At 69.7% G+C, this 115,343-nt stretch carries 95 protein-coding genes, 1 pseudogene and 1 riboswitch (2 of these 97 running past the window's edge); of the genes and pseudogenes, 54 read left to right on the forward strand and 42 right to left on the reverse strand.

Annotated features, from left to right (window positions below; genetic code table 11):
- From AB0O65_RS02350 to AB0O65_RS02360, 3 genes are all read right to left on the reverse strand, one after another.
- On the reverse strand, positions 1–1,026 hold the 5' portion of the coding sequence (locus AB0O65_RS02350; protein WP_363382721.1) for a sugar transferase. 495 nt of this gene lie to the left of the window's left edge; 1,026 of the gene's 1,521 nt are visible here — the first part of the coding sequence; it begins with the start codon at positions 1,024–1,026; its stop codon lies off the left edge, out of view.
- A gap of 75 nt (positions 1,027–1,101) precedes the next feature.
- Positions 1,102–2,013, reverse strand: a complete 912-nt coding sequence (locus AB0O65_RS02355) for a hypothetical protein (protein ID WP_363382723.1) — start codon at positions 2,011–2,013, stop codon at positions 1,102–1,104.
- 21 nt (positions 2,014–2,034) lie between these two features.
- On the reverse strand, positions 2,035–3,510 hold the full coding sequence (locus tag AB0O65_RS02360; protein ID WP_363382726.1) for a polysaccharide biosynthesis tyrosine autokinase: 1,476 nt from the start codon (positions 3,508–3,510) through the stop codon (positions 2,035–2,037).
- Positions 3,511–3,606: 96 nt separating this feature from the next.
- On the opposite strand from AB0O65_RS02360, the gene AB0O65_RS02365 reads away from it, so the two are divergent.
- Positions 3,607–4,353, forward strand: coding sequence for a CPBP family intramembrane glutamic endopeptidase (locus tag AB0O65_RS02365; protein ID WP_363382729.1), 747 nt, complete (start codon positions 3,607–3,609; stop codon positions 4,351–4,353).
- 28 nt (positions 4,354–4,381) lie between these two features.
- Here the strand turns inward: AB0O65_RS02365 and AB0O65_RS02370 are convergent, their stop codons facing one another.
- Both AB0O65_RS02370 and AB0O65_RS02375 read right to left on the reverse strand, forming a co-directional pair.
- The gene (locus AB0O65_RS02370; RefSeq protein WP_363382732.1) at positions 4,382–4,870 is read right to left on the reverse strand and encodes a VanZ family protein; all 489 of its coding nucleotides are present in this window, start codon (positions 4,868–4,870) and stop codon (positions 4,382–4,384) included.
- A gap of 36 nt (positions 4,871–4,906) precedes the next feature.
- Positions 4,907–5,593 carry a low molecular weight phosphatase family protein gene (locus tag AB0O65_RS02375; protein WP_363382735.1) on the reverse strand — a complete coding sequence of 229 codons (687 nt, stop codon included), beginning with the start codon at positions 5,591–5,593 and terminating at the stop codon, positions 4,907–4,909.
- A gap of 62 nt (positions 5,594–5,655) precedes the next feature.
- Here AB0O65_RS02375 and coaA point away from each other — a divergent pair, with 62 nt between their 5' ends.
- Positions 5,656–6,609: a type I pantothenate kinase gene (gene coaA, locus AB0O65_RS02380; protein WP_363383514.1), complete on the forward strand. Its 954-nt coding sequence runs from the start codon at positions 5,656–5,658 to the stop codon at positions 6,607–6,609.
- A 477-nt stretch (positions 6,610–7,086) separates the two neighbouring features.
- Here the strand turns inward: coaA and AB0O65_RS02385 are convergent, their stop codons facing one another.
- Positions 7,087–8,253: a nucleotide sugar dehydrogenase gene (locus AB0O65_RS02385; protein WP_363382737.1), complete on the reverse strand. Its 1,167-nt coding sequence runs from the start codon at positions 8,251–8,253 to the stop codon at positions 7,087–7,089.
- A gap of 344 nt (positions 8,254–8,597) precedes the next feature.
- Between AB0O65_RS02385 and AB0O65_RS02390 the strand changes: the two genes are divergently transcribed.
- Positions 8,598–13,697, forward strand: a complete 5,100-nt coding sequence (locus AB0O65_RS02390) for an isopeptide-forming domain-containing fimbrial protein (protein WP_363382740.1) — start codon at positions 8,598–8,600, stop codon at positions 13,695–13,697.
- A gap of 103 nt (positions 13,698–13,800) precedes the next feature.
- On the opposite strand, the gene AB0O65_RS02395 is transcribed toward AB0O65_RS02390, so the two are convergent.
- Positions 13,801–15,390 carry a response regulator transcription factor gene (locus AB0O65_RS02395; RefSeq protein ID WP_363382742.1) on the reverse strand — a complete coding sequence of 530 codons (1,590 nt, stop codon included), beginning with the start codon at positions 15,388–15,390 and terminating at the stop codon, positions 13,801–13,803.
- A 168-nt stretch (positions 15,391–15,558) separates the two neighbouring features.
- Here AB0O65_RS02395 and AB0O65_RS02400 point away from each other — a divergent pair, with 168 nt between their 5' ends.
- From AB0O65_RS02400 to AB0O65_RS02410, 3 genes are all read left to right on the forward strand, one after another.
- Positions 15,559–16,152, forward strand: coding sequence for a hypothetical protein (locus AB0O65_RS02400; RefSeq protein ID WP_363382745.1), 594 nt, complete (start codon positions 15,559–15,561; stop codon positions 16,150–16,152).
- Between the two features lie 125 nt (positions 16,153–16,277).
- Complete coding sequence (locus AB0O65_RS02405) at positions 16,278–16,991, forward strand: fructose 1,6-bisphosphatase (protein ID WP_363382748.1); 714 nt, start codon at positions 16,278–16,280, stop codon at positions 16,989–16,991.
- 132 nt (positions 16,992–17,123) lie between these two features.
- The gene (locus AB0O65_RS02410) at positions 17,124–18,602 is read left to right on the forward strand and encodes a glycosyltransferase family 2 protein (protein WP_256221154.1); all 1,479 of its coding nucleotides are present in this window, start codon (positions 17,124–17,126) and stop codon (positions 18,600–18,602) included.
- A 70-nt stretch (positions 18,603–18,672) separates the two neighbouring features.
- Here AB0O65_RS02410 and AB0O65_RS02415 read toward each other — a convergent pair whose 3' ends face one another.
- Positions 18,673–19,647: a response regulator transcription factor gene (locus tag AB0O65_RS02415; RefSeq protein WP_363382751.1), complete on the reverse strand. Its 975-nt coding sequence runs from the start codon at positions 19,645–19,647 to the stop codon at positions 18,673–18,675.
- A gap of 80 nt (positions 19,648–19,727) precedes the next feature.
- The gene (locus AB0O65_RS02420; protein WP_363382754.1) at positions 19,728–20,807 is read right to left on the reverse strand and encodes a glycoside hydrolase family 6 protein; all 1,080 of its coding nucleotides are present in this window, start codon (positions 20,805–20,807) and stop codon (positions 19,728–19,730) included.
- Between the two features lie 85 nt (positions 20,808–20,892).
- On the opposite strand from AB0O65_RS02420, the gene glmS reads away from it, so the two are divergent.
- Complete coding sequence (gene glmS / locus AB0O65_RS02425; RefSeq protein ID WP_363382757.1) at positions 20,893–22,740, forward strand: glutamine--fructose-6-phosphate transaminase (isomerizing); 1,848 nt, start codon at positions 20,893–20,895, stop codon at positions 22,738–22,740.
- A gap of 163 nt (positions 22,741–22,903) precedes the next feature.
- Here glmS and AB0O65_RS02430 read toward each other — a convergent pair whose 3' ends face one another.
- Positions 22,904–23,737 carry a DUF559 domain-containing protein gene (locus AB0O65_RS02430; RefSeq protein WP_363382760.1) on the reverse strand — a complete coding sequence of 278 codons (834 nt, stop codon included), beginning with the start codon at positions 23,735–23,737 and terminating at the stop codon, positions 22,904–22,906.
- A 262-nt stretch (positions 23,738–23,999) separates the two neighbouring features.
- Between AB0O65_RS02430 and AB0O65_RS02435 the strand changes: the two genes are divergently transcribed.
- The 3 genes from AB0O65_RS02435 to tsaE all read left to right on the forward strand — a co-directional run bounded on the left by AB0O65_RS02435 (position 24,000) and on the right by tsaE (position 26,081).
- The gene (locus AB0O65_RS02435) at positions 24,000–24,359 is read left to right on the forward strand and encodes a holo-ACP synthase (RefSeq protein WP_191712050.1); all 360 of its coding nucleotides are present in this window, start codon (positions 24,000–24,002) and stop codon (positions 24,357–24,359) included.
- 139 nt (positions 24,360–24,498) lie between these two features.
- On the forward strand, positions 24,499–25,602 hold the full coding sequence (gene alr / locus AB0O65_RS02440; RefSeq protein ID WP_363382762.1) for an alanine racemase: 1,104 nt from the start codon (positions 24,499–24,501) through the stop codon (positions 25,600–25,602).
- The gene (tsaE, locus tag AB0O65_RS02445; protein WP_363382765.1) at positions 25,599–26,081 is read left to right on the forward strand and encodes a tRNA (adenosine(37)-N6)-threonylcarbamoyltransferase complex ATPase subunit type 1 TsaE; all 483 of its coding nucleotides are present in this window, start codon (positions 25,599–25,601) and stop codon (positions 26,079–26,081) included. Before alr ends, tsaE begins: the two co-directional genes overlap by 4 nt.
- A gap of 119 nt (positions 26,082–26,200) precedes the next feature.
- On the opposite strand, the pseudogene AB0O65_RS02450 reads toward tsaE, so the two are convergent.
- From AB0O65_RS02450 to AB0O65_RS02465, 4 genes and pseudogenes are all read right to left on the reverse strand, one after another.
- Positions 26,201–27,846: pseudogene (locus AB0O65_RS02450) on the reverse strand (MFS transporter).
- A 2-nt stretch (positions 27,847–27,848) separates the two neighbouring features.
- Positions 27,849–28,466, reverse strand: coding sequence for a response regulator transcription factor (locus AB0O65_RS02455; RefSeq protein ID WP_363382767.1), 618 nt, complete (start codon positions 28,464–28,466; stop codon positions 27,849–27,851).
- Positions 28,463–29,938, reverse strand: a complete 1,476-nt coding sequence (locus AB0O65_RS02460; protein ID WP_363382770.1) for a histidine kinase — start codon at positions 29,936–29,938, stop codon at positions 28,463–28,465. The genes AB0O65_RS02455 and AB0O65_RS02460 overlap by 4 nt, the downstream gene beginning before the upstream one ends.
- Complete coding sequence (locus AB0O65_RS02465; protein WP_363382772.1) at positions 29,904–32,018, reverse strand: MMPL family transporter; 2,115 nt, start codon at positions 32,016–32,018, stop codon at positions 29,904–29,906. Before AB0O65_RS02465 ends, AB0O65_RS02460 begins: the two co-directional genes overlap by 35 nt.
- A 315-nt stretch (positions 32,019–32,333) precedes the next feature.
- On the opposite strand from AB0O65_RS02465, the gene AB0O65_RS02470 reads away from it, so the two are divergent.
- From AB0O65_RS02470 to AB0O65_RS02505, 8 genes are all read left to right on the forward strand, one after another.
- Positions 32,334–33,161 (forward strand): response regulator transcription factor, encoded by an 828-nt coding sequence (locus tag AB0O65_RS02470; protein WP_191712044.1) that lies wholly within the window; start codon positions 32,334–32,336, stop codon positions 33,159–33,161.
- A gap of 89 nt (positions 33,162–33,250) precedes the next feature.
- A complete protein-coding gene (locus AB0O65_RS02475) occupies positions 33,251–34,879 on the forward strand; it encodes a HAMP domain-containing sensor histidine kinase (protein WP_363382776.1) in 1,629 nt (542 codons plus the stop codon).
- Positions 34,876–36,051 carry a hypothetical protein gene (locus tag AB0O65_RS02480; protein WP_363382778.1) on the forward strand — a complete coding sequence of 392 codons (1,176 nt, stop codon included), beginning with the start codon at positions 34,876–34,878 and terminating at the stop codon, positions 36,049–36,051. Before AB0O65_RS02475 ends, AB0O65_RS02480 begins: the two co-directional genes overlap by 4 nt.
- A gap of 177 nt (positions 36,052–36,228) precedes the next feature.
- Positions 36,229–36,816, forward strand: coding sequence for a tRNA (adenosine(37)-N6)-threonylcarbamoyltransferase complex dimerization subunit type 1 TsaB (tsaB, locus tag AB0O65_RS02485; protein WP_313477429.1), 588 nt, complete (start codon positions 36,229–36,231; stop codon positions 36,814–36,816).
- Entirely contained in the window at positions 36,813–37,322 is a 510-nt protein-coding gene (rimI, locus tag AB0O65_RS02490; protein WP_363382781.1) for a ribosomal protein S18-alanine N-acetyltransferase, read from the forward strand. Before tsaB ends, rimI begins: the two co-directional genes overlap by 4 nt.
- Entirely contained in the window at positions 37,319–38,386 is a 1,068-nt protein-coding gene (gene tsaD / locus AB0O65_RS02495) for a tRNA (adenosine(37)-N6)-threonylcarbamoyltransferase complex transferase subunit TsaD (RefSeq protein WP_363382784.1), read from the forward strand. The genes rimI and tsaD overlap by 4 nt, the downstream gene beginning before the upstream one ends.
- On the forward strand, positions 38,383–38,823 hold the full coding sequence (locus AB0O65_RS02500; protein WP_363382786.1) for a hypothetical protein: 441 nt from the start codon (positions 38,383–38,385) through the stop codon (positions 38,821–38,823). The genes tsaD and AB0O65_RS02500 overlap by 4 nt, the downstream gene beginning before the upstream one ends.
- Before the next feature lie 3 nt (positions 38,824–38,826).
- The gene (locus tag AB0O65_RS02505; RefSeq protein WP_363382789.1) at positions 38,827–39,951 is read left to right on the forward strand and encodes a hypothetical protein; all 1,125 of its coding nucleotides are present in this window, start codon (positions 38,827–38,829) and stop codon (positions 39,949–39,951) included.
- Here the strand turns inward: AB0O65_RS02505 and AB0O65_RS02510 are convergent, their stop codons facing one another.
- Positions 39,952–41,133, reverse strand: coding sequence for a class I SAM-dependent methyltransferase (locus AB0O65_RS02510; protein WP_363382792.1), 1,182 nt, complete (start codon positions 41,131–41,133; stop codon positions 39,952–39,954).
- Positions 41,134–41,378: 245 nt separating this feature from the next.
- Here AB0O65_RS02510 and groES point away from each other — a divergent pair, with 245 nt between their 5' ends.
- From groES to AB0O65_RS02525, 3 genes are all read left to right on the forward strand, one after another.
- Positions 41,379–41,675, forward strand: a complete 297-nt coding sequence (groES, locus tag AB0O65_RS02515) for a co-chaperone GroES (RefSeq protein ID WP_099196502.1) — start codon at positions 41,379–41,381, stop codon at positions 41,673–41,675.
- 107 nt (positions 41,676–41,782) lie between these two features.
- On the forward strand, positions 41,783–42,694 hold the full coding sequence (gene rarD / locus AB0O65_RS02520; RefSeq protein WP_363382795.1) for an EamA family transporter RarD: 912 nt from the start codon (positions 41,783–41,785) through the stop codon (positions 42,692–42,694).
- Between the two features lie 119 nt (positions 42,695–42,813).
- A complete protein-coding gene (locus tag AB0O65_RS02525; protein WP_363382798.1) occupies positions 42,814–44,079 on the forward strand; it encodes an ABC transporter substrate-binding protein in 1,266 nt (421 codons plus the stop codon).
- 88 nt (positions 44,080–44,167) lie between these two features.
- Here the strand turns inward: AB0O65_RS02525 and AB0O65_RS02530 are convergent, their stop codons facing one another.
- The 4 genes from AB0O65_RS02530 to AB0O65_RS02545 all read right to left on the reverse strand — a co-directional run bounded on the left by AB0O65_RS02530 (position 44,168) and on the right by AB0O65_RS02545 (position 48,184).
- The gene (locus AB0O65_RS02530; RefSeq protein WP_071642778.1) at positions 44,168–44,908 is read right to left on the reverse strand and encodes an ABC transporter ATP-binding protein; all 741 of its coding nucleotides are present in this window, start codon (positions 44,906–44,908) and stop codon (positions 44,168–44,170) included.
- Complete coding sequence (locus AB0O65_RS02535) at positions 44,908–45,819, reverse strand: ABC transporter ATP-binding protein (RefSeq protein ID WP_256221051.1); 912 nt, start codon at positions 45,817–45,819, stop codon at positions 44,908–44,910. Before AB0O65_RS02535 ends, AB0O65_RS02530 begins: the two co-directional genes overlap by 1 nt.
- Positions 45,820–45,910: 91 nt before the next feature.
- Positions 45,911–46,888, reverse strand: a complete 978-nt coding sequence (locus AB0O65_RS02540; RefSeq protein ID WP_191712033.1) for a branched-chain amino acid ABC transporter permease — start codon at positions 46,886–46,888, stop codon at positions 45,911–45,913.
- 3 nt (positions 46,889–46,891) lie between these two features.
- Positions 46,892–48,184 carry a branched-chain amino acid ABC transporter permease gene (locus AB0O65_RS02545; RefSeq protein WP_071642788.1) on the reverse strand — a complete coding sequence of 431 codons (1,293 nt, stop codon included), beginning with the start codon at positions 48,182–48,184 and terminating at the stop codon, positions 46,892–46,894.
- Between the two features lie 346 nt (positions 48,185–48,530).
- Between AB0O65_RS02545 and guaB the strand changes: the two genes are divergently transcribed.
- Genes guaB through AB0O65_RS02560 form a run of 3 tightly spaced genes read left to right on the forward strand, consistent with a single transcriptional unit; the run spans position 48,531 to position 52,899 of the window.
- The gene (gene guaB, locus AB0O65_RS02550; protein ID WP_071642773.1) at positions 48,531–50,033 is read left to right on the forward strand and encodes an IMP dehydrogenase; all 1,503 of its coding nucleotides are present in this window, start codon (positions 48,531–48,533) and stop codon (positions 50,031–50,033) included.
- A 59-nt stretch (positions 50,034–50,092) separates the two neighbouring features.
- Positions 50,093–51,448, forward strand: coding sequence for an MFS transporter (locus AB0O65_RS02555; RefSeq protein ID WP_071642771.1), 1,356 nt, complete (start codon positions 50,093–50,095; stop codon positions 51,446–51,448).
- Complete coding sequence (locus tag AB0O65_RS02560; protein WP_363382803.1) at positions 51,445–52,899, forward strand: aspartate aminotransferase family protein; 1,455 nt, start codon at positions 51,445–51,447, stop codon at positions 52,897–52,899. Before AB0O65_RS02555 ends, AB0O65_RS02560 begins: the two co-directional genes overlap by 4 nt.
- A gap of 114 nt (positions 52,900–53,013) precedes the next feature.
- Here the strand turns inward: AB0O65_RS02560 and AB0O65_RS02565 are convergent, their stop codons facing one another.
- Positions 53,014–53,859, reverse strand: coding sequence for a type IV toxin-antitoxin system AbiEi family antitoxin domain-containing protein (locus AB0O65_RS02565; RefSeq protein WP_313477443.1), 846 nt, complete (start codon positions 53,857–53,859; stop codon positions 53,014–53,016).
- 256 nt (positions 53,860–54,115) lie between these two features.
- Between AB0O65_RS02565 and AB0O65_RS02570 the strand changes: the two genes are divergently transcribed.
- The 5 genes from AB0O65_RS02570 to guaA all read left to right on the forward strand — a co-directional run bounded on the left by AB0O65_RS02570 (position 54,116) and on the right by guaA (position 62,948).
- Positions 54,116–55,234 carry a GuaB3 family IMP dehydrogenase-related protein gene (locus AB0O65_RS02570; RefSeq protein ID WP_363383517.1) on the forward strand — a complete coding sequence of 373 codons (1,119 nt, stop codon included), beginning with the start codon at positions 54,116–54,118 and terminating at the stop codon, positions 55,232–55,234.
- Entirely contained in the window at positions 55,231–56,031 is an 801-nt protein-coding gene (locus AB0O65_RS02575) for an SURF1 family cytochrome oxidase biogenesis protein (RefSeq protein ID WP_363382806.1), read from the forward strand. Before AB0O65_RS02570 ends, AB0O65_RS02575 begins: the two co-directional genes overlap by 4 nt.
- A 158-nt stretch (positions 56,032–56,189) precedes the next feature.
- Positions 56,190–60,794 carry an ExeM/NucH family extracellular endonuclease gene (locus tag AB0O65_RS02580; RefSeq protein WP_363382809.1) on the forward strand — a complete coding sequence of 1,535 codons (4,605 nt, stop codon included), beginning with the start codon at positions 56,190–56,192 and terminating at the stop codon, positions 60,792–60,794.
- 88 nt (positions 60,795–60,882) lie between these two features.
- On the forward strand, positions 60,883–61,365 hold the full coding sequence (locus tag AB0O65_RS02585) for a DUF3817 domain-containing protein (RefSeq protein ID WP_071642762.1): 483 nt from the start codon (positions 60,883–60,885) through the stop codon (positions 61,363–61,365).
- Positions 61,362–62,948 carry a glutamine-hydrolyzing GMP synthase gene (gene guaA, locus AB0O65_RS02590; RefSeq protein WP_071642761.1) on the forward strand — a complete coding sequence of 529 codons (1,587 nt, stop codon included), beginning with the start codon at positions 61,362–61,364 and terminating at the stop codon, positions 62,946–62,948. Before AB0O65_RS02585 ends, guaA begins: the two co-directional genes overlap by 4 nt.
- 71 nt (positions 62,949–63,019) lie before the next feature.
- Here guaA and AB0O65_RS02595 read toward each other — a convergent pair whose 3' ends face one another.
- Both AB0O65_RS02595 and AB0O65_RS02600 read right to left on the reverse strand, forming a co-directional pair.
- Complete coding sequence (locus AB0O65_RS02595; RefSeq protein WP_071642759.1) at positions 63,020–63,289, reverse strand: GlsB/YeaQ/YmgE family stress response membrane protein; 270 nt, start codon at positions 63,287–63,289, stop codon at positions 63,020–63,022.
- Between the two features lie 209 nt (positions 63,290–63,498).
- Positions 63,499–64,437 carry a Bax inhibitor-1/YccA family protein gene (locus tag AB0O65_RS02600; RefSeq protein ID WP_363382813.1) on the reverse strand — a complete coding sequence of 313 codons (939 nt, stop codon included), beginning with the start codon at positions 64,435–64,437 and terminating at the stop codon, positions 63,499–63,501.
- An 87-nt stretch (positions 64,438–64,524) separates the two neighbouring features.
- Here AB0O65_RS02600 and AB0O65_RS02605 point away from each other — a divergent pair, with 87 nt between their 5' ends.
- The gene (locus AB0O65_RS02605) at positions 64,525–65,508 is read left to right on the forward strand and encodes a glycerophosphodiester phosphodiesterase family protein (RefSeq protein ID WP_071642780.1); all 984 of its coding nucleotides are present in this window, start codon (positions 64,525–64,527) and stop codon (positions 65,506–65,508) included.
- Positions 65,509–65,517: 9 nt separating this feature from the next.
- Here AB0O65_RS02605 and AB0O65_RS02610 read toward each other — a convergent pair whose 3' ends face one another.
- Positions 65,518–65,910, reverse strand: coding sequence for a YccF domain-containing protein (locus AB0O65_RS02610; RefSeq protein ID WP_071642757.1), 393 nt, complete (start codon positions 65,908–65,910; stop codon positions 65,518–65,520).
- Positions 65,911–65,934: 24 nt separating this feature from the next.
- Positions 65,935–66,333 carry a pyridoxamine 5'-phosphate oxidase family protein gene (locus AB0O65_RS02615; RefSeq protein WP_363382817.1) on the reverse strand — a complete coding sequence of 133 codons (399 nt, stop codon included), beginning with the start codon at positions 66,331–66,333 and terminating at the stop codon, positions 65,935–65,937.
- 71 nt (positions 66,334–66,404) lie between these two features.
- Between AB0O65_RS02615 and AB0O65_RS02620 the strand changes: the two genes are divergently transcribed.
- From AB0O65_RS02620 to ligD, 3 genes are all read left to right on the forward strand, one after another.
- Positions 66,405–68,906: a UvrD-helicase domain-containing protein gene (locus AB0O65_RS02620; protein ID WP_363382820.1), complete on the forward strand. Its 2,502-nt coding sequence runs from the start codon at positions 66,405–66,407 to the stop codon at positions 68,904–68,906.
- Positions 68,907–68,969: 63 nt separating this feature from the next.
- The gene (locus AB0O65_RS02625) at positions 68,970–70,121 is read left to right on the forward strand and encodes an SseB family protein (protein WP_363382823.1); all 1,152 of its coding nucleotides are present in this window, start codon (positions 68,970–68,972) and stop codon (positions 70,119–70,121) included.
- Positions 70,122–70,199: 78 nt separating this feature from the next.
- Entirely contained in the window at positions 70,200–71,261 is a 1,062-nt protein-coding gene (ligD, locus tag AB0O65_RS02630) for a non-homologous end-joining DNA ligase (RefSeq protein ID WP_363382826.1), read from the forward strand.
- Positions 71,262–71,315: 54 nt separating this feature from the next.
- Here ligD and AB0O65_RS02635 read toward each other — a convergent pair whose 3' ends face one another.
- A complete protein-coding gene (locus tag AB0O65_RS02635; RefSeq protein ID WP_363382828.1) occupies positions 71,316–72,350 on the reverse strand; it encodes an ATP-dependent DNA ligase in 1,035 nt (344 codons plus the stop codon).
- An 85-nt stretch (positions 72,351–72,435) separates the two neighbouring features.
- Here AB0O65_RS02635 and AB0O65_RS02640 point away from each other — a divergent pair, with 85 nt between their 5' ends.
- Positions 72,436–72,939, forward strand: coding sequence for a hypothetical protein (locus AB0O65_RS02640; RefSeq protein WP_313477465.1), 504 nt, complete (start codon positions 72,436–72,438; stop codon positions 72,937–72,939).
- Between the two features lie 13 nt (positions 72,940–72,952).
- Here AB0O65_RS02640 and AB0O65_RS02645 read toward each other — a convergent pair whose 3' ends face one another.
- On the reverse strand, positions 72,953–73,612 hold the full coding sequence (locus AB0O65_RS02645) for a TetR family transcriptional regulator (RefSeq protein WP_313477466.1): 660 nt from the start codon (positions 73,610–73,612) through the stop codon (positions 72,953–72,955).
- Between the two features lie 154 nt (positions 73,613–73,766).
- Between AB0O65_RS02645 and sucC the strand changes: the two genes are divergently transcribed.
- Both sucC and sucD read left to right on the forward strand, forming a co-directional pair.
- A complete protein-coding gene (gene sucC / locus AB0O65_RS02650; RefSeq protein WP_363382832.1) occupies positions 73,767–74,933 on the forward strand; it encodes an ADP-forming succinate--CoA ligase subunit beta in 1,167 nt (388 codons plus the stop codon).
- Between the two features lie 22 nt (positions 74,934–74,955).
- Complete coding sequence (sucD, locus tag AB0O65_RS02655) at positions 74,956–75,858, forward strand: succinate--CoA ligase subunit alpha (RefSeq protein ID WP_071643538.1); 903 nt, start codon at positions 74,956–74,958, stop codon at positions 75,856–75,858.
- 235 nt (positions 75,859–76,093) lie between these two features.
- Here sucD and AB0O65_RS02660 read toward each other — a convergent pair whose 3' ends face one another.
- Complete coding sequence (locus AB0O65_RS02660) at positions 76,094–77,533, reverse strand: NCS2 family permease (RefSeq protein WP_363382837.1); 1,440 nt, start codon at positions 77,531–77,533, stop codon at positions 76,094–76,096.
- A 92-nt stretch (positions 77,534–77,625) separates the two neighbouring features.
- On the opposite strand from AB0O65_RS02660, the gene AB0O65_RS02665 reads away from it, so the two are divergent.
- The 8 genes from AB0O65_RS02665 (at position 77,626) to AB0O65_RS02700 (ending at position 87,837) form a co-directional block, all read left to right on the forward strand.
- A complete protein-coding gene (locus AB0O65_RS02665; protein ID WP_363382840.1) occupies positions 77,626–78,894 on the forward strand; it encodes a DUF6350 family protein in 1,269 nt (422 codons plus the stop codon).
- A 4-nt stretch (positions 78,895–78,898) separates the two neighbouring features.
- A complete protein-coding gene (purN, locus tag AB0O65_RS02670) occupies positions 78,899–79,480 on the forward strand; it encodes a phosphoribosylglycinamide formyltransferase (RefSeq protein WP_071643535.1) in 582 nt (193 codons plus the stop codon).
- A gap of 35 nt (positions 79,481–79,515) precedes the next feature.
- Positions 79,516–81,123, forward strand: a complete 1,608-nt coding sequence (purH, locus tag AB0O65_RS02675) for a bifunctional phosphoribosylaminoimidazolecarboxamide formyltransferase/IMP cyclohydrolase (RefSeq protein WP_363382843.1) — start codon at positions 79,516–79,518, stop codon at positions 81,121–81,123.
- A 90-nt stretch (positions 81,124–81,213) separates the two neighbouring features.
- Complete coding sequence (locus AB0O65_RS02680) at positions 81,214–82,728, forward strand: AlkA N-terminal domain-containing protein (RefSeq protein ID WP_363382846.1); 1,515 nt, start codon at positions 81,214–81,216, stop codon at positions 82,726–82,728.
- Positions 82,725–83,222, forward strand: coding sequence for an MGMT family protein (locus AB0O65_RS02685; protein ID WP_363382849.1), 498 nt, complete (start codon positions 82,725–82,727; stop codon positions 83,220–83,222). Before AB0O65_RS02680 ends, AB0O65_RS02685 begins: the two co-directional genes overlap by 4 nt.
- 132 nt (positions 83,223–83,354) lie before the next feature.
- Positions 83,355–85,214: an ABC transporter ATP-binding protein gene (locus AB0O65_RS02690; protein ID WP_363382852.1), complete on the forward strand. Its 1,860-nt coding sequence runs from the start codon at positions 83,355–83,357 to the stop codon at positions 85,212–85,214.
- A complete protein-coding gene (locus AB0O65_RS02695; protein ID WP_363382855.1) occupies positions 85,211–87,019 on the forward strand; it encodes an ABC transporter ATP-binding protein in 1,809 nt (602 codons plus the stop codon). The genes AB0O65_RS02690 and AB0O65_RS02695 overlap by 4 nt, the downstream gene beginning before the upstream one ends.
- A gap of 53 nt (positions 87,020–87,072) precedes the next feature.
- Positions 87,073–87,837 (forward strand): hypothetical protein, encoded by a 765-nt coding sequence (locus AB0O65_RS02700; protein WP_363382857.1) that lies wholly within the window; start codon positions 87,073–87,075, stop codon positions 87,835–87,837.
- Positions 87,838–87,847: 10 nt separating this feature from the next.
- Here AB0O65_RS02700 and AB0O65_RS02705 read toward each other — a convergent pair whose 3' ends face one another.
- On the reverse strand, positions 87,848–88,306 hold the full coding sequence (locus tag AB0O65_RS02705) for a GNAT family N-acetyltransferase (protein ID WP_313477482.1): 459 nt from the start codon (positions 88,304–88,306) through the stop codon (positions 87,848–87,850).
- Positions 88,307–88,434: 128 nt separating this feature from the next.
- Here AB0O65_RS02705 and AB0O65_RS02710 point away from each other — a divergent pair, with 128 nt between their 5' ends.
- Positions 88,435–90,651, forward strand: coding sequence for an NADP-dependent isocitrate dehydrogenase (locus AB0O65_RS02710; RefSeq protein ID WP_363382859.1), 2,217 nt, complete (start codon positions 88,435–88,437; stop codon positions 90,649–90,651).
- 73 nt (positions 90,652–90,724) lie between these two features.
- Here AB0O65_RS02710 and AB0O65_RS02715 read toward each other — a convergent pair whose 3' ends face one another.
- Positions 90,725–92,191, reverse strand: a complete 1,467-nt coding sequence (locus AB0O65_RS02715; protein WP_363382861.1) for a L,D-transpeptidase — start codon at positions 92,189–92,191, stop codon at positions 90,725–90,727.
- Between the two features lie 207 nt (positions 92,192–92,398).
- On the opposite strand from AB0O65_RS02715, the gene AB0O65_RS02720 reads away from it, so the two are divergent.
- Both AB0O65_RS02720 and nagB read left to right on the forward strand, forming a co-directional pair.
- On the forward strand, positions 92,399–93,547 hold the full coding sequence (locus AB0O65_RS02720) for an ROK family transcriptional regulator (RefSeq protein ID WP_363382864.1): 1,149 nt from the start codon (positions 92,399–92,401) through the stop codon (positions 93,545–93,547).
- Positions 93,548–93,716: 169 nt separating this feature from the next.
- Complete coding sequence (gene nagB / locus AB0O65_RS02725) at positions 93,717–94,496, forward strand: glucosamine-6-phosphate deaminase (protein WP_071643526.1); 780 nt, start codon at positions 93,717–93,719, stop codon at positions 94,494–94,496.
- A 25-nt stretch (positions 94,497–94,521) separates the two neighbouring features.
- On the opposite strand, the gene AB0O65_RS02730 is transcribed toward nagB, so the two are convergent.
- Genes AB0O65_RS02730 through AB0O65_RS02745 form a run of 4 tightly spaced genes read right to left on the reverse strand, consistent with a single transcriptional unit; the run spans position 94,522 to position 97,913 of the window.
- Positions 94,522–94,917, reverse strand: coding sequence for an NUDIX domain-containing protein (locus tag AB0O65_RS02730; RefSeq protein ID WP_313477489.1), 396 nt, complete (start codon positions 94,915–94,917; stop codon positions 94,522–94,524).
- Positions 94,910–96,271, reverse strand: a complete 1,362-nt coding sequence (locus AB0O65_RS02735; protein WP_071643524.1) for an FAD-linked oxidase C-terminal domain-containing protein — start codon at positions 96,269–96,271, stop codon at positions 94,910–94,912. The genes AB0O65_RS02730 and AB0O65_RS02735 overlap by 8 nt, the downstream gene beginning before the upstream one ends.
- A 23-nt stretch (positions 96,272–96,294) precedes the next feature.
- Positions 96,295–96,666 carry a YrdB family protein gene (locus AB0O65_RS02740; RefSeq protein WP_313477491.1) on the reverse strand — a complete coding sequence of 124 codons (372 nt, stop codon included), beginning with the start codon at positions 96,664–96,666 and terminating at the stop codon, positions 96,295–96,297.
- 59 nt (positions 96,667–96,725) lie between these two features.
- A complete protein-coding gene (locus AB0O65_RS02745) occupies positions 96,726–97,913 on the reverse strand; it encodes an amidohydrolase family protein (RefSeq protein WP_363382869.1) in 1,188 nt (395 codons plus the stop codon).
- A 143-nt stretch (positions 97,914–98,056) separates the two neighbouring features.
- A riboswitch (ZMP/ZTP riboswitch) is annotated at positions 98,057–98,139 on the forward strand.
- 36 nt (positions 98,140–98,175) lie between these two features.
- On the opposite strand from AB0O65_RS02745, the gene glyA reads away from it, so the two are divergent.
- Both glyA and AB0O65_RS02755 read left to right on the forward strand, forming a co-directional pair.
- Complete coding sequence (glyA, locus tag AB0O65_RS02750) at positions 98,176–99,450, forward strand: serine hydroxymethyltransferase (protein ID WP_363382872.1); 1,275 nt, start codon at positions 98,176–98,178, stop codon at positions 99,448–99,450.
- 98 nt (positions 99,451–99,548) lie between these two features.
- Positions 99,549–100,430 carry a bifunctional methylenetetrahydrofolate dehydrogenase/methenyltetrahydrofolate cyclohydrolase gene (locus AB0O65_RS02755; protein WP_313477497.1) on the forward strand — a complete coding sequence of 294 codons (882 nt, stop codon included), beginning with the start codon at positions 99,549–99,551 and terminating at the stop codon, positions 100,428–100,430.
- A 77-nt stretch (positions 100,431–100,507) separates the two neighbouring features.
- On the opposite strand, the gene AB0O65_RS02760 is transcribed toward AB0O65_RS02755, so the two are convergent.
- The 8 genes from AB0O65_RS02760 to AB0O65_RS02795 all read right to left on the reverse strand — a co-directional run bounded on the left by AB0O65_RS02760 (position 100,508) and on the right by AB0O65_RS02795 (position 109,092).
- Positions 100,508–101,233, reverse strand: a complete 726-nt coding sequence (locus tag AB0O65_RS02760) for a DUF6882 domain-containing protein (protein WP_313477499.1) — start codon at positions 101,231–101,233, stop codon at positions 100,508–100,510.
- A gap of 78 nt (positions 101,234–101,311) precedes the next feature.
- Positions 101,312–102,541 carry an MFS transporter gene (locus AB0O65_RS02765; RefSeq protein ID WP_313477501.1) on the reverse strand — a complete coding sequence of 410 codons (1,230 nt, stop codon included), beginning with the start codon at positions 102,539–102,541 and terminating at the stop codon, positions 101,312–101,314.
- A 46-nt stretch (positions 102,542–102,587) separates the two neighbouring features.
- Positions 102,588–103,391: an aldolase/citrate lyase family protein gene (locus AB0O65_RS02770; RefSeq protein ID WP_363382876.1), complete on the reverse strand. Its 804-nt coding sequence runs from the start codon at positions 103,389–103,391 to the stop codon at positions 102,588–102,590.
- Positions 103,376–104,164 carry a fumarylacetoacetate hydrolase family protein gene (locus AB0O65_RS02775; RefSeq protein WP_071643518.1) on the reverse strand — a complete coding sequence of 263 codons (789 nt, stop codon included), beginning with the start codon at positions 104,162–104,164 and terminating at the stop codon, positions 103,376–103,378. Before AB0O65_RS02775 ends, AB0O65_RS02770 begins: the two co-directional genes overlap by 16 nt.
- A complete protein-coding gene (hpaD, locus tag AB0O65_RS02780) occupies positions 104,161–105,327 on the reverse strand; it encodes a 3,4-dihydroxyphenylacetate 2,3-dioxygenase (protein WP_363382879.1) in 1,167 nt (388 codons plus the stop codon). Before hpaD ends, AB0O65_RS02775 begins: the two co-directional genes overlap by 4 nt.
- Before the next feature lie 119 nt (positions 105,328–105,446).
- Positions 105,447–106,967 (reverse strand): 5-carboxymethyl-2-hydroxymuconate semialdehyde dehydrogenase, encoded by a 1,521-nt coding sequence (gene hpaE, locus AB0O65_RS02785; RefSeq protein ID WP_363382882.1) that lies wholly within the window; start codon positions 106,965–106,967, stop codon positions 105,447–105,449.
- Positions 106,967–107,647, reverse strand: a complete 681-nt coding sequence (locus AB0O65_RS02790) for a GntR family transcriptional regulator (protein ID WP_363382885.1) — start codon at positions 107,645–107,647, stop codon at positions 106,967–106,969. Before AB0O65_RS02790 ends, hpaE begins: the two co-directional genes overlap by 1 nt.
- Positions 107,644–109,092: a fumarylacetoacetate hydrolase family protein gene (locus AB0O65_RS02795; protein WP_363382888.1), complete on the reverse strand. Its 1,449-nt coding sequence runs from the start codon at positions 109,090–109,092 to the stop codon at positions 107,644–107,646. Before AB0O65_RS02795 ends, AB0O65_RS02790 begins: the two co-directional genes overlap by 4 nt.
- A 134-nt stretch (positions 109,093–109,226) precedes the next feature.
- Here AB0O65_RS02795 and AB0O65_RS02800 point away from each other — a divergent pair, with 134 nt between their 5' ends.
- Positions 109,227–110,630 carry an MFS transporter gene (locus tag AB0O65_RS02800; RefSeq protein WP_363382891.1) on the forward strand — a complete coding sequence of 468 codons (1,404 nt, stop codon included), beginning with the start codon at positions 109,227–109,229 and terminating at the stop codon, positions 110,628–110,630.
- Positions 110,631–110,725: 95 nt separating this feature from the next.
- Here AB0O65_RS02800 and AB0O65_RS02805 read toward each other — a convergent pair whose 3' ends face one another.
- Positions 110,726–111,415, reverse strand: a complete 690-nt coding sequence (locus tag AB0O65_RS02805; protein WP_313477514.1) for an IclR family transcriptional regulator — start codon at positions 111,413–111,415, stop codon at positions 110,726–110,728.
- A 105-nt stretch (positions 111,416–111,520) separates the two neighbouring features.
- Here AB0O65_RS02805 and AB0O65_RS02810 point away from each other — a divergent pair, with 105 nt between their 5' ends.
- From AB0O65_RS02810 to AB0O65_RS02825, 4 genes are all read left to right on the forward strand, one after another.
- Entirely contained in the window at positions 111,521–113,377 is a 1,857-nt protein-coding gene (locus tag AB0O65_RS02810; protein WP_363382893.1) for an FAD-dependent monooxygenase, read from the forward strand.
- Positions 113,378–113,469: 92 nt separating this feature from the next.
- Positions 113,470–114,462, forward strand: a complete 993-nt coding sequence (locus AB0O65_RS02815; RefSeq protein WP_363382896.1) for an ABC transporter ATP-binding protein — start codon at positions 113,470–113,472, stop codon at positions 114,460–114,462.
- Between the two features lies 1 nt (position 114,463).
- A complete protein-coding gene (locus AB0O65_RS02820; protein WP_071643510.1) occupies positions 114,464–115,243 on the forward strand; it encodes an ABC transporter permease in 780 nt (259 codons plus the stop codon).
- Between the two features lie 31 nt (positions 115,244–115,274).
- Positions 115,275–115,343 carry the 5' portion of a histidine kinase gene (locus AB0O65_RS02825; protein ID WP_363382899.1) on the forward strand. It continues 1,056 nt past the right edge of the window, so only the first 69 of its 1,125 coding nucleotides appear in the window; it begins with the start codon at positions 115,275–115,277; its stop codon lies off the right edge, out of view.

Raw genomic sequence — 115,343 nt, forward strand, 5'->3', positions numbered from 1 at the left:
GCGGCTCGTAGCCTTAACCGCGACGGCGACGGCCAGCAGCATAGGCGATGATAGCAAGATCAGCGCGATTGAGCCCAGCACATCCATCGCGCGCTTTGCGAGCCGCTGACCGGAGCTGAACCGCGGTGTCTCGACGTGGATAAGCGGAAGCCCCGACACCGGTCGCGTGTGGATCCGGGGGCCAGCGATGTCGGTGATGTTCGGCGCGAGGATGAGGTGCTGTCGTCCGGGCTCGAGCTCCCAGGAGATTCTCTTCACACCGCCCGGCGGCAGGTCGCCGCTGCTCGCGACAATAACCGTGTCGGCGCGGGCAGCGTCGATCGCCTGTGTGAGCTCTGACAGGCTGCCCACAATGGGGACGGTAGTGCCGGGAACGATGCCAGACGAGTGTCCTTCCGGGACGCACGCGCCCACGACCCAATAGCCCGCATCTGTTGATCGCCGCAGTTCGGAGGCGACATTGGCAACTGCGGTCGGAGAACCGATCACCAGCGCCCTTGCTGAATAGCCCCCAGCGCGGCGGTGCGACACGAGCCATTGCCGCCACAGCCACCGAACAAGAACCAACATTATTATGCCCGTCGGCAATGCGATGAGCAGGTAGCCACGGGCAACCTCGGCTTTTGTCAAGAATGACACGATCGCGATGAGCCCGAAGAGCGTGACGCTCGCTCTTGCGACGCGAACGTACTCGGTCATCCCCGTGCCGATCACGCGGAAGTTGCGGGAGTCGATGAAGGTGAGGGCCCACGTCCAAGCGACGACGAGCCCTGACGAAAACATCCAATATGAAATGTCGGGAATCCCAAGATCGCTGTCGGGCGAAACCGCCGGATCGCCCCAGCCCAGCCAGGCAATCTGCGTACCATACACGACCCAGATCAGAACGAGCAGGTCGGTGACCCATAGCCGGCGTGCATAACGGCGCCGCCAATCGAAGGCTGTTCGCTGCCTCGCCGCCCGCAGAGTGCGCCTGGCGGCATCCGATTGCTGTGGTGGCGTAGCCGTATCGCTGTTCGACCCCAAGTTGGCCCGTCCCTGTGTAGTGTTCCGGCCCGATGCTACCAGTCTCAAGAGCGCAGGTTACGCGGGTTGCGGCGCTCAGCCACGTACCCAGTCGGCGCCACTCCACACCAGGGTGACTCCCCCGCGCGCAGCGATCGCGGCAGGGGCAGCCACCCGCGCACTTCGGATGCAGGTGCGCCGCTCAACCGACTCAGGCTCAATGTTACGAACAACGCTGACGGCGAGGCCGTCGCAGTCGGCTGCAGCATGGCCCATGATGACACCATCGCGGGTGGCAGCTACGGCGGCGACGCCATCGGTGTCCACCGGAATCCACTCGTCACCGTCGGCGGAGAGCACGAATGCGTCCGTGTCGCAGAGCACTGCGCGCACGTCGCCCGCGGTGCGGAGCTCGCGCGCCCCAGCGCAGGGCGCAGCGATCTCTTCACCGGCACCGATGATCGTGCCCGGCTGCGACGGATCGACATACCAGGCTGCGGCGAGGGCGTCGTCATAGGCGTCCCAGAACTGCCCGTACGTGAAGGTGCGCAGCGCCTGCACCTCACAGTCGTCGCCCATCAGCGCCACGATCTCCGCCTGATCACCGGCGAACGGGGTCAGAGCGAGCAGCTGGCCGATCCCCTTGTACGTCGGGGTGATGTCTGTCCAGGTCTCACCGTCGTCGATGGATCGCTCGAGCGTCGGCGCGACACTGCCGCATTGCCCCGCGGTTCCGCGCCAGAGCGCGCCCGAGCCGACCATGAGGAAGCGTTCGTCTTCGGGCGCCCATGCCGCGGCGTCCGTCCCGCCGGAGGCGGTCGGAGTCGGCGGGGGAGCCGACGGCAACGGCGTCTCGTCGGGCTGGGTGAAGGTCGGCACCGGGGCCGGCTGTCGGTCGACCGGCTCAGCGCCGACGCGCTGCAGTGCGAGCAGCGACAGCCCGACCGCCGCAATGGCGAGCAGGGCTACGCCGCCGCCCCACAACCACCGGCGGGTGGTGCCGCTCACCTCAGCTCGGCGCGCCACGGCTCAGCGCGGGTCGAGCAGGTCATCGAACGACGTCGCCTCAGCCGGCGCCGTCGAGCGGCGCACCGCACGAGACTTCGGTGCGCGCGCGGGCTTCGCCGGCTTCTGCGCGACATCGCTGTGGTAGGTGCCGTACCCGCCGTAGCCGTAGCCATACGCGTAGGCATCCGCACCCTTGGTCGGCACCATCGTCATCACCACGCCGGCGACTTTCGAGCCGACCGTTTCGAGCGCGTCGAGCGCACCCTCGAGCTGCTGCGTCGTGGTGCGACCCACGGCGACCACCATGATCGCCCCCGAGGTGGCGCGCGAGAGCACCGCGGCATCCGTCACCGGCAGCAGCGGGGGTGCATCGCACAGCACCACGTCGAACTCGTCGCCGAGCGCGGCGAGCAGCGACTTCATGCGGTCAGAGCCGAGCAGCTCGCTCGGGTTCGGCGGAATCTTGCCCGCCGGCAGCGCGAACAGCGACCGGTCGCCCCACTGCTGCACGGCATCGCCCAGCCGGGTGCGCCCGATGAGCACATCGGTGAGGCCGACGCCCCCCTCGATACCGAGGTACTCGGCGACCTTCGGCTTGCGCAGATCGGTGTCGACCAGTGCTACGCGCTTGCCGCTGTCGGCCAGCGCGAGTGCGAGGTTGATCGCGGTGGTCGACTTGCCTTCCGACGGGATGCTCGAGGTGATGACGAACGTGTGCCCGCCGTCCATCTCGAGGAACTGCAGATTGGTGCGCAGCGACCGGAACGCCTCAGAGCGCGGGTTCTGTGGGTCGGCGTGCAGGATCAGCGGGCGCGCCTTGGCCTTCGGGTCGTGCGGGATGGCGCCGATCAGCGGGCGATCGGTGAGGGCCTCGACGTCGCGGGCCGAGCGCACCTTGTTGTCGAGCACTGCGCGCAGCACGGCGATGCCGACGCCGAGGGCGAGGCCGACGAGTACACCCAGCGCGAGGTTCAACGGCACGTTCGGGCTGGACGGCGCCTGCGGGGGCAGCGCATCGCGCACACGGGTGAGCTTGATCGGGCTGACGTCCTGCCCCACCGGCGTGTCAATCCGCTCCACAGCCGCAGCCAGGCTCGCGCCCAGCGCGTTGGCGATCTCGGCCCCGCGCACCGGGTCGGCGTTCTCGACGGTGATTTCGATGAGCGTGCTGTTCAGCGGGTTGGTCGACGTGACCGACTCGGCCAGCTGCTCGGCCGACGTGTCGAGACCCAGCTCGGTGATCACCGGGTTCATCACCACAGGCTCACGCACCAGGCTTACGTAGGTGGTGATGCGCGCCTGCGCGAAGGTCGATCCCTGCTGTAGTTCGCCCACGGTGGTGCCGGTCTGCGACTGAACGAAAACGACCGCCTGCGCCTCGTACATCGGCGTGCGGGTCAGCGAGAATCCCGCGGCCGCCGTCAGCCCGATCAGGGTCGTCGCCACGATCACCAGCCAGTTCTTACGCAGAATGCGGATGTAATCGCTGAGCTCCATGGCGCCTCTCGTCTGGTCGGTTACGCGGGTTCATTGTCGCACAGGGGCGTGCGTGGGCCGCATCCGGCGCCGCACTCACCGATAGGGTCGAGAGTGATGCCTGCAGCCCCTGCCTCCCGCCGCGACGAGTCGCGCACGCACCGCCGACGCCCCTGGTGGCTGGGCGGATCGTCGGTGCGCCGCTGGAACGCCGAGGTGCTCGGCTGGGGCCTGCTCGCCCTGGGCGCAGGCCTGCTGCTGGGACAGGTGATCGGCGGGATCATCGGCACCGTCGTGTTCTGGGTCGTGCTTGTGGTGCCCGTCGTGCTCGCATTCCGGAGGGGAGTACCGCGCGGACTGCTGCGCCTGCGCCCCATCGATCTGCTCTACGGGGTCGTTCTCGGCCTGATGCTTCGCCTGGTGCAGGGCTGGGCGCACGTGGGGGTGGGTGGCTCGCCCGGCTTCCCCTCTTACCCCACCCTCGACGGAGCGCTGCCACCGCTGTGGTGGGCGGAAGACCTCGTCGGGGCTGCCATCGTCGCGCCTGTCGTGGAGGAGTTCTTCTTCCGCGGAATGCTGCTGGTCGCGATCTACACCGTGGTGCGCCGGATGGGCGGTCTCACCCAGAGCGGCCAGGTCATCGGTGCGCTCGTCGCGATCGTGGCATCCGCCGCTCTCTTCCTCATCACCCACCAGCTCGTCGACGCGCTCGTGGCCGATGGCGTGATCGCCCTCGCCCTGCTCGGAGTGACCTGCGGTGCGCTCGTGATGTTCACCGGGCGGCTGTGGCCGGCCGTGCTCGTGCACGTCGTCTACAACGGCACCGGCGTGGCACTGACTGTCGTCGGCACGCTGCTCAGCTGAGCAAGCGCGGCCCGACGGCCCGCTCGCGTCAGCGGCGGCTGAAGATCGCGGCAAGTGCCGCGACGAACAACGCCCCCAGCGCGGTACCCGCCGTGTTCGCCACGACATCCGAAACGGCGGGGACGCGCGACGGCAGCATGGTCTGCACCGACTCGATCGTCACCGTCATCGCCAAGCCGAATGCGGTGACCAACCACCACGGCACTCGCGGCCATCCCCAGCGCAACAGGAGCCCGATCGGCACGAACAGGGCGATGTTCGCGAGAAACTCCAGCAGCGCGTACGCCTGCACCTGCGGCGCCCGGTCGTTGATCCAGCGCGCGAGCAGGTCGACCAGACCGGTGACCTTACCGGCCTGCGAAGCCGGCAGCAGGGTGATGAGGAAGACACTGAACGCATACGGAGCCAGGAGCAGATTGGGAATCAGCCGCAGAACGGGCGGACGCCGTCGCACCGGCGGCGCCCACGCATTTGCCTGCCGGGCGTGCGGCTCGGTCGTCGGGATGCGGGCGCTCATGGTGATGACGGTAGCGATCGCGACTGAAGGTCGCTGTCAGACCAGCGCGACGCGGAGCGCCCGCGCCACCGCATCGAGCGCGGGCACCAGCTGAGCTGCCGACCTCTCGTACGTCTCCGATGAGCGGCGGTACGGGTCGATCACATCGTCGTCGATCGCTGCGACCGGATTCATCACGCCGCGCTGCTGAGCCGCCAGCGCGGCCAGGGCGTCGAGGCGGGCGCGCGGGGCGTCACCGGCAGCATCCGCAGCCTTCCGGATCTGCTCGTCGGAGACCGACTCGATCAGCCGGGCGAACTCACGAAGGGTGAACGTCCGGCGCAGCATCGACGGCGCCAGCTCGACCGCCACCGTGCGGTGCTCACGCGCCATCGCGAAGATGAGATCGGCGTCTGCTGCGACGGGCTCGGTGAGCCAGCGAGCCCGATGTGCCGCGACATCTGTCGCGCCGGCGCCGTGCGCCAGCGCGAGCTGCTGCGCTTCTGGCGTCATCGACTTGTCGACCAGGCCGCGAGTGCCTGCGCTCAGCACCTGCAACGGAACGTCGCGCAGACGCGCTCGCAGCAGGGCTTCGGCCATGGGGGAGCGGCAGATGTTGCCGGTGCAGACCATGAGGATCCGTGCCATGCCCTCGTGGTCCGCTGGCCCTGCGGCGGGACGCACGGCATCGGCTCGGCGACGCAACTCGCGCCGAGTCATGGCGGGGCGAGGGGAAGAGGGCATGCCTTAAGAATAAGTACGCTGCGCCTTCGATGCCGTCGGCGACGTGGCCTCGCCCGGATACGATGTACGGCGTGACCGCCATCGATCCGACGCTGCCGCTGTCTCCGTACCGCGAGATCGACCGCGCCGATTGGGCGCGTCTGGCCGCGGGAATCGATCAGCCGCTCACCGAGACCGAGGTGGTCGGCATCCGGGGTATCGGCGATCGCCTCGACATCACCGAGGTGCGTGAGGTCTACCTGCCGCTGAGTCGTCTGCTCAGCCTGTACGCCAGCTCGACCCGTCGGCTCGGCGCGGCGACCAGCGAATTCCTGCAGGAGAGCGACACGACGACACCGTTCGTCGTCGGAGTGGCCGGGTCGGTCGCCGTGGGCAAGTCGACCATCGCGCGTCTGTTACGCGAGCTGATGAGCCGCTGGCCGGGCACGCCACGCGTCGAGCTGGTGACGACCGACGGCTTCCTCTACCCGAACGCCGAGCTCGAGCGGCGCGGGCTGATGGACCGCAAAGGCTTCCCCGAGTCGTACGACCGCCGCGCACTCCTCTCGTTCCTCACCGAGGTGAAGAGCGGCGCGGCCGAGGTGCGGGCTCCGTTCTACTCGCACATGCGTTACGACATCGTGCCCGACGCGCACGTCGTCGTGCGGCGACCTGACGTCGTGATCGTCGAAGGCCTCAACGTGCTGCAGCCGCCGCCCGCCCCCAACGATGTCGCGGTGAGCGACCTGTTCGACTTCTCGATCTTCGTCGACGCCGACGTCGCGCACATCGAGCGTTGGTACATCGACCGCTTCCTCGCGCTGCGACAGAGCGCGTTCAGCAATCCGTCGTCGTACTTCAACGTGTTCGCGCACCTCAGCGACGACGAAGCCGTCACGACGGCCCTCGGGTTCTGGAACGAGATCAACATGCCCAACCTCGTCGAGAACGTGATGCCCACCAAGCACCGCGCCACGCTGGTGCTGCGCAAGGGCGCCGAGCACGCCGTCGAGAGCGTGCAGCTACGTAAGGTGTGACGCCGCGCCAGGGGCTGCGCACGGCCCTCTGGCCCCCAGCTGATCATCTGAGTCTCGGGTGACTCAGCCCCAGGATCATCGCCCCGCCAGAGGGCCGTATCGCATGAGCGACGCTATTCGCCGATGAACGTCGACGCGAGCGCCCTGAGGGACTGCTTGGGATTTCTCGCGCTGATCTTGCGCTGATCTTGAGGAACGGCCTTGCTTCGCTGCATCTGCGGATATGCGACGTGCCACCGGGCGCAGGGTTCGTGGCCGAGGCCAGGAGCGCTGATGCTGGAATCCGCAGCGCCGGAAAACTCCGAATAAGCGCGTCGCGACAGGCTTCGCGCCCGGTCCGAGGACAGCCGATGTCGAGTGGCGTCAGATGCCCGGCTGGCTTACGTCGCGTAATGGAACCTTGTCAGACGCTGCGGCAGAAACCGCTCTGTCGCCGTACTGGCTAACGTCTGCGTCGGAACACGATCGCCGTGATGCTCAGTCCCGTCCGAAGAGGTCACGTGTGTAGACCTTGTGCGCGACGTCTTCGAGCGCATCCGTCGCGCGATTCGCGATGATCACATCGGATCGGCTCTTGAAGTCCTCGAAGTCGCGCACGACCTCCGAATGGAAGAACTCGTCTTCGTCGAACGCGGGCTCGTGGATGATCACGTTCACACCCTTGGCCTTGATCCGCTTCATGATGCCCTGGATCGACGACTCCCGGAAGTTGTCTGAGCCGGACTTCATGACCAGGCGATAGATCCCCACGGTCTTCGGCCCGCGAGAGAGGACGTCGGCGGCGACGAAATCCTTGCGGGTCCTGTTCGCGTCGACGATGGCCGCGATGAGGTTCTGCGGCACCTCGGAGTAGTTCGCCAGCAGCTGCTTGGTGTCTTTCGGCAGACAGTATCCGCCGTAGCCGAAGGAGGGATTGTTGTAGTGAGTGCCGATGCGCGGATCGAGCCCGACACCGTCGATGATCTGCCGCGAGTTCAGCCCGTGCACAGCCGCATAAGTGTCGAGCTCGTTGAAGTAGGCGACGCGCAGTGCCAGATAGGTGTTGGCGAACAGCTTGATCGCCTCGGCCTCGGTCGGATCGGTGAGAAGCACGGGCACGTCGGTGTCGATGGCACCCTCGAGCAGCAGATCGGCGAACCGCTGCCCGTCCGGACCACGGTCGCCCACGACGATGCGGGAGGGGTGCAGGTTGTCGTAGAGAGCGCGTCCCTCACGCAGGAACTCGGGGGAGAAGATGATCGTCGCATCCGGATGCTGCGCCGCGAGGCCAGCCGTGAAACCGACAGGAACGGTCGACTTGATGACGATGACGGCCTGGGGATTGATGCCGAGCACGACGTCGACCACCGACTCAACCGACGAGGTGTCGAAGAAGTTCGCGACCTCGTCGTAGTTGGTCGGAGTCGCCACGACGACGAACTCCGCGTCACGATAGGCGTCATCCACATCGAGCGTCGCGGTGAGGCTGAGTTCCCGCGTGCGGAGATAGTCCTGCAGCTCCTCGTCGATGATCGGCGAGATCCGGTCGTTGAGAAGCTCGACCTTGCGTGGATCGATATCGACGGCGACCACATCATGGTGCTGCGCGAGGATGACAGCGTTCGACAGGCCCACGTAGCCGGTCCCGGCGATGGCGATCTTCATGATGCTCAGATTATCGGGCGTCACGCACCGACAGTTACGCGGGTAGTGTTCCGCAACCCATCGGCGTCGGTCGGCTCGATGAACGCGCATCACCCGAAGGGTGATTTGAGGGGTGATTTCCTCCGCCGCGCCCCGATCCGCTGCGCGTGATCGTCCACCCTGGCAATGACCCCGAGCGCCCTGCGTCAGCACCCGACGCCATCACGGCCGCATGCGCTCTGGGTCTTTTCAGCGCGCCCAGAGGCGTGACACCAGGGGAGGCAATCTTGAGATCTCGTGCTGCCTATGCACACCACCAGCCGGACGACGGCTCACTGAAACCGCACGGGCGCTGGCGCGCGCGGATGAAGAAGATCGTCAGCGGAGTGGCCAGCACCGCCCTCGTCGCCTCGTCGTTCATCTTCGCCGGCACTGTCGCCGCCTCTCCGGCCGCCGCAGCCGCACCTTTCACCTGCGACGCGGGTTCGGTGTACGTGCAGAGCACCTCTCAGGTGCGCGAGTTCCGGGTGAACCCCAACGGAGGTGGGCAGCTCGACACCAGCGGCACCGGCATCGGCACCGGCCACTCCGACAACGGTCTGGGCATCTCTTCCGGTGGTCGCTACGCCTACACCGTCACGAACGCGTCGTCGAACAAGGTTCTGGCCAAGCACGACACGGTGGCGGACAAGACGCTGACGACCGCGTTCACCCTGGACTCCGCTGTGCTGCGCGGCGCGGTCAACCCCATCACCCAGGTCTACTACTTCGCCAGCAGCACCGCCGACGGTGCGATCAAGCTGTTCGCCTGGAACGAGCAGGTGACGCCGGCGGCGGTCGTGCAGGTCGGCACGCTGCGCCCTTCTGCCGGCAGCACGGCGTTCGGCCGCAACGGCGACATGGCGTTCAGCGCATCAGGGCAGCTGGTGCTCGTCGCCGACCGGTACATCTACTCCGCCGACGTCCCGCGCACACTCACCTCGAGCACGTCGACGATCGACGCCAAGCAGGTGCACGACATGGGCGAGGGCGTCGAGGGCAACGGCATCGCCTTCGGTAATCTCGGCCGCATCTTCGTCTCAGTGCAGCTCACCTCGAGCAGCGGTCGCATCATCGAAGTCGATCTGCCCCGCGGCGCCGAGGTGAGTCGCACCAATATCCCCTTCGCACCGACCGATATGGCCAGCTGCACCTTCCCGAACACGCTGACCCTGAAGAAGGATCTGCCGGGTGGGCGACAGGCCGGCACCGACCAGTTCGGCCTGCGCATCGACTCCCCGGCCGGATACCAGGTGCCCCGCACCCTGGCCGCCACCCGCGGAAACACCAGCGGGCTGCAGCCCGACTACGCCGGCCCCGTCTTCGTCAACCAGGGCGACACCTTCACCCTCACCGAATCCGCGGTCGGCACCACCGGTCTCGACCGGTACGACGCATCGCTGATCTGTGAACAGGTGAGCGACCAGGGCACCGTCCGAATCCCCGTCACCGGCAACACCGTCACCCAGCCGTCCGGTCCGCTCGGTACGGACGTCGTCTGCACCTACGCCAACGCCAAGCTCACCCCCGACCTCGCCCTGCGCAAGAGTGCGGACCCGGCATCCGGCACCGGTGTCGTCGCGGGCCAGACGATCACGTACACCGTCGAGGCCGAGAACACCGGCAACACCGTGCTCGACCCGGTACGTGTCACCGACGACCTCGCGGGCGTGCTCGCGAACGCCGACTATCAGAACGACGTCATGACCACGATCGACGGCACGGCCGTCACCACGGGCGAGGCCGTCGTCACCGGCGACACGCTCGCCTGGACGGGATCGCTCGAGCCCGGACAGATCGTCGCCATCACCTACTCGGTGGTCGTGAATGACGACGTCGAAGGTCAGACGATCGCGAACCGCGTCACCGCCTCAGGCACCCCGCCGGGGCCGTTCGATCCGATCGTGCCCCCGGCAGTCACCACCGAGCACCCGGTCGCCGGCTTCGAACTCACCAAGACCGCCGACCCGGCATCCGGCTCCGTCGTGCAGCCCGGGCAGATCATCCGCTACACCGTCACCGCCACCAACACCGGCCAGACCGAACTCACCCCGGTCCGCATCACCGACGACCTCAGCGCGGTTCTCGCGCACGCCACCTACAACGACGACATCGCCGCCTCCGGACGCTTCGTCTCGGACGAGCCTGCGACGATCGACGGCACCGCGCTGACCTGGAACGGCACACTGCCGGTCGGCGGCAGCATCACCTTCACGTACTCGGTGACCGTCGCCGACGGCGCCTCCGGCAAGGTGCTGCGCAACTCGGCATCCGGAACGGCCACCCCGACCACGCCCGACCCGGCGGACCCCGACGGACCGCCGCTCACCGGCGACCCCATCGAACCACCGGCGGTCACCACCGAGCACCCGGTGATCGGATCGGGCTTCACGATCAGCAAGAGCGCCGACCCGACGCCCGGCACCGCGGTCGAAGCCGGCGACACCATCACCTACACGATCACGGGCACGAACACGGGCGACACCGTGCTCAAGCCGGCCGAGATCGTCGATGACCTCTCGAAGGTGCTCGACGACGCCACTTACAACGACGACGTCACCGCCAGCGCGGGCGACGTCGAGGTGGCGGGAGACACCCTCACCTGGAGCGGGTCGCTCGCGCCGGGCGCATCGGTCAGCATCCGCTACACCGTCACGGTGAACAGCGGTGTCGACAGCGCCCTGCTGAAGAACACGGCGACCGGCTCGGCCACCCCGCGGATCCCCACTGACCCGTCCGATCCGAACAGCCCCACCACACCGGGCACGCCGATCACCCCGCCGCCGGCGCAGACCGTGCATCCGGTGGTCGACACCGGGCTCACCGTCGCCAAGACCGCCGACCCGGCATCGGGCACGGCCGTGCAGGCCGGCGACAGCATCCGCTACACCGTGACCGCGGTGAACACCGGCAACACCGTGCTCGACCCGGTGTCGATCACCGACGACCTCTCGACAGTGCTCGCCAGCGCCGACTACAACGGCGACGTCGCCGCCACGCTCGGCACCGCGGTTGTGAGCGGCAGCGTGCTCGACTGGACGGGCGCACTCGCCCCCGGACAGCGCGTCAGCATCACCTACTCGGTGACCGTGCACGACGACGCCACCGGCGTGCTGCTGCGCAACACGGTGACCGGCGAGGGCACGCCGCTGATCCCGGAGGATCCGACCGACCCGAACAGCCCCACCACCCCCGGTGAGCCGGTCAGCCCGCCGCCGGCGACCACCGAGCACCCCGTCGTGAACCCCGGCTTCGCCGTGATCAAGACCGCCGACCCGGCCTCGGGCACGCGGATCGACCCGGGAAGTGTCATCACCTACACCGTCACCGCCACCAACACGGGCGACACGGTGCTCGACCCGGCCCGCCTCACCGACGACCTCTCCGAGGTCACGGCGCACGCCGCGTACAACGGCGACGCCACCGCGTCGATCGGCAAGGTCGCCGTCGCCGGCGACGCTCTCACCTGGACGGGCACGCTCACTCCCGGCGCACAGGCGGTCATCACCTACTCGGTTACCGTGGATGGCGCTGCCGGCGGAGAGATCGTCCGCAATGCGGTCGATGGCACAGCGACCCCGCTGCTGCCCGCCGATCCGTCCGACCCGAACAGCCCGGTCACCCCGGGCACCCCGCTGACGCCCCCGACGGTCGTCACGGAGCATCCGATCAACGAGCCGGGATTCACCTTCGCCAAGACGGTCGACCCCGCCTCCGGCACCGCGGTCGACCCCGGCCAGGTGCTGACCTACACCCTCACCGGCGTGAACACCGGCGAGACGGTGCTGAACCCGGTACGGATCGCCGATGACCTGTCGAAGGTGCTCGCAACCGCCGTCTACAACGACGACGCGGTCGCGACCATCGACGGCGACCCGGCCACGGCAGCAGCCTTCGACGGCGGCGAGCTGACCTGGGCGGGTGCGCTTAAACCCGGGCAGACCGTCACCGTGGTCTACTCGGTCACCGTCGGCGCGGATGCCATCGGCGAGGTGCTGCAGAACACCGCCACGGGCACGGCCACACCGCCCGGCGGCAACGAGCTCACCCCGCCGCCCAGCACCACGCTCACCCCGGTGAACGTGCCCGGCTTCTCGGTGTCGAAGAGCGCCGACCCCGCCAGCGGCGCCCGCGTCGACCCGGGCAGCACCATCACCTACACGGTGACCGGAGTGAACACCGGTGAGACCGCGCTCGACCCGGTCGAGATCGTCGACGACCTGTCGGCCGTGCTGACGCACGCTCGGTACAACGGCGACGCCTCGGCGTCGATCTCCGGTGGCGCGAGCACCGCGCTCGACCTCGTCGGCGACACGCTCACCTGGCGCGGCGCGCTCGCCGTGGGAGAGAGCGTCACGATCACCTACTCGGTCACGCTGAACGCGGATGCCGGAGGTGAGCTGATCGAGAACACCGCGACCGGCACCGCGACCCCGCCCGGTGGGGTTCCGCCGATCGAGACGCCGCCGGCGACCACCGTGCATCCGGTCAACGAGCCCGGATTCACCGTGGCGAAGAGCGCCGATCCCGCGACCGGGACGCGCGTCGACCCGGGCAGCGTCATCACCTACACGGTAACGGGTGTGAACACCGGTGAGACCGTTCTCGAACCGGTGACCCTGACCGACGACCTCAGCGGAGTTCTCGTCGGTGCCACCTACAACGACGACGCGATCGCTCGCATCGACGGCGCGGATGCCACGGCTCCGACGGTCGTCGACGGCGCGCTCACCTGGCAGGGAGCCCTCGGAATCGGCGAGCGGGTGACGATCACCTACTCGGTGACCGTGCACGGCGACGCCGGCGGCAAGACGCTCGGCAACACCGTCACCGGTGTGGCCGTGCCGCCGGGTGGTGCTGAGCTCACCCCGCCGCCGGCGGTGACCGAGCACCCCGTGGGCATGCCCGGCTTCACCTTCGCGAAGACCGCTGATCCGGCATCCGGCACGGCGGTCGCGACCGGCAGCACCGTCCGGTACACCCTCACCGGGGTGAACACCGGCGAGACCGGCCTCGACGAGGTCGTCATCACCGACGACATGTCGGATGTGCTGCGCCACGCTGCGCTGCGCGGCGAGGTGAGAGCCGTCGTCGGCGATCGCCTCGTGGCAGCTCCCGTGGTCGAGGGCAACGTGCTCACCTGGCGAGGAGCACTCGGCCTGGGCGAGACCGTCAGCATCACCTACGCAGTGACGGTGCACGACTCGGCAGCGGGCAAGACGCTGAAGAACGTGGCCGCGGCGGAAGCGACGCCTCCCGGAGGAGACACCATCAGCCCGCCCGAGAGCGGCGCCGAGCACCCCGTGCTCACGCCGCTCGCGCTCACCGGTATGGAGCTGACGCCGTGGGCCATCGGCCTCGCGATCCTGCTGCTGCTCGGCGGGGGAGTGCTGCTGGTGATGCGTCGCCGCGAAACCCACGCCTGACCCGAACCTGAATCGGCCCCGGACTGCAATGCAGACCGGGGCCGATTCGGCTGTCGGCGGCCGAGCGGCTGCGGTCACATACGGCCGGCCGGCCGACTCGAGCTCAGATGAGGCCGCGCGTGTGGGCTAGGGCCAGCAGCTCGGCCCGACTGCTCGCGTCGAGCTTGCGGTACAGGCTCGACACCTGCGTCTTGACCGTGTTCTCCGAGACGAAGAGCTTCTCGGCGATTTCTCGGCGGCTGATCCCCGCGGCCACATGCTCGAGCACCTCGAGCTCGCGCGGCGTCAGCACAAGGGCGACGCTCTCTGTCATAACTGCCTCCTCGCCGCGAAGCAGGGCATCGATTTGCGTGCGCACGGCATGGCCGACCACCGTCGTCGTCACCGTCCCCAGCTTGTCGGCGAGGCGCAGCGCCTGGTCTCGCGCAGCGGCGGCGGCGGCGTCTTCACCCTTCGCACGATGGACGAGCAGCAGGACGGACAACCGCCACAGCTCCAGCTGGCGCAGACCGACGGTGCCCTCGCCGGTCTGCACGGCGAGTGCGCATGCCCGTGCCGGCGAGCCGCTGTCGAGAGCGAGACCGGCATTCGCCAGACACACCAGCACCATCTCATGGTCGGCGGCGGCAAGCGCGGTCCGCGCGGCGGAGATGTGTCCTGCGTGCGCCGCGTGTGCGGCGCGCACCAGCGCGAACACGCTGCCGGTCAGGCCCTCGCCCTTGCTCGCACCGGGAAGATTCGACGACTCGAGCGCGTCGAGCAGCTCCGTCGCTCCGGGCGCGCCGGCACACACGGCGGGGGTGAGCGCCATCACGAAGAACGGCCACATCTCGCCGATGCTCTGGCGCGGGAGCGCGGCGAGCTCGGCGAGCACCTCCGGACGGTGCGCGCCGTCGAGCGCGACCTGAGCCAACCGGACCGTGGTGTCGACGAGCGGCTCGGCCCAGCTGGCGGTGCGGGCGATGCTCTCGGCCTCAGCGAGCTCTCGCCGCGCCAGATCAGGGTCGCCGACCAGCGCGTGGATCAGCGCTGCCTTCGCGTGTGCATCGCGCACGAAGAATCGCAGCGCGCTCGGCGGGCTCGTCCACTTGACGCGCTCGAACGCGCCGAGCGCGGCGGCGAAATCACCGGCCAGCATGCGAGTGATGCCGGCCTGCGTGAACATGAACGAGGCATTGCCGCGCGAGCCGTCGAGCAGCGCGTTGCCCGGCACCTTCAGTGCGATCTGATCCGACAGCTCGATCGCGGTGCGCAGTTCGCCGTGCAGGCGCGCCTCGAGCACGGCCATCGCGAGCAGAGTGGTGTGCACCACGGGGTCGGACGCCTTCAACCCGCCCTCATACGCGTCACCGAGCAGCGGCACGCTCTCACCCCGCAGGAGCGATCTGATGTACGTGAAGACCGGATGCGTCTGCGGGTGCACATCGGGTGCCGCATCGAGCACCGTCTTCAGTTCGGCGGGCGGCAGCGAGAACCACACCTCGATGTAATGCTCTTCGAAGCATGCGGCGATGCGCTCTCGGGGCCCTCGGTCGCGCAATTCGCGGAGTGCAGCCGAGACGTCGTCAGGTGCGAGGGCATCGGCATCCCAGCTTGCCTCGTCGGCGTCCGGGATGCCCGGATACCGGACGTCGAGATCAGGCGTCGTCGAGCGTGCTTCGGCCGGAAGGCCTCGTCTGTCTTGCGCAGTCATCCCCGGGTCCCCTCTCACCACACCTTCACGCTATCGGAGGTGGTTCGGCCCGTGCGAGCCCTGTGCTGGCGCGCAATTGCGCGCCATAGGATAGGGGTGATCTGTCGAGCAGCGGGTCGATGAACAGTTGTTCAGGGCAGACGAGGGGAAGAGATGCGCAGGAGCAGGATGCGGGGAGTCATCGCCTCACTGGCAGTCATCGGCGTTGTCGCGCTGACCGGATGCGGTCCGGCACCCTGGACCGTCGATGATCCCGAGGCGACGCCGTCGGCATCCGCCACCGTCGCCCCGCCGGTGCCGAACGACCTTTCCAGCGGCAGCACCCAGCGCGAACTGGTCGCGGGTGCCGTCACGGCGAAAGTCGACTACTGGTCGACCCTGTCGATGGACCAGTGGACAGCCGGAGCGGTGAAGCCGATCAGCATCTCGCTGGTGACCAACGTCACCCCCGACGACGGCCAGAAGGTGTACCTGCAGAAGGCGACCCTCACCGCGATCGCCGGCGAAGGCGAGACCACGCTCGCCGCGCTGGAGCCGCAGACCGACGCCGCCACCGTGGCGCCCGGATACCTCGTGCTCGCGCCCTACAGCTACTCGCAGACCTTCAACGTCGGCCCGCTCGACGACAAGGCCACCTCGGTCACCGTGCAGGTGACCTTCGACTTCCTCGTGCAGACCACTCCCACGTCGAAGGAGTACGCGAAGCAGACCGCGACCGACACCCTCACGGTGGCCATCGCTCAGCCCGCCTCCGAAGACTGACCGGCACGAAGCTCAAGATCGGCGCAAGATCAGCGCAACAGCATCCGAAGCCGCCGGAAAAGCCGATCCGACGCCGATAGCGTACCGACGGGCGTGCACTCCGGCGCTGCCCAGGAGGGTGTTTCATGACCTATCGACGGACTCGCGGCACCGTGCGCGCCGCCGCGGCGATCGCCGCCGTCGCCGCGATCTCGGGCCTCACCGGCTGCAGTCAGCTCATCGACACGCTGAACGGTGCGGAGACGGTTCAGGCCGTGCGCCCCACCCCGCAGGCCTCGGCCGACAACGACCTCGACGACGGCAGCGGCTTCGAATCGCAGTTCACCCGCGACGGGTCGGTCTCGCTCTCCAGCGACGTCGCCGACGGGCTCGAGGTGCGCCTCGACGTGTGGGCGTACGACCCCAAGCGCACCATGGAATGGCATCCCGACGGTGAGAAGAGTCTCGGCTTCGCCGTCAACGTCTACGACCACCGGGTCGACGAGAAGGCCGTACTCACCCAGAAGCGCCGGGTGTACCTCTCGCAGATCGCGATCACCTCGCAGACCGCGCAGGCGTCCAACCAGACCTCGTCTCCTTTCCAATTCACCGCCGACCCGCGCACGCTGGTGCCCACCGACACGCTGCGCTCCGAGCGCGGCCTGCTGCTGAACAGCTTCCAGGGCGGCCTGCTCGTGCCCCAGACGACGATCAATCAGCTGCCCGCCGACACCCAGGGCATCACGCTGCAGTTCGCGCTGACCATCGCAGTCGAGGGCGCGGCCAACGACGACGCCAGCTTCCAGCAGCAGACGGTGTATCAGGTGCTGCCCATCCGCATCCACCCGATCGAGAACTGAACGCCGCAGAGCAGATTCTTGAGCCGATCTTGAGCAGACCCGGTGCCAACCTGACGGGAATCCCGCGATCGATCGACCAGGATCGTCATATCGGACAGCGCAGCCAGCGCACCGAAGACCGAGGGGGCCGTCGTGACGACCGAGTACGTGCAATCGCCGCAGGGGTTCGACCGCAACGCGGGCGGCCACGGCACCGCGCTCACGCCGGCTGACGACGCGCCCGGCTTCGCCGACGACTTCTCGGCCGTACTCGAGGGCACGTCCGGGCACCGATCGACAATCGGATGCGTGATCCCGGCGTACAACGAGGAAGAATCCATCGCCGGTGTGCTCACCTCGCTGCTCGCCCAGACCCGCGTGCCCGACGTGATCCACGTCGTGGTGAACAACAGCACCGACAAGACGGTCAAGATCGCCTCCGAGTTCGCCGGCCCGCACGAGATCACCACCGACCTCGGCGAGCAGTTCACCGAGGTGTTCGTGCACGACATCGGCAAGAACCCCGACAAGAAGGTCGGTGCGCTCAACTACGGCTACTCGCTCGTGGAGGGATACGACTACCTGCTCGGCGTCGACGGCGACACCATCGGCGATCCGCGGGCGGTGGAGTACCTCGAGACCGAGGCCGTCTCAGACTCCCGCATCGGCGGCATCTCGGCGATCTACTCGATCGACACCGCGCCTATCAAGGGCGCCATCGCGAAGTTCCTCATCGCCGGGCAGCGCACCCAGTTCGCCGCGTTCAACCTGCAGAACCTGCTGCGCGGGCGCAACATGGCCGTGCTAGGTGGCCAGTTCTCGATCTTCTCGACCACCGCGCTGCGTGACGTGATGGTCGCCAACCGGCAGCGCACCCCGTGGGTGCGCGACAGCGAGGTTGAGGACTCGCTGCTCTCGCTGCAGATCAAGAGCGCCGGCTACCTCACCAAGATCAGCCCTTACGCCCGCGCCGACGTGGGCGGCATGACCACCATCCGCGCCTACGACGCCCAGCAGGTGAAGTGGACGTTCGGGGCCATCGAGCTGATGTGGCCCGGGCAGCGCGGCGACACGAAGGGCCAGCCGTTCCACCCGAACCTGCGTCTGCGCTGGTTCGAGAACTTCGGCATGCTCACCAACCTGCTCGTGCGCATCGGCTTCGTCACCCTGCTCGCCGGGTCGCTCTCGATCGGCGCGTTCGTGTTCTCGCCGTGGTGGCTGCTGCCGCCGCTCGCCGCCGTGCTGCTGAACGTGCGCATCGCGATGACGATGAAAGACCGCACGACCCGTGACATCCTGTTCGCCGCCCTGGTCGTGCCCGCCGAGATCTTCATGTGGATCAGGCTGAGCCACTTCCTGCGCTCGTGGTTCCGCTTCCTCTCGCGCAAGAAGGTCGACAACTGGGCCATGCAGGCTCAGGCCGAACGCGGCAGCGGCAGCGCGCACTGGATGCCGCTGGTGATGCTCATCGTCGTTCTCGTCGGCCTCGCCGTGGCGTGGAACCTGCTGACCCCGGCGATCCAGTCGGCCATCCTCTGGATCGGCTGGCCGGTGCTCGGCGTCGTCACCGTCACACAGACCGTGCTGATGGTGTTCAAGCTGCTGCGTCGCTACCAGGGCTTCAAGGTCTGACCGGGGGTTGACCGGCGGTCGGCTGGTCGGCGCCGGTCGGCCTGTCGGCTGCTCGGCGCCGGTCGGCCGGTCAGCTGGTGACTTCGGTGGTGAGTCGGTAGCCGACCCCGCGCACCGTCTCGATGTAGCGAGGCTGCACGGGGTTGTCGCCGAGCTTGCGCCGCAGGTTGGTCATGTGCGCCTCGATCGCGCGCTTGTCGGCGTCGCCCACGAAGTAGCTGGTCACGTACGACTCGCCGCGCAGCACCAGCGTCAGGTCTGCCTTGCTGCGCACCCTGCGCTTCGACTCCATCAGCGCGCAGAGCAGGTCGAACTCGGTGCGCGTGAGCTCGACGTTGTTCTCCTGCACGAGCACCGTGCGGGTGTCGGCGTTCAGGCGCAGGTCGCGGTGCGACACCCAGGTGCCCTCTTCGAGCTCGGCGTGCAGCACGTGCGGAACGACCGCGCTGCCCGGCTGCGCGGGCATGACGACCGGGGTCAGCCGGCCGTCTTCCTCGTAGCGCAGCACGAGATCGTCGTGGTCCGCAGACTCGGCGGCGGGTGCCTGCTCCCGCGCTGGCGCGACCGTGCGCGTGGAGGCGGGGGAGGTGAACTGCTCGCCACCGCGCGCGGCGGGGAACGATCGTCCGGACTGCTCCTGCCGCGGAGTCACGGCGGGAGCCCGCCGCGGTCGGCGCAGCATCGCCTCGATGCGCGCCCGCAGCTCGCGCGGGCGGAACGGCTTGTTCAGGTACTCGTCGGCGCCGGCGCCGAGGCCCATGACGACATCGGCCTCCTCACCCAGCGCGGTGAGCATGATGATGTACGTGTCGCTCTGCGCTCGGATGCGGCGCGCGGCTTCGATGCCGTCGATGCCGGGCATGTTGACATCCAGCGTCGTGATCAGCGGCTGGTAGGTGAGCACGGCGCGCACCCCGTCGATGCCGTTGCCGACCGAGACCGTCGAGAATCCGGCCGCTTCGAGCACCTCGGCGAGCAGGTGTCGCACATCCGGGTCGTCTTCGACGATCACCGCTGTCTTCGGGGGAAGGCCGTCATCCAGCATGCAGCACTCTCACATTCGAGGAAGGGGAACCGACGTGGTTCGGTTCATGCTATCGCGCGCCGCTGAACCGGTTACCCGGGTCACTGGGCATCCGACGTCAGCACATCGGCCGTCAGCGTCTGCGCGGCCTGCGGCCACCACACCCCGGCCGCCGGGCCGCCCTGACACGGACCGTCGCTCTCACCGGGCGGTTTGATCCACAGATTCGTGTCGACCACGTCGTCGCCGTAGGTGCCGCCCGGGTCGCCGACGCGCTGCCCGGGCGGGTTGCACCACTCCGATCCGGCGCTCGCGACGCCGTTGCGGGAGGTGTCGACGATGGCGTGCATGCCGTCGAGCTCGGCGGCGACCGCGTGCGCGTAGGCGAACTCGTCGTAGGTCGACTGGTAGTTCGACACGTTCGTCGCGAACCCGCGCACGCGACCGGCGACGTCGACCCGATCGATGAGATCGGCCATCTCCGACGGGCTCAGCCACGAGCTGTGGCCGCCGTCGAGGTAGATCCAGGTGCGGGCGACCTGCAGGCGGTCGACCGCGTCGCGCAGCTGGGCCGCACGCTCGGCGACGTTGTCGCACTGCGGGGCGAGCGCCAGGCTGTCGGGTTCGAGCACGACGATCTTCTGCACGTCGGGTGCAGCGCCCAGCGCGGTGGCGATCTCGTCGATCCAGCGGTGGTACTCGCCCTCGCTCAGACCGCCCGCGGAGTGGTTGCCGCAGTCGCGCCCGGGCAGACCGTAGATGACGAGTGCGAGCGACACGTCCTGATCGCGCGCGGCCGAGGTCAGCGCCGACACGGTGCGGCCCGCACGACCGGGCGGGTCCTGCTCGGGAGTGAGCCAGTACGCCGTCGGCTGCTGAGACAGGTATTGCGTGGCGTCGCGCTGCGCGGCGTCCATTCCGCTCTCGTCGAGAGCGAGACGCGCCTTCGACAGCGGTGGAGCGAGGATGACCGTGCCCACAGTGGGAGAGGCGGCCGTCGCCGAGAAGACCCACCGCTGCACGGCACTCACCGCCACGACGAGGGCGACGATGAGCGCGATCACCACCGCGATCACCACGATCACCAGCACGCGTCGGCTCCGCTGTCGCGGGGGTCGGATGCCCGGCGCGCCGCGCCCCGTTCCCGCCGGGCCGCGGGTGCGCTCGGAGCGTCTCATCATGGCTGTCAGCTTATCGACGCGCTCGCGCGCGTCCGCGCGCTTTCGTACGGCGTCCTCTCAAATACCGGGCCGTATTCTTGAGCTCATGTGTGGAATCGTCGGATACGTGGGCCCGCGGCCCAGCCAGGACATCCTTCTCGCGGGCCTCGCCCGCCTCGAGTACCGCGGCTACGACTCCGCCGGCATCGCCGTGATCGATGAGCAGGGCGATCTGGGCATGCGCAAGAAGGCCGGCAAGCTGGCCATGCTGCGCGACTCGCTCGCCGAGCACCCCCTCGCCGCCGGCACGACGGGCATCGGACACACCCGGTGGGCCACCCACGGCGGCCCCACCGACGTGAACGCGCACCCGCACCTGGCCGACGACGACAAACTCGCCGTCATCCACAACGGCATCATCGAGAACTTCAACGTGTTGCGCGACGAGCTCATCTCCGAGGGCGTCACCTTCCGCAGCGAGACCGACACCGAGGTCGCCGCGGCTCTGCTGGGGCGCGAGTACCGGGCATCCGGCGATCTCGCATCCGCCTTCCGCGCCGTCGTGAACCGCCTCGAGGGCGCCTTCACGCTGCTCGCCATGCACGAAGACCAGCCCGGCGTCGTCGTCGGCGCTCGCCGCAACTCGCCGCTGGTGATCGGACTCGGCGAGGGCGAGAACTTCCTCGGCTCCGACGTCGCCGCCTTCGTCGAGCACACCCGTAAGGCGCTCGCCATCGGGCAGGACCAGATGGTCACGATCACCCCGTCGTCGGTCGAGGTGACCGACTTCGACGGCAACCCCGTCGAGGCGCAGCCGTTCGACGTGTCGTGGGACGCCGCCGCCGCCGAGAAGGGCGGCTGGCCGTCGTTCATGGCCAAGGAGGTCGCCGAGCAGCCCGACGCCGTCGCCAACACCATCCGCGGACGCGTGCAGGGCGACCAGGTCGTCATCCCCGAGCTCGACGGTCTCGACGAGCTGTTCATCGGGATCGACCGGGTCATCATCACCGCCTGCGGCACCGCCTCGTACGCGGCGCTGGTCGGCAAGTACGCGATCGAGCAGTGGGCGCGCGTGCCCGTCGACGTCGAGCTCGCGCACGAGTTCCGCTACCGCGACCCGGTGATCGGCGACAAGACGCTGGTCATCTCGATCAGCCAGTCGGGCGAGACGATGGACACCCTGATGGCCGTCAAGTACGCCCGCGAGCGCGGCGCGCGCACGCTGTCGGTCTGCAACACGCAGGGCGCGACCATCCCGCGCGAGTCGGATGCCGTCGTCTACACCCACGCCGGACCCGAGGTCGCCGTCGCGTCGACCAAGGCGTTCTCGGCGCAGATCACCGCGCTGCTGCTGCTCGGCCTGCACATGGGTCGGGTGCGCGGCTCGCTGCCTGACTCTGCTGCTTCGGACGTGGCCGAGCTGCAGGCGCTGCCCGAGAAGATCGCCCAGGTGCTCGCCGAAGAGCAGGAGCACGTCGCGCAGCTGGCCGGCTGGATGGCCGACACCCGCTCGGTGCTGTTCCTCGGCCGCCACGTCGGCTACCCGATCGCCCTCGAGGGCGCGCTCAAGCTCAAGGAGATCTCGTACATCCACGCCGAGGGTTTCGCCGCCGGCGAGCTGAAGCACGGCCCGATCGCGCTGATCGAGCCCGGTCAGCCGGTGTTCGTGATCGTGCCGTCGCCGCGCCACTCTGCGCTCGTGCACTCGAAGGTCGTCTCGAACATTCAGGAGATCCGCGCCCGCGGCGCTCGCGTGATCGTCATCGCCGAAGAGGGGGATGCCGCCGTGCTGCCCTTCGCCGACGAGGTCATCCGCATCCCGCTCACCGGTGCCATGTTCGAGCCCGTGCTCGCCGTCGTGCCGCTGCAGATCTTCGCGATGGCGCTCGCCACGGCGAAGGGCCTCGACGTCGACCAGCCGCGCAACCTGGCGAAGTCCGTCACAGTGGAGTGAGGCGGGGCCTGCCGGCCCGGCCGCCCCACCGCCCCGGGCACGGATGTCGGCGGAGTTCACGGATGTCGGCGGAGATGGGCGGGTGCTGCTGGCATCCGTCTTTTCTGCCGACATCTGTGTGGCGGGGAGTGGATGCGGGGCCGACATCTGCGCGTCAGGAGGATCAGTCGCCGATCCGGCCGATCGCCGCGGTGATCGCCGGAACGACCTGGTCCCAGTTGTGCACGACGAGCGCGTAGTCGAATCGCAGCGTCTCGTACCCGAGGGCGGATGAGGCCGCGTCGCGCACGAGGTCGGTGTGCCGTCGCTCGGCGTTCTGATGGTTCTCGCGGCCGTCCACCTCGAGAATGAGCCGGCCGCCCACGACGAAGTCCACCCGACCCACGCCCGGAATCTCCACTTGGCAGTCGAGCCGGATGCCGAGCAGGTGCAGCCGGAACCGGAGCAGCGACTCCAGCCCGCTCTGCGCATCGGACCGGGCGAAGCGCAGCATCCACTGGGCAGTCTGCGGCAACTCGGTGGCGATTCGACGCCGATCTGATGCCGTGATCAGCCGGCTGTTCCAGGCCGACTCGTAGGCGGCGAAGAACTCCTCGGCCGGAACGCAGCGATAAGCGTGGATCAGGGCCGTCGCGACCGAGGCGTATCCGACGCCGGAGGTGCCGGGGGAGTAGTGCGTGACGCACGTGCACTTCGGATGACGATGCCGTCGGCCGGCGCGCCCGACCCAGACGTGGACCTCCTCGACGGCGCTGGACAGTACCCACACCTTGCGGGACCGAAGGGCATCCCTGCAGGTCAGTTCGCCGCCGTGCACCGCTGCCGTCACGACCCTCGGATCGGTTGTGGGCAGCGCGAAGACACCGGGACGGACTCGGCGGATGCTGCCGTTGGTCACGGCATCGGCGAGGATGCGCCGGCTGCATCCGTACTGCTGGAGCTGCACGCCACGAGCGATCCCGTCGAAGCGGGAGAGGAGGTCTTTGGGCGCCAGCATCACTCGAGCATCGTCGGATGTCGGCAGGTGTGTGGCGGATTCGACCCTGATTGTGGATGGCCTGGCCGAATCGGGCAGATGTGCAGGAGGACTCGCGACGTGAGTTGGGCCGAGCGGATGCATGCGCGATGAACGGATGTCGGCGCATACGCCACCTTCTTGCCGACATCTGTCCTCTGCGCCGCCATCTGTGTGGGCGCCGGGGCCGGGGGAGCCGGCGGCGGGGCCGGGGGCCCGTCGGGTCGCCGAGTAGGCTGAGAGGGTGATTCACGGAACCGGCATCGACCTCGTCGACATCGCACGGTTCGAGCGCTCGGTCACCCGCACACCGAAGCTGTTGCCGCGCCTGTTCACCGAATCCGAGCAGCGGCTCCGGCTGCCCTCGCTCGCCGCGCGGTTCGCCGCCAAGGAGGCGCTGATCAAGGCGCTCGGTGGCAGCGACGGGGTGCACTGGACCGAGATCGAGATCGGCGCCGAGCCGTCGGGCAAGCCGCTCTTCCTGCTCAGCGGCTCGACCGCGGCGGTGGTCGCCGAGCGCGGCATCACGACGCTGCACCTGAGCATGACGCACGACGCGGGCCTCGCCATGGCCTACGTGATCGCCGAAGGGAGCGACACATGACCTCCTCTTCCTTCTCCTCCGCCGACACCCCCACTTCCTCACGACACCCCCGAGTACGAACGTCTGCAGGCAGGGGTGTCGGCGCGAACTGGGGGTCTCGGCGAGAGAGGGCACGCGCGAACAGCAGAGGAGTGCGCGCATGAGCACCCCGTTCCGTGAGGCATCCATCGACCTCGGCGCGATCGCCCACAACGTCTCCCGGCTGCGCTCGATCACCGGCGTGCCGGTCATCGGCGTGGTCAAGGCGAACGGGTACGGGCACGGCGCCGCCGAGGTCGCGACCGCGGCTCTCGCCGGCGGCGCCACCCGGCTCGGCACGGCCACGATCGAGGAGTCGCTCGCGCTGCGCCGGGCCGGCATCACCGCACCCCTGATGGCGTGGCTGCACGCCCCCGACCGCCGGTTCGACGACGCGGTCGAGGCTCGCATCGAGGTCGGCATCTCGTCGTATCAGCAGCTGCTCGCGGCCTCCGAGGCGGCGCGGCCACCGGCATCCATCCACCTCAAGGTCGACACCGGGCTGTCGCGCAACGGCCTCGCACCCGCCGAGCTCGACCGCGTCTTCGCCGAGGCCGCACGCCTCGAGCGCCTCGGACGCGTGCGGGTCATCAGCATCTTCAGCCACCTATCCGGCGCGAGCGGCGACGACGACCGCGCGCAGCTGGCCCGGTACGAGCAGATCGTCGCGCAGGCGGAGGCACACGGTGTCCGCCCCGAGTTCCGCCACCTCGCGGCGACCGCCGGCGCCGTCGACATCCCCGAGGCGCGGCTCGACGCCGTGCGCATCGGCATCGGGATGTACGGACTCTCGCCGTTCGCCGATCGCACCTCCGCGGACGTCGGGCTTCGCCCGGCGATGACCCTGCGCGGCGCCGTCGCAGCCGTGCGCCGCGTGTCCGCCGGCACGGGAGTCTCATACGACTACGCGTACCGGTGCGAGCGCGACACGACCCTCGCCCTCGTGCCGCTCGGGTATGCCGACGGGGTTCCGCGCCAGGCATCCGGCGCCGGACCGGTCGTGATCAATGATCGCCGCTACACGGTGTCGGGGCGCATCGCGATGGACCAGTTCGTCGTCGACGTCGGCGACGACGACGTGCGCCCCGGCGACGAGGTGGTGCTGTTCGGCGACCCGGCGCTGGGTCAGCCCAGCGCGACGGAATGGGCGGATGCCGCGGGCACGATCAACTACGAGATCGTCACGCGCATCGGCGACCGGGTGCCGCGGAGGTCGCACTCATGACGGTGGATGCTGCCTTCCTCGGGCGTCACGAGATCCGCACATCGGATGCCATGGAGGCCCTCGGCCTGCGCATCGGCGAGCAGCTGCAGCCCGGCGACCTGCTGATCCTCACCGGTCCGCTCGGCGCCGGCAAGACGACATTCACGCGCGGGCTCGCCGAGGGTCTCGGCGTGCGCGGGCCGGTGCAGAGCCCCACGTTCGTGATCGCCCGCACGCACCCGTCGCTGGTCGGGGGAGCACCGCTCGTGCACGTCGACGCGTACCGGCTCGGCTCGGCCGCCGAGCTCGACGACCTCGACATCGACTTCGTGCGCTCGGTCGTGGTGATCGAGTGGGGCCGGCCGATGGCATCCGCCGTGGCCGATGCATGGTGGGACATCGAGATCGAGCGACCCGTCGGGGGAGCCGAGTCGCTCGACGACGAGGACCTCGACGCCGACGCCCCGCGATTCGTGACGGTCACCCGCGTCGAGGGCTGACGCGGGTTTCTCTCGCTCTCTTTCTCTCTCTCTCTCTCGGGTGGGCCCATATGGCCGCCTCGTGCGCGGGGATGCGGCCATATGGGACCAGCGGGCATGCCCGCGCGCGACCCCCGCGCCTACGAGCGCTCCGCCGCCCGCTTCAGGCGCAGCGCGCCGATGAAGCCCAGCACGAGGAACACCACCGCCACCAGCAGAGCACCGCGGGTGGCGTCGGCGAACCCGCCGGCCAGTGCATCGATCACCGTCTGGGTCCGCTCGCCGTACGCTGAGCCCGCGCCCTGCGCGCGCAGCTGCGCGATCGTCGTCCCCGCTGAGAGCCGCGTGGACTCCGCGAGCCGATCGCCCGCGGCTCCGGTGATCCCCGCGCCGTCCAACGCGGCGGGCAGCGAGACGGCGAGCCACACCGACAGCGCGGTGCCGGCCATCGCCGTGCCGAGCGCCGAGCCCACCTGCCGCACCGTGCTCTGGGTCGCCGAGGCCTGCCCCGACACGGCCACCGGGATGTCCTGCAGCACGGTGCCGGTGAGCTGCGCCGATGCGAGGCCGAGCCCCAATCCGTAGACGACCAGCGGCAGAGCGACCACCCAGCCGGTGCTGTCGGCGCGCAGCAGCAGCGCGAGAGCCAGCGTGCCGGCGATCTCGAGCCCGAGGCCCAGCAGCACCGTGCCCGGAGCGCCGAAGCGCGCGGCGAGGTGCCGGGCCGCGGCGCCCGAGAAGAAAGCGCCCACCGCCATGGCGGCCAGCACGAGGCCGGCGCCCATCACGTCGAGTCCGAGCGCGTTGATGAGGAACAGGGGCAGGACGAAGATGATCGCGACTCGCCGATGGCGACCATGGCAGCGGTCAGGTTGCCCCACGAGAACGTCGAGAACGTGAACAGCCCGAGATCCAGCAGCGCCTGGCGCTGCACCTTCTCGCGATGCCGCTCCCACACCACGAACAGTACGAGTGCGACGATCGCGAGGGCCAGCGCCACCGGCACGGCCGAGATCGGGGCATCCTCCGACCAGGTCCAGCCGAACACCGTCAGCGCGCGCTTCGGCATCCACCATCCGAGATCGGGACCCTCGACGACCGCGAAGACCAGCGCGCCGAAGCCGATCGCGCTGAGCAGCGCGCCGTCGACGTCGACGCCGGGCCGGGTCTTGCGACCGCGCGTCTCGGGCACGACGATCGCCGCGGCGACGAGCAGCAGCACCCCGATGGGCAGATTGACGAGGAAGATCCAGTGCCACGACGCCCACTGCGTCAGGGCCCCGCCGGCGAGAGGTCCGACGGCGGCCGCACCCGAGATGATCGCACCCCACACGCCGAAGGCCGCCGCCCGGTAGCGGCCGCGGAACACGGCGTTCACCGTCGACAGCGTCGAGGGCATGATCAGCGCCGCGCCGACAGCCTGCACGGCGCGGGCTCCGATGAGGGCGCCCGCATCGGCCGAGACAGCGGCGAGCAGACTGCCGCCCATGAAGACCACGAGTCCGGCCAGGAAGAGGCGCTTGCGGCCCCAGCGGTCAGCCAGGCTGCCCGTCGAGAGCAGCAGCGCCGCGAGCACCACCGCGTAGAGGCTGTTGACCCACTGGGCGTCGGTGAGGTCGAGGCCCAGGTCGCTGATGATGGCGGGCAGCGCGACGCCGACGATCGTGCCGTCGAGCACGATGAGACCGAGCCCGACCGAGAGCACCGCCAGGGCGATCCACTCCCGCCGGGTGGGTGCTGCGTCGGTGGTCGCCGCGGTGCGCGGCGTGCGGGGCTCGTCGGCCATGCTCACAGCAGACCCACCTGCTGCGCGACGTGGATCGCGCGGGAGCGGCTGTCGACGTCGAGCTTGGTGAAGATGTGGGCGATGTGGCTCTTCACGGTCGCCTCGGTCACGAAGAGCGCCTTGGCGATCTCGCGGTTCGCAGCTCCTGTGGCCAGCAGCCGCAGCACCTCGACCTCACGGTCGGTGAGCTTGGGCAGCGGGTTGCGCATGCCCTGCAGCACCCGGGCCGCGAGTTCGGGGGAGAGGATCGTCTCGCCGGCACGCGCACGACGGATGCCGTCGATGATCACCTCGGGGGCGACATCCTTCAGCAGATATCCGGCGGCGCCCGCCTCGATCGCGCCGAGGATCTCGGCGTCACGATCGAAGGTCGTGAGGATCAGCACGGCGGGTGCGGGGTCGAGGCGGCGCAGCGCGGCGGTGGTGCGGATGCCGTCGATGCCGGCCCCGAGGCGCAGATCGCACAGCACGACGTCGGGCCGCAGGTGACCCGCCAGGGCGATCGCCTCCTCACCGGTCGCCGCCTCGCCGACCACGCGGACCGTGTCGGTGTCGAGCACGCTGCGCAGGCCGCTGCGCACGACAGGATGGTCGTCGACGAGCAGGACGGTGGTGGTCACGGGGTCTCCTTCGTCTCGGGCGACTCGGCGGGTGCGGGCGCTGTGGAGTGCGCGGGCGCGGGGCGCTCGGATGCGGGTGCTGCGGTCTGCGCGGATGCCGGTGACACCGGTTCGGGGTGGATGGGCACCGACACCGAGATCGCGGTGCCCTCGCCGGGTGCGCTCTCGATGTCGAGGCCGCCGCCGAGCTCGCGCAGCCGGGCGCGGATGAAGCGCAGCCCGTAGCTCGACGAGCCGGACTCGACGTCGCGCTCCCAGCCGGGCAGATCGAATCCGGTGCCGTCGTCGATGATGTCGAGTCGCACCGATCCGGCGTCGTCGATCAGGCTGACCACGACCCGGGATGCCTTGGCGTGCAGCCGCACGTTGGCCAGCGCCGACTGCGCGGTGCGCAGCAGCGCGACCTCGACGGGCGTCGGCAGTGCCGGCAGAGACTCGTCGACGTGCAGCTCGGTACGCAGCGGCGACTGCTGCCCCGCCTCCTGCTCGGTGCGCTCGAGCATCCGCTCCAGCGCTTCGGCGAGCCCGTTCTGATCGAGTTCTGCGGGGGCGAGCGCGGCGACGATGCGCCGGACATCACCGAGGCTGGAGCCCGCGAGGTCTTCCAGCTGTGTGAGGGTGCGGGCGGCTTCGGCATCGGTGCTGCGCGCGGCTCCTGCGTGGGCGAGCAGCCGGATCGACGAGAGCCCCTGCGCCACCGTGTCGTGGATGTCGCGGGAGATGCGGGTGCGCTCGGCGATCGCACCTGCTTCGCGCTGCGCGAGGGCGAGTTCGTCCTGCAGCTCGGCCATCTCGTGCTGCGCGCGGGTGAGCGAGCTGAGCAGTCGCTCCCGCTCGGCTGCGTCGCGCAGCAGCTGCAGATACCCCCGCGAGATGCCGAACGCGAAGATCCCGCCGATGAGCGGGCCGAAGATGTTCGAGTAGCTGGTGGCGCCGTGGTGCACGATCGGCCCGAGCACGACGACCGCGAAGACCACCCCCGAGAAGACCAGGCCCCACCGCAGCGGCAGCAGGTGCCCGGCGAGCAGCCACAGCAGGAAGGCGATCCACACGAACTCCGGCGAGACGGCGACGGCGGCGATCCACACGGCGGCGAAGCCCGCCAGCCACCAGACGGCCGCGCCGTGCGCGCGTGCGCGCAGCGGCAGCAGGGCTCCGGCGGTGTGCCAGGCGAGGATCGCCACTCCGGCGATGATCGCCGCGGCGATCGGCGTGCCCGCGGTGACCGCACGGATCACGCCGATCCCGGCGAGCCCCGCGGCGATGACGTGCTGGCCGATCTCCATCGCGCGCACCGTCGGGGCGGCAGACGTGGGGCCCATCCGGCCACCGTGCCCGCGCTCGCGGCGGCCGCGACCGGGCATCCGGCCGCCGCCGCCGGGCTGGTCACCCGCGCCGCCCCCGCGACCGGGCATCCCGGCCGTACCGTCCGGCTCGTCACCGGGCGACAGCGGCGTGCTCACGAGGCTCATGGGTCGATTCTTCCTCTGAACCGCTCTGCGGCGAAGAGGTCGGGCGGCTCGGCCACCAGATGCGGTCGCCGACGAGGGCGAAGATCGCGGGAACGATCACGGTGCGCACGACCAGCGTGTCGACGATCACGCCGACCCCGACGATCAGGCCGAGCTGACCGAGAGTGACCAGGGGCAGCACTCCCAGTGCCGCGAACACGGCTGCCAGCACGATGCCCGCACTGGTGATCACGCCGCCGGTGTGGGTGACCGCCTCGACGATGCCGACGCGCGTGCCGTGCGCCGCGGCCTCGTCGCGAGCGCGGTGCACGAGGAAGATCGTGTAGTCGATGCCGAGGGCGACGAGGAACAGGAACGCGAGCAGCGGCACCTGCAGGTCGAGAGCGTGCTGACCCAGCAGCACCCGGCTCAACCAGGCGCCGGCGCCGATTGCGGCGACCGCGCTGGCGAGGTTCACCAGAAGCAGCAGCACCGGGGCGACGACCGATCGCAGCAGCACGAGCAGCACGATGAAGCTGACGGCGAGCACGAGCGGGGCGATCAGCAGCAGGTCCTGCTGGTTTCCGGTGCGGGCGTCGAGGTCGGTGGCCACCGCGCCGCCGACCAGGGCATCCGCGCCGGGGACGGCGTGCACGGCATCGCGCAGCTCGGCGATCTGATCGAGGCTCTCGGTCGTGCTGGGGGCGTACTCGCTCGTGACCATGAGCTTCGTCAGCGACCCGTCGGCGGTCTCGCCGGCCGGATGCGCACGCACCACGCCCGCCACGTCGTCGATCGCGGTGAGCACGTCGTCGGCGCGGTCGCTGTCGGTGACGATGAGGATCGGCTGGGCCTCGCCGGCGGGGAAGTGCTGCGAGAGCACCTCGAGGCCCGTGGCGGACTCGGACTGCACGCGGAACTTCTCGATCTGATCGAGTCCGACCGAGGTGCCCACCAAGCCGGTGGCCATGACGGCCAGCAGCGCCACGCCGCCGATCAGGCTCAGGACGGGTCGGCGCACGACCCGGGTGGCGAGGCCTCGCCAGGCGCGACCCTGCGTGCGGGTCTGCCCGGGGCGCGGCACGAACGGCCAGAAGATGCCGCGGCCGCACACGGCCAGCAGCGGGGGCAGCAGGAACAGCACGGCAGTCAGGGCGATCAGCAGGCCGATCGCGCTCGACACTCCCAGGCCGTGCGTGCCCGGGATGACGGCGAGCACGAGGGTGAGCAGCGCGAGCACCACGGTGACGTTCGACGCGAGGATGGCGGGCGCCGTCCGGCGCCACGCGATGCTCAGGGCGTGCCGGTGGTTCTCGATCTCGAGCAGCTCCTCGCGGTAGCGCGAGATGAGCAGCAGGGCGTAGTTCGTGCCGGCGCCGAAGACCAGCACGCTGATGATGCCGGCATCGAACTGCAGGTTCCAGGCCGATCCGGCGGCCGCGGTCATCCGCCCGGCGAGGCCGTCGGCGAGCGCGACGACGGTGAGCGGGATCAGCCAGAGCACCGGGGAGCGGTAGGTGATGATCAGCAGCACGGCGACGATGAGGATCGTCACGAGCAGCAGCGTGAAGTCCGCGCCCTCGAAGGCGGATGCCACGTCGGCTCCGAACGCGGGCCCGCCGGTCACCTGCGAGGTGAGTCCGTCGATCGGCTCCTCGGTGAGGTCCGCGCGGATGTCGCCGACCACCTCCGCCGTCGCGGTGTTCGTCTCGCCGACGGTGATCGGGGCGACGAGCAGGGCTGCCTTGCCGTCTTCACTCACCAGGGGGCCGGTGGCATCGGCATCCGTCCGCTCGTCGAGCACGGGCAGCAGGTCCTTCAGGCCGGTGAGGTCGGCATCGCTGAGCGCCGCCCCGTCGTCACGTGTGGTGACGACGAGCACCGACTGCCGATCCGCGTTCGGGAACTCATCGAGAAGCGCGCTCGTGCGGGCGGATTCCGAGTCCGGCGGCGCGGCGGCGTTGCCCTCCGGGGCCTCGGCCGAGCCGAACGCGCCGAACAGCAGCACCATCACGAGCAGGGCGAGACCGAGCGACACCCACGCGCCTCGGCGCGAGGTCAGCCGGTCGGAGAAGGAGGGGTGAACCGCAGAATCTGGCATGACATCCACTCCACCAGCGCGCCGCCTGCGGCACATCGCGAGCAAGGGTGAAGTGCACGTCAGTCGAAAGGATGAGACGCCCGACCGGCGCGCCCGCGTGTTCGGTCGAAATTCCGCCGACGCGTACCCGAAAAGTGTCGTGGGACGAGGCCTTGACGCGATAGTCTCATCGGTACCGACGCGAGCGGATCAGAACCCGAGCCCAGCTCGACGCGACGACCGGTTCCGCGCCCTCACGGCACGGAACAGCGGCGGTGACGGCGGTGATCTGTGCAGCGGCGCGAGCTGCTCGACGACGCGGGGAGCTGGCTTGCGGTGAACGGTTCAGAGTCGAATGCGGTGATCATCGGCGGTGCCCTCGAACTGGCCCAGCTGCTCGCCGACACGTGTCGAGAACTGGGGTTTCATCCCGCACTCGTCGCGCTGCAACCGGACAGCATCACCGTGATCCGCGAGCAGGCACCGCGGCTCACCCTTCTGGTCGCCGACGAGCCGGGGCCGGCGGCACTGCAGCTCGTACGAAGCATCCGAGCCGCCAGCGCGACCCATCTCATCATGCTGTCTGTCCTCTCCGAGCCGGCCGATGTGCTGCACGGCTTCGATGCCGGTGCCGACGATTTCCTGACTCTTCCCGTCCGCCCGCTGGAGCTGAGGGCACGCATCGGGGCACTCACACGCCGATCGGCCGGACACGCGGGATCGGCCGGGCAGGCGCCGACCCGTCCGTCCGGTGCAGCGGAGGGCGCCCCCGCGGCAGCGAGCGCCGCAGCGCGCAACCCGTCGGCAGACCTCGACCTGACCGGGCAGGACGACGAGGAACGGTGGCTGCGATACGGCGGCATCGCGCTGAACCAGCGCAGTGGCATGGTGCTGGTCGACCAGCGGGAGATCCGTCTCAGCCCGGCGGAGTTCGACGTGCTGGCCACCCTGCTGCAGTCCAAGCGTCGAGTGCGCAACCTATCCGATCTCGCGCTCGTGATGCGCGGAAAACCGACCGGGGAGTGGTACGAGGTGGATGAGTCAGAGAAGGCCAGGGTCGACGCGTGCATCTTCGAGCTGCGGCGCAAACTGGGAGACACCCCTGACGGATCGCGGTACATCGAACGTGGTCCCGGCGCCGGTTACAGGCTCTCTGCGCAGTGACCGGTGGTCGTCGTCCGCAACGTGCGCAGAGAGCGCGCGTTGACACGGGTAACCTTGTCCCCGAGGCGAGCAGGGGGAGATTCCGCGATATGCGCCGTACGTCGTCGATCCTGCGCTGGCAGATGATCTGCACCGGTGCCATGGTGAGCGTCGCGCTGATCATCGCGATGCTCAAGCCCGCCGTCTTCGGACATGCGCTCTTCCTGATGGGGCTGACGCTGATCGTGCTCGTCACGATCGGCGCGTTCCTCGCTCCCTGGCACCGGATGCCCGGGTGGGTCACTATCGTCGTGCCGTTCCTCGACATCCTCGGGATCGGCTTCGCCGTCTCCGCCCAGGACATGCGGGTCGGCTTCCTGTGGGTGATCCCCGTGGCCTGGCTCGCCACCTACCACGCGGGGTGGGTGGTGGCCGCGGCGGTCGGTTTCGTCTGCGCATGCCTCACCGCATTCGCCGGCGGGCAGGGCACGCCCTCCGACACCGCGGTCCGGGTGGTCATCACCGCCCTTGCTCTCAGCTTCCTCGGCACGAGCATCCGGGTCGGAGCGAGGCAGAGCCGGGCCACGCGCCGACTGCTGCGGCGGCAGTCGGACCAGATCAACCGCACGGCGGACCGCGCCGCCGGTCACGAGCGCAGAGTCACCGACATCATCGACGCACTCGACACCGCACTCGTCACGGTCGCCAGCGACGGCGGCATCCTGAAGATGAACGAGACGTACCGCGCGCTGTACGGCAGAGACCGGTACGGGGCTCAGCTGCCCGCTCAGGCCGTCGAGTACGACGACCATCGAGGCGAGCCGCTGCGTCGCGGTCACACCACGCTCGCCCGTGCCGCCCGTGGTGAGCGGCTTCAGGCCGAACGCGTGTGGCTCTACGACACGCTCGGCCGATGGCGTGCGCTGGATGCGACCACGCATCCGACCGCGCCCTTGACCGACGACACCGAGACGACGCTGCTCATCCTCGACGACGTCACCGAGCAGCTCGAAGCGAGTGCGGACAGGCAGAAGATGGTCGCGATCGTCTCGCACGAGCTTCGCAACCCGCTCACCGCCATCATCGGGCACGTCGACCTGCTGCTCGACCGCGATGATCTTCCGCCTCGGGTGCACGAGCAGCTCGAGGTGGTCCTGCGCGCCGGGGAACGAATGCAGCATCTGGTGAGCACCGCCCTCGAGACCGGCCGTGCGGCCTTCACCGAACCCGAACCCGTGGATCTGCGCGTGCTCGCCGACGCCGCGGTCGAGCTGTTCCTGCCGACCGCCGCCGGCAAGGGGCTGAACCTGTCGGTCGTCGGACTCGAGACGCTGATGACCACGGGTGACGCCTTCCGACTGCGGCAGGCGATCGACAACATCCTGAGCAATGCGGTCAAGTACACCCCCGGTGGCGGCAGCGTCTTCATCCGACTCGGGATTTCGCGCGATCAGCGGGCGCAGGTCACGATCTCGGACACCGGGGTCGGCATCGCCGCCGATGATCTGGAACGGCTCTTCGAACCCTATTTCCGCACATCGGATGCCGTGCACAGCGGCATCCCCGGCACCGGACTCGGCATGGGCATCGTGCGTGCCATCGTCGAAGAGCACCACGGCGAGCTGACCGTCACGAGTCAGCCGGGCGAGGGCACGCATGTCGAGATGCGATTGCCCACCCACGCGGCCCCCGCGATGAGCGCCTCCGGCAGCGAGACCCCGATCGAGGAGAGTCGATGAGCGACAACGTCCACGTGTACGCCGGTCTGTATGCCGGGCTGCCGCAGGCCCTCATGGCCGTGGTGACGATCTGCACGGCCGCGGTCGTCGGCCTGGTTCTGCTGCACCGCCCCGACCGAGCGGCGGCGGCCTGGTCGACCGCGTTCGCACTGGGGCTGCTGGGGACGTACATGTGGGTGGCGGCCATCGAGCTGGAGCTGCCGGCGGTGCGTGCGCTGGCATCCGGACTGCTGCTGTGCGCCGAGCCGCTGATCTGGCTGGGTGTGCGACTCTTCGCCGGCCGTCGGGCGGCGTGGCCGGCCGCGGTGATGTTCGTCGCCCTCGTTCCGATCATGCTCGCGCTGACCGTCGACAGCGACGTGTTCCCCATCTTCTTCCGGGTCTGCTTCGCCGGCGCCGGGGTGTTCGCGGGCCTGATCGCCTTCGATCTGGTGCGGCTGAAGGGCGTGCCGCGTGACATCCTCTTGCCGCTCATGCTCTCCTCGGGCGGCTTCGTGCTCGTCGCCGCGCTGAACCTGGTCTGGACGATCTCGTTCCCGCAGACGTCCGGTGAGGAGCAGATCGCCGTCCTTCGCGACATGAACGTGATCGGCACGATGGTGACGAGCATCACGGCCACGCTGACCATCGTTCTGCTCGTGCGCATGCAGCCGACCGGCCAGGCGGCCCGCTCGGACGCTCCGGATGCGGCGATACGCGAACGCGTCGATCGTGTGCGCGCCCATCAGGAGCCCGCGTGGTCGCTGCTCGATGTGCGACTCGACGACGTGCGCGATCTGCGTGAATCCTCGGGGGCGTCTGACTTCGCGCGGCTTCTGACGAGGTTCCGATCGCGGGTCGTCGCGGCCCTGCCGCCGACGGCTGATATCGCGATCGTCGATGACAGTCGTCTGCTCGTGCTGATACCGGGGAGTGACGAGGCGGTGACCCACCATCTGCGCACCCTGCTCGAGCGCGTCTCGGCGATGGATCGCCGGGAGAGCACGAGTGCGATCAGGATCTCGGCCAGCGTCGGCTGGGCGACCATGCTGGATGCGCGATTCGCCTACGACAAGCTCCTCGAGCTCGCCGCACAGCGCGCCGAGAGTGCCGGCGAGCTCGGCGGCGACCGGTGGGGACGCCCTCGTCGCGACGCCGTCACGATCGCCGACGGCGAGACCTCCGACCGGTGACGACATGCGCGCCGTCGCACGGCGCGCCGCTGGTCCCGAATGGCCGCATCGCCGCGTGCGAGGCGGCCATTCGGGACCAGCGAGCAGAACGGCGGATGCCAGAGGTCTGGGCTCGCGGTGCAGAACGGGCAGCGGTCGCATCGCGGCCGCGACGGACGACCCGGCTACTCTGAGAGGGTGATCCTCGCCGTCGACACCTCGCTCGGAACGACCGTCGCCGTCGTCGACGCCGACGGCCGCACGCTCGCCGAGGCGAGCACCCCCGATCCGCTCGGCCACGCCGAGGTGATCGGCGATCTGCTCGCCCAGGTGGTGCGTCCGGGCATCACGCATGTCGTGGCAGGCATGGGCCCAGGGCCCTTCACCGGCCTGCGCATCGGGATCGCCGCCGCGCGCGCTTTCGCGCTCGGTCGCGGGGTGCCGCTCATCCCGATCCCCAGTCACCTCGCGATCGCTCTCGACGCGAGTGCGGACGGACCGTTCGCGGTGGTCACCGACGCCCGCCGCCGCGAGATCGCGGTGAGCGTGTTCGACGGGGTGGATGCCGACGGCATCCCGGCACTCGTCCGACCGACCCGTCTCGAGAAGCGCGGCGTCGAGCTCGACGAGCCGGTGCACGAGACCACCGAGCTCTCCGCCGCGGCACTCGCCCGGGTCGGCGCCAGGGCGATCGCGGCCGGCCGTGTGCTGGCCGACGCCGAACCGCTCTATCTGCGCTCGCCCGACGTCGTGCAGCCGGGCGCTCCGAAGCGGGTGAGCTCGTGACCCTGCGGACCGCGACCCTCGACGACCTCGCCGCGATCATGGACCTCGAGCGGCGCGGATTCCCCGCCGACGCGTGGAGCGAGCAGACGATGGGCGCCGAGATCTCGAGCCTGCACAACCTCTACCTCGTCGACGTCGAGGGCGAGCACGTGGTCGGGTACGGTGGCGTGCGCGCGCTGCGGGGCTCGTCGGACGCCGACATCCAGACGATCGCGCTCGATCCGTCGGTGCGCGGCCGGGGGAGGGGGCGGGCGCTGCTGAGGGCGCTGATCGCGACCGCGCTCGATCGCGGGGCGCGCGAGCTGTTCCTCGACGTGCGTGACGACAACACCGTCGCGCGGGCGCTGTACGCCTCGGAGGGCTTCGTCGAGCTGGGACGGCGACCCGGGTACTACCAGCCGGATGACGTGGACGCGGTGGTGATGCGCCTGGACCTGCGGTCGTGGGCGGATGCCGCAGATCCGGATGCCGCAGATCCGGATGCCGCAGAGGAGGCGAGCGCATGACCGGACCCCTGGTGCTCGGGATCGAGACGAGCTGCGACGAGACCGGCATCGGCATCGTGCGCGGCCGGCAGCTGCTGTCGAACACGATCGCCTCGAGCATGGACGAGCACGCCCGCTACGGCGGCGTCGTGCCCGAGGTCGCCGCACGCGCGCACCTCGAGGCGCTGCAGCCGTCGATCGAGCGCGCACTGACCGAGGCCGGAGTCACGCTCGATGACCTCGACGCGGTCGCGGTGACCAGCGGACCCGGCCTCGCCGGAGCGCTCATGGTGGGCGTCGGCGCGGCGAAGGGCCTCGCGGTCTCGCTCGGAAAGCCGCTGTACGCGGTGAACCATCTCGTCGGGCACATCGCCGCCGACATCCTCACCTCCGACGATCGCGCCACCGCGCCGCTCGAGTACCCCACGATCGCCCTGCTCGTCTCGGGTGGGCACACCTCGCTGCTGCACGTGCGCGACCTGACGACCGACGTCGAGCTGCTCGGCGAGACCGTCGACGACGCCGCGGGCGAGGCCTTCGACAAGGTCGCCCGGCTGCTCGGCCTGCCGTATCCGGGCGGGCCGCAGATCGACATCGCGGCCGCCGACGGCGACCCCAGGGCGATCCGCTTCCCGCGCGGGCTGTCGAAGGCATCCGACATGGCGAAACACCGGTACGACTTCTCGTTCTCGGGTCTGAAGACCGCCGTCGCGCGCTGGGTCGAGCGGGCTGAGGCGGCCGGAGAACAGGTGCCGGTGGCGGACGTCGCCGCGAGCTTCCGCGAGGCGGTGATCGACGTGGTCGTCACCAAGGCGCTCGCCGCGTGCGAAGACCGCGGTGTGCCACGTCTGCTGCTGGGCGGCGGCGTGATCGCCAACCGACGGCTGCGTGAGGTCGCCCTCGAACGGGCGGCGGCAGCCGGGGTCGCCGTGCGCATCCCGCCGCTGTCGCTGTGCACCGACAACGGAGCCATGATCGCGGGCCTCGCCGCCGAGCTCATCGCGAACGGCCGCGGGCCGTCGACGCTCGGCTTCGGCGCCGATTCCACGCTGCCGGTGACCGAGATCCAGGTGAGTCCGGCATGAGCGACCCGCGCATCGAGCAGCCCACTCCCGAGGTCGAGCGGCCAGGCGGCGGTGCCGCGGTGCCCGGTGCGTCGAAGCGGTACGCCAAGCTGCCGACCGCGCCGGTGCCGGTCGAGCGCACCGCGGCCGCGCATCCGGATGCCGACGAGCCGTCGCCCCTGGAATGGGAGCCGTCGACCGGGGCGACTCCCGTCGACGACGCCCGTCTCGCCCCGTGGGCGCTGGTCGCGGCGATCGTCGCCCTCGCGACGTCGATGTTCGTGGGCTGGGGGATTCCCGTCGCGATCATCGCGGTGATCTCCGCGATCATGTCGCTGCGCCGTCCGGTCGAGAACCGGTCGGTGGCGATGTGGGCGCTGGTGCTGGGATCGTGCGCCACCCTGTTCAGCGCGGGGTGGCTGGTGTGGGCGGCCATGCAGCTCGAGAAACTGGGGTGATGGATGCTGAACCAGGCGGAGAGCTCACGACGACGTGAGCTGCAGCGCCGGGCGTTCGCCGCGGGCGGCGGGGTGACCGAGGCGGAGCTTGCCGAGCTGCGGGATCTGGATGCCCGTGCCGCCGCCGGGGCCGAGACCATGCCGGTCGCTGGGTCGGCGGGGCATGATCCCGTGTCGGCGACGGAGCCGGCGGGTCTGGCGGGGGCGACTGAGCAGGCTGGGCCGCCGGCATCGATGGCAGCTTTCGGCGAGTCCGTGCAGCGTGCGCCGGACGAGCCGGACGAGCAGCCGGCCGACCCGACCGGACCGGACGCGGCGCCGACGCGTCGACGTCCGAGTGTCGCGGCGCTCGTCCTCTCGACGCTGATCGCCCTCCTGCTCGGGTTCGGCGGCGCCTGGATGCTGCTGAGCCGCGACGGCACGCCGGCCATGACGGCCGAGCAGGCGAAGGCCATGGCCGAGATCGAGGAGACCGCGCGCTTCGATCCGGGGTCGATGACGTACCTCGGTGAGCGGTACGGCGCCGCGGTGTGGCGCGCATCCGCCCGGGACGGCGAGGAGACCTGCCTCGCCATCCACGTCGTCGACCGCAGCGATCACCAGTGCATGCCGCCGCCGGACGAGGACACGCCCTACGCGCAGCCCGTGGGTGTCTCGCTGAACCGGTCGGACGGCGATGCGCAGTGGTCGTACTGGGCGTCGCTCGTGACCGACATCGCCGGGCGCGAGGCGCTGATCGTGCAGCGGTACGACATGGCGGCGGGTTTCGACTGGGAGGTGCAGTACACCCCCGACGAGCGGCGCTACATCAGCATGCTCGAAGCCGAGGGCGTGGTTCCGAGCTCCCTGCAGATCATCGGCTACGACGGTGACGTGCCGGTCTTCATCTCGCAGGACGAGCGCACCTGCGTCTACGCCGTCGATACGGCGACAGATGCCGTCGTGCAGTCCTGCGATCCATCCGACGGCGTCTACTTCCTGCAGGTTCAGAACGCGACGTACGAGGTGCGTGAGTCCAGCAGCCGCGGTCCGACGCTGACGGTCATCCGGATCCCCGATTCGATCGTCTGCGACGTCGACTCGGGATACTGCGGCACCGTCGACGGCGCGGGTGCGTCGGAGGGCTGATCAGACCCGGTCGGCGAGGATCGCCACTCGGCCGGACGTCGTCCGGGTGAGGATCAGCGTCGCCGCCGCCGATCCCTTCAGGCTCAGCTTCTTCCGGAATGCCGCGGGGTCGATGTCCATGCCGCGCTTCTTGATCTCCAGTCGCCCGATGCCGTGGGCGCGCAGCGCCTGATTGATCGTCTTCACATGGGCGGCCATGGTCTCGCGCACGCGGAACGACTGCACGAACGGGGAGGTGAGCGCCGCGTCGCCGGTGAGGTACGCGATCTGCTCATCCACCATCCCCGCCTCCAGCCTCCGGGCCACCTCGCCGATCAACCGGGCGCGGATCACCGCGCCGTCGGGCTCGTGCAGGTAGGCGCCGAGCGGGCGCACCGGCTCGTCGTCGGCGTCGGCCGCGGCCGTGATCTCGTGCGTCTCGCCCGCCTGCATCACCAGGGCAGAGCGCCGGATGCCCGCACGCGCGAGCTCGCCGCTCCACAGCACCAGCTCGACCACGCTCCCGTCCGCGCTCACCCATTGCGCTTCGACGTCGTCGGGGATGAGATCTCGATCGAGGCCGGGGCCGAGCTTGATCCCGGCGGGATGCTCGCGCGCGACCTCGAAGCACCAGTCCAGCGACGGCGACCAGTCGGCGGCGGAGGTGCGCGTCGTCTCGCTGTGCCCGGCCGTCCGCCGAGCGGGGTCGAGCCAGACGGCGCCCTCCTCCGGGAGGCTGGTCTCGGCCGTCCCCTGACGCACGCTCGCGTCGGGGAACGGTGCCAGGTTGTACGCGGCGATCGCCGAGGTCACCTCATCGGCATCCACCGCCTCGACAGCGAGACCGGCGCCCGCGAAGGCGAGGCTGTCGCCGCCGATGCCGCAGCCGAGGTCGGCGACGCGGGTGATCCCGGCGCGCCGCAGCCGGATCGCGTGCATCGTCGCGACACTCAGGCGCGTGGCCTGCTCGAGCCCGGCCCGGGTGAACAGCATCCGGTCGGCGAACTCGCCGAACTTCGGCCGCGCCTTCACCCGCAGGCGGGCCTGGCCGACCACGGCCGAGACCAGGTCGGGGGAGTGGCCGGCGGCGCGCAGCCGCGATACGGACCGTGCGACGTCGGCCGACGACTCGACGCTCCCGGTCTCGTCGAGCAGCGCGAGACCCTCACGCGTGAGCAACGCCGTCAGCTCAGACATCTCCACCCGCCCAGCCTACGGCGGGGCGCGCGGAGCCGCGTGCCGTGAGCCCGCTCGTCGGCTGGGCCCGTATGGCCGCCTCGTGGGGTGGGTCGCGGCCATTTGGGCCCACCGCGTAAGAGATGGAGCATGCCGAACGGCTGGCACTCGCATTGCGTGAGTGCCAGCCGTCGGCATAGACTGGAGTTAGCACCCTCACCACGAGAGTGCTAATGATCTTGTGAACACAGTCACGAAAGAAGAGGTACACCGTGTCGGTTTCCATCAAGCCGCTCGAGGACCGCATCGTCATCCAGCAGGTCGAGGCAGAGCAGACCACCGCAAGCGGTCTGGTCATCCCCGACACCGCCAAGGAGAAGCCCCAGGAGGGCCAGGTCGTGGCAGTGGGCCCCGGCCGCATCGACGACAACGGCAACCGCGTTCCGCTCGACGTCGCCGTGGGTGACCGCGTGCTCTACAGCAAGTACGGCGGCACCGAGGTGAAGTTCGGCGCCGATGAGTACCTCGTGCTCTCGGCTCGCGACGTGCTCGCCGTCGTCGTCCGCTGACGCGGTTCGACACCAGCTCCCAGAGGGCCCGGATGCCATGGCATCCGGGCCCTCTGTCGTCGCGCCCCGCCCCGGGACGGGGCGACTCCCGCCGCTAGGCTGTGTCGGTGAGTACGAGCCGCAGCGGGATCCTCTACACGATCGGGGCGTACCTGCTCTGGGGTGCTCTGCCGCTGTACTTCCTGGCACTCGTGCCGACCGGCCCGTGGGAGGTCGTCGCCTGGCGGGTGCTGCTGTCGTTCGTCTTCTGCGGCATCCTGCTCACCGTCACGCGCGGATGGCCGGCGCTCATCGCCATCGTCCGTCAGCCGCGGCTGCTGGGATGGACGGCCCTGGCCGGAGTGCTCATCTACGTCAACTGGCAGACGTTCCTCATCGGCACGCTCACCGGGCACGTCATCGAGACCAGCCTCGGCTATTTCATCAACCCGATCTTCACCGTGCTGCTGGGCGTGTTCGTGCTGCGCGAGCGCATCCGCCGGCTGCAGTGGATCGCGATCGCGGTGGCGGCGCTCGCGGTGGTGGTCATCGTCGTCGCGTACGGCGCCTTCCCCTGGATCGCCCTGACGCTCACCGCCTCGTTCGGCATCTACGGGCTGGTGAAGAAGCAGATCGGCGCGGCGGTGGATGCCATCAGCGGCCTCACCCTGGAATCGTTCTGGCTGATCCCGATCGCCGTGGTGACGCTCATCGTCGTCGCCCAGACCGACGGCATCACGCTCGGTCAGGTCTCGCCCCTGCACACCCTGCTCGTCGCGGGCGCCGGGGTCGCCACGGCCGTGCCGCTGCTGCTGTTCGCCGCCGGGACCCGACGCATCGACCTGAGCCTGGTCGGGATGCTGCAGTTCATCACCCCGGTCATGCAGTTCGTGGTGGGGTGGGCGCTGCTGGGGGAGCCCATGCCGCTGGAGCGCTGGATCGGCTTCATCATCGTGTGGATCGCGATCCTCGTGTTCGTCGCCGACCTGCTCATCCACAACGGTCGCTCGCGCGCAGCGGCATCCGTCGACCCGGTCTGAGCGGCCGGCGCCGCGCCCGGCGCGATCGTTAGGCGACCGAGACAGAACGCGCGCGCGCGAACCAATAGGGTGAGAGCACCCGATGTGGATATCCACGTTCAGTTACGCAAGGGAGCAACATGAACGCAATGAAGGGCTCGCGTCCGGCGAGGATCTTCGCGGCGGCTGCGATGGTCAGCGCCTCCGCACTCATCATCGCGGGCTGCAGCAGCACGCCCGCAGACGACCCCAGTGACGAGCCGGCAGGCGACAAGCCCGCAGCGGCGGATCTCACCCTCAAGCTCGGCTCGCTGCTGCCGGTCTCCGGCCAGCTCGCGTTCCTCGGCGCTCCCATGGAGGCCGGTGTCGCGCTCGCCGTCTCGCAGATCAACGACGTCGACGCCGGCGTGCAGGTCGAGCTCACGAACGCCGACGAGGGCGACCTCGACAACAAGGCGTACGAGACCTCCATCACCAAGCTGCAGAGCGCCGGGATCACCGCCATGATCGGTGCGGCATCGTCGTCGGTCTCGAAGCTCATCCTCGACAGCAACGTCGGAGCGGGCATCGTCACCGTATCGCCGTCGAACACGTCGGCGGACTTCACGGGTCTGAGCCCGATGTACTTCCGCACGGCGCCGAGCGACAACCTGCAGGGCGAGGTGCTCGGCAACCAGATCGCCGAGGACGGCAACACCACCCTCGGCATCATCTACCAGAACGACCCGTACGGCACGGGCCTGGCAGAGGCGATCAAGGCCACGTTCGAGTCCGCCGGCGGCAAGGTCGTCGCCGAGGCCTCGTACAACCAGGGCGACGGCCAGTACAACGCCCAGGTGCAGACGGTCTCGGCCGCCAAGCCCGACGCCGTGGCCATCGTGTCGTACGAGCAGTTCAAGACGATCGCCCCGCTGCTCGGCAACGCCGGCATCGACACCGGCAAGCTGTACATGGTCGACGGAAACCTCTCGAACTACGGCAAGGACAACCTGCCGATCAAGCTCGAGGGCTCCAAGGGCACCCGCGCCGGCGCCGAGCTTCCCGACGACTTCCTCGAGCAGCTGAACGCGGTCTGGACCGAGGCCGGCAACGACGAGATCAACGACGTCACCTACTCGGCCGAGGCGTACGACGCGACGATCCTCGTCGCGCTGGCAGCGCTCGAGGCACGCTCGGTCGAAGGCAAGGACATCGCCTCGAAGATGCGCGAGGTCTCCGGCGGCGAGGGCGACGGCGAGAAGTGCACCACCTTCGAGGAGTGCGCGCAGATCATCAACGACGGCGGCACCGCCGACTACGAGGGCCTGTCCGGCTCGGTCACGTTCGATGAGAACAACGACCCGAAGGGCGCGGCCATCGGCGTGTACGAGTACGGCGCCGACAACAACAACACCCGCATCAAGTAAGCAGCGCGAGAAAGCCCCGGATGCCGATCGGCATCCGGGGCTTTCTTCATGCCCGGCCGCAGAGCGCGGGTGACAGCGGAATCAGGTGTCAGGCGGCGTCCTGGCCGAGCGTCCCCAGGTACAGGCCGATCACCTTCGGATCGTTCAGCAGGTCGCGGCCGGTTCCCTCGTAGGCATCCCGGCCCTGGTCGAGCACGTACCCGCGGTCGCAGATCTGCAGGCAGCGGCGTGCGTTCTGCTCGACCATGATGGTCGTCACGCCCGCCTTGTTGATGTCGGAGACGCGAATGAACGCGTCATCCTGGCGCACGGGCGAGAGGCCGGCCGAGGGCTCGTCGAGCAGCAGCACAGACGGGTCCATCATCAGGGCACGCGACATCGCGACCATCTGGCGCTCGCCGCCCGACAGCGAGCCGGCGCGCTGGTTCAGGCGCGTGCCGAGCTCGGCGAAGATCCCGGTGACGAACTCGAGACGCTCGGCGTAGATCTTCGGGTTCTGGTACAGACCCATCTGCAGGTTCTCGGCGATGGTCAGCGAGGGGAACACGTTGTTGGTCTGCGGCACGAACGCCACGCCCTTCGACACGAGCTTGTCGGCCGTCAGGCCCACGATGCTCGACCCGTTCAGCGTGATCTCGCCGTCGCGCACCTGCACCATGCCGAAGATCGCCTTCAGCAGCGTCGACTTGCCCGCGCCGTTCGGTCCGATGATCCCGATGAGCTCGCCCTTGCGGGCGACCAGATTCGCACCGTTGAGGATGTTCACACCCGGGAGGTAGCCCGCGTGCACGTTCGTGAGTTCGACAACGACCTCGTCGGAGGCATCCATCACTTCTTCTCCTCTTCGGCATCCGCCTCGAGCTCGGCTTCGGCCTCGGCCTCGATCTTCTCGCGCAGCCGCGTCGCGGCGGCTCCCGAGCCGGCGTCGTCCGGGATGACGATCCGGCCGGTGACCGCACCGAGATCCACATCCTGATGCGCGCCCAGGTACGCGTCGACCACGGCCGGGTCCTCCATGACCGTCTCGGGCGGGCCCTCGGCGACCACGCGGCCCTCGGCCATCACCACGACCCAGTCGGCGATGTGGCGCACCATGTGCATGTCGTGCTCGACGAAGAGCACCGTCATGCCGCGGTCCTTGAGACCGAGGATGTGCTCGAGCAGCGACTGGGTCAGGGCGGGGTTCACCCCGGCCATCGGCTCATCCAGCATCACGAGCTGCGGGTCGCTCATCAGCGCCCTGGCCATCTCGAGCAGCTTGCGCTGCCCGCCCGAGAGCGCGGCCGCGAAGTCCTTCTCCTTGGCATCCAGCTTGAAGAGCGTCAGCAGCTCCCGCGCCTTCCGCTCGATCTCCACTTCCTTCTTCTTCCAGATGGCGGGGACCAGGCTCGCCCAGAACCGCTCGCCCGGCTGATCGGGCGAGCCGAGCTTCATGTTCTCGAGCACGGTCAGCAGCGACAGCGCCTTGGTGAGCTGGAAGGTGCGCACCTGTCCCATCCGCGCCACCTTGAAGGAGGGGATGCCGGCGAGGTTCTTCCCGTCGTACTGCCAGGTGCCGCTGCTGGGCCGGTCGAAACCGCAGAGCAGGTTGAACAGCGTCGTCTTGCCGGCGCCGTTGGGGCCGATCAGGGCGGTGATCGCACCGCGCGGGATCTCGAGGTGCTCCACGTTGACGGCCGTCAGGCCGCCGAAGTGACGTTCGACTCCGTCGACGACGAGGATCGGATCGACCTTCGCCACCCCGGGGGCCGCCGGCCCCTTCGCGAGGCCGGTCGACTTCTGGCGCTTGACCGGAACGGAGGCCGCGTCCGCAGCCCCGACCGGCTGATTCTCATTTGACAAAGGTCATCTCCCTCTTGTCTCCGAGGATGCCCTGCGGGCGATAGATCACGATCAGCATCAGCGCCACACCGGCGAGGATCCAGCGCACGATCTCGGCCTGCGACGACGACATCGGCAGGTAGCCGGCCGTCGCCATCTGGGGGAGCAGATTGCCGAGGAAGGCGAACAGCACCCAGAAGAGCACGGCGCCGAGCGTCGGGCCGAAGACCGTCGCCGCGCCACCGAGCAGAAGCACCGTCCACAGGAAGAACGTCAGCGACGTCGAGTAGCTGCCCGGCACGACCGCCGAGGGCAGCACGAAGACGATGCCGCCCGCGGCGCCGATGACGCCGCCGACGACGAGCGCCTGCATCTTGTACGCGAACACGTTCTTGCCGAGCGAGCGCACCGCGTCCTCGTCCTCCCGGATGCCCTTGAGCACGCGGCCCCACGGGCTGCGCATCAGCGCCCAGACGAGCAGGATCGACACGGCCAGCAGCATCAGGCCGAACACGATGTTCCACAGCTCCGTGGCGTTGTAGGTCCACGGGCCGAACCCGTAGGTGCCCTCCGGGATGGGATTCGCCGCACGGAAGCCCTCGTGGTAGCCGCTGCGGCCTCCGGCCGCGCCCGTGACGTCCTCGAACAGACGGGTGAGGAACAGCAGACGCACCACCTCGGCGGTCGCGATGGTCGCGATGGCGAGGTAGTCGGCGCGCAGGCGCAGGGTCGGGATGCCGAGCAGCAGCGCGAACAGCGCACCGCCGGCCAGGCCGATGAGCATGCCCAGCCACCACGGCGCGCCCAGGGTGAGCACGGGGATGGCGTAGCCGTATGCGCCGACGGCCATGAACGCGGCCATGCCGAAGTTGAGCAGTCCCGCGTAGCCGAAGTGCACCGCGAGGCCGGTGGCAGCCAGGGCGTACGCGATGGTGACCGGGCTGAACAGGTAGGCGGCGGTGTTGCCGAAGATCGATCCGAAGTCCACGCGTCAGCCCAGCCTTTCCTTGCGACCGAACAGACCCTGCGGTCTGACCAGGAGGATGACCACCAGCGCGACCAGGGCGGTGGCGTACTTGAGGTCGGAGGGGACGCCGAGCAGCGTCGAGACCTCGACCGAGATACCGACGATCAGCGATCCGATCAGGGCGCCGATCGCCGAGCCCAGGCCGCCGAGCGTTATCGCGGTGAAGATCAGCAGCAGCATCTGCATGCCCATGTCCCACTTCACACCGGGACGGAAGTAGGCCCAGAGGATGCCCGACAGCGCCGCGAGCGAGCCCGAGATGATCCAGACGATCCGCACCACCCGGTCGACGTCGATTCCCGAGGCCGCGGCGAGCTGCGGGTTGTCGGAGATCGCGCGGGTGGCCTTGCCGATGCGGGTGCGAGTGAGGAAGTAGGCCATCCCGAGGATGGCGGCGAGGCTGATCGCCATCGCGATGAGGTCGATGTACGACAGCGAGATCGGGCCGAGCCGCATCGGGGCGGGGCTCGAACCGGGCAGCTGCGCGGTGTCGCCGCCGATCATGTACTGCAGCACGTAGCGCAGCGCGAGCGAGAGTCCGATGCTGACGATCATCAGCTGCACGATGCCGAGACCGCGTCGGCGCAGGGGGCGCCAGATCCCGGCATCCATCGCCCAGCCCAGCGCACCGCCGCCGATCACCGCGGCGATGATCCCGGCCCACAGCGGCAGGTTCCAGAACGATGTGAACAGCACCACCACGACGCCGCCCCAGGTGACCATCTCGCCGTGCGCGAAGTTGGAGAGGCGGGTGGTGCCGTAGATCAGCGCGGCACCCATCGAGGCGAGGCCCAGCAGCAGACCGAAGTTGATGCCGCCGATGGTGCGCGAGATGAGCTGGTCGAGGAAGGAGACGGTGACGCGCTCACCCTGTCCGAGGAACAGGTTGACGATCTTCGTGCCGGTGAGGCCGAACTCCGCCTCGAACGAGCCGCTCGTCCCGTCGACGGCGGTCACGCCCTCGGGCAGCTGCGAGGTGTCGACGATGACGCCCTTGGGGAGGGTGTCCTCATCCACCGCGATGGTGTACTTCTTCTTCTCGGGCACGTAGAGCTTCCACTTGCCGTCGGCACCGGTCTGCGTCTCGCCGGTGAAGCCGTTGCCGTCGACCGCCAGCTTCACGCCCTCGATCGGCTCGCCCTTGTACGTGATGTTGCCGGCGAAGTAGAAGTCGGTGACCTCCTGACCGTCCGGCGTCGTCTCCGCATGCGCGGCACCGGCCGGCATGCCGAAGACGAGGAAGGCGGCGAGCAGCATCGCGAGCAGCGCGAGCACACCGTTTCGGGGGCGCTGAAGCGCCGCAGTTCTGAGTCCCACGCATCCTCCACATCGAGTGCATCGAGCGACTTCGGGTCGTCGCTCCGCTTGGACGTCGCACTGAGCGTATCCCGTCGTCGGCACGCATCGCACCATCCGTGTCCTGATCGGAATCTCGGGAGTGTCCGACCTGACGTGCATGGCGTTCCCGACGTTCTCGGCGTTCTCGGAATAACGCGGGCGCGAGCGCGCTTAGAATCTATACACCGTCACACCATCTCCGGTCGCAGACGTCCCCGCGCATTCGCCATTCGATCGCGCCTCCGGCGCAGAGGAGCACGCTTTGATGCAGCAGCACGACCCGTTCGGTTTCGTCGGACTCACCTACGATGACGTGCTCCTCCTTCCAGGGCACACCGACGTCATCCCCAGTGAGGCCGACACCTCCTCCCGGATCACGCGGCGCATCTCCGTGGCCACTCCACTGCTCTCCAGCGCGATGGACACGGTGACCGAGGCCCGCATGGCGATCGCGATGGCGCGCGAGGGCGGCATCGGCATCCTGCACCGCAACCTGTCGATCGCCGACCAGGCCGCGCAGGTCGACCGGGTCAAGCGCAGCGAGTCGGGCATGATCACCGACCCGATCACCACGACCCCGGACGCGACCGTCGAAGAGGTCGACAACCTGTGCGCGCGCTACCGGATCTCGGGGCTGCCGGTCGTCGACGAGGCGGGCCACCTGGTGGGCATCATCACCAACCGCGACATGCGCTTCGTCTCGGGCTTCGAGCGCCAGACCACGCTGGTGAAGGACGTCATGACGAGCGAGAACCTCGTCACCGCTCCCGTCGGGGTTCCCGCCGGCGAGGTCATCGCCCTGTTCGCGAAGCACCGCGTCGAGAAGCTGCCGCTGATCGACACCGACGGAACGCTCGCGGGCCTCATCACGATCAAGGACTTCGACAAGAGCGAGAAGTACCCGCTCGCCACCAAGGACGACCAGGGCCGCCTGCGCGTGGGCGCGGCGATCGGCTTCTTCGGCGACGCGTGGGAGCGCGCCGAGGCGCTGCGGGATGCCGGTGTCGACCTTCTCGTCGTCGACACCGCCAACGGCCAGTCGCAGGGCGTCATCGAGCTCGTCAAGCGGCTCAAGGCCGACCCCACCTTCGAGCACATCGACATCGTCGGCGGCAACGTCGCGACCCGCGAGGGTGCGCAGGCTCTGGTGGATGCCGGCGTCGACGCCGTCAAGGTCGGTGTGGGCCCCGGGTCGATCTGCACCACCCGCGTGGTCGCCGGTGTCGGCGTGCCGCAGGTGACCGCGGTCTACGAGGCGTCCCTCGCGGCCGGCCCCGCCGGTGTGCCCGTGATCGCCGACGGCGGCTTGCAGTACTCGGGTGACATCGCCAAGGCGCTGGTCGCCGGGGCCGACGCCGTCATGCTGGGCTCGCTGCTCGCCGGCACCGACGAGTCGCCGGGCGAGATCGTCTTCCAGTCGGGCAAGCAGTTCAAGCAGTACCGCGGCATGGGGTCGCTGGGCGCCATGCAGACCCGCGGCAAGCAGACCTCGTACTCGAAGGACCGGTACTTCCAGGCCGACGTCCCCAGCGACGACAAGCTCATCCCCGAGGGCATCGAGGGGCAGGTGCCGTACCGCGGTCCGCTCTCGGCCGTGGCGTACCAGCTGATGGGCGGTCTGCGTCAGTCGATGTTCTACGTCGGCGCGCGCACCATCGAAGAGCTCAAGGCGCGCGGCCGCTTCGTGCGCATCACCGCGGCGGGGCTGAAGGAGTCGCACCCGCACGACGTGCAGATCGTCGTCGAGGCGCCCAACTACAAGAAGTAGGTTCTTCTGCCTCGGCCGGGCCGGACGACGCGCACGCACCCACCACTAGAGTGAGCCGCATGCGCTCAGCGTCGAACACGCTCACTCGCGGACAGATCACCCGCTACGCCATCGGCTCGCTCGGCACCGGAGGATTCTCCACGCTGCCCGGCCTCGTGCTGGTCTACTACCTCACCGACTCGCTGGGCGTGACGGCGCTCGCCGCCGGCGCGATCGTCACCGGCGCCAAGGTGTGGGACGTGCTGATCGACCCGGTCATCGGCGGGCTCAGCGACACGGCGCTCGCGCGCTCCGGATCGCGTCGCGGACTCATGCTGATCGGATCGATCGGCCTGCCGATCGCGTTCGTGCTGACCTTCGCCGTGCCCGCCGGCATCGGACCGGTGGCCTCAGGCGCCTGGGTGCTCATCGCGTTCATGCTCGCAGCGACATGCTTCAGCCTGTTCCAGGTGCCGTACATCGCGCTGCCGGCCGAGCTCACCGACGACTATCGCGAGCGCACCCGTCTGCTCACCTGGCGGGTGGTGATGCTGACCGTCGCGATCCTGCTGTTCGGAGCCGGCGGGCCCGAGATCCGCGGCATGTTCGAGGGCGACCCGCTGCTGGGCTATCTCGTGATGGCGGCCGTGGCCGCCGTGCTGCTCGGCGTGGGTCTGTTCGTCGCATCCACCGTCGCGCCCACCCGCCCGATGCTGCCCGTGCGTCCCGGCGCATCGATCGCGAAGCACTATCGCGACGGCATAGCCGCACTGCGTGAGAGCCAGCCGTTCCGCGTGCTGCTCGGCGCGTTCATGCTGCAGGGACTCGCGACCGGGCTGATGCTCGCGGCCGCGCAGTTCGTGGCGCGCTGGGTGCTGGGCGACGAGGGCGCGGTGACCCCGCTGTTCGTCGCGCTGATCGCTCCGGCTCTGCTGATGGCTCCGGTGTGGAAGATCGTCGCAGACCGCATCGGCAAAGAGCGCGGATTCCGGATCGCCAGCTCGGCGTTCCTCGCGGCGACCGCGGTGCTCGGCGTGATGATCTGGACGCCCGGATGGTGGATCCTCGCACCCGTCGCGCTCGCCGGCGCGGCCTACGCGGGCATGCAGACGCTGCCGATGGCGATGCTGCCCGACGTCATCGCGCACGATCACAGCGCAGGCGGACACGACAACCGCTCCGGGGTGTTCAGCGGAGTGTGGACGGCGGGGGAGACGACGGGCATGGCACTCGGCGCGACGGTGCTCTCGATCGTGCTCGCGGCCACCGGCTACATCGAGACCACGGCCACGGTCGAGGTCGTCCAGCCGGATGCCGCCGTGACCGGCATCGCGGTGGCTTTCAGCCTGCTCCCGGCGGCGCTCATGCTGCTCAGCCTCGTCGCACTCGCCCGCTACCGGCTGCGAGAGCACGACATCGTCGGGACGTCGGCGTGAGCGACATCCTCGATCGTCTGCGCCGGATGCGCGCCGCAGACGCGCCCACGCACGGCGGAAGGGTGCTGTCGTACGTGTACGACTCCGGTCTCGCCGAACTCGACGAGCTGGCCGACGCCGCGGCACGTCTCGCGCGACCTCTCAACGGCCTCGATCCCACCGTGTTCCCGTCGATCGCCGCGATGGAGCGCGACGTGATCGGCTTCACCCGACGGATGCTGCACGGCAGCCGATCGGTCGTCGGCACCGTCACGAGCGGGGGGACCGAGAGCTGCCTGCTCGCGGTCAAGACGGCCCGCGACCTGTGGCGGACGTCGCATGCCGACTCGGCGGGGGGCGTCCGTCCGCGCCTCGTCGCCCCGGCCACCGCGCACGCCGCGTTCATCAAGGCCGCGCAGCTGTTCGATCTCGAGTTCGATCCCGTGCCCTGCTCGCCCGACGGAACGATCGCGGCAACCGACCTCATCGAGCGCCTCGGAGACGACGTCGCCCTCGTCGTCGTCTCCGCGCCGTCGTATCCCACCGGACTGCTCGATCCGATCGCAGAGGTCGCGGCCGCGGCATCCGGTCGGGGGATCTCCTGCCACGTCGACGCGTGCTTCGGCGGATTCGTGCTGCCGTGGTGGCCGGGGCTGCCGGCATGGGACTTCCGCGTGCGCGGGGTCACGAGCATCTCGGCAGACGTGCACAAGTTCGGATACGCACCCAAGGGGGTGTCGGTGCTGCTGCAGCGCGGCCGGCGCCGCCACCGGGCGCAGTACTTCGCCACGACGGGGTGGGCCGGCTACCCGGTCGTCAATCCGACCCTGCTCGGCTCGCGCTCGGCGTCACCGCTCGCCGCTGCGTGGGCCATCATCGAGCATCTCGGCGACGACGGGTACCGGCGGCTGACGGGCTCGATCCACCGGGTCGCGCACGCCGTCAGGAGCGCGGTCGACGACATCCCCGGCCTGCGGGTCATCGGCGACCCGATCGGGCCGGCGATCGCGCTCGGCTCGGACGACAGCGTGCCGGCATCCGAGCGCGTCGACCCGCACCGCCTCGCCGACGCGATGGTGGGGCACGGATGGAAGATCCAGCCGCAGCCCGGTCTGGTGCAGCAGAACGGCGTGCGGATCGCGCACAGCGCGCACCTCACGCTCACCCCCGTGATCGAGCATCGGATCGGGGAGTTCACGCGCGCGCTCGCGGCCGCCGCCGATGAGGTGCGCGGCACGCCCGCGGCCGACCCGTGGCTGCTGCTGGCCACCCTGCGGCTGCTCGGCTACGGCCCGGGCGGGCGCGTTCCCGGCCCGACGGCGGCGTGGCGACTGCTGCGGCTCGCCGGCGCGGGATCGGTGTCGGCGGATCGGCCGATGGCCACGCTGATGGCCCTGCTCGAGCGGCTGCCGCGGCCCGTGGCCGAGGCGCTGCTCATCGAGCTGCTCGCGCGGATGTCCGAGCCGCGCTGACGCACCGGCCGGTCGGTTCCACCGCCCGTCGGAGGTAGGCGAACACGCGCAGGTAGGCGGGAGGTCGGGTGGATCGGCCTACGTCCGTGCGTTCGCCTGCGCCGGATGCCCGGATCAGCGCCGGGGTGACAGATGCAGACCCTGCGCGATCGCGTTCATGAGCGTCTCCATCACGTATCGCGCGTCGAACATGACCTGCTGGTAGTCGAAGCGGAGCACCGTGTAGCCCAGCAGAGCGAGCCGGGCGTCCTGCCGCAGATCGCGCCGCCTGTCCTTCGCCTCGCGGTGGAACTCGAAACCGTCGAGCTGGACGACGAGTCGCTCGCCGATCAGCGCGTCTACCCGGTGACCGTCGATGACGACCTGCTGGCGCACCTCGAGGCCGCACGTCTGCGCGATCCGCACGAAGGTCGTCTCCACGCCCGAGTCCGACAGCGCGCCGACCATCTCGAGCACCTGAGCCGGTCGCAGCGATCCCCACTGCGTCCGTCGCAGCTGGGTGAGGGTCACCGATCCGGTGCGCAGCGCCGATTCCCACACCGTGGCCGCTTCGGCGGGATCGAGGCACCTCGCGACGTGGAAGAGCACGTTCAACAGCGGCTCCTCGGTGCTGAAGCGAGCCACGGGGAGCGGCCCTTGCGCCCAGTGCATCTGCAATCCCTCGCGCGCGTTGCGGGATGCCGTCGGCGCGACCGCGACGTGCGTGTTCTCGGCCGCCGGAACCCAGAGACCTTTCTCGCGCGCTGCGGTGATGCAGGTGATCCGTCCGCCTGCCTGCGCGGCTTCGCGGCGCTGCGGAGAGCAGTCGGCGCTGACCAGCCACGATCGACGTACCCGCTCGAGGGTCCCCGCCTCGACCGCCGTGCGCACAGTCCAGTCGGAGTATCCGGCGGCGCGCGCGTCCGAGCTGTGCGCGATGCCGTGCCGCTGTTCCATCCAGGTCAGCAGAGGAGTTCTCATGACGCACGAGCCTGGCGGCCTCGGGCATCCGACGGGCCGGGAAAGGGCCGAATGTGGGCGGAATGCGCGTACGCGGCTTGTGTGCAGGAAGAGTGGGCTCCCGGTGCACTCGGCCGAGGTAGGCGAACACGCCAGCGCAGGTGGATGAACCCTCCCTGGGGCCTACCTCCGCGTATTCGCCTACCGCCGGCGGGCGGCGAGCGAGCCCGTCGGCAGAGGGGCCGCCGGCGACCACGGGTAGGCTGTAGGGGTGAGCATGGACATCGAGATCGGCCGAGGCAAGCGCGCGCGCCGCGCGTACACGTTCGACGACATCGCGGTGGTCCCATCGCGACGCACCCGCAATCCCGCCGACGTCTCGACCGCGTGGACGATCGACGCGTTCTCGTTCGACATCCCGGTGCTCGGCGCCCCGATGGACTCCGTCGTCAGCCCGGCGACCGCCATCGCGCTCGGCCGGCTCGGCGGGCTCGGCGTGCTCGACCTCGAAGGCCTGTGGACCCGCTACGACGACCCGCAGCCGCTGCTCGACGAGATCGCCGCGCTCCCCGCGGAGACCGCCACCGTGCGGATGCAGCAGCTGTACTCCGAGCCGGTCAAGCCGGAGCTCGTGAAGCAGCGCCTCGCCGAGATCCGCGAGGCCGGCGTCACCGTCGCGGGCTCGCTCACCCCGCAGCGCACCCAGGAGCTGTACGAGACCGTCGTCGCCGCCGGCGTCGACCTGTTCGTCATCCGCGGCACGACCGTCTCCGCCGAGCACGTCTCCAGCGCCGTCGAGCCGCTGAACCTCAAGAAGTTCATCTACGACCTCGACGTGCCCGTCATCGTCGGCGGCGCCTCCACTTACACCGCCGCCCTGCACCTCATGCGCACGGGCGCGGCGGGCGTGCTCGTCGGCTTCGGCGGGGGAGCGGCGTCGACCACGCGCGTGACCCTGGGCATCCACGCCCCGATGGCGACCGCCGTGTCGGATGTCGCCGCGGCCCGCCGCGACTACCTCGACGAGTCGGGCGGCCGCTACGTGCACGTCATCGCCGATGGCGGCGTCGGCACCTCCGGCGACATGGTCAAGGCGCTCGCGATGGGTGCGGATGCCGTGATGCTGGGTGTCGCGCTGTCGCGCGCGACGGATGCCCCTGGACAGGGCTTCCACTGGGGCGCCGAGGCGCACCACCCCGAACTTCCCCGCGGCCGGCGCGTCGCCGTCGACCGGGTCGCCGACCTCGAGCGGATCCTGTTCGGCCCGGCACCCGTCGCCGACGGGACCGCCAACCTCATCGGCGCGCTGCGCAAGTCGATGGCGACCACCGGGTACTCCGACCTCAAGGAGTTCCAGCGGGTCGAGGTCGTGCTCGCGCCGTACGAGCTGGGATGACCGAGCCGGTGCCCGCTCCGGCGCAGGAGTTCCCGCCGACGCTGCGCGAGGTGATGCTGCGCGGGCGCTGGATCGGCGTGATGCTGCTCTGCCTCGTGGTCGCCGGCGTCTTCGCCTGGCTCGGACAGTGGCAGCTCGCGCGCGCGATCGACACCGACCCGCCGCCGCCCGGCGCGACCGAGCAGGTGCGCCCGCTGACCGACGTGGTCGAACCGGGGCAGTACCTGCCCGAGCCGCTCGGCGGTCAGAAGGTCACCACGAGCGGCGAGTGGGTCGCCGAGGACTTCATCGTGATCTCGTCCCGGTTCAACGCCGGCGTCGAGGGGTACTGGGTCACCGGGCAGCTGCGGGTCGCCGATCGCACGTCGATCGCCGTCGCGCTGGGCTGGGCTCCGACTCGAGAGCAGGCCGAGGCCGCAGCCGACGCGCTCGCCGGTCAGGGGGCTGCCGAGGTCGAGCTCACCGGTCGGCTGATCGATGATGAGGGCGTCGAGCTGCCGCCGGCCGACGACGTCTTCGCGCTGACGAGGATGTCGCCCGCGGCGCTGCTCAGCCAGTGGCACGACGTCGAGCAGCTCGACGTGTACCGCCCGTATCTGGCATCCCTCACCGCCCCCGCCGGACTCGTCGACATCGACTCACCGGCGCCCGAGGAGAAATCGCCCGTCAACTGGCTGAACATCTTCTACGCGGCCGAGTGGGCGATCTTCGCCGGCTTCGCGTTCTACCTCTGGTACCGCCTGGCGAAGGATGCCTGGGAGCGCGAGGTCGAGGAGTTCGAAGACGCGCACGCCTGACGCGACGGCGGGGTGACCATCCGGTGACGGGTGGGCGAACCCTCTTGCCGGATGTCGGAGGCCCGGCCTATGGTCGCTTTCATGCGCGAGCACGTGCTCGAGCGTCTGACGGCGGATCCACGAGATCTCCGGCCAACCAGAATGAGGAGACGGCATTCATGATGCACACCCCTGCCGACCGGAACGCGGCCGTTCCGATCGCCCATCAGAGGAAGCGGGGGCGCATCGCCGCGCTCGCGCTCACCACGGCGTTCACGATGAGCATGGGATCGCTCATCGCCGCGCCCGCCTTCGCGGATGTCGCCGGCACCGGCGTCGTCATCAATGAGGCCTACCTGTCCGGCGGCAGCGCCGGTGCCGCGTTCAAGAACAAGTTCATCGAGCTGTACAACCCGACCGACGAGGACGTCGTGCTCGACGGGATGTCGCTGCAGTACCGCTCCGCGGGAGGCTCGGGCGCCTCGAACGGGGTCGTCGCGCTCACCGGAACCATCAAGGCCGGTGGCTACTTCCTCGTTCAGGCGAACAGCAACGGCACCGCGGGTGCCGCTCTGCCCACGCCCGATCAGACCAGCACGCTGACCCCGAGCGGCACCGCGGGGACGATCGCCCTCGTGCAGGGCGCTTCGGCCGTGACGCTGCCCGTCGGGGATGCCGCCGGCGCGGACGGCGTCGTCGATCTGCTCGGATACGGCAGCTCGAACACCTTCGAGGGCACGGTCGCCGGAGCGCCGACCGGCACCTCCGACGTGAGGTCGCTGAACCGCACCGACGGCAAGGACACCGACGACAACAAGGCCGACTTCGCGCTCTCCGCGACGATCACACCCACGAGCTCCGGCAGCACCACCGAGCCCGAACCCGAGCCCGAACCCGCGCAGAAGGTGAGCATCGCCGAGGTGCAGGGCACCACCGACGTCTCGCCGTACAAGGGCAAGACCGTCACCGTCGAGGGCGTCATCACCGCCGACTACCGCACGGGCGGCTACAAGGGCATCGTCATCCAGACCGCAGGGTCAGGCGGCGCAGAGGACAAGACCCCGGATGCCTCGGACGGCATCTTCGTCTTCCTCGGCGGCACGACCGTTCCCGGTGCGATCGGCGACCTGGTCTCGGTGACCGGCGTGGTCGACGAGTACTTCGGCCAGACGCAGATCGCCCCGTCATCGGCATCCGGCGTCTCCGTCGTCACGGCGGGCGCCGGCGTGCCCGCTCCCGCGCCCCTGCCGACCACGGTCGTCGGCACGGCGCGCGAGGCGTACGAGAACATGCTCGTGCTGCCCACCGGCGACTACCTCGTCGCCTCCAGCCACCAGCTGTTCAACTTCGGCACGCTGTGGCTGAATCCCGGCGAGCTCAACGTGAAGGGCACCGAGCTGAAGCGCCCGGGGGCCGAGGCGGATGCCATCGCCGCGGCGAACCGCGCCGACCGGGTCCTGCTCGACGACGGCTACAGCATCCAGGTGAGCAACAAGGACCACGCGAACGACCAGCCGTACTTCACGAAGGACACCGTCGTGCGAAACGGCGACGCGGTCGACTTCGGCGGCAAGGGCCTGGTGCTGCAGTACGGCTTCGACGACTGGCGGCTGCAGCCCGTCACCCCGCTCGACAGCGCGTCGCCGGCGGACGAGAAGCTCGGGTTCACCACGAAGAATCCGCGACCCGAGGTCCCCTCCGTCGGCGGCGACGTGCAGATCGCGTCGTTCAACGTGTACAACTACTTCACCACGCTGACCAGCGAGAACGCCGACGCCCGTGGCGCGAAGACCGCGGCCGAGTTCGCGATCCAGAAGTCGAAGATCGTCTCCGCGATCAACAAGCTGGATGCCGATGTCGTCTCGCTCATGGAGATCGAGAACTCGGTGAAGCTGGGCGAGCCCGCCGACACCGCGCTCGCCGACCTGGTCGACGGGCTGAATGCGGAGGCCGGCAGCGGAGTGTGGGCGTACGTTCCCACCCCGCAGTCGCTGCAGAACGCGGCCACCACCGACTTCATCACCAACGCCATCATCTACAAGGCGAACGAGGTGAAGCCGGTCGGCGACGCGCAGACCATCGACGACGAGACAGTGTGGGGCAACGCGCGCGAGCCGATCGCCCAGGCGTTCGACGCGGACGGTCGCACGATCACCGTGATCGCGAACCACTTCAAGTCGAAGTCCGGCTCCGGCACGCAGCCGGCCGACGGACAGGGCTTCTTCAACGCCGACCGCGTGAAGCAGGCGCAGTCGCTGCTCGCGTTCACCGAGCAGCTGGAGAAGACCAACGGCGACGACATGCTGCTGATCGGCGACTTCAACGCCTACGGCCACGAAGACCCGATCGACGTGTTCACGTCGGAGGGCTGGGTCGACACCGTTCCCGTGCATTCGCCCGGCAGCTACACCTACACGTTCGACGGCGAGCTGGGCTCGCTCGACCACGTGATCGCCTCGCCCTCGCTGGCGCGCTCGATCACCGGCGCCGACGCGTGGACGATCAACTCGCCGGAGTGGAGCGACCGCGGTTACGCGTACGGCGCCACCGAGACGGGCACACCCTACCGCTCGAGTGACCACGACCCGATCCTCGTCGGCGTCTCGGCCACCGAGCCGCCGGTCAGCATCGACATCGCCACGATCAACGACTTCCACGGCCGCATCGAGGCCGACGGCAAGGCAGCCGGCGCGGCAGTGCTGGCGGGAGCGGTCAAGGCGGTGCGCGAGGCCAACCCGAACACGATCTTCGCCGCCGCCGGCGACCTGATCGGCGCATCGACGTTCACCTCGTTCATCCAGGACGACAACCCGACGATCGACGCGCTCAACGCCGCCGGCCTCGACGTGAGCGCCGCGGGCAACCACGAATTCGACCAGGGGTGGGCAGACCTTCGCGATCGCGTGCAGGAGCGCGCCGACTGGGAGTACATCTCGTCGAACGTGTTCCTGAAGGGCTCGGACGAGACGGCCCTCGCCCCGTCATGGGTGAAGGAGGTCGACGGCGTGCGGGTCGGCTTCGTCGGCGCCGTGACTGAAGAGCTCGACTCGCTGGTCTCGCCGGCCGGGATCGCCGACCTCGAGGTGCGCGACATCGTCGACTCGGTCAACACCGCAGCCGCGAACCTGCGAGACGGCGACGACGCCAACGGCGAAGCCGATGTGGTCATCCTGCTCGTGCACGAGGGGGCGACCACCGTGTCGGCCGACAGCATCACCCCCGAGTCGGCACTGGGCGAGATGGTCTACGGCGTCGGCGACGACGTCAGCGCGATCGTCTCGGCGCACACCCACCTGGCCTACAACCACGTCATCGACGGCCGTCCGGTCGTGTCGGCGGGGCAGTACGGCGAGAACATGGGCGTGATGAACCTGAAGGTCGACCCGAACAAGAACGAGCTCATCTCGATCACCAACGAGATCCGTCCGCTGGCGGGCAACTACCAGCCGGTCGCCGAGGTGCAGGCCATCGTCGACGAAGCCAAGAAGGAGGCCGACGTGCTCGGCGCCGTCAAGGTGGGCGACATCACGGCCGATCTCAACCGCGCTCGCCAGGCCGACGGCACCGAGAACCGCGGTGGCGAGTCGACGATCGGCAACTTCGTCGCCGACGTGCAGAAGTGGGCCACGGGCGCTGACGTCGCGCTGATGAACCCGGGCGGCATCCGCGCCAACCTCACCTACGCCTCGTCGAACGCGAACGACCCCGACGGCAACGTCACCTATCGTGAGGCGGCGACGGTGCAGCCGTTCGCCAACACGCTGGTCACGACCCAGCTCACCGGTGCACAGCTGAAGGCCGTGCTCGAAGAGCAGTGGCAGCCGGCGGGCGCCAGCCGTCCGTTCCTGAAGCTCGGCGTCTCGGAGGGGCTGTCGTACACGTACGATCCCACCGCGGCGCAGGGTGAGCGGATCACCTCGATCACCCTGAACGGAGCCGCTCTCGACCCGGCCGCCTCGTACACGGTCGCGGCGAACTCGTTCCTCGCCGCCGGTGGAGACAACTTCTCCACCCTGGCGAAGGGCACCAGTGCCAAGGACACCGGCAAGATCGACCTGCAGTCGATGGTCGACTGGTTCGACGCGAACAAGACGGCGAGCCCTGACCTCGACCAGCGCGCCGTGGGCGCGTCGATCACGCCGGCCCCGGGTGCGGACGGCTACGCCACGGGCGACGTGGTGACCGTGGCGCTGTCGTCGCTCGCGTTCAGCGCGGGCGATCGGGTGCCGACGACGGTGGAGCTGTCGCTGGGCGGCGTCCCGGTGGGTTCGGCCGCGGTCGACCCGACCATCGTGAACACGACCGACGAGGTCGGCCGGGCGAGCATCTCGTTCACCGTGCCTGAGGGATCAGCCGGTGCGCCGCTGGTCGCGACGCCGGACGTGGGCGCGGCGGTCACGCTGCCGTTCACGGTGGCCGCCGACGAGCCCGAGCCCGGACCGTTCGAGGGCACCATCACGACGGGTTCGTCGAAGGTCAGCGCCGGCGGCACCCTCGCGCTGACCGGCGAGCGCTTCACCCCCGGCGAGACGGTGACCGTCGAGCTGCGTCCCAAGAAGGGGCAGGCCGTGCAGGTCGGCACCGTGCAGGTCGCAGACGACGGAACGTTCTCGACCACGGTGCGCGTGCCGAAGAGCACCCAGCCGGGCAAGTACACCCTGGCCGTGACGCAGGCCGACGGCGACGCGGCCACCGCCACGGTGCACGTCAACCGCGCCGGCGGAGTGAGCGGCATCATCCAGCAGATCGTCGACTGGATCTGGGGTCTGATCACCCGCTGGTGATCACGGCACGCATCTGATGCGGGCGGAGGCCGTCGGGAGTGATCCCGGCGGCCTTCGCCGTATCAGCGCGGCGGCTAGAATGGAGGGCATGCCCGAGCCCAGAGTCGCCAGCTTCCCGGCGATCCGCGGAGCGCTGAAGTTCTACCAGGTCGCCTCGATCATCACCGGCGTCATGCTGCTGCTGCTCGTGACCGAGATGGTGCTGAAGTACACGCCGATCCACCTCGAACTCTTCCTCGGCGGATCCGGCGGTCCGCTCTGGTTCGCCGAGGTCGTCGAGACCGCCGACGGGCTGGAATCGACCGGTGACGGATTCAACGTGTCACAGGGCATCCTCGTCGCGCACGGCTGGTTCTACGTGGTCTACCTGTTCGCCTGCTTCCGCATGTGGAGCATGATGCGCTGGCCGTTCGTGCGCTTCATCCTGCTCGCCCTCGGCGGTGTCATCCCGCTGCTGTCCTTCTTCATGGAGACGCGCGTGGCGCGCGACGTGAAGGCCTATCTCGCCCAGCGCGAGGCCGCGGAGCCAACCGCGACGCCTGCGCCCACCACCACGGAAGGTGCCCGTTGACCGAGCAGACCGAGACCCAGCAGCGCCCCGCGCTGGTCGTCGACTTCGGAGCGCAGTATGCGCAGCTGATCGCCCGCCGCGTCCGGGAGGCGGGCGTGTACAGCGAGATCGTGCCGCACACCGCCACGGCGGAGGAGATCGCGGCGAAGAACCCCGTCGCGCTCATCCTGTCGGGCGGCCCCTCCTCGGTGTACGACGACGGCGCACCGCAGCTCGACCCGGCCGTGTTCGACCTCGGTGTTCCGACGCTCGGCATCTGCTACGGCTTCCAGTACATGGCGCAGACCCTCGGCGGTGAGGTCGCGCACACGGGTCTTCGCGAATACGGCGCGACCGACGCGCACATCCCCGCCACCGACAGCACGCTGCTCGCCGGTCAGCCCGCTGAGCAGAACGTCTGGATGAGCCACGGCGACCAGGTGTCGCGCGCTCCCGAGGGCTTCGACGTGCTGGCGACCACCGACGCGACGAAGGTCGCCGCCTTCGCGAACGAGGAGCGCAAGCTCTACGGTGTGCAGTGGCACCCCGAGGTCAAGCACTCCGACCACGGCCAGGCGATCATCGAGAACTTCCTGCACCGCGGTGCGGGTCTTCCCGCAGACTGGAACAGCGACAACGTCATCGCCGAGCAGATCGAGCGCATCCGCGAGCAGGTCGGCGACGCCCGCGTCATCTCCGCGCTCTCCGGCGGGGTCGACTCGGCCGTGTCGACGGCCCTCGTGCACAAGGCGATCGGCGACCAGCTGACCGCCGTGTTCGTCGATCACGGGCTGCTGCGCAAGGGCGAGCGCGAGCAGGTCGAGAAGGACTACGTCGAGTCCACCGGCGTGCGGCTGATCACTGTCGACGCCGTCGACACGTTCCTCGGCCACCTCGAGGGGGTCACCGACCCCGAGACCAAGCGCAAGATCATCGGCCGCGAGTTCATCCGCGCGTTCGAGCAGGTGCAGCGCGACCTCGTCGAAGAGGCCAAGGCCACCGGCGGCGCGCCGGTGAAGTTCCTCGTGCAGGGCACCCTCTACCCCGATGTGGTCGAGTCGGGCGGGGGAGCGGGCACCGCGAACATCAAGTCGCACCACAACGTCGGCGGCCTGCCCGACGACCTCGACTTCGAGCTCGTCGAGCCCCTGCGCGCGCTGTTCAAGGACGAGGTCCGCGCCATCGGCCGCGAGCTCGGCATCCCCGAGGCGATCGTCGGCCGCCAGCCGTTCCCCGGCCCCGGCCTCGGCATCCGGATCATCGGCGAGGTCACGCGCGAGCGTCTTGAGATCCTCCGCGAAGCAGACGCGATCGCCCGCGAGGAGCTCACCAAGGCGGGCCTGGACGAGACGATCTGGCAGTGCCCGGTCGTGCTGCTCGCCGATGTGCGCTCGGTGGGCGTGCAGGGCGACGGCCGCACGTACGGCCACCCCATCGTGCTGCGGCCGGTCTCCAGCGAAGACGCCATGACGGCGGACTGGACGCGCCTGCCCTACGACGTGCTCGCGAAGATCTCGAACCGCATCACCAACGAGGTGCGCGAGGTCAACCGCGTCGTGCTGGACGTCACGTCCAAGCCGCCGGCAACGATCGAGTGGGAGTGATCTTCCGACGCTCCGCTCGCACATGAAAGAGGCCGCTGCCCGAAGGCAGCGGCCTCTTCTCTGTGCCTGTATCAGGCGCGGCGGCTGCCGCGACCGACGACGAGGCCGTAGATCAGCAGCACGATGATCGAGCCGCCGATGGCCAGCAGCCAGCTGCCGAGGTCGAAGAAGCCCTCGACGCCCTTGCCGAACAGCACGCTGCCCAGCCAGCCGCCGAGCAGTGCGCCGACGACTCCGAGGATGAGGGTGACGATCCAGCCGCCGCCCTGCTTGCCCGGAAGGATCAGCTTCGCGATCGCACCAGCGATGAGTCCGAGGAGGAGAAAGGCGAGGAAGCCCATGAGTGTCTCCGATCTGTGAGTGATACCCGGGGTTCCGGATTCCTCTACCCTGCCCGATACCTACGAATATGCGGCACACCCTTGTGTCGGTCGGCGGGATGAGGTAAGTGCCTCTCAGGCGCGTAATGCGCCGCAGCTGTAGACGAACGGCAGACGCGGAACGGGCCGCCCTCCGAAGAGAGCGGCCCGTTCGCGATGCGGGGGTCTGATCAGTCGTTTCCGCGCAGGATCGCGAGAATGCGCAGGATCTCGACGTACAGCCAGACGACGGTCACCATGATGCCGAACGCTCCGAGCCAGCCGTACTTGCGCGGTGCGCCGTTGCGGACGCCCTGCTGGATCTGGTCGAAGTCCATCACCAGCGAGTACGCGGCCATGAAGACGACCAGCACGCCGATGATGACGCCGACAGGAATGCCGAAGACCTTCATGCTGTACAGCCCGAAGGTGAGCTCGGCATTTACGACGCCGGTCCACATGAGCACGAGATTGAGAAGCTGGAAAACGAGATAGCCGACCATGGCGATCATGACGACCTTGGTCATCTTGGCTGAAGCGCGCACCTTGCCGCTGGCGAACAACGCCAGGGTGACGCCGACGACTGCAAGGGTCGCAAGCGTCGCTTGCGTCACGATGCCAGGCCACATGGTCTCGAAGAACGCCGAGATTCCGCCGACGAACAGGCCCTCGAATGCCGCGTACGCCCAGATGAGGCCAGGACGAACCTTCTTGCGGGACGTGAACGTGACGACCATGGCGAGCACGAACCCACCAAGTGCACCGACTATCCACGGCAGCATGGATCCCTGTTCCACACCGTACTGCGGCACCACCCCGCCAAGCGTCCACACCCAGCCGACGACCGCGGTGACGAGCAGGATGGCGAAGAGGCCCGCGGTCTTCCAGACCGTGTCCTCGACCGTCATCCGGTCGCTCTCCAGCGCGCCCGCGGACGGCGAGGTGTACATGCCCTCCAGCTGCGCGTTTGCGGCGGCATCCATTCCCGCGTGCTGGAACGACGCGGTGCCGGCGGCGGCGCCCGGTGCGGGCGGCGGTGCGTAGGTGCCCTGAGACGAACCGGGATAGGACGCGACATTTCGCGGATCCTGCTGCTGGAACGCCGGGTTGTTGAATGCGAAATTGCTCATGGTGGCCTCTGCTCCCGAGGGATCGGTCATCTCTTTCCTCAAAGATACTCGCGGCAACCTATGGAATGGGTGCTTTACGCTGTGAGCGTGCCCAGGAGAAGACCGCTCGTCATCGGGCATCGCGGTGCCCCCGGATACCGACCGGAGCACAGCCGCTCGTCGTACGAGCTCGCGTTGGCGATGGGGGTGGATGCCGTCGAGCCGGATGTCGTTGCGACGAAGGACGGCGTGCTCGTGCTGCGGCACGAGAACGAGATCTCCGGCACGACCGACGTGGCCGATCACCCCGAGTTCGCCGATCGACGCACGACCAAGCGCGTCGACGGGGTCTCGCTGACCGGATGGTTCACCGAGGACTTCACCTGGGCCGAGCTGTCGACGCTGCGCAGCCGGGAGCGGCTGCCCGAGATCCGTCGATCCAGCGCGACGTTCGACGACGGTCAGCCGATCCTGCGCCTTCCCGACCTGCTCGACCTCGTGCGCGCCGGGTCGCACGAGCACGGCCGGGAGATCGGCATCGTGCTCGAGATCAAGCACGCCACGTACTTCGACAGCATCGGACTCGATCTCGCGCCGCTCATCGAGCGCGACCTGCGCGCGGGCGGCTGGGCGGACGGCGACCTGCCGCTGATCATCGAGTCGTTCGAGTCGACGATCCTGCATCGACTGCAGAAGACCGGTATCGCGGCATCCTTCATCTACCTCATCGAGTCACGGGGCAAGCCGTTCGATCTCGTCAGCGCGCTGGGCCGGCAGGCGCCCGCATACGCCGTCGCCGTGACGCCCGAGGGGCTCGACCAGCTGGCCGGCACGGTCGACGGCATCAGCGTCAGCAAGAGGATGCTGCTCGCGCCGGGCAACACGATCGTCGCCGACGCGCATGCGCGCGGTCTGCGGGTGTTCACCTGGACGTGCCGCCCGGAGAACACCTTCCTCGACCCGCGGTTCCGCGTCGGCGCAGCGACGTCGGCGTTCGGGGACTACGAGGCCGAGTGGCGCGAGATCGCCGACACGGGCGTCGACGGCGTGTTCGTCGACCACCCCGATCTGGGAGTCGCGTTCTTCGGCTGAACCGGCCGGTCAGGCTCGGAAGGCGCCGCTGCGAGCGGGGACGATCTCCTTGCCGAGCGGCATGAGCGACACCGGCACGAGCTTGAAGTCGGCGATGCCCATCGGAATGCCGATGATGGTGATGCACAGCGCGATGCCCGAGAGGATGTGTCCGAGCGCGAGCCACCAGCCGGCGAGGATGACCCAGACGATGTTGCCGAGAACCGAGCCGAGGCCGGCCTTGGGGTGGTCGACCACCTGACGCCCGAACGGCCACAGCGAGTATCCGGCGATGCGGAACGAGGCGATCGCCCACGGGATGGTGACGATCGGGATGCACAGCACGATGCCTGCCAGGATGTACCCCAGCCACAGCCAGAATCCGGCGAAGATGACCCAGATGATGTTGAGGATCGTGCGCATGGCCCGATTCTGCCACCTCTGCGCTCAGTGCGGACGGCGCACCCGGCGACCGGAGATCGATGCCGGGGTGAACCGCAGCGGCAGCGACCTGTCGCCCTCGGCCCACGGAGTGCGCCGCGTCACACCGGGCACGGCCGCCAGCTCGTCTTCGGTCATCTCGGAGACGGATCCGCTCAGCAGCACGCTCCAGCCGGAGCCGGCGAGATCGTCGTGGTGGTCCACCTCGAACGCGATCCCCACGGTGCTCTCCGGCAATGCGCGCAGCAGGCCGGACGGTGCCGTCCGGATCACGACGTCATCGCCGTCGATGAGGTAGTTGACCGGGATGATCTGCACCCGGGCATCCGTGACGAAGCCGAGCCTTCCCACGGTCGTCGCGCCGAGCAACTCCCGGCATTCCTGTTCGGTCAACTCGGTCATCATCGGGGCACCGTCCTCTCGGCTCGCTCCGAGCGTACCCCGGTGTCGGACGTCCCGAATAGACTCGACGTGCCATGACCGACGCCCCCCTCATCGTCCCCGCATCCTCCGGCCCCCGCCTCTCCGGCGGCCGCGACGAGCTGCTCGCCGGGCTCAACCCGCAGCAGCTCGAGGCGGTGACCCACCGGGGCAGCGCGCTGCTCATCGTCGCCGGCGCGGGGTCGGGCAAGACGAGTGTGCTCACCCGGCGGATCGCGCTGCTGCTGCGCGAGCGCGAGGCGTGGCCGAGCCAGATCCTCGCGATCACGTTCACCAACAAGGCGGCGGCGGAGATGCGCGAGCGCGTCGCCGGTCTCGTGGGCGACGTCGCCCGCGGGATGTGGATCTCGACCTTCCACTCCGCGTGCGTGCGGATCCTGCGCCGCGAGGCCGAGCAGTTCGGCTTCACCAAGTCGTTCACGATCTACGACTCGGGTGACTCCCGCGCCCTGCTGAAGCGGCTGGTGAAGGAGCACGACGCGGATGCCTTCGGGCTCACCCCCGGATCGGTGCAGTCGCGCATCTCGAAGCTGAAGAACGAGCTGACGGATGCCGAGGGCTTCGCCCGCCAGGCGAATCTGAGCGATCCCGCCGAGCGGAAGTTCGCCGACATCTTCTCGGACTACCAGCGGGCGCTGCAGAAGGCGAACGCGTTCGACTTCGACGACCTCATCGGCCAGACCGTGTACCTGTTCCGTGCCTTCCCGCACGTCGCGGACGTGTACCGGCGTCGCTTCCGGCACATCCTCGTCGACGAGTACCAGGACACCAACCACGCGCAATACGCGCTGATCCACGAGCTGACCCGGCCGGTGTCGGGGCAGGCCGCAGAATCGGATGCCTTCGCGATGAACGGCATGCGCGTTTCGTCTCGCCCTTCGGGCTCGCTCAACGAGCGGGATCCGGGGATGATGATTTTCGAGCCGGCCCCTTCGGAGCATGCCGAGGGCGCGTCGCTGACGGTGGTCGGCGACTCCGACCAGTCGATCTACGCCTTCCGCGGCGCCGACATCCGCAACATCAGCGAGTTCGAGCGCGACTTCCCCGGAGCGAAGGTCGTGCTGCTCGAGCAGAACTACCGGTCGACGCAGAACATCCTGTCGGCGGCGAACGCCGTGATCGGAAACAACTTCGACCGCAAGGCGAAGAACCTGTGGAGCGATCGGGGGCCCGGCGAGAAGATCGTGGGCTTCACCGGCTACTCCCAGCACGACGAGGCGCAGTTCGTCGCGGACGAGGTCGAAGCGCTGCGCCGCGCGGGCATCCCGTACTCCGAGATGGCGGTCTTCTACCGCACCAACTCGCAGTCGCGCGCGCTGGAGGAGATCTTCATCCGCGCGGCCGTACCCTACAAGATCATGGGCGGCACGAAGTTCTACGAGCGCGCCGAGATCAAGGACGCCCTCGCGTACCTCGTCGCCGTGGCGAACCCGGCTGACGAGATGGCGGTCCGTCGCATCCTGAACAAGCCGCGGCGCGGCATCGGCGACGTCACCGAGACGTCGATCGCGCGCTTCGCGGACGAGAACGGTCTCAGCTTCCGCGATGCGCTGCGCAACGCCCCGCTGCTGGGGGTCGGGCCGAAGATCCAGGCGGCGATCACGCAGCTCGACGCCGTGCTGAACGAGGCAGCCGAGATTCTCACCCCGTCATCCGGCGAGGTGCCGCCGGCGACCTCGGTCGCCGAGGGGCTCACCGTGCTGCTGAACGGCAGCGGCTACTTCGACATGCTGCGCGCCAGTCGCGACCCGCAGGACGAGGCACGACTGGAGAACCTCGACGAGTTCGTGGCCGTCGCGCGCGACTTCGCGCGAAACAACCCCGATGGCGGTATCGCCGACTTCCTCACCGAGGTGGCGCTGGTGTCGGATGCCGATGACCTCGACGACGAGTCGGGCGCGGTGTCGATGATGACCATGCACACCGCTAAGGGTCTGGAGTACGACGCGGTGTTCGTGACCGGCGTCGAGGAGGACCTCATCCCGCACCGCATCTCGGCCGGCGAGCCGGGCGGGCCGCAGGAGGAGCGGCGGCTGTTCTACGTCGGCATCACCCGGGCGCGCAAGCGCCTGCACCTTTCGCTCGCGATGACCCGCGCTCAGTTCGGCGAGGTCACGGTCGCCATGCCGAGCCGGTTCCTGCAGGAGATCCCCGGCGACCTCATCGACTGGCGTCAGTCACCCGGTGACGTGAACTCGCGCGGCGGAACGCAGTCGCGCGCGTTGAACGCCCGTCGACCGGGCGGTTTCGGCGGGCGCAGCGCAGACCCGTTCGCGCCCAAGTCGCTGCCCAAGGGCGGGGGCCTCAAGCCCCTCTCGACGGCGATGGACCGCTTCCCGAACAAGGTCACCGGCAAGGTCCGCGACAACGGCGATCTCGAGCTGGCTGCCGGCGACCGCATACGGCACGACGACTTCGGCGACGGACGCGTCGAGGCCGTCACCGGCGAGGGCGCCAAGCGCATCGCGCATGTGCGCTTCGACTCGGCGGGGCAGAAGAAGCTGCTCATCAAGATCGCCCCGATCACGAAGCTCTGACCCGCGCGGCGCCCCGTGTCGCCGATCGACTCGCGCGCACACCGTGCGGTTAGGCTGGCTCACATGGCCCTCTTCTCCCGCCGCAAGAAGTCCGTCGACGAACCGACCTCCCCGGCAGCGCCCGCGGCCGAGGCCGAGACCGTCGACGAGCAGGCGGTCGAGGCGCCGGCCGAGCCGGTGCCCGATGTCAGCATCTCGGTGCAGGCGTTCCGCGGCGTCGGCGCCGAAGCGGGCCCCGAGGTGAGCCTTCCCGCGGCGGGCGCATCGCAGAGCGCACCCGAGCGCACCGCACCCGCACGATCCTCGTCGCCGTCGGCGCAGGGCCTGCCAGGCGAGCAGCACGCGGCCGCCACCGTCGAGCAGCCGGTGCCGCGGCTTCCGCTCGCGCCGGCCACGCCGCCCGAGCAGACCCACACCGTCGACGGTCTCAACGACAACATCCTGCTGCGCGAGGCGCTCGCCGAGCTGCAGGAGGGCGCGACCAACGAGCAGCTGCTCGGCGTGATGCGCCAGTCGCTGCAGGGCCACCTCTACCTGCGCGTGCACGGCGACGCGCGCGAGCAGATCAGCTCGGGCAAGCCGCTGTCGGTGGGGGTCATCCGCGACGGAGAGCGCTCGTTCATGCTCGCGTACAGCTCCGGCCGGGCGCTGCAGCAGTCCCTCGAGGGCGCGGAGGACGCCGCCGCCACCTCGGCCATCGCCCAGCCGACGACGGCGGTCTACCAGCAGGTGATCGCCGGCGGCTTCAACGGCATCGTCATCGACAACTCCTCCGCGCCGCACCGCGCGGTGTTCCCCACCGAGCTGCTGCAGAAGGCCGTCGAGCAGGGTGACGAGAACATGGCGGTGAAGACGGCGCTGGCCGCACCGCGCGACGAGCAGAGCGCCGTCCGCGTGGCGGAGGCGCTCGCCGGCACCCGGTGCTGGGTGGCGGTCAACGACGGATCCAACGGCCAGCCGGTGGGCATCGCCGAGGCGCACGCGACCGACGGACGCCGGTTCCTGCAGGTGTTCTCGCACCCGCTCGAGGTCGTCGCCCTCGGGCGCAAGGACAAGCCGCTGCCGTTCCAGCCCGAGCAGCTGGCGAAGGTCCTCGGCGAGCACTCCGGGCTCGCCGGGGTGCTGGTCGACATCGCGGGCCCGTCGATCGCGATCGAGCGCGACGCGCTGAGCGCCGTGCTGGTGCTCGGGATCGACATCGGCGACGACGACTGATCGATGCGCCGCATAGTCGGCGTGCCTGCTCGTCGCCAGCCCCTGTGATCCGCCCCGAGCACGCCCTAGTGTCGGAGCATGGCCTCTGAGCGAGTGAAGCTGACGGTGCAGGATCCCGACGGCGAACGCGTCGTCGACCTGTCGAGCCCGAACAAGGTGGTCTGGCCCACCGACGACGGCGACGGCATCACCAAGGCGGAGTACGCCGACTACGTGCAGCAGGTGGCGGACGCGTTCCTGCGATCCACCGGCCACCGGCCGGTGTCGCTCGAACGGTTCCGTGACGGCATCCAGGGAGAGCAGTTCTTCTCGAAGAACCCGCCGAAGGGCACTCCCGACTACGTCGAGTCCGTGATGTGCACGTACAACAGCGGGCGCCGTCATCCGCAGCTCGTGCTCACCCGGCCGAGCGCGATCGTCTGGGCGGTGCAGATGAACACCGTCGTCTTCCATCCCTGGGCCTCGCTCGCGGCGAACACCGACAACCCGGTCGAGCTGCGCATCGACCTCGACCCGCAGCCCGGCACCGGCATCGAGCAGGCCATCCCCGCCGCCCTCGAGCTGCGCGAGGTGCTGCGCGACGCGGGGCTCGACCCGTTCATCAAGACGAGCGGCAACCGCGGCCTGCACGTGTTCAGCCCGATCGTGCCCGAGTGGGAGTTCCTCACCGTGCGCCACGCGGTGATCGCGGCGGGACGCGAGCTCGAGCGCCGGATGCCGGACCGCGTCACGACGAACTGGTGGAAGGAGGAGCGCGGCGAGCGGATCTTCGTCGACTTCAACCAGGCGAACCGCGACCGCACCATCGCCGGCGCCTACAGCCCGCGGGCCAGACCCGGCGCGCCGGTGTCGACTCCGATCCATTGGGAGGAGCTCGATGACCTCGACCCCGCGCGGTTCACGGTGCGCACCGTGCCCGCCCGGCTCGCCGAGATCGGAGACCCGTGGGCGGGCATGCAGGATGCCCCCGCCCGGATCGACACCCTGCTCGCCTGGTGGGAGCGCGACGTCGAGCACGGGCTCGGCGAGCTGCCGTTCCCGCCCGAGTTCCCGAAGATGCCTGGCGAGCCGCCGCGCGTGCAGCCCAGCAAGAAGGTCGCCGAGAACTGGGATGCGAACGGCGACCGGGTCGACGACTGACGGCGCCGTCCTGGCATGGCCGTCGTCTCGGAGCCGCGGGCGAGACGCCGGCGACTACTGCAGCACGTCCGCCAGGTCGTATCCGGCGACCGTCTCGAGCTGGTCGTAGGTGCACGAGCGCGCCTCGCGGTCGGGGCGCCAGCGTTCGAACTGCACGGTGTGCCGGAAGCGGTCGCCTTCGAGCTGGTCGTAGCGCACCTCGAGCACCAGCTCAGGGCGCAGCCGCACGAACGTCATGTCCTTGGCGCCGGTGAACCGGGAGCGCTCGCTCTCGCCGGTCACCGCGTCGCCCGCCTCGTCGCGCACGACGAGCGGAGCGAGGTCGTCGACGAGCTTCTGGCGCATGGCATCCGTCCAGGCGGCGACGCCGCCCACCTGCCGCAGCGCGCCGGTCTCGTCGTACAGCCCGACCAGCAGCGACCCGACGCCCGATCCGCTCTTGTGCACGCGATAGCCGAGCGCGACCACGTCGGCGGTGCGGGCGTGCTTGACCTTGATCAGGGTGCGCTTGCCGGGGGCGTACGCCTCGTCGAGCGGTTTCGCGACGACCCCGTCCAGCCCCGCGCCCTCGAACTCCGCCAGCCAGCGTCGGGCGAGGTCCGGATCGTCGGTGGCGCGGGTCAGGTGCAGCGGATGCGGGGCATCCGACAGCATCCCCTCGAGCCGTGCCCGTCGCTCTCGGAACGGATGCTGCTGCAGATCCTCCTCGCCGTCGGCGAGCAGGTCGAAGGCGATGAACATCGCCGGGGTCTCGGTCGCGAGCTTCGCCACCCGCGATGCGGCCGGATGGATGCGCTGGCTCAGCGCCTCCCAGTCCAGACGCTGCGCGCCGGCGGGACCGGTGGCCACGACGATCTCCCCGTCGAGCAGGCACGGGCCGGGCAGGATGGCGGCCAGCTGCTCGACCAGCTCGGGGAAGTAGCGGGTGAGCGGCTTCGCGCCGCGCGAGCCGATCTCGATCTCCTCGCCGTCCCAGGCGACCAGCCCGCGGAATCCGTCCCACTTCGGCTCGTACAGCATCGGCTTCTTCGCCGGATCGGGGATGGATGCCGCGGCCTTGGCGAGCATCGGAGCGGGGATGGAGTACATGTGCCGGTCCTCTCCGGTCGGATCAGAAGAGTCTGGCACGGCGAGGACGACCGACGGGGCCGTTGCGGGTGAGAGAATGGAGGTGATGAACGAAGTACAGGGCCCGACGCCCGCAGGAACCTCCCGTCCGTACCGATCTCTCGCGGAGGCGCTGCGCGCGCACCGGATCCCCGTCGAGAATCACGAGTTCATCGCCGCGGTGACCGAGGCCGTCGGCGTCAGCAGCTACATCGATCGCGGCAGGTACATCGAGGCGATCCGCCGCACCGCCGAAGCTCCTCTGCACATCGGCCGCACGTACATCAACGGCTTCGCCGCAGACGATCAGGTGAGCGTGGGCGGCCGGGTGCTGCCGCTGCTGCCCAGCGAGGGCCGCGCGCCGTACTTCTACGTCAACCAGCCCAGCGGGCTGCCGACCGTCTCGGCGGCGAAGCGCCCGGCATCCGGCACTCGCACCCCGGCCGCATCCCGCCCCGCCCCCGAGCCCCGCGCGCCGAAGGCCACCAACCTCGCCGAGCGCGACTACGGCGTGTGCGACGTGTGCTTCATGGTGAAGAACGCCTCGGGACGGTGCGGCTGCGACGAGTGACGTCGGCGGCCGGTCAGGACAGCCGAGCCTGCACGCGACGTGAGATCTCGGCGATCGGCATCGACCGCGGGAACACGGCGACGACGACATCGTCGTCCGACGGCGTGATCGCCTCGGGAAGCACACCGTAGCGGCGACGCACGTCGTCGAGCGCCTCCCGCAGAACGCTCAGCGGCACGCGGCCGCCGCGCAGCAGCTGGCGCAGCACGTGATTGTGCACGGCGGTGATCAGGGCGGAGAACCCGACCGCGTCGATCGGCGCGATCCCGGGCAGGGAGGCGCGCAGGTATTCGTCGAACAGCCGCTCATACCGGAACACCGTGACGATCTCGCGATCGCGCAGCACGGGCACCTCGCGGACGACCTCGTAGCGTCGACGGGCGAGCTCGGGGTCTCGCGCGAAGTGCGCGAAGACGCGCTCCGATGCCTCGCACACCGCCGCCCACGGGTCGTCGTGCGGCTCAGCGAGGAACTGCCGCAGCTCGTCGAGCAGGGCCTCGTGATCGATGAACACGACATCCTCCTTGCCGCCGAACTGGCGGAAGAAGGTCGACCGCGAGACGCCCGCGGCCTTCGCGATCTGCTCGACGGACGTCTGATCGAACCCCTGGGCGCTGAAGAGTTCGAGGGCCGCGGCGACGACACCGGTGCTCAGATCTGCGGATTCGTGCATGGCGAAAGCCTAGACCGCGGCGCCCCCCGGCGTCCGTCGACGTCGCGGGACGGCGACGGCGCGCTCAGACGGCGGTAGTAGGCTGGGGGACTGGTCGATGTCTCGACATCGAGAGAATCACCAGACCAGACAGCAGCCCAGTGAAGGAACCACAGTGGATCTGTACGAGTACCAGGCACGAGACGTTTTCGAGAAGTACGGAGTGCCGGTCCTCGCCGGCATCGTCGCCGACACCCCCGAGGAGGTGAGGGCGGCCGCCGAGAAGATCGGCGGTGTCGTGGTCGTCAAGGCTCAGGTCAAGACCGGTGGGCGCGGCAAGGCCGGCGGTGTCAAGGTCGCCAAGACCCCCGACGAGGCGTACGAGGCCGCGAAGGCGATCCTCGGCCTTGACATCAAGGGCCACGTCGTCAAGCGCGTCATGGTCGCGCAGGGCGCGCGCATCGCGGAGGAGTTCTACTTCTCGGTGCTGCTCGACCGCGCCAACCGCTCGTACCTGTCGCTGTGCAGCGTCGAGGGCGGCATGGAGATCGAGCAGCTCGCCGTCGAGAAGCCCGAGGCCCTCGCACGCGTCGAGGTCAACCCGCTGACCGGCATCGATAAGGCCAAGGCCGTCGAGATCGCCCAGGCGGCGAACTTCCCCGAAGAACTCGTCCAGAAGGTCGCCGACGTGTTCGTCAAGCTCTACGACGTGTACAAGGGCGAAGACGCCACGCTCGTCGAGGTCAACCCGCTGGTGCGCACCGAAGACGGCGAGATCATCGCCCTCGACGGCAAGGTGACCCTCGACGACAACGCGTCCGAGATCCGTCACCCCGAGCACGAGGCTCTCGCCGACAAGGACGCCGAGAACCCCCTCGAGGCGAAGGCCAAGGCATCCGGCCTCAACTACGTCAAGCTCGACGGACAGGTCGGCATCATCGGCAACGGCGCGGGTCTGGTCATGTCGACCCTCGACGTCGTCGCCTACGCCGGTGAGAAGCACGGCGGCGTGAAGCCGGCGAACTTCCTCGACATCGGCGGCGGAGCTTCCGCCACGGTCATGGCGGCCGGACTCGACGTCATCCTCGGCGACGAGCAGGTCAAGAGCGTGTTCGTGAACGTCTTCGGCGGCATCACCTCCTGCGTCGCCGTCGCCGAGGGCATCGTGAAGGCCCTCGAGATCCTCGGTGACGCGGCGACCAAGCCGCTCGTCGTGCGCCTCGACGGCAACCAGGTCGAAGAGGGTCGCGAGATCCTCGCCGCAGCCAACCACCCGCTGGTGACCCTCGCCGCCACCATGGACGAGGGCGCCGACAAGGCCGCCGAGCTGGCGAACGCCTGACGCGCCGGAAGGAATCACAGACATGTCGATCTTCATCAACAAGGACTCCAAGGTCATCGTCCAGGGCATCACCGGCGGCGAGGGCACCAAGCACACCGCCCTCATGCTCAAGGCGGGCACCAACATCGTCGGCGGCGTGAACGCCCGCAAGGCCGGCACGACCGTCGCGCACACCGACAAGGACGGCAACGCCGTCGAGCTCCCCGTCTTCGGCTCGGTCGCCGAGGCGATGGAGAAGACCGGGGCTGACGTCTCGATCGCCTTCGTGCCCGGCGCGTTCACCAAGGACGCCATGGTCGAGGCCATCGACGCCGAGATCCCGCTGCTCGTCGTCATCACCGAGGGCGTGCCCGTGGGCGACAGCGCCGAGGCATGGGCGTACGCGACCGAGAAGGGCAACAAGACCCGCATCATCGGTCCGAACTGCCCCGGCATCATCACCCCTGACGAGGCGCTGGTCGGCATCACCCCGGCCAACATCACCGGCAAGGGCCCGATCGGTCTCGTGTCGAAGTCGGGCACGCTGACCTACCAGATGATGTTCGAGCTGCGCGACCTGGGCTTCTCGACCGCCATCGGCATCGGCGGCGACCCGGTCATCGGCACCACGCACATCGACGCGCTCGCCGCGTTCGAGGCCGACCCCGAGACCAAGGCCATCGTCATGATCGGCGAGATCGGCGGCGACGCCGAGGAGCGCGCGGCCGACTACATCAAGGCCAACGTCACCAAGCCCGTCGTAGGCTACGTCGCCGGCTTCACCGCGCCCGAGGGCAAGACCATGGGCCACGCCGGCGCCATCGTCTCGGGCTCGGCCGGAACCGCACAGGCCAAGAAGGAGGCTCTCGAGGCCGCCGGTGTCAAGGTGGGCAAGACGCCCTCTGAGGCGGCCGACCTGATGCGCGCCATCGTTGAGGCGCTCTGACCACGACGCGTCGACCTGCGCACGATGGCCCCGGGACCCCCTCCCGGGGCCATCGGCGTCTCCGGGTGCAGGAGCGACGCCACGGGCGTGGCAGGATCGAGGCATGCGCTCCTCGAGGCTCCCGCAGCTGCTGCGCGGAACGTCGTCGTGCCGCCGACGCGGTAGACTCGTACACGAAGGCCCCGGGCTCCACCCCGGGGCCTTCGTCATACCCGCGACCGCGGGACGCCGTCGCTCAGCTGAGCAGCATCTCCACCGGTCCGCGGGCGAAGTAGATCACGAAGCCGGCCGCCACGATCCACAGCAGCGGGCTGATCTCCTTCGCCTTGCCCGAGAACGCGCGTGCGGCGACCCAGCCGATGAAGCCGGCGCCGATGCCGTTGGCGATCGAGTACGTCATCGGCATCACCGACACGGTGAGGAAGACGCCGAACAGTGCGGAGAAGTCGGTCAGGTCGATGAAGCGGATCTGGCTCATCATGAGCGCTCCGACGATCACCAGCGCGGCGGCGGCCACCTCGGTGGGCACGATCGAGACCAGCGGGGTGAAGAACATCGCGATGAGGAAGAGCCCGCCGGTGACGAGGTTCGCGAAACCGGTGCGGGCGCCTTCGCTGATGCCGGCGCCCGACTCGACGAACACCGTGTTCGACGAGGACGAGGTGGCGCCGCCGACCACGGCGCCGACGCCCTCGACGATCAGTGCCGACTTCAGACGCGGGAAGTTGCCGCGCTCGTCGGCGATCTCCGCCTCCTTCGCGAGGCCGGTCATGGTGCCCATCGCGTCGAAGAAGTTCGTGAAGACGAGGGTGAAGACGAGCATCAGTGCGGCCAGAGCGCCGATGCGACCGAAGCCGCCGAGCAGGTCGAACTCGCCGACGAGCGACAGGTCGGGAAGGCTGACGAGCTGCGCGGGCAGCGCCGGCACCGACAGGCCCCAGCCGCCGGGGTTGTCGTCGCCCTTGGCGCCGATGTGCCAGATCGCCTCGACGACGACGGCCAGCACCGTCCCCGTGACGAGCCCGATGAGGATGCCGCCCTTGACCCGGCGCGCCACCAGCACGCCGGTGAGCAGCAGGGTGATCACGAACAGAAGTGTGGGCACGGTGGCGACCGAGCCGCCCACGCCGAGGGCGACCGGCGGCGAGGCGGCGGCGGTCACGAAGCCGGCGTTGACGAAGCCGATGAACGCGATGAACAGGCCGATGCCGACGGTGATGGCGATCTTCAGCTGCATGGGGACGGCGTCGAAGATCATGCGGCGCAGTCCGGTCGCGCTGAGCAGCACGATGATCAGGCCGTTGATGACCACCAGGCCCATCGCCTCGGGCCAGGTGACCTCGCCGACGACGGAGAACGCGAGGAACGCGTTGATGCCGAGACCGGCCGCGAATCCGAACGGCAGGCGCGCGACCAGACCGAACAGGATCGTCATGACGGCCGCGGTGAGGCCGGTCACCGCGCTCAGCTGCACGAAGTCCAGCTGAGCGCCGTCGATGTCGGTTCCGCTGGAGAGGATGATGGGGTTCAGGATGACGATGTACGCCATCGTCACGAACGTGACCACACCTCCGCGGATCTCGGCGGCGAAGCTCGAGCCTCGTCGGGTGATCTCGAAGAAACGGTCGATCGCATTACGCGGTTCGGCGTCAGGGCGCACAGGGGCATCAGTCATCGGGTGGACCTCCGAAGAGAATCTACCGGGTTCGCCGCACCGCGCGTGGCCGCAGCAGACCGGGCGGATGCACGACGTAGGCTCGATCCGTCATGCAACGCCTCATCGTCGCGCTCCTCGCCGCCCTCGACGCCGCCATCGCGGCCGCTGTCGGGCTCGCCGTCGTGCTCGCGCCCTTCACCCTGCTCTGGGTGCTGGCGTTCGGACTCGCCGCCGACTGGGGTTCGCTCTGGCCGGTGAGCGGCACGCTCTGGCAGTTCGGGCACGGGGTCCCTCTCGAGGTGGTGCTTCCGGATGCCGTGGTCTCGGCCCTCGCAATCCCGAAGGACGCGGCCCGATTCGCCCTCTCGGTGCCGCCGCTGGCGCTGCTGCTGTTCACCCTGCTCTTCGCGGCGCGGTCGGGCCGTCGTGCCGCCGTGGCCGGCCGGTGGGTCTCCGGTGTCATCGGGGGAGTGGCGGGGTTCACCGCCCTCTCGGTCGCCGTCGCGGTGACCTGCCGCTCTGACGTGCTGCGCGCGCCGCTGTGGGCCGCGATCGTCATCCCCGCCGCGGTCTACGCGGTCGGTGCGCTGGCCGGCGCGCTGCGCCACGCGTGGGCGGAGGGCGACGACGGGCTCATCGATCGGCTGCGTGACGTCGTCGACGCCTGGGGCGACTGGGCCGCCGTGCCCGGCGAGGCCGTCCGGGGCGCTGCCGTCGCCACGGTCGCACTGACGGGCGCGTCGGCCGTGGGCATCGCCGTAATGACGCTGCTGCGCGGCGGAGAGGTGGTGGCGCTGTTCGAGGCGGCGCACGTCGACGCCCTCGGCGCCGCCATGCTCACCCTCGGGCACCTGGCCTACCTGCCGACCCTGATCGTGTGGGCGGCGAGCTGGCTCGCCGCCCCGGGCTTCGCCCTCGGCGCGGGCACCTCGGTGTCGCCAGCCGGCACCGAGCTGGGTGTCGTCCCCGGCATCCCGGTTCTCGGGCTGGTGCCCGAGAACTCGTCGATCTGGATGCTGGTGAGCGTGCTGGTGCCGATCGCCTGCGGTGCGGTGGCCGGCTGGATGGTGCGCTCGAGGCTGGTGTGGGAGAACACCGCGGGCGGGTACGGCCCGCGAGCGGCGATCGCGGTCGCGATGGCCGGCCTGACCGCCGGCGTCGCCGCGGTCGCGGCGGCACTGGCATCCGGCTCGATCGGCCCGGGCCGACTCGCGCAGGCCGGACCCGCGCCCGGAGCGCTCGCGCTCGCGATCGGCATCGAGGTGCTCATCGGCGCCGGCATCCTGCTGCTCGCACCGCGGCACCGCGACGAGATCGCCGAAGAGCGCATCGACCGCTGGAACACGGAGATGGCGGGGCTCACCACCCCGGTAGACTGACCGGGTGCTGACGCTCGCTGTTCTGATCTCCGGTACCGGCTCGAACCTTCGAGCCCTGCTGGAGGCGGCGAGTCACCCCGATTTCCCGGCCAGGGTGATCGCCGTCGGCGCCGACCGGGACGCGGAAGGGCTCGCGCATGCCGAGGAGTTCGGCATCCCCACCTTCACCGTGCCGTACACCGCCTACGCGAGTCGCGAGGAGTGGGGGCGGGAGCTGGCCGCGCAGCTGGATGCCTGGCAGCCGGACCTCATCGTGCTCAGCGGGCTGATGCGCCTGCTGCCGCCGGCGGTCGTCGAGCGCTACGCGCCGAACATCATCAACACGCATCCCGCGTACCTGCCCGAGTTCCCCGGCGCGCACGGCGTGCGCGATGCGCTCGCCGCCGGCGTCGCCGAGACCGGAGCGAGCATCATTGTGATCGACGACGGCATCGACAGCGGACCGATCCTCGCGCAGGAGCGCGTGCCCGTGCTGCCCGGCGACACCGAAGCCACCCTGCACGACCGCATCAAGCCCGTCGAGCGTCGCCTGCTGATCGATGCCGTGCAGCGCATCGCCACGGGCGACCTGACCCTCTCCCGCTGACCCGCACGACCTCCCCCGAACGAAGGAGCACCCCCATGGCCGGCCCCAGCCTCGACCCCTCGCTGTACCGCGACCGTGACCTGGTGCGGGTGAAGCGCGCCCTGGTGTCGGTGAGCGACAAGTCCGGCCTGATCGAGCTCGCCGAGGCGCTGACCGAGGCGGGCATCGAGATCGTCTCGACCGGCTCCACGGCGCAGACCATCCGCGACGCGGGTCACCAGGTCACGGATGTGGCATCGGTCACCGGGGTCGCCGAGATGCTCGACGGCCGCGTCAAGACGCTGCACCCGAAGGTGCACGGCGGGCTGCTCGCCGACCTGCGTCTCGAAGAGCACGAGCGTCAGCTCGAGGACTTCGGCATCGAGCCGTTCGAGCTCGTCGTGGTCAACCTCTACCCCTTCGTGGAGACCGTGGCATCAGGCGCACGCCCCGACGCCATCGTCGAGCAGATCGACATCGGCGGACCCGCCATGGTGCGCGCCGCGGCGAAGAACCACGCCAACGTCGCGATCGTCGTGTCACCCGAGTCGTACCCCGCCATCATCGAGGCGATCGCCGAGGGCGGCACCACCCTCAGCCACCGTCGCGAGCTCGCCGCACGCGCCTTCGCGCACACCGCCAATTACGACTCGGCCGTCGCGCAGTGGTTCTCGGAGCGCACCCTCGCCGAGAGCGGAGACCTGCCGGCGCACCTCACCGTGAAGGCCGAGCGCCTGGCCACGCTGCGCTACGGCGAGAACTCGCACCAGCGCGGCGCGATCTACACCCGCGCCGGCGGCCACGGCATCGCGCAGGCGACCCAGCTGCAGGGCAAGGAGATGTCGTACAACAACTACGTCGACGCCGACGCCGCGCTGCGCGCCGCGTACGACATGGTGCAGCCGGCCGTGGCGATCATCAAGCACGCCAACCCGTGCGGCATCGCGACGACCGCGCGCAACGCCCTCGACCCCATCGCCAGTGCGCACCTGCGCGCCCACGAGTGCGACCCCGTCTCGGCGTACGGCGGGGTGATCGCGGCCAACGGCACCGTGACCCTGAAGATGGCGGAGAACCTGAAGGACATCTTCACCGAGGTCATCGTCGCCCCGGCGTTCGAGCCGGCCGCGCTCGAGGTGTTCAAGGCGAAGAAGAACCTGCGTCTGCTGCAGCTGCCCGCCGACTGGCGGCAGGAGCGGATGGACGTGCGTCTCGTCTCGGGCGGTCTGCTGCTGCAGGATGCCGATCGGTTCCCCGACGACATCGTCTCGGTGGCGACGAACTGGGAGCTCGTCTCGGGCGAGCGGCCCGACGACGTCGAGATGGAGAACCTCATCTTCGCGTGGAAGGCCTGCCGTGCGGTGAAGTCGAACGCGATCGTGCTGGCGAAGGACAACGCGACCGTGGGCGTGGGCATGGGCCAGGTCAACCGGGTCGACTCGTGCCGCCTCGCCGTCGAGCGGGCCGGAGACCGGGCCGCCGGCTCGGTGGCCGCGTCCGACGCCTTCTTCCCCTTCGCGGACGGCGCGCAGGTGCTCATCGACGCGGGCGTCACGGCGATCGTGCAGCCCGGCGGCTCGGTGCGCGATGAAGAGGTGGTCGACTCCGCCCGCAAGGCCGGCGTGACGATGTTCTTCACCGGAGAGCGTCACTTCTTCCACTGATCCCCGCGGCGCACTCGGCGCCCCTGATCGCGTGACTGCGATGTCCGATTTCCGCCAGCCGAGGGCGCGCGGGCGTGACAGCATGAAGACATGGGCAGCACCGCAGAGCACGACCGGCGCTACCGTGCGATCGCCGCGCGGGACACGCGCTTCGACGGGCAGTTCGTCACGGCGGTGCGCTCGACGCGCATCTACTGTCGCCCGAGCTGCCCCGCCCGCACCCCGAAGCCCGAGAACGTCACCTTCTACTCCACGAGCGCAGCGGCGCACGAGGCCGGGTACCGCGCCTGCAAGCGCTGCCTGCCCGAAGCCGCGCCGGGTTCGCCGGCGTGGGATCTGCGCGGCGACGCGGCGGCGCGCGCGATGCGTCTGATCACCGCGGGAGTCGTCGAGCAGGAGGGAGTGCCAGGGCTCGCCCGCCGGCTCGGCTACTCGCCCCGGCATCTGACGCGGATGCTGACCGCAGAGCTCGGCGCCGGTCCGCTGGCCCTCGCCAGGGCGCACCGCGCGCACACCGCGCGCATGCTGCTCGTCGGCACCGACATGCCCATCTCGGAGGTCGCGTTCTCCGCAGGATTCTCGAGCATCCGGCAGTGCAACGACACGATCCGCGAGGTCTTCGAGATGACTCCCGGAGAGCTGCGCGCGACGCGCCGTGCAGCCGCCCGCGGCTCACGCGCCGCGACGCCCGGCGCCGAGACGCCTGGCACCATAGACCTGCTGCTGCCGCACCGCGCGCCCATCGACGCTTCGGGCCTGTTCGCCTGGATGGCGGCGCGCGCCCTGCCTGGGGTGGAGACCGCCACGGCGACCTCGTTCGGTCGTCACCTGCGGATGCCGGGCGGCCCCGCGCACCTCGAGATCCGGCAGACGCCGGAGGGACAGCTGCGGCTGCGTGCGACGGTCACCAGACTCAAGGACCTCGCACCCCTCGTCGCGACCGCCCGCCGGCTGTTCGACCTCGACGCCGACCCGCAGGCGGTCGACGACGCGCTCGCGGAGCACCCCGAGCTGGCGCCGCTCGTGGCCGCCGTCCCCGGCATCCGCGTGCCCGGCACAGCGGACCCGCACGAGATGCTCATCCGCGCCATGGTGGGACAGCAGATCACCGTCGCCGCAGCGCGCACCGCTCTCGCCGCGCTGGCCGAGCAGCTGGGCGAGCGCACTCCCGCCGGCGGGCTGCTCTTCCCGACGATGGACGCCATCGCCGAGCACGGTGCCGAGGTGCTGCGCGGGCCTGCGGCGCGCATCCGCGCCATCACCGGTGCTGCCGCGGCGCTCGCCGACGGGTCGCTCACCCTCACGGTCGGCGATGACGCCGCAGCGCAGCGCGCGGCCCTGCTGGCGATGCCGGGCATCGGGCCGTGGACGGCGGACTACGTGCGGATGCGCGTGATCGGCGACCCCGACGTCTTCCTGCCCGGCGACGTGGCCGTGCGCGCGGGTGCCGTGGCCTCAGGGCTCCCCGGAGATCCGGCGTCCCTCACCGCCTGGGCCGCGCGCACGGCGCCCTGGCGCAGCTACCTCGCCGCGCACCTGTGGCGGGCGGTACCCGCCCGGCCGTCGCGCCGCTCCGCACGCTCAGCCCCGAAGGAGAAGCCATGACCGCGCTCGTGCAGACGATACCGACACCCGACGGCGCCCTGACGATCCTCGTCGACGAGGCGCAGCGGGTGCTCGCCTCCGGCTGGACCGACGACCACGCGGCGATCATCGCGCGGGTGCATCCCGCGCTGCGCCCGACCGCGGTCGATGAGGGGGAGACGGATGCCGCACACGCGGCGCGCGCGTTCTACGCGGGCGACCTGCACGCCATCGACGCCGTGATCGTGCGCCAGCGCGGTACGACGATGCAGTCCGCCGGATGGGAGGCCCTGCGCCGCATCGAACCGGGACGCCCGCTCAGCTACAGCGAGTTCGCGGCCGAGCTCGGCAGCCCGCAGGCGGTGCGCGCGGCCGCGTCGATCTGCGCGCGCAACGCGCCCGCCCTGTTCGTGCCGTGTCACCGCGTGCTGCGCTCGGATGGGACGCTGGGCGGCTTCGCGTGGGGTCTCCCGGTGAAGCAGAGCCTGCTCGCCCGCGAGCGCGGCGAGATCTGATCGACGCGTCTGCCTTGCGCGTCGGACAGCGTCGGCAATAGGCTCGAAGGCTGTCGCGTCGACCGGGCGACGCAGCGGATGCCACGGCATCCGCCTCACCTTCGTCACCCACTCGCCACGCACCCGAGAGTCATGTCTGTCAGCTCGTCTTCGTCGTCCCTGTCCACGTTCGCCGCGCTCTGGCGGCTGAAGCCCTTCGTGCAGCCGATCCTCGGCCGCCTGATCGGGGGTGCGCTCAGCGCGCTCGCCGCCGCGGTGATCGCCCTGATGATCCCGATCGTGCTCGAGCAGGTCGTGAAGAACTTCGATCTCGGCGGCGGCGCCGACGACTCCGTCGGATTCGTCATCGCCGGCGCGTTCGGCGTGCTGGCCCTCTCTCTGGGCGAGGCGGTGATGGTGTGGCTGCGCCGCTGGTTCGTGCTGACCCCCGCCACCGAGGTCGAGTACCAGATGCGCTCGCAGCTGTACTCGCGACTGCAGGGACTTCCCGTCGCCTTCCACGACCGCTGGCAGTCGGGGCAGCTGCTCAGCCGCATGATGCAGGACATCAACATCATCCGGCGGTGGCTGGCGTTCGGCCTGATCCTGCTCGTCGTCAACATCCTCACCATCGCGATCGGCGCCGTGCTGCTGTTCCGCTGGCACTGGCTGCTCGGCGTGATCTTCCTCGTCACCGGGGTGCCCATGTGGATTCAGGGCTACCTGTTCGAGAAGCGCTACGGCGCGCTCGCCCGGCGCAGTCAGGATCAGGCCGGCGACCTGGCCACCAGCGTCGAGGAGAGCGTGCACGGCATCCGCGTGCTCAAGGCCTTCGGGCGCGGCAAGCACGCGCTCGTGCGGTTCAGTCGCCAGGCCGAGACGCTGCGCGAGACCGAGCTGCGCAAGGGGCGCGCGGTCGCCGAGATCTGGTTCTGGCTCGACCTCATGCCGCAGATCGCGTTCGGGCTCAGCCTGATCGCGGGCATCTGGCTGATCGTGCAGGGGCAGATCGACGTGCCGCAGCTGTTCGCGTTCTTCGCGATGGCCGCTGTGCTGCGCTGGCCGATCGAATCGATCGGCTTCCTGTTCTCGTTCATGCTCGACGCGCGCACCGCGACCGACCGCGTGTTCGAGATCTACCAGGAGACGAACACCATCACCGACCCCGCGCAGCCGGTGCGGCTCGCCGAACCCCGTGGCGAGCTGGCCTTCGAGGGCGCTCACTTCCGGTATCAGGATGCCGGTGCGCACGAGCGCGACCTGCTCGACGGGATCGACCTCGTGCTGCGCCCGGGGGAGACCATGGCCCTGGTCGGTCTCACCGGCTCGGGCAAGACGACGCTCACCACGCTGCCGGCGCGCCTGTACGACGTCACCGGCGGTCGGGTGACACTCGACGGCGTCGACGTGCGCGACCTCGAGCTGTCCGAGCTGCGCCGGCACGTGGCGATGGCGTTCGAGGACGCGACGCTGTTCTCGGCATCCGTGCGGGAGAACGTGCTGCTGGGCCGGGCCGATCTCGACATCCACGGCGACGAGGCGGAGCGGGTGCTGCGCGAGGCGCTCGATGTCGCCCAGGCCGGGTTCGTCGACACGCTGCCCAACGGCGTCGAGACGGTCATCGGCGAAGAGGGGCTGAGCCTGTCGGGTGGGCAGCGTCAGCGCCTGGCGCTCGCCCGCGCCGTCGCCGCCGCCCCGAAGGTGCTCGTGCTCGACGACCCGCTCTCCGCCCTCGACGTCGACACCGAGGCGCTCGTCGAGGAGGCGCTGCGTCACGTGCTCGCCGAGACGACCGCGCTGATCGTCGCGCACCGCCCGTCGACCGTCGCGCTCGCCGACCGCGTCGCGCTGCTCGAGAGAGGGCGCATCACCGCCGTGGGCACGCACTCCGAGCTGCTGCGCACCAGCTCGCACTACCGCCACGTCATCTCGAGCCTCGAGGCAGAGGAGGCGGCGCGCACCGGCGCGATCGACATCGTGGCATCAGCAGACGAAGAGGAGGTGCAGGCGTGAGCATCGCAGGCACCCGGGGCGAAGACCGCTCCGACTACACCAGGAGCGAGAGCCGTGCGATCCGGCAGCGATCGCTGCGGCTGCTCGGCTCGCTCATCGCGCCGCTGCGGCTGCGCATCGTCATCGCCGCGCTCGTGCTCGTCGTCTCGACCGCGCTGCAGGTGGCAGGTCCCATCCTCATCGGCATCGCGCTGGATCGTGCTCTGCCGCAGCTGCTGCAGACGGCCGACTGGATGCCGGCGGTCACCGTCACGATCGTCTACCTCGTCGCCGGGATCCTGGCCTCGGCGCTGATCGGGCTGTACGTCGTGCTCGCCGCTCGCATCACGCAGGCGGTGCTGCTGGATCTGCGCAAGCGGATCTTCCTGCACACCCAGCGCCTGAGCCTGGAGTTCCACGAGTCGTACACCTCCGGGCGCATCATCTCGCGTCAGACGAGCGACCTGGACTCCATCCGCGAGCTGCTCGACGGCGGTCTGAACAACCTCGTCTCCGGCCTGCTGTTCGGGCTGTTCACGTTCATCGCGCTGGTGATCGCGGACTGGCAGTCCGGGGCGATCCTGCTGCTCGCGGGCATCCCGCTGATCGTGCTCATGCGCTGGTTCTACACGCGCTCGCAGGCCGTCTACCGCGAGTCCCGAGTGATCAGCGCCAAGGTGATCGTGCAGTTCGTCGAGACCATGACCGGCATCCGCGCCGTCAAGTCGTTCCGCAAGGAGCCGCGCAACGACGCCTCCTTCCGCGCCGTCGCCGGCGACTACCGCGACGTCAACCGGCGCTCCATGGTGCTGTTCGGCACGTTCGAGCCGGGGCTGATGGGCATCGCCGCGCTCACCCTCGCCGCCGTGGTGCTGTGGGGCGGTCTGCGTGTCGCCGACGGCGCGCTGGGCGTCGGGGTGCTGCTCGCGACGGTGCTGTACGTGCGCAACTTCTTCGCGCCCATGCAGGAGATCGCGATGTTCCTGAATTCCTACCAGTCGGCCACCGCGGCGCTGGAGAAGGTCTCCGGCGTGCTCGAGGAGCAGCCGACCGTGCCCGATCCGGAGAAGCCGGTGGACCTGTGGGAGTCGCGCGGCGCGATCCGCTTCGACGACGTCACCTTCGCCTACAACGACGACAAGACGATCCTGCCGGACTTCTCACTCGACATCCCCGCGGGTCAGACGATCGCGCTCGTGGGCACGACGGGTGCGGGCAAGTCCACCCTCGCCAAGCTCGTCTCGCGCTTCTACGACCCGACCGCCGGGCGGGTGACGCTCGACGGCATCGACCTGAGGATGCTGCACCCGAAGGATCTGCGCCGCGCGATCGTGATGGTGACGCAGGAGGCCTATCTGTTCAGCGGCACGGTCGCCGACAACATTGCGCTCGGCAGGCCGGACGCGACACTCGACGAGATCCGCGCCGCGGCGCGTGCCGTAGGCGCCGACGAGTTCATCTCGTCGCTGCCCGACGGATACGGCACCGACGTCAACAAGCGCGGAGGTCGCGTGTCGGCCGGGCAGCGGCAGCTGATCTCGTTCGCCCGAGCATTCCTCGCCGACCCCGCGGTGCTGATCCTCGACGAGGCGACCGCGTCGCTCGACATCCCGTCCGAGCGACTGATCCAGGAGGCGCTGCAGACGCTGCTCGCCGACCGCACGGCGATCATCATCGCGCACCGTCTGTCGACGGTCGCGATCGCCGATCGCGTGCTGGTGATGGAGCACGGCCGGATCATCGAGGACGACACCCCCGCAGCGCTGATCGGCGGCACGGGGAAGTTCGCTCAGCTGCACGCGGCGTGGCAGGAGACCCTCGTCTGAGATCGGGCCGGCGGGCGTGGCCGCGCACGTCGGTCTGAGATTAGGTTAGGGGAGTGGACCCGATCCTTCTGCTGGCCACCGAGCTGTGGTGGGTCGCCCCGGCCGCCGCCGGAGTGGGAGCGAGCGGGTACGCGATCGTGCGAAGGCGGGGGACGGTGAACGGCAGACGGCTCGGCTATGACGCGGCGCGACTCGAGCTGCGCCAGGCCCAGGTCGAGGCCAGGGCGGCGGCGGACGCCGCTCGCATCGCCAGGGCGGATCTCGCGAGAGTGACCGCCGACCGAGCTGCAGCACGAGTGGATGCCTCGGCCGTGGCATCCGCTCGTCGTGCGCTGCGCGACGCTCAGCTGAACGCGCGTGCCGCTGTCGCGCGCGTCAAGGTCAGCCGCGTGCGGGTCTCGACCGAACGGTCGTCGATGTCGACCGGCGGCACGTCGCCACTCGAGCGGCTGCGCGGCCGCCACGACGCTCTGCTCGCCCGCTGGATGGAGTACGAGACGGATCCCGCTCGAGCGATCGCCTTCCCTCAGATGAGCGACGGACGTCAGCCCGCGACGGCGGCGTTCCTCGTCGCGCTGCGCCGAGCGCGCGACGCCAGGCCGAGCCCCGATTCGCGGATCAGTCCTGAGGAGTTCAGCATGTACCGCGCAGCGGTCGAGGATCTGGAGCGCGCCTTCGACATCGCCGAGCGCGCCGCCCGCGGCGAGCGGGTGGACGCCGAGCTGCCGGATGCCCTGTGGGACGCAGCGCGTACTCTCGTCATCCGCACGTCGGACTCGGTCATCGCCTGGACGATGAGGATGCGCCGCAGGCCTTGAGCCGCGCCTCTCAGCCGTCGACGCGGATCTGCGCGATGACCTCGGAGTACTCGGTCTCGCCGACGGGCTCGAACCCGACACGGCGGAAGAAGGCCTCAGGCCCGTCTTCGCCGGCCTCATAGATCACGTTCACGTGGTCGACACCGCGGGCGCGGGCCTCCTCGATGAGTGCCTGCACGGCGAAGCTGCCGACGCCGCGACGCTGGTCATCGGCATCGACGTTGATCCGCCAGAGCACGCTGCGGAAGTGCTCCTCAGGGGTGTCGGCGTCGAAGCTCGCGCTGACGAACCCGACGACCTCATCGCCGTCGAGCACAACACGCTGCCACGACGTCTGAGGGTTCACGACCGTCGCGGCGATGCCGTACGACACCGGAGCGAGGAACTGCTCCTGGCCCGGACGCAGCGACAGATTGTTCACGGCGACGATCGTCGCAGCGGAGAGTTCTTCCACGCGCAGTTCCGACATGCCCCCAGGCTAGCGCGTCACCCGCGATCCGTGGCAGATCGGATCGAGCGGGCGCGACCCGGGCAGGCGCAGAAGACTCGGGTATCTTGGTATCGAGATAAATCTGCCCTCGCGAACGGAGATCCCCGGTGACCGACGACGCCATCATCTACACCTACACAGACGAGGCGCCGGCCCTGGCCACCGCTTCGTTCCTGCCCATCATCAAGGCCTACACCGGTCAGGCGGGCATCGAGGTGGAGACCCGCGACATCTCGCTGGCGGGTCGCATCCTCGCCGCCTTCCCCCAGAAGCTCACCCCCGAGCAGCAGGTCGGCGACGCGCTCGCCGAGCTCGGCGGCCTGGCCACGCTGCCCGAGGCGAACATCATCAAGCTGCCGAACATCTCGGCATCCATCCCGCAGCTCAAGGCGGCCATCGCCGAGCTGCAGGGGCAGGGCTTCGACGTGCCGGACTATCCCGACGAGCCGCAGTCGCTGGAGGAGAAGGACGTCCGCGCTCGCTACGACAGGATCAAGGGCTCGGCGGTGAACCCCGTGCTGCGCGAGGGCAACAGCGACCGGCGCGCCCCGCTCGCGGTGAAGAACTACGCCAAGAAGCACCCGCACCGCAACAAGCCGTTCGCCGAGGGCTCGAAGACCCGCGTGGTCACCATGGGCCACGACGACTTCAAGAGCAACGAGCGGTCGTGGGTGGCCGCCCACGACGACGTGCTGAGCTTCCAGCACGTCGCCGCCGACGGCACCGTCACCGTGCTGAAGGAGGGCCTGAAGGTCCTGCCGCGCGAGATCATCGACGCCACGTTCCTGTCGGCCGCCGAGCTCGACGCCTTCCTCGCCGAGACGCTCGAGCAGGCCAAGGCCGACGACGTGCTCTACTCGGTGCACCTCAAGGCGACCATGATGAAGGTCAGCGACCCGATCATCTTCGGCCACGTCGTGAAGGCCTTCTTCCGCGACGTCTTCGCGCAGTACGGCGACCAGCTCGCCGCGTCCGGCCTCAGCGCCAACGACGGTCTCGGCTCGATCCTCTCCGGTCTGTCGGGCATCGCCGGCGGCGAGGAGATCGCCGCGGCTTTCGAGCGCGCGATCGAGAACGGTCCGCGCCTGTCGTACGTCAACTCCGACAAGGGCATCACCAACCTGCACGTGCCCAGCGACGTGATCGTCGACGCCTCGATGCCGGCGCTGGTGCGCAACGGCGGCAAGCTGTGGGGCAAGGACGGCGGCGAAGCCGACACCATCGCGGTCATCCCCGACTCCTCATACGCGGGCGTCTATCAGGCCGTCATCGACGATGTCATCGCCAACGGCCCGCTGGACCCCGCCACGATCGGCACCGTGCCGAACGTCGGCCTCATGGCCCAGGCCGCCGAGGAGTACGGCAGCCACGACAAGACGTTCGAGATCGCGTCGGACGGCATCGTGCAGGTGCTCGACAGCGAGGGCACCGTGCTCATCGAGCACACCGTCCGCGCCGGCGACATCTGGCGTGCGACCCAGACCAAGCACATCCCGGTCATGGACTGGGTCAAGCTCGCCGTGACGCGGGCCCGCGCGACCGGCGCTCCGGCGGTGTTCTGGCTCGACGCGAACCGCTCGCACGACGCGCAGATCATCGCCAAGGTGCACCAGGGCCTCGCCACGCTCGACACCAAGGGCCTGACGATCACGATCCTCGCCCCCGAGGAGGCGACGCGGTACACGCTCGCGCGCATGCGGCACGGCCTCGACACCATCTCGGTGACGGGCAACGTGCTGCGCGACTACCTGACCGACCTGTTCCCGATCCTCGAGGTCGGCACCAGCGCCAAGATGCTCAGCATCGTTCCGCTGCTGGCCGGCGGCGGTCTGTTCGAGACCGGTGCGGGCGGCTCGGCGCCGAAGCACGTGCAGCAGCTGGTCGGCGAGAACTACCTGCGCTGGGACTCGCTGGGCGAGTTCTTCGCCCTGGCCGCGTCGCTCGAGCACTTCGCCGACCGGACGGGCAACGAGAAGGCGCGGATCCTCGCGGAGACGCTGGATGCCGCGACCGGCACCTTCCTCGAGGAGGACCGCTCGCCGGGTCGCGCGCTCGGCACGATCGACAACCGCGGCAGCCACTTCTACCTCGGCCTGTACTGGGCGCAGGAGCTGGCGAAGCAGACGAAGGACGCCGACCTCGCCGCCGCCTTCGCACCGATCGCGGAGACGCTCGCCGCGAACGAGCAGAAGATCGTCGACGAGCTGAACGCTGTGCAGGGGCAGCCGGTCGACATCGGCGGCTACTACCGTCCGGACACGGCGAAGGTGGATGCCGCGATGCGTCCGTCGGCGACGCTGAACGGCGTGATCGACGCGCTCTGACGCAGGGACGCAAGAGGCCGGATGCTCAGCATCCGGCCTCTTCTGCGTCACGGCGCCGATCGGCGCCGGGGGATCAGTCGTGCACCCAGACCTCGGTGCCCTTCGTCGCGAACTCCCACACGTAGCGGGCGGCGTCGATGCTCATGTTCACGCAGCCGTGGCTCATCGGCGTGCCGAAGTTGCTGTGCCAGTAGGTGCCGTGCAGGGCCTCATCGCCGTTGAAGTACGTGATGTAGGGGACGTTCTCGGTGACGTACTTGCTGCCGTCGGCGTTCGAGCCGCGCATGTCCTGGGTGCGCAGCTGCGCGTACACGCGGAACCGGCCCTTGTCAGTGGGAGTGGCGCTCGTGCCGGTCGACACCGACCACGACTTCACGAGCTTCTCGTTCTCGTACAGGTACGTGCGCTGCTCGCTGAGGTCGACCTCGACGCGGCGGAACAGGCTGGTCGACTCGAAGGGCGTCGCGGTCACGGGAAGCGCGAAGGTGGCGTCGCCGCTCGTCAGCTTCTCGGCGAAGTCGCCCGCGGTCGTCGAGGTGTCGCCGAGCACGCGACCCTCCTTGCCCTCGGTGAGCGCCTTGAGAACCGTGCCGTCCGAGTCGACGATGTTCCGCGCGTTGACGATGTCGCGGTTCACCTGGGCCGGGAGCGCGTCGACCGACGGCTGGATCTTGGCGGGATCCGCCGAGATCGTCAGCTCGCCCTCCACGGCGTCGACCGTGAGCCACGACGCGACGACCTCGGGCGCCAGGGGCACCGTGCGCTCCTCGCCGACGTAGAAGCCGGCCTGTGCCAGCATCCCGTTCAGCTGCTCGACGGTCGTGGCCGCCTTGCTGTCGGTGATCAGCGGCGGCACCTCGACCGGAGCGGCGGAGTAGTCGAACGAGGTCTCGCCCGCCGCGATCGCATCGGTGAATGCGGCGGCCAGGCCGTCGACCGACACTCCCGTGCCCGGCACGGCCGGCGTCGCGGTGTAGGCCTGCGCGGCCGCATCGAACACGACCGTCGCGTCGGTGGCCGGGGTGTAGCTGGAGGGGACGGCGGCGCGCAGCGCGCTGTCGGCGGTCTCGGCGTCGAGCGTCACCTCGGCGGTGATCGGCTCGCCCATCCACGCGCCGAGATTCCACATCGGGCGCTCGGCGAAAGCCTCATCGGTCAGGGCGGCGGCATCGATGCTCGCACCGAGGTCGGCACCGGCGAGGGTCGCCCCATCACCGGCGTCCGTCAGCTGCACCTCGGTCGACGCCGTGCGCGCGCTGACGGCTTCTGCCGCCATGCCGGGTGTCATGAAGCCGACCGGCACACCGGCGACCGTCGTACCGGGGGCGATGAGCATCAGCGATGCGGCACCGGCGGCGAGAGCGAGTGCACCGGCACCCAGCCCGATCCACAGTCCGAGCCGGCGCTTCTTGGGGGCAGGCTCCATCGGCGCCCACTCCATGGGGGGAGTGCCTGTCGACGGCGGCTGAGCCATCGTCTCGGTGTCAGATGAGACGGCGTTCGACTGGCCGGTGCCGGGTCCGGAGATCAGATCGGTCACGGACTCACCCCCCTCGATGCTTCGTGACATGTCTTTTCATGGTACGGGACGTGTGGTAACGGAGAGGCAACGTCGACGGGGCGCGGCCCGGGTGGGGGTAACGTTTCGATAAAGCGATGCGACGGCGACGGGCGGGTGTTGCGCGGGGCCGGTTCGGAAGGTGTACTAACAAATGTGTCTCCCTTCCTTGATCGCGGATCGCCCGCCGTGGCGCCCGGTGTCCTGAGCGGCTCGTTCGGCGGCGGTCGCGGGCTGCGGGCGACGGGCAAGGTGCTTCCCGAGCAGGCGAGGTCGCACAACCGCTCGCTCGTGCTGCAGACGCTGTACCACCGCGGTGAGATGAGCCGAGCGGATCTCTCCCGCGAGACCGGCCTGACCCGCGTCACCATCTCCGACCTGGTAGGGGAGTGCATCGCCGACGGCATCGTCCGCGAGATCGGCGTGCGCGAGGCGGCCGGCCCTGGCAAGCCGCCGATCGTCATCGACATCGATCGCGACGGCCACCAGATCATCGGCGTCGACCTCTCCGGCACAGACCGCTTCGAGGGCGCCGTGCTCAATCTCGACGGCGAGATCCTGCACCGTCGCACCGTCGCGTTCCCCGCCGACGTGCTCGCCGATCAGGCCTACGCCGCAGTGACGGAGCTCGTGCGCGAGCTGATCGCGGACGCGGACCGGCCGGTGCTCGGCATCGGGGTCGGGAGCCCCGGCATCGTCCGGCCCGACGGAACCGTGCTCAGCGCTCCGAACCTCCACTGGCGCGACCTTCCCCTCGAACAGCGCCTGCATGACGAGTTCGCCCTGCCGGTGCTGGTACGCAACGACGCGAACGCGGCCGTCCTGGCCGAGTACACCTTCGGCGGCGCTCGATCCGACCTCATGCTCATCCGGATCGGACGAGGCGTCGGTGCCGGGCTGATCGCCGGCGGACAGGCGGTGATCGGCGGACGCTTCGCCGCCGGTGAGATCGGTCACGTCGTGACAGGCACCGACGACGGTCCGCCGTGCGCATGCGGGAGGCGCGGCTGCCTCGAGGCCTGGGTCAGTGCCCCGCACCTGCAGAGCATGATCGACGCCGACCCCTCGCGTCGCCCGGATGTCCTCGCCCACGCCGGCGCTCGTCTGGGCATCGCTCTCGCGCCCATCGTCGCGGCTCTCGACCTCTCGCAGGTCGTGCTTGCGGGCTCGCCCGAGCTGCTCGAGGGCGACTTCGTCGACGCCGCGACACGCACGTTGCACGAGCGCACGCTTGACGGCGTGTTCGCCGACGTCGTCATCCGCCTCACCCGGCAGGAGGACATCGTGCTCAGGGGCGCCGCGGTGATGGTCCTCTCCGCGCAGCTGGGGGTCTCGTGATCGGCGGGGCTGCGGCGATCCGCCATCGAGACGCCGCTTCCTCCGTCGCTGCGGCTCGATGAGAGAATCGAGCTGGTGCCCGCCGATTTCCCGGTCGCGGCGATCGGCGCTGCGCTGCTGAGCTCTGCGCTCGCCGAGATCGACCCCTTCGAAAAGGAGATGCCCGTTCATGGCTGAAGTCGTGATCCTCGAGAGCAAGGCCGCCGCCGGCGCGCTCGTCGCGGACGAGATCGTCCGTCTCATCGACGAGGTGAAGAACCCGGTGCTCGGACTCGCCACGGGGTCCACCCCGCTGCCGGTCTACCAGGCCCTTCGCGAGCGGCTGGCCGGGCACGATGTGTCGCACGTGCGCGGCTTCGCCCTCGATGAGTACGTCGGACTCGACGCCGCGCATCCCGAGAGCTATCGGTCGGTGATCACCCGGGAGGTCATCGAACCGCTCGGGCTCGACCCCGATCTGATCCGCGTTCCGAACGGCGACCTCGAGACCATCCGCCACGCCGGCGATGACTACGAGCGCGACATCATCGAGGCGGGCGGCGTCGACATCCAGCTGCTGGGCATCGGCACCGACGGGCACATCGGCTTCAACGAACCGGGCTCGTCGTTCGCGTCCACCACGCGTCTCAAGACCCTCACCGAGCAGACCCGCGAGGACAACGCGCGCTTCTTCGACTCGCTCGACGAGGTTCCGCGTCACTGCATCACGCAGGGGCTCGGCACCATCCTGCGCGCACGTCACCTCGTGCTGCTCGCGTTCGGCGAGTCGAAGGCGGATGCGGTCGCCGCCGCTCTCGAGGGACCGGTGAGCGCGATCCTGCCCGCGTCGGCCGTGCAGCTGCACCCGCACGTGACGGTCGTGCTCGACGAGGCCGCCGCCTCGAAGCTCGCCCTGCGCGACTACTACCGCTACAGCTACGACAACAAGCCGTCCTGGCAGGGCATCTGACCGGGCCCTGCGCCGATCGCCTGGATCAGGTCCAGGCGATCGGCAGCAGGTGCTCCGTGCTGAGCGGCGCGAGCGGCACGCTCGTCCAGTCGCCGGGCTCGAGCCAGCGCAGCTCGGCGAGCTCGGCCTGCACGACCACGTCGTCCGGCTGGGCGCGCAGCGCGAACGCGTCGGCGATCACCCGATGATCGGGCTCGTTCGCCGCCGCCGAGACGAACGTGCCCAGCGGCGTGAGATCGGCCTCGACGATCTGCAGCGACAGCTCTTCGTCCAGCTCGCGGATGAGGGTGGCGGCGGCGCTCTCGCCCGGCTCGGGCTTGCCGCCCGGCTGCATGAACCTCGTGGTGCCGCGCTTGCGCACGACGAGGGCGCGCCCGCGGTCGTCGACGATCACGGCGGCGCTGACCCTGATGTCAGGCATCCGCGAACACCTTGCCGGGGTTGAGGATGCCCTGAGGGTCGAAGACGCGCAGGATCTGCCGCTGGATCTCCCACTGGTCGTCGCCGAGCTCCTCGGCGAGCCAGCGGCTCTTCAGGATCCCGACCCCGTGCTCGCCGGTGAGCGTGCCACCGAGGCGGATCGCGGCGCGGAACAGCTCGTCGGCCGCAGCCCAGATGCGCGGCGGCACGATCTCGCCCTCGAAGATGAAATTCGGATGCAGGTTGCCGTCGCCGGCGTGCGCGACGGTCGGGATGCTCACGCCGAACTCGCGTTCGATGGCCGCGATCTCGTCGAACATCGCCGCCATCGCGCTGCGGGGCACCGCGACATCCTCGATCAGGGTGGTGCCGAGCGCCGCCATGGCCGGATGCATCGAGCGGCGCACCGCGAGAAGGCGCTCGCCCTCGATCGGGTCGTCGGTGAGCACCACCGAGCCGCCGGCCTCGCGAAGCACGCTCGCGATGCGCTCGGCGTCCGCGCGGGCCGCGGGGCCGTCGGTCTGGATGGTCAGCTGAGCGGCGCCCGACGCCGGGGCGGGCAGCAGCAGCAGCGCGTGCACGGCCGCGAGCGAAGCGGCATCCATCAGCTCCATGATCGACGGCTGCACACCCGCGGCGGTGACGGCCGCCGAGCCCGCGGCGGCGTCGCGCACGGTGGGGAACGCCGCGGTGATCGTGCACACCGCCCCCTCCACGAGTCGGCGCAGTTTGAGGGTCGCGCCGACGATGACGCCGAGCCTGCCCTCCGAGCCGATCACGAGCGAGGTGAGATCGAGGCCCGTGACGCCCTTGACGGTGCGGTGGCCGAGCCGCAGCAGCCGACCGTCGGCGAGCACGATGTCGACGCCCAGCACGGCATCGCGGACGACTCCGTACTTCGCGCAGAGCAGCCCGCCGGCCCCGGTGGCGATGTTGCCGCCGACCGTCGAGATCTCGCGGCTGGCGGGGTCCGGCGGCCACCACAGATCGTGCGCGGCCAGCTGCGCGTTCAGCTCGGCGTTCAGGATGCCAGGCTCGACGACCGCGAGCAGGTCGTCTTGACGCACCTCGAGAACCCGGTTCATCCGCGCGGTGGACAGCACGATCTCTCCCGGGCCCGCGTTGGCGGCACCCGCGAGACCCGTTCCCGCCCCCCGCACCACGACGGGGGTGCCCGTGGCGGACGCGATGCGCATCACCCGCTGCACGTCGTCGACCGAGCGGGCGTGCACGACGGCGATCGGCGCTCCCGAGGAGCGATGGCCGCTGCGATCCGCGCGGGCGTCGTCGAGCACGTCGGCGGCGGTGTCGACGATGTCGCCGAGCTCGCGCTCAAGACGCTCGAGGACGGTCATGCTCGGGCCCGCTGCACGACGGATCAGTCCAGTGCTCGTCGTCCGGCGATGACGCCGGAGGTGACGGCGACGACAGCGAACGCGATCCCCGCCCAGGCCTGACCCATCGACCACCATGCCAGGGTGACACCGACGTAGATGAGCACCTCGACCACCGCACGCAGGAACGGGTGCAGGCGCAGCACCGGGCGGGGGGAGAGGAAGAGAGCCCAGATCAGCAGCGTCGCCACCGGCGCCCCGATGCCGACGACGATGCTCCACGGCATCGGCCATTCACCGAAGCCCCACAGCGCGAGCGAGGCGAGGGCGGCGAGCAGCACCAGAACACGGACGATGTCGAGCGGAGTGATCGTCGGACGCTGGACGCCCGGTTCGGCGGCGGTGTTCTGGGACATGCTCCCAGTCTATTCGGCGCGCTGCGGGACGCCATCCTCGTCGGTCGGTGCCCGCCCGCTCAACGGCGTGCGGCGTCTCCGACCCACACGCGCGCCACCTCGAACCCGGCGCTGAGCAGCACCGCATCCGCGACCATGCCGGGCCGCAGTGCACCCAGCGAGTCACCGCGGCCGATCGCCCGCGCGGGGGTGGCGGTGAGCGCCTGGACGGCGTCGCCCAGAGGAACCCCCGCCTCCACCGCCCGGCGGAGCGCCACGTCCTGGGTGAGCGTCGACCCCGCGATGGAGCCGGTGCCGTCGGTGCGAGCCATGCCGTCCTTCACCGTCACCTTCACCGCCCCGAGGTCGTAGTGCCCGTCGGCGCTGCCGGCCGCGGCCATGGCATCCGTGATCAGCGCGACGCGACCCGGCGCGATGTCGAAGAGCAGCTTGATGACGGCGGGGGAGAGGTGGAAGCTGTCGGCGATGCCCTCGAGCACGACCCGGGGGTCGGCCGCGGCGGTCAGCACGGGGCCCGGCGCGCGGTGGTGGATGCCGTTCATCGCGTTGAACGCGTGGGTGAGGATCGTCGCCCCGGCGTCGAACGCCCGTCGTGCGATGTCGGCATCGGCATCCGTGTGCCCGACCGCCGCCACCGCCCCGGCGGCGACGACCAGGCGCACCGCGTCGAGTCCACCGGGCAGCTCGGGGGCGATGGTCACTTGTCTGACGGTCCCCCGTCCGGCGTCGAGCAGCCGCGACACGTCGGCGGACTGCGGATGCCGCAGCAGCGACGGTTCGTGCGCGCCCTGGTGCCCCGGATCGAGGAAGGGACCCTCCAGGTGGCTGCCGAGGATGTCAGCGTCGGTCTCGACGAGGTCGGCGATCGAGGCGACCTGCTCCGCCAGCTCGTCGACCGTCGCCGTGACGAGCGAGATCACCGCGCGCGTCGTGCCGTGGCTGCGATGCATGTCGCGTCCGCGGCGGATGGCCTCGATGCCGTCGTCGTATGCGACACCCGCTCCGCCGTGACCGTGGATGTCGATGAAGCCGGGGGTGAGCAGGGCATCCGGTCCCGCGACCGCGGTCGCGTCGATCACCTCATCGGCGGGCGCCCAGTCGTCGCCGGTGCCGCGCGCTGCCACCCGTCCGTGCTCGAAGCGCACCCAGCCGTGCTCGACGATGCCGGCGTCGCCGTCCACGATCCGCGCGGAGTGGATCACGCGCGAGCCGCGGAAGTCGGTGGTGATCGCCTGTGTCAGGGGCATCGTCTGCTCCGGAATCTGTCGAGTGCCCGGCCGCCCGAAGCGCGGGGGGCCCGAGAGGATGATGAACCGAATGTATCGCGGCGAGGGAATGTGACGCGGAGGGCGCCCGCGCGCGGGGGACACCAGGCCTCGATCCGCTAAGCTTCTTGCGTCGCGACTGGCGTCTGGGTGGGTCACCACCGGGGAGCGGCCTCATAGGAATCGACCGCGCGCCTGGGCCGATGAGGAACACCCCTATTTCCCGTGTGAACAGGAGACCGTCATGACCGACCGCTACTTCAACGCCCCGCTCGCCGAGGTCGACCCCGAGATCGCCGAGGTCCTCGATCGCGAGCTGAAGCGTCAGCAGACCTTCCTCGAGATGATCGCGTCCGAGAACTTCGTGCCCGTCTCGGTGCTGCAGTCGCAGGGCTCGGTGCTCACCAACAAGTACGCCGAGGGCTACCCCGGGCGTCGCTACTACGGCGGCTGCGAAGAGGTCGATGTCGCGGAGGAGCTCGCGATCGCCCGCGCCAAGGAGCTGTTCGGCGCCGAGTTCGCCAACGTGCAGCCGCACTCCGGAGCCACGGCCAACGCCGCCGTGCTGCACGCCATCGCGCGCCCCGGCGACACGCTGCTTGGCCTCTCGCTCGACCAGGGCGGCCACCTGACGCACGGCATGAAGATCAACTTCTCGGGCCGGCTGTACGACATCGTCGCCTACGGCGTGAACCCCGAGACCTCGACGATCGACATGGACGAGGTGCGTCGCCTCGCCCTCGAGCACAAGCCGAAGGTCATCATCGCCGGCTGGTCGGCCTACCCGCGCACCCTCGACTTCGCCGCGTTCCGCGCGATCGCCGACGAGGTCGGCGCTCTGCTGTGGGTCGACATGGCGCACTTCGCCGGCCTCGTCGCCGCGGGCCTGCACCCGAACCCCGTGCCGCACGCGCACGTGGTCTCGTCGACCGTGCACAAGACCATCGGCGGCCCCCGCTCGGGCTTCATCCTCACCAACGACGCCGACATCGCGAAGAAGATCAACTCCGCCGTGTTCCCCGGTCAGCAGGGCGGCCCCCTCATGCACGTGATCGCGGCGAAGGCGACCGCGTTCAAGATCGCCGGCACCCCGGAGTTCAAGGAGCGCCAGGAGCGCGTGCTGCGCGGTGCGGCGATCATCGCCGAGCGCCTCTCGCAGCAGGACGTGAAGGACGCCGGCATCGCCGTGCGCTCGGGCGGCACCGACGTGCACCTCGTGCTCGTCGACCTGCGTGACGCCGAGATCGACGGCAAGCAGGCCGAAGACCTGCTGCACGAGATCCACATCACGGTGAACCGCAACGCGGTGCCCGACGACCCCCGCCCGCCGATGGTCACCTCGGGTCTGCGCATCGGCACCCCCGCGCTCGCGACCCGCGGCTTCGGCGACGCCGAGTTCACCGAGGTCGCCGACGTGATCGCGCTGGCGCTGCAGCCCGGCGCCGACGTCGAGGCGCTGCGCGCCCGCGTGGACGCGCTCGCCGCCGGCTTCCCGCTGTACCCCGACCTGCAGCAGTAAGCCGCACGAACACGCGTGAGAAACCACGTCGCGCGTGAGACACCCGTTGCGACGCGGTGTCTCACGCGGAATGTGGTCTCTCGATGAAGGGAGCGGTCATGACCGCGAAGATCCTCGACGGGAAGGCGTCCGCCGCCGCCATCAAGACCGAGCTGGCCGAGCGCGTCGCGTCGCTGCGCGAGCGGGGCATCGTGCCCGGCATCGCGACGGTGCTGGTCGGCGCCGATCCGGCGTCGCAGCTGTACGTCGGCATGAAGCACAGGCAGTCCGAGGCGATCGGGATGAACTCGATCCAGCGCGAGCTGCCGGCGGATGCCACGCAGGCCGACGTCGAGGCTCTGATCGACGAGCTGAACGCCGATCCCGACTGCCACGGGTACATCGTGCAGCTGCCGCTGCCGAAGCACCTCGACACCGATGCGATCCTCGAGCGCATCGACCCGGCGAAGGATGCCGACGGACTGCACCCGACCAACCTCGGGCGGCTCGTGCTCAACGTCAACGGCCCCATCCACACGCCGCTGCCGTGCACGCCGCGCGGCGTGATCGAGCTGCTGCTGCGCAACGACTACGACCTGAACGGCAAGCACGTGGTCGTGGTCGGCCGCGGGGTGACGATCGGCCGTCCGATGGGGCTGCTGCTCACCCGCCGTGCCGTCAACGCCACGGTCACCCAGGTGCACACCGGCACTCCCGACATGTCGCCGTACCTGCGTCAGGCCGACGTGATCGTCGCCGGTGCCGGGGTCAAGCACCTCATCAGGGCGGAAGACGTGAAGCCGGGGGCCGCGGTGCTCGATGTGGGCGTCACCCGCGAGGACGACCCAGAGACGGGGAAGTCCCGCGTCTACGGCGACGTGCACCCGGATGTCGCTGAGGTCGCCGGCTTCGTCTCGCCGAACCCCGGCGGCGTCGGCCCGATGACCGTCGCCCTGCTCATGACGAACGTCGTCGAGGCAGCGGAGCGCGCCGCCGGCTGATCAGGCGGTGCGGCGCCGGAGGCGGGTGGGGCCGTCTGGTGCCGGAGGCCGGCCGGCTGTCCGATGCGGGAGGCGGGTCAGGCTGTCGCCGAGAGCCGACCGCGGATGCCGGTGATGCGCGCGTACTCGTCGAAGTCGAAGGTCGCAGACCCCGTGGCGTCGGTGACCTCGGCCGCCGAGAACGCCTCGTCGGCCCACTCCAGCCGCCACCCGGCCAGGCGCGCGAGATCCCACACCGACGAGCGCGGATCGCTCAGCTCGAGGTCGCTCAGCACGCGGGGGAGGGCGGCGACCGCGGCGGCGACGGAGAGCGGGGGCAGCGGCACATCGAGCAGCAGCACCGCCCTGGATCCGCCGCCGAACGACGCGGAGTAGTACGGCGAGCGGCCCGTAATCTCGACGGCGGCCGCGCCGATCACGTCCGCGATGTCGGCGATCCACGCGTCCACGTCATCGCCGACGTCGTCGGGGAACGCCAGCTCACCCCGGGTCAGCTCGGTGATGCCGTGCTGCTCGCCGTACACACGCAGCGCGTCGGTGATGCCGCTGCGGTCGCCCTGCGGCATCGCCCACGACCACATCAGCGAGCGCGGACCGGGCGCGATGGAGACGAGCAGGTGCGGCACCGCCTCGAGGGTGCGGGCGAGGTCGTCGTGCGCGGTGAACGCGAACGTGCCCGTGGCCAGATCGGCATCCCAGCGGTGCTCGCCCAGCGACGAGGTCGCGGCGGCGAGCTGATCCTGACGGAGGGCGGTGAACAGGGCGGCGCGGTCGGCCAGCGCGCGAAGCGTCTCGAAGCTCATGCTTCCAGTCTGGCGGCGGATGCTATGACCCGCCGACGCGTCTTCTGAAAGGTGGCTATGGTCACGTCGTCGCCTGGATCAGTCCCGCGCGGTCGCCGCCTCAGTGCGGCCCATCCGCCACACGCTCGGCACCATGACCGTGGCGAGGGCGATCGCGGCGTACAGGATGCCCGAGGTGATCAGCACGGTCGCGGGGGCGGCGTGCGTGATCAGCCAGCCGTACACGAGCGTGCCGATCGGCATGACGACGAAGCTGCCGAGCATGTCGTAGCTCGAGACGCGGCTGAGCTTGTCGAGCGGGATGTTCTCCATCATCGCGACGTTCCACCCGGTGCTGAAGACCTCCGCACCGGCGCCGGCGAGGAACGCGGCGATCGCCACGATCACCACCGCGGGGTGCAGCCCGAGCATGGTCAGCGGGATCGCGAACAGGCTCATCCCCAGCATCCCGAAGCGCAGCGGCCGCCTCAGCGGGAACCACATCAGCACCAGCGTCATCAGCAGCACGCCGAGACCCTCCGCGCTGACCACCCAGCCCCACCCGGCGATGCCCAGGCGCTCGTCGTTCTTCGCGATGTAGGGGCCGACGACGCCCCACGCGCCGACGTGGATGGCGTTCATGATCATGAACGCGAGCACGACGACGACCAGCCACGAGCGGCTCCAGAACTCCGACCAGCCCTCGCGCAGATCGGCGAACAGCGAGAAGCCGCCGTCGCCGGCCGGCGGAGGCAGCCGGACCATGGCGAGGATCGGGATGGCGAGAAGCCAGCCCGCCATCTGCACGATCATCGCCCAGGCGGGGCCGACCGTGGTCACCAGGATCCCGGCGATCACCGGGCCGCCGATCGTGACGGCCGAACGCACGAACGAGAGCATGGCATTGGCCTGCTGCAGATTCTCGGGACTGGTCAGCTGCGGGATGATGCCCTGCATGGCCGGCATGACGAACGCCGTCGACGCGCCGTTCACCGCCGCGAGTGCGGCGACCGCGGGGATGCTCGCGGTGCCGGTGAACAGCAGCACCGCGATCGTGCCGATCGAGAGGATGTCGAGCACGTAGCAGACCTGGATCACCAGCGCGCGGGGAAGACGGTCGGCGACCACCCCGCCGAACAGCAGGAAGACGACGTTGGCGACTGTGAACGCGGTCAGCACGAGCGACAGGCTGAACGGGTCGTTGTCGATCTCGAGCACGGCGAAGGCCAGGGCGATCGACGACATCGCCCCGGTCACCATCGTGATGGCCCTGGCGAGGAAGAACCAGCGGAAGTTGCGGTCTGCCATCGCCGCGAGCCCGCGGCTCACGACGGCATCCTCGGGTCCTGCACCCGTCCATCCTGGCACCGGGACGTCAGTAGGTGTCGGTCTCGTCGGCTCCGGATGCCGGGATGAAGCGCGCCGCGAGCGCCTCCGCGCCTCGGGCGAGGATGGTCACATCGGCGCTCGCCGACAGGAAGTGCGCGCCTGCGGCGAGGTACGCGTCGGCGCCGGCCGGATCGAACGCGTTCACGCCGACCTTCTTGCCCGCGGCCGTGACCGCCTCGAACACGCGCTGCACGGCCGCGAGCACGTCGGGGTGCGACTGCTGACCGGGAAGGCCCATGGACGCCGCGAGGTCGGCGGGTCCGACGAGCACGCCATCGACACCGTCGACCGCGGCGATGTCGGCGGCGGCGTCCACGGCATCCGCGGATTCGATCTGCACGAGCAGCGAGATCGTCTCGGATGCATTCGGCACGTACCCGGCCACCCGGCCCCAGCGGCCGCTGCGGGCGAGGCCCGAGCCGACGCCGCGCACGCCCTCGGGCGGGTAGCGGACGGCCGCGACCGCCGCCTGCGCCTCTGCGGCGGAGCCGACCATCGGCACGAGCAGGTTCTGCGCACCCGTGTCGAGCACCTGCTTGATGATCACCGCGTCGTTCACCGGCACCCGCACGATCGTCGGCACCCGGTACGCGGCGATCACCTGCAGCTGCTGCTGCACGGAGACGACGGTGTTCGGACCGTGCTCCATGTCGATCAGCAGCCAGTCGATGCCCGACCCCGCGCAGATCTCGGCGTTCAGCGCCGTTCCGGTGCTCAGCCACATGCCGATCAGCGGACGATCGGCGGCGGCCAGCGCGTCGCGGAAGGTGGGCTCTAGACGAAGCGGCATGCGATCGTTCCCATCTCGCGGTAGTCGCACAGCACCTCGTCGCCGCGCTCGACCCACATCGGCCGTGTGAACGATCCTGCCAGGATGATCTCGCCGGCCTCCAGCCGCGCGCCGTGCTGGTGGAACTTGTTCGCCAGCCACGCCACGCCGGTGGCGGGATGCCCGAGCACGCCGGCGGCGACACCGGTCTCCTCGATCTGACCGTTCTTCGAGAGCACGCCGGGCACCCAGCGCAGGTCGATCTCGTCGGGTCGCATGTGCACGTCGCCGAGCACCATCGCGCCGTAGGCGGCGTTGTCGCTGATCGTGTCGACGATCGTGCGCCCCTCCAGCTCGATGTGCGAGTTGAGCACCTCCAGCGCGGGCACGGCGTAGTCGATCGCCGCGAGCGCATCGTCGAGCGTGCAGTCCGGCCCCTCGAGGGGCGAGCGCAGCACGAATGCGAGCTCGACCTCGATGCGCACGTTCGAGAAGTCGTCGAACGGGATCTCCGACCCGGTCGGGTAGACGGTGTCGTCGAACATCACGCCGTAGTCGGGCTCCGTGATCCCCGTCGCCTGCTGCATGGCGCGCGAGGTCAGGCCGATCTTGCGCCCCACCAGGCGACGCCCGGCGGCGACCTGCGAGTCGCGCCAGACGCCCTGGATGGCATAGGAGTCCTCGATCGTGGCATCCGGGTACCGGGCGGTGATGCGCGGCATCACGCCGCGCGTCCGCTCGGCCTCGGCCAGCTCCGCCGCGAGAGCGGCGATCGTCTCGGCCGGGAGGGTCACAGCTGGTGTCCGAGCTTGTACTCGCCCTGCTTCCACTCGGGCATGGACTCGTCGCCCTCGTCGGGACGGGTGTACGAGAAGCCGTCCGCGCCGATGGTCACGGCCATCTCGCTCGAGTCGGTGCGGGCGCGCACGGGCTGAGGGTTGCCGTCGAGGTCGAGCACGAGCGACGCGTCGGTGTACCAGCTGGGCACGACGGGGTTGCCCCACCAGTCGCGGCGCTGGTTGTCGTGCACGTCCCACGTGACGACCGGGTTGTCGGGGTCGCCGGTGTAGTAGTCCTGGGTGTACACCTCGACGCGGTGGCCGTCGGGGTCGCGCAGGTAGAGGTAGAACGCGTTGCTGACGCCGTGGCGACCCGGGCCGCGCTCGACCGCATCCGAACGGCGCAGCGCGCCGAGCTTGTCGCAGATGGCGAGGATGTTGTGCTTCTCGTGCGTCGCGAAGCACACGTGGTGCATGCGCGGGCCGTCGCCGCCGGTCATCGCCGTGTCGTGCACCGTGGGCTTGCGGCGCATCCACGCCGCGTAGACGGTGCCCTCGTCGTCCTGGATGTCCTCGGTGACGCGGAAGCCGAGATCCTGCATGTAGCGCACGGCGCGCGGCACGTCGGGGGTGACCTGGTTGAAGTGGTCGAGGCGCACGAGCTCGCCGGGGATGTGCAGGTCGTAGCGCCACGACATCCGCTCGACGTGCTCGCTCTGGTGGAAGAACTCGTAGGGGAAGCCGAGCGGGTCGACCACGCGCACCGAGTCGCCGATGCCCTTCACGAACCCGTCCGGGTTGCGGCGCACGTCGCAGCCGAGCTCGGTGTAGAACTCGACGGCGCGATCGAGGTCCTCGGGGGTGCGCACCCGGTACGAGAACGCCGCGACGGCTGCGATCTCGCCCTTGCGCAGCACGAGGTTGTGGTGGATGAACTCCTCGGTCGAGCGGAGGTAGATCGCGCTGTCGTCCTCTTCGGTGACGTACAGGCCGAGCACGTCGGCGTAGAACTCGCGCGAGGCGGCGAGGTCGGTGACGACGAGCTCCATGTAGGCGCAGCGGAGGATGTCGGGCGGGCTCGCGACGGGCGTCGCGATGGGATCGTCGGTGTGGATCGGCGCCTCCTGGCTCACGTAGAAGCCGGAGGAGGTGAGGGTCTTGCCTGCGTGGTCGGTCATGTCAGCGTCCTTGCTCGATGAGTTTCTTCGGAACCGCCCTTCGCTCCGGTATGAGTTGGTGCCGCCCGATCGGCGTCGCAGCGGCACGAACTCATACGGGAGCGAGAGGCGGGGGCGGGTCAGCGGGGGTCGGGGTCGTCCAGGTCCTGCTTGCCGAATGCGGGGTTGTGCGGTGCGCCGAGCGTGATGTGCACGCTCTGCTGGTCGGTGTAGAAGTCGATCGAGCGGTACCCGCCCTCATGCCCGAGCCCGGATGCCTTGACGCCGCCGAACGGGGTGCGCAGGTCACGCACGTTGTTCGAGTTCAGCCACACCATGCCCGCCTCGACGGCGCCGGCGAAGTTGTGGGCGCGCTTGAGGTCGTTGGTCCAGATGTACGCGGCCAGTCCGTACCGCGTGTTGTTCGCCAGCGCCAGCGCCTCCTCCTCGGTGTCGAAGGGCGTGATCGCGACGACCGGGCCGAAGATCTCCTCCTGGAAGATGCGGGCATCGGGGGCCACGTCGGCGAACGCGGTCGGGGCGACGTAGTTGCCGGTCGGGAAGCCCTCGGGACGGCCGCCGCCGGCGATCAGGCGGCCCTCGGTCTTGCCGATCTCCACGTAGCTCATGACCTTCTCGTAGTGCTCGGGGTGCACCAGGGCGCCGACCTCCGTGGTCGGGTCGTGCGGGTGGCCGACCTTGACGCGCTGGGCGATCGCGGCGAAGCGCTCGACGAACTCGTCGTAGACGCCGCGCTGCACGAGGATGCGGCTGCCCGCGGTGCAGCGCTCGCCGTTGAGCGAGAAGACGCCGAAGACGCAGGCATCCACCGCGGTGTCGAGGTCGGCGTCGTCGAAGACGACGGCCGGGCTCTTGCCGCCCAGCTCCATCGACAGCCCCTTCAGGAAGGGGGCCGCGTTGCCGAAGATGATCTGGCCGGTGCGGCTCTCGCCGGTGAACGAGATCAGGGGCACGTCGGGGTGCTTGACGAGCGCGTCTCCGGCGTCCTCGCCGAGGCCGTTGACGAGGTTGAAGACGCCCTGGGGGAGGCCGGCCTCTTCGAAGATGCCCGCCCACAGCGAGGCCGACAGCGGCGTGAACTCCGCGGGCTTGAGCACCACGGTGTTTCCGGTGGCGAGTGCGGGGCCGAGCTTCCACGACTCGAGCATGAAGGGGGTGTTCCACGGCGTGATGAGACCCGCGACGCCGATCGGCTTGCGGTTGACGTAGTTCATCTGCTTGCCGGGCACCTTGAACGCGTCGTCGGCCTGAGCGACGATCAGGTCGGCGAAGAAGCGGAAGTTCTCGGCGGCGCGGCGGGCCTGGCCGAGTGCCTGCGTGATCGGCAGACCCGAGTCGAACGACTCGAGTTCGGCGAGGCGCGCGTCACGCGACTCGACGATGTCGGCGATGCGGTGCAGCACACGCGAGCGCTCGCGGGGCAGCATGCGCGGCCACGGGCCCTCGGTGAACGCGCGACGGGCGGCGGCGACGGCACGGTCGATGTCGGCCTTCTTGCCGGCTGCGGCGTGCACGTACGTCTCATTGGTGACGGGGTTGAGCACCTCGAACGTGTCGCCGTCGACCGAGTCGACGAACTCGCCGTCGATGTAGTGCTGGATCTTCGTGGGGAGGTCTGCGGGGGTGTAGACGTCGGTCATCATCGTCCTTCTTCGCTGGTGGGGGAGTGCCGGGCAGCCAGGAACGCGTCCCGGGTGCGCCAGCGATGGCTTCGTGCGGACAGCTCGATCTCGAGCGGCTCGGCGCCGTCGCGGATCAGCTGGAGGATCTGCTCGTGCTCTTCGACCGAGTGCCGGGCGCGCCCCGGCACGTAGGCGAAGGTGGTGTCCCGGATGCCCGAGAGCCGGGCCCATCCGCGGTGCACGAGGTCGAGGATGTGCGGGTTGGGGCACGGCTCGAACAGCACCGCGTGGAACTGCTGGTTCAGCTGGGTGAAGCGGTGCGCGTCGAAGTGGTCGAGCAGGGCGCGCATCTGATCGTTGATCTGCTCGGCGCGGACGAGCGCCTCCTCGTCGAGCAGGGGAGCGGACAGCGCGGTCGCCGAGCCCTCGACCAGGCCGAGGGTCTGCATGGTGTGCGCGTACTCGTCCTCGTCGATCAGCGACACGTGCGCGCCCACATTGCGCTCGAAGGTGACGAAGCCCTCGGCCTCTAGGCGGCGGATCGCCTCGCGCACCGGCACGACGCTCATCTGCAGCTCGCGGGCGATGGCACCGAGCACGAGGCGGTAGCCGGGGCCGTAGGCGTGCGAGGCGATTCGCGAGCGAAGCCAGGTGTAGGCCTGTTCGGACTTGCTACCCTCCCGCACGAGCGTGCTCATCGGCTTGCCTCGTACTTCGCGCGCCACTCGGCGTTCATCGGGAACAGCCCGTCGACCGCGTTGCCCGCGGCGACCTGCTCGGCGATCCAGGCATCCTCGTCCTCCTGCGCGAGCGCCGCGTCGGCGACCTCCTCGGCGAGAGCCGCGGGGATGACGATCACCCCGTCGCCATCGCCGACGATCACGTCGCCGGGCTGCACGGTGGCTCCACCGCAGCCGATCGTGACGTCGAACTCCCACGGCACGTGCTTGCGGCCGAGCACCGAGGGGTGCGCGCCCTTCGAGAAGACCGGGAGGCCGATCTCGGCGACGGCGTCGAAGTCGCGGACTCCGCCGTCGGTGACGACGCCGGCGGCACCGCGGGTCTTCGCGCGCAGCGCGAGGATGTCGCCGAGCGTGCCGGTGGTCTCGTCGCCTCGGGCCTCGATGACGATGATCTCGCCCTCGTCGACCGCGTCGAAGGCGCGCTTCTGCGCGTTGTACCCGCCGCCGTGGCTGGTGAAGAGGTCTTCGCGCGCCGGCACGAAGCGCAGGGTCTTGGCCGTGCCGACAATCTTCGCGCCCGGCAGGTTGGCGGAGAGGCCGTCGATGAAGCAGGAGCGCAGACCGCGCTTGCGCAGCTGGCTGGACAGGCCGGCGGTCGGGGCGGCCTCGAGCTTCGCGCGCAGCTCGGGGGACAGGCCGCTCTGCCGCTCGACGGCGGGCAGACCCGCGAGCTCGCGCGAGCCCCATGCCTCGGCGCGCTGGAGGTCGTCGACGGCGGGCATCGAGCCGAGTGCGGGGTCGAATTCGACCTCACCCTGCGTGACCGTCGTGCGCAGCCGCCCTGACGACGGGGCGCCGGGGGCATCCGGAGCATCCACCTCGATCTCGACCACGTCGCCGGGCACGATCACGCTCGACCCGGCCGGGGTGCCGGTGAGGATGATGTCGCCCGGTTCGAGCGTGAAGTGCTGCGAGAGGTCGGCGACCAGCTGGGGGAGGGGGAAGAGCAGGCCGGCGGTGGTGTCGTCCTGGGCGAGTTCGCCGTTCACCCACGCGCGCACCCGCAGCGCTGCCGGGTCGACCGATGCGGCGGCGATGAGCTCAGGCCCGACGGGTGTGTATCCGTCGCCGCCCTTCGACCGCACGTTCGAGCCCTTGTCGTTGGCGCGCAGGTCGTACAGGCCGAGGTCGTTCGACGCGGTGACGGATGCCACGTGCGCCCACGCCTCGTCGACCGAGACGCGGCGAGCCGCGGTGCCGATGATCAGTGCGATCTCGCCCTCGAAGGCGAGCAGCTCGGTGCCGGCGGGGCGCTCGACCACGCCGTCGGTGGCGGCGAGAGAACTGGCGGGCTTGAAGAAGTACGAGGGGGCGGCGGGGCGACGGCCGCGCTGGTCGGCACGGGAGACGTAGTTGAGGTGGATCGCGATGATCTTGCCTGGTCGGGCGAGCTCGGTCATAGGGCGCCTCCTTGCCGGGTGCACGGGCGACTCTGAGGAGTCCTTGTGCGTCGTATTCGAAATCGTATATGATCCTTCTGCGGGTGGCAAGCATTCCTGCAGACCACCCCCGACAGAGCCGTCAAAGGAGCATCATGAACGAGCAGTCCCGCCGTTCCCGGGCATCGCGACCCCCCGAGGGATTCACCCCCACCGGCACGATCGCCAATGCGGCCGATCGTCGCCGCGTCGTGTTCGCGACGGTGGTCGGAACCACCGTCGAGTGGTACGACTTCTTCATCTACGCGACCGCGGTCGGACTGGTCTTCGGCCAGCTCTTCTTCGCGCCGCTGGGCGCGAACAGCATCCTGATCGGCTTCGCGACCGTGGGCATCAGCTTCCTGTTCCGTCCGCTCGGCGCCTTCCTCGCCGGGCACTTCGGCGACAAGGTCGGCCGCAAGGTGGTGCTGATGTGGACGCTGATCCTGATGGGGGCGGCGACCGCACTGATCGGCGTGCTGCCCACCTACGACGCGATCGGCATCGCCGCCCCGCTGCTGCTGGTGCTGCTGCGCATCCTGCAGGGTCTGTCGGCGGGAGGCGAGTGGGGTGGCGCGGTGCTGATGGCCGTCGAGCACGCCCCCAAGGCCAAGCGCGGCATCTTCGGCGCCTCGCCCCAGATCGGTGTCCCGCTCGGTCTGCTGCTGGCCTCGGGCGTGATGGCGATCATGACGGCGGTCGCTCCGGGCGAGCAGTTCCTGTCCTGGGGCTGGCGCATTCCGTTCCTGCTCAGCGTCGTGCTGATCCTCATCGGCTACTACGTGCGACGCAACGTCGAGGAGAGCCCCGTGTTCGCCGAGCTCGCCGAGCGCAAGGAGGAGGCGCGGATGCCGGTCGTGCAGCTGTTCCGCAAGCACCTGCTGCTCGTGATCGTCGCGGCGCTCGTCTTCGCCGGAAACAACGCCGTGGGATACATGACCACCGGTGGCTACATCCAGAACTACGCCACGAACCCGGACGGCCCGCTCGCTCTCGAGCGCGGACCGGTGCTGTGGGCTGTCACCGGCTCGGCGGTGACCTGGCTGCTCTCGACGCTGCTGGCGGGCTTCGTCAGCGACAAGCTGGGGCGCCGCACCACCTACATCATCGGGTGGGTGATGCAGCTCGCCGGTGTGTTCGCGCTGTTCCCCCTGGTCAACACCGGCGACATCGGTCTGATGTTCGCGGGCCTCGCGATCCTCACCCTCGGACTCGGCTTCACGTATGGCCCGCAGGCGGCGCTGTACACCGAGCTCTTCCCCGCCAGCATCCGCTTCTCCGGAGTGTCGATCTCGTACGCGATCGGCGCGATTGCCGGCGGTGCGTTCGCCCCGACCATCGCGACTGCGCTGGTGCAGGCGACCGGGACGACGATGTCGGTCACGTGGTACCTCGCGGGCATGACCGTGATCGGACTCATCGCCACGCTGCTGCTCCGCGATCGCAGCGGCATCCCGCTCGGTCCCGACCACGAGGCCGAGCAGGCGGTCAGCCCGATCCGCGGCCTCGCCAGGGCCTGACCTCCCTCGCCTCCGGCTGCTGAACCTCCGCGGGCCTGGAGGCGACTCGCGTCGTCCTCCAGGCCCGTCTTCGTCGTCCGGGGGCCGGTGCGCGCTCAGCCGTCGAGAGCGGCCCGGATGACGTCCACAGTGCGCTGCAGGCGCGCGGCGATGTCGGCATCCGCGACTCGGGATGCCACGTGCACCACCGCGAGAGCCGCCGGACGAACGCCGCGCAGCGGCAGCGGCACGGCGATCGACTTGAGATTCGGGATCACCTCGTCGTGGCTGAGCGCGTAGCCGCGCACGCGCACGGCCTCGACCTCGGCGCGCAGCGCCGCATCGACGGCGGGCCACTCGGCATCGCGCAGCTGGGCGAGGATCGCCTTGCCCGGCGCGCCGACCGTGACCGGATGCCTGGTGCCCGGCCGCTGCGCGACATTCGCGACGGCATGGCGCGGCTCGACGCTGGTCAGGGTGATCACCTCGTCCCCGTCGAGCACGGCGAGGAAGGCGGTGTGGCCGAGCTCGTTCGCCACCGCGGTCAGCTCGGGCAGGGCCTCGGCGTGCAGGTCGTGCGCGACGCCGGCGGCGAGCGCCGCCATGCGCGGCCCCAGGGCCATCCGCCCGGACGCGTCGCGCACGACGAGCCGGTGGTCTTCGAGCGTGCGCAGCAGGCGGTACGCGATCGAGCGGTGCACGTCGAGTCGGGTCGCGACCTCGTCGATCGACAGCGGGCCGTCGGCGAGGACCTCGAGGATCCGGATGCCGCGGCTGAGCGTCTGTGAAGCGGGGGCGGCCGTCATCGGCGGCTCCTGTTCTCTTGTGGCGGCCTGCGCCGTCGTATACGATCTGTTCAATAGTAGAACGCTGTGTTCCAATATAGAACACGCCGGAAGGAATCGACGACGATGCAGTTCCACCACCACGGCTATGTCTCCCACGACCCGCGGGTTCTCCCCGCCGAGGGGCTGGGAATCGACCGGCCCGACGCCCTTCCCGACGAGGTGGACGTGCTCATCGTCGGCTCCGGGCCCGCCGGCATGCTGCTCGCCGCCCAGATGTCGCAGTACCCGCACGTGAACACCCGCATCATCGAGAAGCGCGACGGTCGCCTCGTGCTCGGTCAGGCCGATGGCATCCAGCCGCGCAGCGTCGAGACCTTCCAGGCCTTCGGGTTCGCCGAGCGCATCGTCGCGGAGGCGTACAACATCGGCTGGATGAACTTCTGGGGACCCGACCCCGAGAACCGCCAGAACATCGTCCGCACCGCCCGCACGGCCGACTACGCGTACGACATCTGCGAGTTCCCGCACCTGATCGTCAACCAGGCGCGGGTGCTCGACTACTTCGCCGAGGCCGCCGCCGACGGACCGGGACGCATCGTGCCCGACTACGGCGTGGAGTTCGTCGGCCTCACGGTGCACGGCGAGGGGGAGTACCCCGTCGAGGTGCAGGTCATGGATGCCGGCGAGGAGCGCACCATCCGCGCGAAGTACGTCGTCGGCTGCGACGGCGCCCGCAGCGGGGTGCGCAAGGCGATCGGGCGCAAGCACGTCGGCAACGCCTCCGCGCACGCATGGGGCGTCATGGACGTGCTGGTGAACACGGACTTCCCCGACTGGCGCACCAAGTGCGCCATCAACGCCGAGGCGGGCAACATCCTGCACATCCCGCGCGAGGGCGGCTACCTCAGCCGGATGTACATCGACCTCGGCGCGGTCGCCGCTGACGACGACCACCGCGTGCGCCAGACGCCGATCGAGGAGATCATCCGCAAGGCGAACGAGATCCTGCATCCGTACTCCATCGACGTGAAGGACATCGCCTGGCACAGCGTGTACGAGGTCGGCCACCGGGTCACAGACGGGTTCGACGACGTGATCGACGGCAGCGGCCGCACCCCGCGCGTCTTCCTCACCGGCGACGCCTGCCACACGCACAGCGCGAAGGCCGGCCAGGGCATGAACGTCTCGATGCAGGACGGCTTCAATCTCGGGTGGAAGCTCGGCTCGGTGCTCACCGGCCGCAGCCCCGAGTCCCTGCTGGCGACCTACGGCGCCGAGCGCAAGCCGGTCGCGCAGCAGCTGATCGACTTCGATCGCGAGTGGTCGAGCCTGATGGCCCGCAAGCCCGAGGAGATCTCCGACCCGCAGGAGCTCGCGACCTTCTACCTGGGCACGGCCGAGTTCCCCTCCGGGTTCATGACGCAGTACACCTCGTCGATGATCATCGGCACCGACGCGCACCAAGCGCTCGCGGCCGGCTTCCCGCTGGGCAAGCGGTTCAAGTCGGCCGAGGTCACCCGGGTCTGCGACGGCAATGTGATCCACCTCGGCCACCACGCCCGCGCTGACGGACGCTGGCGCGTCTACGCCTTCGGCGACGCGTCGGGAGAGCGACTGAACACCTGGGCTTCGCAGGCCGCCGACGTGTTCGCGCGCTTCACCCCGGACGACGGCGATGCCGATGCGGTGTTCGACGTGAAGGCGATCCACCAGGGCTCGTACGAAGACGTTGAGGTGACGACGGCACCCGAGCTGTTCGCCCCGAAGACCGGGCCGCTGGGGCTGACCGACTGGGAGAAGCTCTACGCTGCGGCTCCGAGCAAGTGGAACGACACCGACATTTTCGAGACGCGCGAGCTGTCGCGCGACGGAGTCGTGGTCGTCGTGCGCCCCGACCAGTACGTCGCCGCGATCCTGCCGCTGGACGCGGTCGACGAGCTCGCCTCCTTCTTCGAGGGGGCGCTGCTGCCGGCATCCTGAACCTGGCGTGCGCGCGGGGCATGACGAGTGTCACGCCGAGATCGTGACGCTGCCCTCCGGATGCCGTCGTGCCGAGCGGCCACGCTGGAAGCATGCCAACAGTCACTGAGAGACCACCTGCCGCCCAGGCGAACGCCGTCGCCCGACCGCACGCCGTCGTGGGCGACACCGCGCCGCCGATCGCCGTCGAGTTGCGCGGCGTCCGCCGCCACTTCGGCTCCGGTGACCAACGCGTCCGCGCCGTGGACGGACTCGACCTCACCATCCGCCGCGGCGAGGTGGTCGCGCTGCTCGGGCCGAACGGGGCCGGCAAGACCACCACGCTCGACATGCTGCTCGGCCTCAGCGAACCCGGCGAGGGCAGCGTGCGCGTGCGGGGGATGGTCCCCGCCGCGGCTGCGCGCCGGGGAGCGATCGCCGCGGTGCTGCAGACGGGCGGACTGCTCGCCGACCTCACGGTCGGCGAGACCGTGCGCCTCATCGCGTCGCTGCACGGTGCGGCGGCGATGGCACGCGTTCCGTCTGTGCTGACGAAGGCAGACCTGACCGCGCTCGTCGGCCGCCGGGTCGCTAAGTGCTCGGGCGGCGAGCAGCAGCGCGTGAAGTTCGCCCTCGCTCTGGTCGCCGATCCCGGCATCCTCGTGCTCGACGAGCCCACCGCGGGCATGGACGTGACGGCGCGGCGTCGGTTCTGGGATGTGATGCGAGCGGATGCCGACGCCGGGCGCACGATCATCTTCGCCACGCACTACCTCGAGGAGGCGGAGCAGTTCGCCCATCGCACGGTGGTGATGCACCGTGGCCGAATCGTCGCAGACGCCCCGACCGCGCAGCTTCGCGTCGGGCTCGGCGCGAGGGGTATCGCCGCATCTCTGCCCGCCGATGATGAGGATGCCGCCGGCATTCTGCGCCGGCTCCGCGAATCGGAGGACGCCACCGATGTGCGCGTTGACGCCGGGCGGCTGACGCTGCGAGCGAGCGACTCGGATGCCATCGCCGCGGCGCTCCTCGCGGCCGGCTGCCGCGACCTCGAGATCACGGCGCCTACTCTCGAGACCGCCTTCACCGCTCTCACGGAGGACTGATATGACCATCGCCACGACCGCGCCGCCGCGGCTCTCACTCACCATGCTGCGCATCGAGGCCATCCGGCAGCTGCGTAACCCGTACACTCTCGCGTTCACACTCGCCATGCCCGTCGTGATGTACCTGCTCTTCGGTGCGACGGCCGGCTACGCCGAGCTGTCGGCCGGAAACGGCAACGTGTCGTTCTACGTGATGATCTCGATGGCGGCATACGGAACCGCGGTCGCGATGAGTTCGCTGACCTCACTGGCGGCCGCTGAGGCGCAGCAGGGCTGGGGGCGCCAGCTCGCGATGACCCCGCTGAGCACGGCCGGCTACGCGCTGACGAAGCTGCTCAACGCGCTGGGGTTCGCCGCGCTCGCCCTGGCCGCTGTGTTCGTCACCGGCATCCTCACAGGTGCGGCGGCCGACGAGACCTGGCGCTGGTTCGCCGTCGCGGGGATCGTCCTCGGAACCGGGCTGATGTTCGGACTGTACGGGCTGGGGGTGGGGCTCTTCTTCAACACCGACTCCTCCGCAGCGCTGGCATCGATCTCGATGACCTTCTTCGCCTTCTTCGGCAACGTGTTCATGCCGCTCGACGGCGTCATGCTCGACATCGCCCGACTCACCCCGCTGTACGGCTTCGTGGCGCTCAGCCGCTGGCCGCTCACCGACGGCACCCTCACCACCGGGCAGACCGACCCGCTCTGGGCGGTGCTGGTGAACATCGTCGTCTGGGTGGCCGTGTTCGCGGCTCTGGTCTTCGCGGGTGTGCGGCGCTCCCGCCGGCGGCGATGAGCACGGTGCGGATGATCAGTAGGTTGGAGTCATGACAGCGCAGCAGGGCGGCACCGAGCGCCCCGCCGCGACCACGTCGCACTGGGATCGCTACGGATGG

The sequence above is a fragment of the Microbacterium sp. NPDC077391 genome (assembly GCF_040686955.1).
In the GTDB taxonomy this organism is placed as follows: domain Bacteria; phylum Actinomycetota; class Actinomycetes; order Actinomycetales; family Microbacteriaceae; genus Microbacterium; species Microbacterium commune.

What these genes read in the sequence shown, in the direction of transcription:
- AB0O65_RS02465 (WP_363382772.1), bottom strand. Translation starts at nt 32,018, where the DNA reads ATGCCAGATTCTGCGGTTCACCCCTCCTTCTCCGACCGGCTGACCTCG.
- AB0O65_RS02660 (WP_363382837.1), bottom strand. Translation starts at nt 77,533, where the DNA reads ATGACTGATGCCCCTGTGCGCCCTGACGCCGAACCGCGTAATGCGATC.
- AB0O65_RS02805 (WP_313477514.1), bottom strand. Translation starts at nt 111,415, where the DNA reads ATGACGGCCGCCCCCGCTTCACAGACGCTCAGCCGCGGCATCCGGATC.
- AB0O65_RS02730 (WP_313477489.1), bottom strand. Translation starts at nt 94,917, where the DNA reads ATGCCTGACATCAGGGTCAGCGCCGCCGTGATCGTCGACGACCGCGGG.
- AB0O65_RS02370 (WP_363382732.1), bottom strand. Translation starts at nt 4,870, where the DNA reads ATGAGCGCCCGCATCCCGACGACCGAGCCGCACGCCCGGCAGGCAAAT.
- AB0O65_RS02820 (WP_071643510.1), top strand. Translation starts at nt 114,464, where the DNA reads ATGACCATCGCCACGACCGCGCCGCCGCGGCTCTCACTCACCATGCTG.
- AB0O65_RS02755 (WP_313477497.1), top strand. Translation starts at nt 99,549, where the DNA reads ATGACCGCGAAGATCCTCGACGGGAAGGCGTCCGCCGCCGCCATCAAG.
- AB0O65_RS02360 (WP_363382726.1), bottom strand. Translation starts at nt 3,510, where the DNA reads ATGGAGCTCAGCGATTACATCCGCATTCTGCGTAAGAACTGGCTGGTG.
- AB0O65_RS02505 (WP_363382789.1), top strand. Translation starts at nt 38,827, where the DNA reads ATGCTGAACCAGGCGGAGAGCTCACGACGACGTGAGCTGCAGCGCCGG.
- AB0O65_RS02745 (WP_363382869.1), bottom strand. Translation starts at nt 97,913, where the DNA reads ATGCCCCTGACACAGGCGATCACCACCGACTTCCGCGGCTCGCGCGTG.
- AB0O65_RS02575 (WP_363382806.1), top strand. Translation starts at nt 55,231, where the DNA reads ATGACCGAGCCGGTGCCCGCTCCGGCGCAGGAGTTCCCGCCGACGCTG.
- AB0O65_RS02610 (WP_071642757.1), bottom strand. Translation starts at nt 65,910, where the DNA reads ATGCGCACGATCCTCAACATCATCTGGGTCATCTTCGCCGGATTCTGG.
- AB0O65_RS02480 (WP_363382778.1), top strand. Translation starts at nt 34,876, where the DNA reads ATGAGCGACAACGTCCACGTGTACGCCGGTCTGTATGCCGGGCTGCCG.
- AB0O65_RS02800 (WP_363382891.1), top strand. Translation starts at nt 109,227, where the DNA reads ATGAACGAGCAGTCCCGCCGTTCCCGGGCATCGCGACCCCCCGAGGGA.
- AB0O65_RS02400 (WP_363382745.1), top strand. Translation starts at nt 15,559, where the DNA reads ATGCGGGGAGTCATCGCCTCACTGGCAGTCATCGGCGTTGTCGCGCTG.
- hpaD (WP_363382879.1), bottom strand. Translation starts at nt 105,327, where the DNA reads ATGACCGACCACGCAGGCAAGACCCTCACCTCCTCCGGCTTCTACGTG.
- tsaE (WP_363382765.1), top strand. Translation starts at nt 25,599, where the DNA reads ATGACGGTGGATGCTGCCTTCCTCGGGCGTCACGAGATCCGCACATCG.
- AB0O65_RS02680 (WP_363382846.1), top strand. Translation starts at nt 81,214, where the DNA reads ATGGGCAGCACCGCAGAGCACGACCGGCGCTACCGTGCGATCGCCGCG.
- AB0O65_RS02600 (WP_363382813.1), bottom strand. Translation starts at nt 64,437, where the DNA reads ATGAGCAATTTCGCATTCAACAACCCGGCGTTCCAGCAGCAGGATCCG.
- AB0O65_RS02645 (WP_313477466.1), bottom strand. Translation starts at nt 73,612, where the DNA reads ATGCACGAATCCGCAGATCTGAGCACCGGTGTCGTCGCCGCGGCCCTC.
- AB0O65_RS02815 (WP_363382896.1), top strand. Translation starts at nt 113,470, where the DNA reads ATGCCAACAGTCACTGAGAGACCACCTGCCGCCCAGGCGAACGCCGTC.
- AB0O65_RS02390 (WP_363382740.1), top strand. Translation starts at nt 8,598, where the DNA reads ATGAAGAAGATCGTCAGCGGAGTGGCCAGCACCGCCCTCGTCGCCTCG.
- AB0O65_RS02580 (WP_363382809.1), top strand. Translation starts at nt 56,190, where the DNA reads ATGATGCACACCCCTGCCGACCGGAACGCGGCCGTTCCGATCGCCCAT.
- nagB (WP_071643526.1), top strand. Translation starts at nt 93,717, where the DNA reads ATGGCTGAAGTCGTGATCCTCGAGAGCAAGGCCGCCGCCGGCGCGCTC.
- AB0O65_RS02625 (WP_363382823.1), top strand. Translation starts at nt 68,970, where the DNA reads ATGGCCCTCTTCTCCCGCCGCAAGAAGTCCGTCGACGAACCGACCTCC.
- AB0O65_RS02500 (WP_363382786.1), top strand. Translation starts at nt 38,383, where the DNA reads ATGAGCGACCCGCGCATCGAGCAGCCCACTCCCGAGGTCGAGCGGCCA.
- tsaD (WP_363382784.1), top strand. Translation starts at nt 37,319, where the DNA reads ATGACCGGACCCCTGGTGCTCGGGATCGAGACGAGCTGCGACGAGACC.
- AB0O65_RS02760 (WP_313477499.1), bottom strand. Translation starts at nt 101,233, where the DNA reads ATGAGCTTCGAGACGCTTCGCGCGCTGGCCGACCGCGCCGCCCTGTTC.
- AB0O65_RS02420 (WP_363382754.1), bottom strand. Translation starts at nt 20,807, where the DNA reads ATGATGAGACGCTCCGAGCGCACCCGCGGCCCGGCGGGAACGGGGCGC.
- AB0O65_RS02545 (WP_071642788.1), bottom strand. Translation starts at nt 48,184, where the DNA reads ATGCTGCTCGCCGCCTTCCTCGTCTTCGGCATGCCGGCCGGTGCCGCG.
- purH (WP_363382843.1), top strand. Translation starts at nt 79,516, where the DNA reads ATGGCCGGCCCCAGCCTCGACCCCTCGCTGTACCGCGACCGTGACCTG.
- AB0O65_RS02810 (WP_363382893.1), top strand. Translation starts at nt 111,521, where the DNA reads ATGCAGTTCCACCACCACGGCTATGTCTCCCACGACCCGCGGGTTCTC.
- AB0O65_RS02585 (WP_071642762.1), top strand. Translation starts at nt 60,883, where the DNA reads ATGCCCGAGCCCAGAGTCGCCAGCTTCCCGGCGATCCGCGGAGCGCTG.
- AB0O65_RS02705 (WP_313477482.1), bottom strand. Translation starts at nt 88,306, where the DNA reads ATGTCGGAACTGCGCGTGGAAGAACTCTCCGCTGCGACGATCGTCGCC.
- AB0O65_RS02525 (WP_363382798.1), top strand. Translation starts at nt 42,814, where the DNA reads ATGAACGCAATGAAGGGCTCGCGTCCGGCGAGGATCTTCGCGGCGGCT.
- AB0O65_RS02405 (WP_363382748.1), top strand. Translation starts at nt 16,278, where the DNA reads ATGACCTATCGACGGACTCGCGGCACCGTGCGCGCCGCCGCGGCGATC.
- AB0O65_RS02430 (WP_363382760.1), bottom strand. Translation starts at nt 23,737, where the DNA reads ATGCTGGCGCCCAAAGACCTCCTCTCCCGCTTCGACGGGATCGCTCGT.
- AB0O65_RS02415 (WP_363382751.1), bottom strand. Translation starts at nt 19,647, where the DNA reads ATGCTGGATGACGGCCTTCCCCCGAAGACAGCGGTGATCGTCGAAGAC.
- AB0O65_RS02770 (WP_363382876.1), bottom strand. Translation starts at nt 103,391, where the DNA reads ATGCCGCTTCGTCTAGAGCCCACCTTCCGCGACGCGCTGGCCGCCGCC.
- sucD (WP_071643538.1), top strand. Translation starts at nt 74,956, where the DNA reads ATGTCGATCTTCATCAACAAGGACTCCAAGGTCATCGTCCAGGGCATC.
- hpaE (WP_363382882.1), bottom strand. Translation starts at nt 106,967, where the DNA reads ATGACCGACGTCTACACCCCCGCAGACCTCCCCACGAAGATCCAGCAC.
- AB0O65_RS02795 (WP_363382888.1), bottom strand. Translation starts at nt 109,092, where the DNA reads ATGACCGAGCTCGCCCGACCAGGCAAGATCATCGCGATCCACCTCAAC.
- AB0O65_RS02685 (WP_363382849.1), top strand. Translation starts at nt 82,725, where the DNA reads ATGACCGCGCTCGTGCAGACGATACCGACACCCGACGGCGCCCTGACG.
- AB0O65_RS02570 (WP_363383517.1), top strand. Translation starts at nt 54,116, where the DNA reads ATGGACATCGAGATCGGCCGAGGCAAGCGCGCGCGCCGCGCGTACACG.
- AB0O65_RS02595 (WP_071642759.1), bottom strand. Translation starts at nt 63,289, where the DNA reads ATGGGCTTCCTCGCCTTTCTCCTCCTCGGACTCATCGCTGGTGCGATC.
- alr (WP_363382762.1), top strand. Translation starts at nt 24,499, where the DNA reads ATGAGCACCCCGTTCCGTGAGGCATCCATCGACCTCGGCGCGATCGCC.
- AB0O65_RS02385 (WP_363382737.1), bottom strand. Translation starts at nt 8,253, where the DNA reads ATGAAGATCGCCATCGCCGGGACCGGCTACGTGGGCCTGTCGAACGCT.
- AB0O65_RS02620 (WP_363382820.1), top strand. Translation starts at nt 66,405, where the DNA reads ATGACCGACGCCCCCCTCATCGTCCCCGCATCCTCCGGCCCCCGCCTC.
- AB0O65_RS02640 (WP_313477465.1), top strand. Translation starts at nt 72,436, where the DNA reads ATGAACGAAGTACAGGGCCCGACGCCCGCAGGAACCTCCCGTCCGTAC.
- AB0O65_RS02460 (WP_363382770.1), bottom strand. Translation starts at nt 29,938, where the DNA reads ATGAGCCTCGTGAGCACGCCGCTGTCGCCCGGTGACGAGCCGGACGGT.
- AB0O65_RS02530 (WP_071642778.1), bottom strand. Translation starts at nt 44,908, where the DNA reads ATGGATGCCTCCGACGAGGTCGTTGTCGAACTCACGAACGTGCACGCG.
- AB0O65_RS02635 (WP_363382828.1), bottom strand. Translation starts at nt 72,350, where the DNA reads ATGTACTCCATCCCCGCTCCGATGCTCGCCAAGGCCGCGGCATCCATC.
- AB0O65_RS02735 (WP_071643524.1), bottom strand. Translation starts at nt 96,271, where the DNA reads ATGACCGTCCTCGAGCGTCTTGAGCGCGAGCTCGGCGACATCGTCGAC.
- AB0O65_RS02615 (WP_363382817.1), bottom strand. Translation starts at nt 66,333, where the DNA reads ATGATGACCGAGTTGACCGAACAGGAATGCCGGGAGTTGCTCGGCGCG.
- guaB (WP_071642773.1), top strand. Translation starts at nt 48,531, where the DNA reads ATGCAGCAGCACGACCCGTTCGGTTTCGTCGGACTCACCTACGATGAC.
- glmS (WP_363382757.1), top strand. Translation starts at nt 20,893, where the DNA reads ATGTGTGGAATCGTCGGATACGTGGGCCCGCGGCCCAGCCAGGACATC.
- AB0O65_RS02375 (WP_363382735.1), bottom strand. Translation starts at nt 5,593, where the DNA reads ATGCCCTCTTCCCCTCGCCCCGCCATGACTCGGCGCGAGTTGCGTCGC.
- AB0O65_RS02565 (WP_313477443.1), bottom strand. Translation starts at nt 53,859, where the DNA reads ATGAGAACTCCTCTGCTGACCTGGATGGAACAGCGGCACGGCATCGCG.
- AB0O65_RS02475 (WP_363382776.1), top strand. Translation starts at nt 33,251, where the DNA reads ATGCGCCGTACGTCGTCGATCCTGCGCTGGCAGATGATCTGCACCGGT.
- AB0O65_RS02555 (WP_071642771.1), top strand. Translation starts at nt 50,093, where the DNA reads ATGCGCTCAGCGTCGAACACGCTCACTCGCGGACAGATCACCCGCTAC.
- AB0O65_RS02365 (WP_363382729.1), top strand. Translation starts at nt 3,607, where the DNA reads ATGCCTGCAGCCCCTGCCTCCCGCCGCGACGAGTCGCGCACGCACCGC.
- AB0O65_RS02690 (WP_363382852.1), top strand. Translation starts at nt 83,355, where the DNA reads ATGTCTGTCAGCTCGTCTTCGTCGTCCCTGTCCACGTTCGCCGCGCTC.
- AB0O65_RS02740 (WP_313477491.1), bottom strand. Translation starts at nt 96,666, where the DNA reads ATGTCCCAGAACACCGCCGCCGAACCGGGCGTCCAGCGTCCGACGATC.
- coaA (WP_363383514.1), top strand. Translation starts at nt 5,656, where the DNA reads ATGTACGGCGTGACCGCCATCGATCCGACGCTGCCGCTGTCTCCGTAC.
- ligD (WP_363382826.1), top strand. Translation starts at nt 70,200, where the DNA reads ATGGCCTCTGAGCGAGTGAAGCTGACGGTGCAGGATCCCGACGGCGAA.
- AB0O65_RS02395 (WP_363382742.1), bottom strand. Translation starts at nt 15,390, where the DNA reads ATGACTGCGCAAGACAGACGAGGCCTTCCGGCCGAAGCACGCTCGACG.
- AB0O65_RS02665 (WP_363382840.1), top strand. Translation starts at nt 77,626, where the DNA reads ATGCAACGCCTCATCGTCGCGCTCCTCGCCGCCCTCGACGCCGCCATC.
- glyA (WP_363382872.1), top strand. Translation starts at nt 98,176, where the DNA reads ATGACCGACCGCTACTTCAACGCCCCGCTCGCCGAGGTCGACCCCGAG.
- AB0O65_RS02790 (WP_363382885.1), bottom strand. Translation starts at nt 107,647, where the DNA reads ATGAGCACGCTCGTGCGGGAGGGTAGCAAGTCCGAACAGGCCTACACC.